Here is a 115,343-nt window from a genome sequence, read left to right as displayed (position 1 = left end):
AAAATCGAGGTTGCAGAACGCACAGACCGCTACGACACTCTGGGCTACGACCTGATTGCCATGGTGGCCGACGACTTAGTAGTGGCGGGCTTCATCCCTACCAATCTGTCGAACATCATCGATGTGAACACGCTCAACTATGAGGTGGTTGATGAGCTGATGCGCGGCCTGCACGACGCAGCGCAGTTCAGCCAGATTGCCGTGACGGGCGGCGAAATTGCCGAGCTAGGCAACCGCATCGGCGGCTACCCCGGCGCCAAAATGAACTTCAACTGGTGCTCTACGGCCGTGGGTGTGCTGCACCCCAGCCTGGAGCGCCCTCTGAGCGGCGCCAACGTACGGGCCGGGCAGGCTGTGGTGGCGCTTCGTTCGCCTTCCTTCCGCTCCAACGGGTATTCTCTGGCCCGTCGTGCCCTCACCAAAGCGTTCGGCGAGGCCTGGCACACGGCCCCCTACACCGGCTCCGATGCCGCCGAAATGGGCCAGACCTGGGGTGACGTAATGCTAGCGCCTTCGCTCATCTTCTCGCCCGGTGTGGCAGCGGTGCTGGATGCGGGCCTACCGTTGCACGCGGCCGCGCACATCACTGGCGGCGGCATTGCCGACAACTTCAAGCGCGTCCTCAAAAACGGGGTAGGCGCTGAGCTGACCAACCTCTTCGAGCCGCTGCCCGCCATGCAGCAATTGGCCGAACTGGCCGGCATCACGCCGACGGAGGCTTATCTATACTGGAACATGGGCAACGGCATGCTTCTCGTAACGGATGAAGCGCAAGCCGAAGCCGTAGCCGAAACCCTGCGCAACCACGGCTACCAGGCCCAGGTAGCTGGCCGCATTACCCAGGAGCCCGGTGTGATGTTGCGCGTAGGTGCTGGTGAACTGGCCTACGAAGGCTAGGCCTATTGCTGAGAGCAAAAAAGCCCGTCATGCTGAGCTTGCCGAAGCATCTCTACCACGCCATATCGTTCGGTAGAGATGCTTCGGCAAGCTCAGCATGACGGGCTTTTTTAAGTTTAAGCAGTTCTCTGCTCCTTACGCGGCCACCGGCTCAATATCAAATCCGGCTTGTGCCACGGATTTCATAATCAGTTCGGGAATGGGGTTCTCGCCTTCTACAGTGAGAATCTTCTCGGCGCTAGTGGTATCCACGTTCCACTTCTCCACGCTGGCTTCGGCATCGAGGAAGGGCGTAACGGCACGCACGCAGTTGGCGCAGTTGATGCTGGTTTTGAATTTTAGGGTTGACATGATCAGTAAGAGTTGGAGCCGCAGTGGCCTATAAAAGCGGTCTGCGGCGGTTGAGTAGCTAGTACAACGAACACAGGGCAAAAGTAACTACAGCTACAGGTATAGGAGGTATAGCCTTTGGCTGGCAGTGTGCAGAGTTATGCCGTATTTAGCCCCACACTAGCAGTACATTGAAAATGGATAAAAAAGAGTTCTGGCAGCTAATAGATTCCGCCAAAAAAGCTTCGAATGGCGACCAAGCTCTTCAAGAGAAGAAACTGATCAGCAGCCTACAAATATTTGGGCCGGAGGAGATTATCGATTTCGAGTGTATTCTATGTGAGTTGTTGATAGAAGCTGATGACTTCGGCATCATGGCTGCTCAAAAAATTATAGATGGCTACGTCTCCGACGACACGTATCTGTACTTCCGCTGCTGGCTGGTTGGGCAAGGGGATGAAGTATTCAGAGCTGCAATTGATAAGCCCGATACGCTTGCTGCTGTGCTAGAGGCTCCGTACCAAGACTTTGAAGAGTTATTGTACGTCGCCACATGTGCCTTCAAAAAGCAAACGGGCAAGAAAGAGGAAGACGATAGCTTTCCCAGAGAAGTGGCTGCTGCCCGTGGCCTAGATTACGATTCGGGCTCGGTCACGAAAGGCGAAGACTGGACTGAAAGTCAGTTGCCAAAGATGCTACCCAAGCTTTGGAAGAAGTTTGGGTAGCATCTTAATTCAAAGCAAAGGAGGACCTAACATTAGGTCCTCCTTTGCTTTCCTACGCCAGCCGTAGCGGCCTTTTCTCCAGAATCAGGTTGGTGCGGAAGGTGTTGAGTGTTTCCTCTAGGCCTACGGGATACGTGTGTGGGTTGAGGAAGCGGCGGATACTGGGGTCGAGGCTGAGGACTTCGCGGTGGGCGCGCTTGCGGCTTTCTTCTAGGGTAGGCAACGCATGCACGAGCTTTCCGCGGCGGAAGATGGGTTCTAGCAGCTCCCGGTACGCAGCATCAGGGCGCACGGGGCGGCGGCGGGTGGCATCCAGCGGATCTACTAGGATTAAATTTTCTGGAAGTGGCTCGGCGGTGTTGTAGAGCATATCGGCGCGGGGCTGGCCTTTATCGGTTTCGTAGCGGCGCACCTGCAGGATGCCGGGGATGCTGGTTTTGGCCAGCTGCTCCGAGAGCTTAATAGTGAAGTCCCAGCCGGAATCGTCGGGTTTGCGCAGGGCGGCCATTTTATACACTCCGCCTAAGGCCGGCTGGTCGTAGGCGGTTACGAGTTGCGTGCCGATGCCCCAGGTATCGATTTTGGCACCTTGCGACTTAAGGCTGGTGATGAGGTTTTCCTCGAGGTCGTTGCTGGCCACAATGCGGACGTTGGGGAAGCCGGCCTCATTGAGCAGGGCACGGGCCTCGCGGCTGAGGTAGGCCAGGTCGCCGGAATCGAGGCGGATGCCGCTCAGCTCGTGGCCGTTGGCGCGCATTTCGCGGGCTACTTTAATGGCGTGGCGCACCCCTTCCAGCGTGTCGTAGGTATCCACCAGAAATACGGAGTCATCGGGGAAGGCCTTGGCATAAGCGGCAAAGGCTTCGGGCTCATCGTCAAACGCCATGACCCAGCTGTGGGCGTGGGTGCCTTTCACCGGAATGTTAAAGCGCTGCCCCGCCAGCACGTTTGAAGTAGCATCAACCCCACCCAAATAGGCAGCACGACTAGCCGATAGGCCTCCATCAAAGCCCTGCGCGCGGCGCAAACCAAACTCCAGCACCGTGTCGGAGCCGGCGGCCTCCCGGATGCGGGCGGCTTTGGTGGCTACCAACGTCTGGAAGTTGACGAGCGTGAGCAAGGCCGTTTCCACGAGCTGCGCCTGTAGCAGCGGGCCTTGCACCCGAATCAGGGGCTCATTGGCAAAAACCACAGTGCCTTCGGCAATGGCATCCATGTCGCAAGTGAACTTCAGGTCGCGCAGGTAGTCGAGGAACTCCTGCGGGAACATGGCGGCGCCTTTCGTACTTTTTAGGCTACCGAGATACGTGAGGTCGTCTTCAGAAAAACGCAGATTTTCGAGCCAGTCGGCGGCGTAGGCCAGTCCGGCGCACACGGCGTAGCCGCCATCAAAGGGTGGGCGGCGGAAGTAGAGGTGAAACACGGCCTCGCGGTCCTGCATGCCCTGCTGCCAGTAGCCGTAGGCCATGGTAACCTGGTAAAGATCGGTGAGGAGGCTAAGCGAAGGAGCGTAGAGGCCGGAAAGCGGAGCAGAATTCATGTGCGCAACAGTTGAGACGCCGTAGCTTACGCAGAATATTTCATTCCGTCGATGCTATGGCCACTTCTGCTCCTGTCCCGCATGCTGCGGGGCTTCACCGCCTAGCCTTGTTATCAACCTGGAAGCGCCTGTCTATCGGGGTGTTGCCGGCGCTGGGCCTGTACCTCCTGACGCCCGATGCCTGGCCTACGCTCATGCGGTTGCTCACGGCCTGGGACGGGTTTGCCGTCAGCACGCTGCTCATCACCTGGGCCATTATCCTGACCGCTAACGTAGGCCACATCCGTCGCATTGCCACCCGCGAAGACCCCGGCCGCGTGCTTTCGTTTGGCTTCGTGCTGTTGCTTTCCGGCGTGAGTTTGGTAGCGGTGGTTCTGCTACTTTCTTCCATGCGAAAGGCCCACGATGCCCTGCTGTTGCCGCATGTAGTTACAGGCGTGTTGGGCGTGCTCACGGCCTGGCTGCTGGTGCACACGCTATTTACGCTACGCTACGCCCACTTATTCTATGATACCGATGCCAGCCGCCGGGAAGGTGGCCTAGAGTTTCCGGGCAACGACCCGGAGCCCGACTACCTCGACTTTGCCTACTTCTCCTTTACTATCGGCATGACCGCCCAGACGGCTGATGTGGGCGTATCGGACCGCCTTATCCGGCGGGTGGTGCTGGTGCACGGGCTACTGTCGTTTGGGTTCAATACGGCCGTGGTGGCTCTCACCATTAGCGGGTTGGCTGGGCTGCTGTAGCAGCCTACTGGCCTAGGCGGCCGTGCGGTGCAGAATCCGGTGTGGCGACTTGCAGTACTGCTCCGCATCCAGCAAAGAGGGCATTACTGGCGGACGGTCTGCGGTAGCCAGCTTGGCCATTTGCTGATGCGCGGCATCGCCTACGTGGCATAACACCAAGGATACATTGCGCGCCAGCAGACGGCGGTAGTAGCGGACCAGCACCCGCAGCACCGAGAAAGGCATCTTCGTTACGTGGCTGCAATCAATCCAGATGTTGGATTTGCCGCTACGGCTGGCCAGCCGCAGGGCGTAGGACAGGGGCGTCAGGTCTTTCGGCTCAGAGTCCGTTAAGATCAGCAGATAGCTTTGGGGCAGGATTTCACGATAGACTTCCATGGGTGGGGAGCTAAAAGGGCGGATTGTCAAAGCTGAAAAAAGTGCATCAGCCTGTAAGTCAGGGAGAATGCGCTTTTGTCTAGGCCTGTATACGGATTTTAGCTGCCAGGTTGTTATATGATTTAGGGTGGCCTAGAAGTCAGCAAACTCGCCAAACCCACTACCAAACCGGCCAGCCTGTTTCTTCGGCGCAACAGGCTGGCAATGTGCCCCGCCGCCGACAGGGAGCGGCCCGAAGCAGCCACCGGTTTACCTAACTGCCGGTAGTTTCGTAGTACCTATCTGAATGCCCTGCTATCTTGCTGGGCAACGACAGCAAAAACTGATTTTAGCATTTCTACTAATATGATTCGGGTACTGTTGGCCGATGACCACACCATCCTGCGCGACGGAATGCGCGCTTTGCTTTCGCAGGAAGCCGATATGGAAGTGGTGGGAGGCGCTAACAACGGACAAGAACTACTGGAGCTACTGGCTGCCACCCCTGCCGATGTGGTGCTGATGGACATCAATATGCCCATTCTGGACGGTTTTGCGGCCATGCCCCTGCTGCAGGAGCAGTTTCCGCAGGTGCGCGTGCTGGTGCTGTCTATGCTCGATAATGAACACTACGTGCACCGCATGCTACAGGCCGGGGCCGCCGGTTATGTGCTGAAAAACGCCGAAGGAATTGAAATCGTCTACGGAATCCGGGCGGTGGCAGCGGGCCAGAAGTTTCTGTGCACCGAGCTGAGCCTGATGATTATGCAACGGCTGGTAGCGCGCTCTGCTTGTACTCCCGTGGCCGAGCGGAAGCTGGGAGAACTTTCGGGCAGGGAAATGGAGATTCTGCAGCTGCTGGCCCAGGGCCTCACCAATGCCGAAATAGCCGATAAGCTCTTCACCAGCAAGCGCACCGTGGAAACGCACCGCCAGAATATCATTGAGAAAACCAAGGCCCGCAACACGGCGGCCCTCATCCGCTATGCCGTCAGCCAAGGGCTTATACAGTGAAAAGGTGAAGTGGTGAGTTTGCTGTTCGACTGGCCTAGACCACGCCATTTGCGCAATCGTCGCCTATAGAACAGCAAACTCACCACTTCACCTATTCACCTCAGTAGCCGCGACGGGAATCGAACCCATATCAAGCGTTTAGGAAACGCCTATTCTATCCGTTGAACTACGCAGCCAGGCCCGGAAGGCTAAACAAAGCTACGGCGAAAGGCCGGGTTGCCCAAACATGTAGGCCACCAGCCGTACCTTGCCTGCGGCTATATCTTCCTTTCCCTTAACCTCTCTCTTATATCTAGTGCATGGGCTTGTTGGATGATGTGCTCGCCGCGCGTCGGGCCATTGGTACCGGCCGCGTCCGGACCCCGGAGGCGGAAGCAGATGGCATGGTGCCCGCGCTCCTGTTCATTCCCGATATCAGCGGTTTCACGCAGTTTATTGAAGAATCGGGCAGCCCACAGGCTCCTTTTCTGGTGGCCGATTTGCTGGAAATCCTCATCGAAGCCAACATTCTGGGGCTGCAGGTAAACGAGATTCAGGGCGATGCGGTGCTGTTCTACCGGTTGGGGTCGCCGCCATCGGCCCAGGAGTTGGTGCAGCAGTGCCGCCGCATCTACCTCGATTTTCAGAACTACTTGCGCCTGGTGGAGCGCGATACCAGCTCGGAACTCAGCGCGGCGCTGGCCGAGTATGTGCTCACGCTCAAAATCATTGTGCATTACGGCCGGGTGAGCATAGTCCAGATCCGGGAGTACACCAAACTGATGGGGCGCGACGTGATTGTAGTGCACCGCTTGCTCAAAAACAACGTGACGGGCTCGGAGTACATCCTGCTCTCGGAGGGCTACTTGAGAACTCAGACGCCCGCCGATCTGGCCCGTAGCTTCTCCTGGACGCGCCTGCTCCATGGCTCCACGCACTACGAGTACCTGGGCGAAGTGGCTTACCGCTACGCCCATCTCTCGCCGTTGCGCTTGTTGCTTAACCAGCCCGAAACCGACGCTGTGCCGGGCCGGGGCCGGGTGCTGAAGGTGCGCCAGGCTATTCATCGGCCGGCTTCCTACGTGCTGCGCGTACTCAGCAACTTTCGGCTGCGCCCCCGCTGGATGGAAGGCGCCACGGCCGTGCAGTACGATGTCACGAAGGCCGGCCGCTTGGGTACCAGCTACAAGGTGGATGTGTTTCGGGGGCAGATTGACTTCCAGGCGGTGCAGCGGTTTCAGGATGCCGACGACCGGCTGGAGTATGTGGAGAAGATTTCGCACTTCCGCCTTTTCCCCAACGCCTTGCTGTTCTATTTCATTGATACCATAAACGACAGCACCTGCCTCCTGACCATAGAATTCCGCTATGGCCACATTGCCAGCCGCCACCGCCTCATCCGCTTCGGCCAGCTCAACCGCGTGCACCGCTTCCTAGGCCACTCCCTGCGCCGCCTGGCGGCTCTCTGCGAGAGAAGGTGAGGTGGTGAGTTATTGAAGTGCCCTAGGCTAGTTTTTCATTGCGAGGACGAAGGACGAAGCACCCGCAGGACAGCGCAGCTAATCCTTCCTACCAGTCGAACCAACTACTGGCCTACAGAAAAGCCCTTACTTCCACAGAGGAGTAAGGGCTTTTTAGTTTCATCAGACGTACTGCTTACGACAAGGAAAGAGTAGCTGCGCTGTCCTGCGGGTGCTTCGCTCCGCTCCCAATGATAGCGCCTCTAGGCCACTTCCCGAACGGCCTATTTCACCACTTAAGACTTGTACAGCAGAACAATGCCAAACGATAGCGCCGTGAGAATGAGGCCCACCATGAAGATGGTATAGCTCAGGCGCAGCAGCCGGTATTTGCGCGTAAGTACGTCGCCGAGGTAGTAGATATCCGTGACCATGTTGGTGTAGAGGGCATCTTTCTGGCGCATAATCTCAGTCATGCCGCTTTGGAAATCATCGAGGCTGAGCTTGCTGAAATTACCGAAGAACAGCAGGTTCACACGGCGGTTGGTAGCTATCTGGGGGCTACGCTTGAGCCACTTAAAGCTCGTGACATCGGGCTGAGCGCACAAAATGGCCGTCACTACCGAGCCAAGGGCCGTAATGAGCAGAATACTCATCGGGATAGTGATAACCGGGTTTCGTAACAGGCCTACGTTGCTCAGAGCCGCCGACTTACTGCCTAGCTTGGCGCCGAAATACGTGATGATCAGAGACATAAGCACCGCATTCAGGCTGATCATCATGTTGGCCTTTTTGTCGGCCATGTCCGAGAGCTTCATGTGGTTGCTGTACATCGTCCGGAACATCGTTTCGATGCCCCGCTTAGGCTCCGCGAAGGTAGCTTCGGCGTCTTCCAGCTTTTGCTTGCTCTTCTTGTCGGTTTTCTTCAGCTTTTTGCGCTGCTCCTTTATATTGGCCTTAAACTGCTCTTTGTAGCGCTCCTTGGCCTCATCCGTGTAGTATTTGGAGCCTAATAAGAAATTAAGCTGCGTTTCGGCCCACTCCGTGTTTGAGTAGGTTTTGCCCAGCGTCGTTTCCCATTCCGTGCGCAAGAGCTCGGCATTGGAGAAAAAGTCGTCACGACCCAGATTGCTCATGTCGGCGTCCACGAGGAGCTTCTGCAGTTCTGTTTCGCGCTGCTCGTCGCGGTGCGTAGACCGGATGATGTCTTTTATCACCGCAATGCGCTCCTGAGGATAGCCCTGCTCCGTGAGCCACTGCTCCGCCAGCTCCATACTGCGGTATTCGTGGCCGTCGTAAGTGCTGATGTAGCCTGCGTCATGAAACCAGGCTGCCAGCGTCAGAATTTCGAGGTCGGCTTCGTTCAGGCCGGCCGCTTCGCCTAGCGCCTTGGCTTCTTTCACAACTATGGCCGTGTGCTTGGGCGAGTGATAGACAAGGGTGGCGGGCAGCTGCTCAGCGAACAGTTGCGTAATGAATGCTTTAGCCTTTTTTACAATTTCGGCCTTAGCGGGTTTGAGCGTCGGAGTGGTTTCCATGTAGCGGAAAGTAAGAAAAAAGCGCCGGCCAGCAGACCCCGCCGGCTTAGAACGTAGCTGCGCGGTTCAGGTTTTGCCCCCCACAAGCTGAACCGAACCTAGTCAATTTGCGTAGGGCAGGCACCCCCTGTTCTGCATTTGCGCGCGGTAGAGAGGGCCGGTAAGTTTACCGTACTTGCGGCAACTCTGTTCTGTGCAGCTTGTTAATCATCTGGAATAACAGGACTTCGATCCTTTTTTGTTTACTCTCTCGCTTAGTATGAGAAGACTTTTTCTGTCCTGCAGCCTGCTTACGCTCCTGGCTGGTGGCCTTACCCTTCCTGTTGCAGTAGCCCAGAAGCCCGAACAGGCCCCACACCCTACCCGGCCTAACTACCGCAATGGAGGCGAAAACTGGGAGGCGAAAACGCCCCCGGATAGCACCAGCATTCGGTATTCTATTTTCCTGATCGGGGATGTGGGGAAGCCCATTGCCAGCGAGGAAGGCGGTGAACCATCTCTGAACTACCTGCGCAAGCAGATTCTGGCCGCCGGCATCAAGAGCACGACCATTTACCTCGGCGATAATATCTACGAGTATGGCATGCCCCAGGAAAATGCCTACGACCGCAAGGTTTCGGAGAAGCGCATCACCGATCAGCTGGATATTCTGCGCAACTACGCCGGCGAGAAATACATGATTCCCGGCAACCACGACTGGAAGCAGGGCCTGAATGGGAGCGTAGAGCAGGTAAACCGCGAGCAGCGCTTCGTGGAAAACTACATGACCAAGGACTCGGCGGCATTTGCCTACACCGGCGACTTTTTCATTCCGCGCGATGCCTGCCCCGGCCCGTTTGAGGTGCGCCTCCAGGATGATGTGGTGATGATTGCCGTGAACTCGCAGTGGTTTCTGCAGACTACCGGCGAGCGGCCCTATGGCTCCAACAGCGGCTGCGGCGTAGCCAACGAAACGGACTTCTTCACCCAGCTCGAAGACATTATTGCCCGCAACAAAGACAAGAACATCATGGTGGTGGCCCACCACCCGTTGTTCTCCGATGGCATTCATGGCGGCTACTTCACCCTGGGCGACCATTTCTTCCCGCTGTCCATCGTCTATAAGTATGCGTTTCTGCCGCTGCCCATCATCGGCAGTATTTACCCCTTTGCACGCAAGTACGGCGGGGTAAGCCAGGATATTGCGCACCCTATGTACCAGGCCTACAAGAAGGGTATGATGGAGATTTTCCAGAAATACCCCAACGTAGTGTATGCCGCCGGCCACGAGCACAACCTGCAGTTTTTCAAGGAAGGCAACCTCAACCACATCGTGAGCGGCTCGGGCTGCAAAACCCAGCACGTGAAGCCCGGCGACGGTGGCGACGCGCTGTTCTCCGATAAGGAGAAGGGCTTTGCCCGCGTGAACTACTACCAGGATGGCCAGGTGTGGGTGGAGTACTTTATTCCGGAAGGCAAGGGCGAAACCGGCCGCCGCGTGTTCCGCACCCCCATGTATGCCCTGCAAACGGCGCAGGTAGCCGCGGCCACGGAAACGCAGAATATAAAGCGTCCTGATTTCCGCGACAGTACCATTACCACGGCCATTCATCCGGAGTACGCCGAAACTGGCAAATTCCACCGCTTCCTGTTCGGCGACCATTACCGCAAGGAGTGGGCTACCCCAATTACATTTCCGGTGCTGGATATGGCCACCGAGAAAGGTGGCCTAACGCCCTACAAAATTGGGGGCGGCAAACAGACAGCCTCCCTAAAAGTGCGCAACGAGGAAGGCCGCAACTTCACCATCCGCAGCCTCAACAAAGATCCTTCGGCAGTACTGCCCGAGGCCCTGCGCGAAGGTGCCGCCGCTGATATTCTGCAGGATCAGATTTCGGCTCAGCACCCCTTGGGCTCGTTGGTGATACCACCCCTGGCCGAAGCTGCCGAGATTCTGCACACCAACCCCGAGCTGCGCTACATTCCGCAGGACCCCCTGCTAGGCCAGTACCTGCCGCGCTTTGCCAACACGCCGGGCGCTATTGAGGAAGATGCTAAAGATGACCAGAGCGACGTGGCCTCCCTGGGCAACGCCAAAAACCTGGTGGGCACCGACAAAGTGTTTGAGCGCATTACGGACGACAACGATAACCGCGTCAATGAAAAAGCTTTTGCCCGCTCCCGCCTCTTCGATATGTGGATTGGCGACTGGGACCGGCACGAGGACCAGTGGCGCTGGGCCGAGAAAAAGGACAAGGATGGCGACCGGAAATTCACGGCTGTACCCGAAGACCGCGACATTGCCTTCTTCAAGGGTGATGGGGTGCTGCCCTACATTGCCTCGCGCAAGTGGGCCATCCGGAACTTTCAGAACTTCGGGAAGGATTACGCCGACTGGAAAGGCCTGAACCTGACGGCTCTCAGCAACGACCGGGTGTACCTGGCCTCCGTGACCAAGGAGCAGTGGGTGAAAGAAGCAGAGGAGCTGAAAGCCGCTCTCACCGACGAAGTAATTGAGAAATCTTTCCGGGAAAGGTGGCCTAAGCAGATCTATGACCTGCATGGCCCCGAGATTATTGCCAAGCTGAAAAGCCGCCGCGACCTGCTGCCCGAAGTAGCCGCCGACTACTATACCATGGTGAGCAGCGTGACGGAGGTGAAAGGCTCCAAGAAGCGCGAGAAGTTTGTAGTAGAGCGCCTGCCCGACGATAAGACGCACGTAACCGTGCAGAAAATCAATAAGGAAGGTGAGCTGACCAAGATTCTCTTCGACCGCACCTTTGACAATAAGGTCACGAAGGAAATCCGCCTCTACGGCTTTGCCGGTGAGGATGTGTACGACGTGAAAGGCGACGTGAAGAAAGGTGCCAAGATCCGCATCATCGGTGGTACGGATAAGGACAGCATCACGGACCGCTCCAACGTGTCGGGCATCAGCCACAAGCTCCAGATTTACGATGCGGATACCAGCAACGTCATCTCGGCGGGCAAAGACGCACGCCTGCGCTTGGAGCCCGGCATTGATGTGAGCCGCTACGACGTGCATACCCGCACCGACCGCAAAGACTACACGCTCAACTATTTCGGCCCCACGGCTTATTTCGGCTACAACATTGATGACCGCCTGTTTGTGGGCGGCGGCGCTGTGTACCGCACCTACGGCTTCCGCAAAGACCCCTACGCCACCGAGCAAAGCCTAGCCGCCAACTACTCGCCTTCGCAGAGTGCCTACAATGTGCGCTATCTAGGCCACTTCGTGGATGTGCTAGGCAACCTGGACCTGCGAGTAACGGCCCAGCTCTATGGCCCGCAGCTGCTCTACAACTACTTCGGCATCGGTAACGATACCCGCAACGTGCTGGCCAATGATGAGGGCGCCCGTGCCCGCGACATAAACGACACGTACCGCATCCGGTTCTCGCGCCTATATGTGGCGCCTATGCTGGAGAAGAGCCTGTTCAGCTTCCTTAAGTTTGGCTTTGGCCCTCAGTACGACCAGTTCCGGATTGAGCGTGACCAGATTGGTAGCGAAATTGGGGCCGGCCTCGATGCCAGTGGCAACGGCCGCGAGGGCACTTCTGCCGTGGGCATTCGGGCTTCCGATTTTGGCCTGAACCGCTACCTCGGTGGTAAAGCCTACCTGAGCCTCGATGCCAGTTCCTCGCCAAAGAACCCACGCATAGGCCTACGCTTCTACAACTCGGCGGAGTATAACTACCAGCTCAACGGCGAAAAGCTGCAGTATGGCCGCCTGGCTACGGAGGCCCGTTTCTACCTCTCGCCCAATTTCCCGTTCCAGCTCACCTGGGCCGGCCGCATTGGAGCTGCCCGCAACCTCGGCGACTACCGCTTTTACCAGGCCAACACGCTGGGCGGCACCACCAACCTGCGCGGCTACCGCCGCACGCGCTACGCCGGCCGCAGCTCCGTGTATGCCAACGCCGAGGTACGCATCCAGCTCTTCAGCTTCAATGCGTACCTGGTGCCCGGCAAGTTTGGTATTCTGGGCCTGGCCGATGCCGCCCGGGTGTACTCGCAATACGATACCCAAACCGGCATCAAGTCCCTGCACACGGCAGTGGGTGGCGGTGTGTGGATAGATGTATTGAAGCAGGCCGTCATCAACGCCACGTACTCAGTAGGCGAGGAGAAGCTCGTGTTTGTTGGGTTTGACTTCCTGTTCTAGGTGATATGGTGAGTTTGACGTTCGACTGGCCTAGAACTGGCCTGCCACGCCTCTAGGCCAGTCGAACGTCAAACTCACCATCTCCCTACTTCACCACTTCCTTCCTCATCCTTTTTTTCAAAAAGACGTTAAGGCTAGCCTGACGTCTTTTTGCTTTTATCCCCCTTCCCTCATGACTCTATTCTCGACGCTGATTGGACGCCTGACCCGGCCGCTGGCTACCGCCGGACTGCTGGTAGGTACGCTGGCGGCACAGGCCCAGGTGACACCCACCACGCCGCCCGTATATCCGCCGGCTGCTCCCTTACCCGGGGATACCGCCTCCGCAAACCGGGTAGGCCGCGACAAGGAGTTTGCCGTGCCCAGCGTGCTGGGTATGGGGCCTAGCAAAGGCCTGGTAGCGCACCTGGAGAGCTTGTCTGATTTCAAGGTCAACTCCGATATCAATGACCGGGAGCCAGGCACGAAAGCCAGCACTACCGTCACCAAAAACCGCCGGGCATTTATCAAAGGCTACATTCCGGTCTGGAATCATCCGCACCTGAAAGTAGTGCTGGGCATCAACTACGACCGGGAGGAGTTCCAGTTCAAGAACCCCGAAAACTCCGTTTTCTACCGCAACCTTGAGGATAAAGGCCTGAAGACCATCGGCACGCAGGTGGCCGTAATTCGGCCTGTTGATGAGGTGCACTGGTACATTGCCCGCATCAAGGGCGAGCTGAACGGCGACTACACTTCCTCGGAGCTGACCATTCCGGACTACCTGAAGATGTCGGGCGAGTTTATTTATGGCTGGAAGCGTACTCCCAATTTTGCCTGGGGTGTGGGGGCACAGCTGGGCTACACGTTCGGGCGGCAGAGCCTGTACCCGGTTATCCTGTACAACCGCACGTTTAACCCGCGCTGGGGCGTAGAGGCGCTGTTCCCGGCCCGCGTAACGGCCCGCTACAATGTCTCGCCCAAAACGCTGCTCTTTGGGGGCTACACCGTCGATGGCCTCAACTACAACATCAAGCTGCGCGAAAAGCTAGCTAATGGCCTACAGACGCTGATTGTGCGCGAAACGGAAGTGAAGTTTAGGCTGCGCATGGAACGCGAGATTTACGATTTCCTCTGGTTCGGGGTGGAAGGTGGCTACCGCTACAACTACTCCTTCAATGCCTTCGATGAAGAAGGAAACAAGCGGGGGTTGTTTGCCTTTGGCAGCGGCACCCGGCCCAAAATCATCCAGAACACGCTGGGCGGCGCGCCCTACGCCAGCATCGAGCTATTTCTGGTGCCTCCCCGCAAGTTCCTGAATAAAACTACCGGCGGCCGCTAAACTGGCACCCCAATAGTGGCCTAGGCCACTGAAAAAGTAAAAGCCCCTTCTGCCTGACACAGGAAGAAGGGGCTTTTCTGATGATGGGACACAACAAAGTGGCCTAGGCTATAGAAACGCAACGGCTCCAGCTTGCCAACAGAACGTCATGTCTCGATTGCACCAGATACATGACGTTCTCTTATGGTACTCCCTGTTGAACTTCTCTAGGCCACTAGCTACTTATACCTTAGGCTGCTTGGCGGCGGTAAGGGCGGCTTTGCGGCGCTTGGTGCTGAGCTTTTTCAGATACTGATAGGTTTCTACCTGGGCCTGAATCTTGCCGGCTTCCACGTCGTCGCGGCCGATGAAGTTGTTGTGGCAGTCGCGCGATTTTACGTTGTCCTGGCGCTGCAGGTCCAGTAGGTGGCGCACTTCGGCGCGCAGGTCGTCCTGCAGAATCGGGAAGGCTACCTCTACGCGCCGGTCGAGGTTGCGGGCCATCCAGTCAGAAGAAGCTACGTACACCTTTTCCTCACCGCCGTTGCCGAATACATACACGCGGGCGTGCTCCAGGTAGCGGTCTACCATGCCGCGCTGGCTGATGTTCTCGCTCTGGCCTTCCAGCTCCGGTATCAGGCAAGATATGCCCCGAATAAGCAGCTCCACCCGCACGCCGGCCTGGCTAGCCTCGTAGAGCTTCAGGATCATGCGCTCATCCTGCAAGGCATTAAGTTTGAGAATGATGTAGGCCTCTTTGCCCTTCTTCGCCAGCTTAATTTCGTGGTCGATGAGGGCATTGAGTCGCTCGCGCAGCTCGAAGGGCGCTACCAGCAGATGATGGAATTGGCCGGTTTTGTCCTGGCGGTCGTGGAAGTAGCGGAACACCTCGGCCATCTCGCGGGTCAGCTCGGGGTGGGCCGTGAATACGCCGTGGTCGGCGTAAATATTGCTGGTAACCTCGTTGAAGTTGCCGGTGCTCAGGTAAGCATACAGCTTGTTCTGATCTTCCTCGGCGCGCGTGATGAGCAGCAGCTTGCTGTGCACTTTCAGATCAGGAATGCCAAAAATGACGTTGGCACCCGCTTTTTGCAGCTTCTCGGCCCAGAACATGTTGCTTTCCTCATCGAAGCGGGCCTTCAGCTCTACTACTACCGTTACTTGCTTGCCGTTTTTGGCGGCTTTCAGCAGGGCCTTGGCCACCTCGCTCTTGCCCGAAACCCGGTAGAGCGTGATACTGATGCCGCTCACCAAGGGGTCCTGGGCGGCCTCCAGAATCAGGCGTGTTACATAGTCGAAGGATTGGTAGGGCAGGTGCAGCAGATGGTCGCGCTCAGCAATGGCGGGCAGCATTTTGCCGGTGCGCGGCAGCGTGGGGTGGGGCAGCGGCGGCTGCTCCGCATACTGCAAATGCGGGAGGCCTAGGTCCGGGAAACCGAAGAAGTCGCGGAAGTTGTGGTAGCGGCTGCCTTCCACCAGCTCCTCTTTCCCGATGCCGGTCTTCTGCATAATGGCCTTCAGGACTTCCTTGGGCATGGCAGGGTCGTAGAGCAGGCGGGCAGGATAGCCGGTTTCGCGCTTCTGTAAGCTGCTCTTGATCTTGGCCAGCATGTTGCCGGAGACCTCTTCCTGAATGTCCAATTCGGCATCGCGGGAGAGCTTGATAGCGTGCACCTGCACCTGCTTATACTTCGGGAACAGCTCCGAGGCGCCGCAGCGAATCACGTCATCTAGGAACATCACGTATTTTTCTTCACCTTGGGTAGGCAGCTGCACAAAGCGGCCACCGTGGCGCTTGGTGGGTAGCTCCATTACCAGCACGCGCTCCTCATCGTGCTTCTTTTTTTTCTCGGTAGGCTGCGAGAGGAAGAAGGTGAGATACACGCTCTGGTCGCGCAGGAACAGGTGGTGCAGGTTCTCGTCCAGAATCACGGGCGAAAGCAGGTCCTGCACCTTCTCGCGGAAGTAGGCCACTGCCCAAGCGTGCTGCTCCTCCGTCAGGTCGTGCTCCGACACCAGATGGATGTGCTGGCGGCGCAGCTCCGGCAGAATGCCGTTGCGAAACGTATCACCGAACTCCTGCTGCTGCCGGCCTACTTCGGCCAGCAAATCGTGGAGCTGCGCTACGGGGTCTTCGCCGAGTTTGGCGCGGGTTTTCTTTTTGAGTTTTACCAAGCGGCGCAGCGTGGCCACGCGCACCTTGAAGTATTCGTCGAGGTTGCTGGAGAAGATGGCCAGAAACTTCAGGCGTTCCAGCAGCGGTACTTCCGGGGTCTGGGCTTCCTGCAATACCCGGCGGTTGAAGGCCAGCCAGCTTAATTCGCGGTTTAAGAGCTGCGGGCGGACCTGTTTTGTTTCTTCCATGAGCAAAGGGGTGGTGATACAGCGGAGGTGGCCTACAAATTGCGCTCCTAGTTTACGCGCCGGGCATTACGGCTGCATTAATTTTCGTGGCGCGGATGGTCGTAGAAGTACAGCTCGGCGTTGTTCTGGTTGATGGCCGCCCACTGGTCGCAGCTGAATTTCAAGCACACAATGGCGGCGGTAGGCAGCTCCGGCAAGGAGCTCGGCGAGAGAAGGTTGGCGAATTCCGTGAGCGTATTGTTGTGGCCTACCAGCAGCACCGAGTCGGCCTCGTCCGGAAACTGGCGCACCACGTCCAGCAGGTCCATCACCTCGGCCCCGTAGATGCGGTCTATCACCTGGATTTTATCGTGCGGGTAGTCTATCTCTTTGGCTACCAGCGCAGCCGTGCTCAGGGCCCGCACAGCGGGGGAGGACACCAGCAGGTTTAGCTGAATGTTGCGGTTGGCAAGAGCCTGACCCATGGTGGGCGCATCGTCGCGGCCCCGGCCATTGAGGGGCCGTTCCTGGTCGGTCAGATCATCAAAGCTCCAGCTCGATTTGGCATGACGCATCAGGTACAAAGTCTTCATCGGGAGAGAGTGAAAAGGGTGGGCAGGCCTCTTTACTGTGGCCTACGGAAAAGGTTTACGGAATCGGGGAAGTAAGGTAAGCTCAACGGTGCCGCTTTGGGGCAGCAGCCTGAACCGAATGCCTGATGCCAGCCATTACCTGGGTCATGGTAAAGTAACAGAAAAGCCCGCCGGCTCCTCTTAATTGGAGAGCCGGCGGGCCTTCAGGCAAGTGACCAGTTTAGATAAACAGGCCTAGAAACTTTTCATGCGCTAAAACTCCCTTTTCGCGTTTCCTGGTAGAGATGCACAAAAGAGTAGATGCGGCGGAAGAAAAGCTTCTACATGCGGTTAGGTGTAGGTGTGCTGGTTATGGCAAGGGAACGAATTGACTAAATTATTGAAAATACATCAATATATAGGCTTATTATCGATATAAATGGTGATAAAAACAGGATTTAGTTAGCGCAAAGGCAATTTGAGCACATGCCGTGAACAAAAAACCCGCCCAATATTGAATTGGGCGGGTTTCAGTCAGCAACTACGTGCTAGTGCTTATTCAGTTTCATCCTCGCTGATGGGCCGAACTGAAGGGTAGCGCTGCTCATACAGCCGGGAAACGTGCCGTACCAACAGGGCCCGCAACTCCTCAATGTTCTCGCGCTCCTGCGCCGAGATGAAGATAACCGGATCGTGCATTTTGGCCATGTACGTGGCTTTGAGTTGCTCCAGCGTCGGGCGGGCGGCGGGTGCATCGTCGTCCTCGTTCATCCCCTCAAAATTAGGATGGTCGCTGGGCGCCTGCTCGGGGTTATAAAGGTCGATCTTGTTGAACACCAGTAGCATGGGCTTGTCGGCGGCCTCAATATCCTTGAGGGTTTCGTTGACTACCGCAATCTGCTCTTCAAACGTGGGGTGCGAAATGTCCACCACGTGCACCAGCAAATCGGCTTCCCGAATCTCATCGAGGGTGCTTTTGAAGCTCTCGATCAGGCGGGTGGGCAGCTTACGGATAAACCCAACGGTATCAGACAGCAAAAATGGCGTGGTTTCCAACACCACCTTACGCACCGTGGAGTCGACGGTGGCGAAGAGCTTGTTTTCGGCAAACACCTCGGAGCGGCTCAGCAGGTTCATGATGGTGCTCTTGCCCACGTTGGTGTAGCCCACCAGCGCCACCCGAATAATGCCCGTGCGGGCCTTGCGTTGCGTAGAGCTCTGCTTGTCGAAATCCTTGAGCTTCTCCTTGAGCAAGGCTATCCGGTCGCGCACTACGCGTCGGTCAGTCTCAATCTCGGTTTCACCCGGTCCGCGCTGGCTTACGCCACCACCCCGCTGCTTGTCCAAGTGGCTCCAGAGGCCCGTGAGGCGGGGCAGCAGGTACTGGTATTGCGCCAGCTCTACCTGGGCCCGCGCCGTGGCTGATTTAGCCCGGCTGGCGAAAATATCGATGATCAGCAGGGAGCGGTCCACGATTTTTACCTTCAACTCGGCCTCCAGGTTGCGGAGCTGCGAAGGCGAAAGGTCGTCGTCGAAAATCACCATGCTGGCCTGCGTGTGCTCTACGTAGGCCCTGATTTCCTCCAGCTTGCCTTCGCCCACAAACGTGCGGATATCGGGCTTATCGAGGCGCTGCACGAAGCGCTTGGTGACGGTGGCGCCGGCAGTTTCGGCCAGAAACTCCAGCTCATCGAGGTATTCCTGGGTGCGGGCGTCAGCCTGGCGTTTGTCGGGCACGGCCACTAGCACGGCGGTTTCGGCCTCGGTGGCGGTTTCGTAGGTGCCATTCTTTTCTGATTTGGCCAGCATGCGGCCTACGCGGCCTTTGACGTTGTCGGTGGCGCCGGGGTGGCGGGTACTTTTGCCGGGCTGGCGGCCTTTGGAGGAAGGTTTATTGGCCATGTGTGAGGTCTTGGTGGGAGGTGAGAGAGGCGCTAGGCCACTTGGTAGCTACTACGAGCCGCCCGAAGTGGCCTACAACGGCTGTCTTACCTTAGAGTAAGAGAATACGCAACAACCTGCTGAATCTGGGCTTCGGTGAGCTGTTGCTGGAAGCTCGGCATTTTCTTGCTTAAGCTGCCGTTGGTAACCATGTACACGCGACCGGCGGCATTCAGGTTGCTTTTCGTCAGGTCGCGGGCGCCATTCAGGCCTAGGCGGCCATCAGCACCGTGGCAGGGAGTGCAACGCTGCGTGAAAATAGCCTTACCTGCCGTAAGCGCAGCGTCGGGGGCATCGGCGTTTTCGGCAGCATCTGCCGCCGCTGCAACGGCGGCAATAGTGTTGGCTGAGGTGCTATCATCGACTAAACGAGCCGGAGCCTCCGGGTCAGGCGTTGCGGTGGATTCTGCTAGGCCAGGCGTAACGGCATAAGAGGCTGGCGCGGCCGGGCGCTGCAAGGAGAGGCTGCCGGTTTCGGCCAGGCCATACACGTAGAAAAACCCCAGCAGCGTCAGGACCACGCCGGGCTTGTTTTGCCGGCGCATGGCCGCAATAGCCAGTGGCAGTAGCACCAGCACCAGCCCGAGTTTCAGCCAGAGCCAGCCTGGCGTAGTGCCTGGGTAGTAGGCCAGTAGCAGGCCGCCGGAAAATAAAATCAAGAGGCCTAGTACGGAGTCGGCGACGCGGGAGCGGGCCCGCACGGTGCGTAACTGCTCGTGGCGGTTGAGCAGCAATAAGGCCGCCTTGAAGGCGAAAAACGCAAGAAATGCCAGCACCACCAGTAGGTGCAGGCGCAGCAAAATCAGAGAAGCAGACATAGGCTGCAAAGGTAAGGCCGGTGGTGTTAGCAAGCAGATGCGTGGTAAAAACCAGGGAAACTACTGAACTCCAGATTTCGCCGTGCGTAGGAACGCTACCTTTGTGGAGGCGTTGGTCTGCCCATTGCCTGTTTCACTTCATCATTGCCCGAATGCGCGTTGCCATCGTTATTAACACAAGTTGGAATATCTGGAATTTCAGACGCAGCCTAGTAAAGGCGTTGCAGGATGCGGGCCACGAGGTGCTGGCCATTGCGCCGCCCGACGACTACTCTGCACGGTTGGAAACGGAACTTGGCTGCCGCTTTGTACCCATTCTGATGGAAAACAAAGGCACCAACCCCGTAAAAGATGCCCAGTTAACCGGCCGTTTCTACCGCATTTATAAGCGCGAGCAGCCCGATGTGGTGCTGCACTACACCATCAAGCCGAACATCTACGGCAGCATCGCGGCTAAGCTGGCGGGCATCCCGAGCGTGAATAACGTATCGGGCCTGGGTACGGTGTTCATTGTGAAGAACTTCGTGAGCAAGGTGGCGCTAGGCCTGTATCGGTTCGCGTTCCGCTTCCCCAAGCGCATCTTTTTTCAGAACGACGACGACCGGCAGCTGTTCCTGCAGCACGGCCTGGTAGCACCGGGCATTACGGATCTGCTGCCCGGCTCCGGCATCGACACCAACAAGTTTCGGCCCGCTACGGAGTTCGTGCGCAACACGCCTTTCACTTTCCTGATGATTGCGCGCGTGCTGTACGAGAAAGGAGTGGAAGAATATTTTGAGGCGGCCCGCTTAGTGCGCGAGGCCGTGCCCGGCACGCGCATTCAGCTGCTCGGCGGCATTGATGAGTCGGGTGGAGTTGGTGTGAAGCGGGCCGTGTTTGAGCAGTGGATGCAGGCCGGCAACATAGAGTACCTGGGCACCTCCGACAACGTAGCCGAGCACATTGCCCAGGCCGATTGCGTAGTGCTGCCCTCGTATCGCGAAGGCACGCCCAAAACTCTGCTCGAAGCTGCCGCCATGGGCAAACCCATCGTGACGACAGACGTGCCCGGCTGCCGCGAAACTGTGGTAGATGGACAGAATGGCCTGCTCTGTGAAGTCCGCAATGCCCAGGACTTGGCCGCCAAAATGCAGCAGGTGCTAGGCCTCTCGGACGCCGCCTTGGCAAAGATGGGCCGCGCCGGCCGCGAGCTGGCCGAGCAAAAATTTGATGAGCGCATTGTATTGGATAAGTACCTTCGTGTAGTGGCCAGCGTGCAGCCTACACCCGCTCTAGCCCTGAAAACTGCTTAATAACCTCCCGGATTAGCCATTAGTACCTCTTTATGGAGATAAAGCATCATGCCCTCGCCGGCGTTGTAGAATTTACGCCCCGGGTTTTCGGGGATGCCCGTGGGGCCTTTTTTGAGTCATTCAGCGCGAAAACCATGCGTGACGCGGGCGTAGATGTGGAGTGGGTGCAGGACAACCAATCGCGTTCCATGCGTGGGGTGCTGCGCGGCCTGCATTTTCAGAAGCCCCCCTATGCGCAAGCCAAGCTGGTACGCGTGGCCCAGGGCCGGGCCCTGGATGTGGTGGTAGACATTCGGCGCGAGTCGCCTACCTATGGGCAGCATGTGTGCGTAGAGCTGGATGCAACCCGCTTCAATATGCTCTATATCCCCGAGGGCTTTGCCCACGGTTTTGCCGCGCTGGAAGACGACACTCTGTTTCTATATAAGTGCAGTAACTATTACCAGCCTAGCTCAGAAGGTGGCATCCTCTGGAACGATCCGGCTTTGGCTATAAACTGGCAGCTCACCGACCCCGTCATTTCGCCGAAAGATGCCGTGCAGCCGTTGCTGCAGGATATGCAAAGCCCGTTCTAGACCTATACCGAAAACAGGAAAGGAGCCTTCGGAAACAACCTGTGTTTGTTTCCGAAGGCTCCTTTCCTGTTTTTAATGTGTTATTATACTAGTTCCAGCAAGCTCTCCAGGCCCATGCCGCGGGAGCCCTTAATGAGCACCTGCTGGTCTCGTAGCGGATGAGTCTGGAGCCAGGTCGCGGCTTCGGGCTTGGTGGCAAAATGCAGGAAATCGGCCTGAGTGGTGGCGTGCTGCATGTGCGTGCCAATGAGTAGCACTTTTCCAAAGCGCAAGCTTTGCAACAGGTGGCCTAGCTCGCGGTGTTCGGCCTCACTGGCCTCGCCTAGTTCAAACATATCCCCCAGCACTACCACCTTATCAGCCGCATTGCCGGGGCGCGTAGCGAAGCTGCGCAGGGCCGCGCTCATGCTGCTGGGGTTGGCGTTATAGGCATCCAGCACCACATCGTTGTGAGCCGTGCGCACCAACTGGGAGCGGTTGTTGGTGGGAGAGTAGCGGGCCAGGGCGGCTTCTATGTCGGTGTTGGCTACTTCGAAATAGGCACCAACAGCGGCGGCAGCGGCTAGGTTGGGGAAGTTATAGCCGCCGGTAATCTGGGCTTCCACCGTCTCGCCATTAAACAAACGGAAAACTACCTGCGGAGCTGCGCTCAGCAACGTGGCCGGATACGTATCGGTAGCATTTGGGTAGGTGATGGAATGCGGCACGGCCGCCGCTAGGCCAGGCAGGCGAGGGTCCAGCGTGTTCACGAAGGCTGTACCGCCCGAACCAGCCAGGAACCGGAACAGCTCACTCTTGCCCAGGGCAATGCCTTCCTCGCCTCCAAAGCCCTCCAGATGGGCCTTGCCAATGTTGGTGATGAGGCCGTGCGTGGGACACGCTAGGCCACATAGCATCGCAATTTCCCCCTGGTGGTTGGCGCCCATTTCCACAATAGCAAGGTCGTGCTCACCGGCCCGGATGCTGAGCAGCGTGAGGGGCACGCCAATATGGTTGTTGAGGTTGCCACGGGTATACTGCACGCGGTAGCGCTTACTCAGAACCGCATTAACCAGTTCTTTTGTGGTGGTTTTGCCGTTGGAGCCGGTAATGGCCAGCACCGGGATAATGAGCTGGCTGCGATGATAACGGGCCAGGTCCTGCAGCGCCACCAGCGGATCGGGGGCGTACGTGTAATGCTCGGGGTCCTGGGCGGCCAGGGTTTCGTCGTCTACTACCGCATGGCGGGCACCCGCGGCCAGGGCCTGAGGCGCAAAATCGCGGCCCCGGAAGCTGGGGCCGTTCAGGGCAAAAAAGAGGGTGCCGTCCTGAGGCTGGCGCGAGTCGGTGCTGACGGCCGTTGAAGCCTTAAACCGCGCGTAGAGCGCCGCTAGATCTGCCATCTGATTATGCGTATCTTGAGGTTCTAAGTGAGATATTGCCGAAAATACTTATCCCTGATGCGACAACCGTTTCTTCTAGTTATCACCACCTTGCTGCTGGCCGGAATCAACCTGACAGGCAAGGCACAAGGCATTCAGCCGTTTGGGTTCGAGTTTCGGGCAATTGCAAAAGTAGTGCACGGCACCGATACCCTGCGCAATGCCTGGGCTGGTGGCCTCAACTCGCCCCAATTTTCTAACATCGACCTCAACAACGACCAGCAGCCGGACCTCTACGTGTTCGACAGGGCCACCACGCGCTCCATGACATTTCTGAACGTGGCCAGCGGTACGGGCCGCGCTTGGCAGTATGCGCCGGAGTATGAAAGCCTGTTTCCGACTGGCCTACAAGGTTGGGCGCTGCTACGCGACTACGACTGCGACAGTCGGCCCGACTTGTTCACATATGCCAACGGTGGGGATATCCGCATTTACCGCAACGTGGCCGATGCCAGCGGCCGGCCGTCGTTCCAGCTCGTCACCAACCAGCTGACCTACTTCGACCCCGCGCCCCTCACGGGAGGGAATACCAATATCACGGCTGGGGGCTACAATTTGCCGGCCATTCAGGATGTAAATGGCGATGGACGGCTCGATATCCTAACCTACGATTTTGCCTCCACTTCGCCCAGCATCAACTACTACCGCAACGTGACCACAACGGGCTGTGGGGGTCTGCAGTTTGTGCTGGACACCCAGAATTGGGGTGGGGTAGCTATCTGTCATTCTGGCTGTAGTACATTCTCTTTTGCCACTACCCAGTGCCGCCCGGAGCTGCGCCCCACCCACACCGGCGGCTACAACCTGACGGTATTTGACCTGGATGGCGACGGCGACCTGGATATCCTGACGGGGCGCGACAACTGCGCCGAGCTGGTGAGCCTGCGCAACGATGGCACCCCGCAGCTGGCCCTGATGACGGCCGCCGGCCTGAACACGAGCTTCCCTGTGGGAACTACGGCGGCCCGGGTGCCTAACTTCCCGGCTGCTTACCTCGCCGATGTCACCTTCGATGGCCGCCCCGATGTGCTGGTAGCGCCCAACCTCTACAACAATATCGATACCGTGGACCTGCGCCGCACCGTGCGCCTCTACCGCGATGGCAACAGCACGGGTGCTCCGGCCCTGAGCCTGCAGACGGATGCGTTTCTGCAGGAGGGCATGCTGGATGTAGGCGAGGCTGCGGCTCCGGCTTTCGGCGACCTGAACGGCGACGGCCTCGTGGATATGCTGGTGGGTGGCGTGAGCCGCAATACGCCCAACAACACCTACCGCGCTACGCTCAGCTACTACCGCAATGTAGGCAAAGCCAGCAAGCCGGTATTTCAGCTGGTCAGCAGTGACTACCTAGGCCTATCCGGACGGCATCTGGCGGGCATCAAGCCAATGCTGGTAGACCTGAACAAGGATGGCGCGCTGGATCTGGTGTACGCTGGTTTTCAGCGCCTGATTACCAGCGTCGGTACCACCTCCGATGTGGCGTTGCCCATTACATATATGCTGAATACGGCCCCGGCGGGGCAAGCGGTGGCTTTCAACGCTACCGCAGCTGCCATGCTGGCCAACCTGCCAGCTGCCCTGAATGACGCCCCCTACTTTACGGATGTAGACGGCGACGGGCAGGTAGATTTACTGCTCGGTACCAACACGGCAGTTTCTGAATACCCGGGTTTTTCTTTGCGCTACTACCGCAACACGGGCAATCTGTCCTTCACCCTGGTTAATAACGACTACGGCCGAATCCGGACCAGCACTGGCCTACGGCCGGGCAACCTGCACCCTGTAGTAGCCGATTTTGATGGCGATACTTACCCCGATCTGTTGACGGCCGATGGCTCCGGCGAAGTGCAGCTATTTTCCAACTTCCGGGCCCAGACAGGTGCCTTCCTGGCTCGCACCGATTTGTTTTTTGATCCGCTGTCAGGCCAGTTTCAGGCGGCGCGCTTCGGCACGCTGGTGCCAAAAGTCCGGTTTGCGCCCGCCGTGGCCGATGTAAACCAGGATGGCAGCCCGGAGCTGTACCTGGGGCTGGAAGCAGGTGGCCTGCTGTCGTTCGGAATTCGGAGCCGCGTGCTGAGCAACCAGAATGCCGCTACTACGCTGCCCTTGCAGCTATTTCCGAACCCCGCCACTACTACAGTTTCTATTGAAGCCCCGCGTCCCGTGCGCCTGACACTGCTCGATATTATGGGCCGCACCCTACGGCAGCCTACTACCATAGCACGCACGCACGCACTCTCCCTTACTGGCCTAGCGCCCGGTATCTACCTGGTTCGCTGCGAAACTGCGGAGGGAGAGCAGGCCGTGAAGAGGCTGGTTGTGAAATAAGCGGCACTATATGGCATTAGTGCACCCCTAGGCCAGTTACCAGGCCCAGTGCTTCAAAAAAGCCCCTGCTTCTAGCCAGAAGCAGGGGCTTTTTTGAAGCACTGAGTTTCCAGGAATACCAGAATAAATGACAGCCTAGCTAGTTTATCAGGGTAAACAGGTCGCCGTCATGCAGTGCCGGGAACCGGTCGCGGAATCCGTCTAGGTCAGCGCGGCGCAGGGTGCGGGTGATGCTGGTTTCCTGGTTGCCTACTTCCACCAGATACTCGCCGCGCATATCCAGCAGGGCCGAGTCGCCGGCGTACACTAGGCTGTTGCCATCAATACCCACGCAGTTCACGCCCATGGTGTAGGCCAGGTTCTCGATGGCCCGCGCCCGCAGGAGCGTAATCCAGGCGGTGCGGCGGGTAGAGGGCCAGTTGGCAACGTACAGAAGCAGGTCGTAGGGCTGGTCGAGCGGGTTGCGGCTCCACACCGGGAAGCGCAAATCGTAGCACACCAAGGGGCAAATGCGCCAGCCCCGCCACTCCTCAATCAGGCGCTCAGTGCCCGGCGTGAACACCTTATGCTCCCCGGCCATCGTGAAGAGGTGGCGCTTGTTGTAGTGGCTGAAGGTGCCATCGGGGCGCACCCAGTATAGCCGGTTGAAATACTGCCCGTTTTCCTCCACAATCAGGCTGCCCGTCACTACGGCGTCGCGTTGGGCGGCTAACTGGCGCATCCACTGCAACGTAGGCCCTTGGGCTGGCTCTGCAAGGGCCGCAGCCTCCATGCTGAAGCCCGTCGTGAACATTTCCGGTAGCACAATCAGGTCAGTGCTGATGGAAATTCCCTCAATATGCCGGCCTAGCTCCTGGCGGTTGGTTTGCGGGTCGTGCCATTGTAACGAGGCCTGCACAAAGGATACGGTGAGGTCAGACAAAACGATAAGAGTTGCAGGTGATAAGGATAAAGGAAAGTAAACAAGGATTGCCGTAATCCGAAAAGTTTCCGGCAGTTAGGTAAGCCGCAGTGGCCTAGGCTACTACCAAACTGGGCCGGTTTTGTTGCGGTGCCGGGTAGCTTGCCTGGGTGGTATAAACACCTCAGGAAGCCAGGAGGCGCGCCGCGGCCGCCCGCAGTGTGGCTTCTTGTTTGGCAAAGCAGAAGCGCACCAGGCCGTGGTCTTGCCCGTTGTGGTAGAAGGCCGAGATGGGCACTACGGCCACGCCCGTTTCCTGAGTAAGGCGGCGGGCAAACGTCACGTCATCGGTATCGGGGGCCAGCTCCCGGAAATCGGCTACCTGAAAATACGCCCCCTGCACCGGCAGCAAACGGAAGCGCGTGAGGGCCAGCAAGTCCCGAAACAGGTCGCGTTTCTGCTGATAAAAAGCCGGCAGCGTTTCATAGAGGCTCGTATCGGGCAGCACATCGGCTAGGGCGTGCTGGGCGGGCGTACTCACGCTGAACGTCACGAACTGATGTACGCGACGCAGCTCCGTAGTAAGGGCCGCCGGAGCTACGCAGTAGCCCACCTTCCAGCCGGTAGCGTGGTAGGTTTTGCCAAACGAGGAAAGCACAAACGCCCGCTCACGTAGCTCCGCGTGCTGCAACACGCTGTGGTGCGGTTGCCCATCAAATACCATGTGCTCATACACCTCATCACTGAGCACCAGCGTGTCGGTGTCGCGGAGGAGCCCGGCCAGCGTATCCAGATCCTCGGGCGTGAGGGTGGCGCCGGTGGGGTTGTTGGGCGTGTTGAGCATGAGCAGGCGCGTGCGCGGCGACAGCGCTTCGGCTACCCGGTTCCAGTCGGGGCGGAAATCGGGCAGCGTGAGGGGCACGTACACGGGTACGCCGCCCTGCAGCCGAATGGCCGGGCCGTATAAGTCGTAGGCCGGTTCCAGCACCAGCACTTCGTCGCCGGGGTGCACTACCGCCGCCAGCACCGCATACAAGGCCTCGGTGGCTCCGCTGGTTACCGTGATTTCGGTGGCCGGATCGGGGGCAGGTACGTCGTATACATGGGCCGTTTTCTGGCTGATGGCCTCGCGCAGGCGCGGCAGCCCCGGCATGGGGGCGTATTGCTGGTGGCCCGGTGTACTTACGTGGCGGGCAAAAGCATCCAGCAAGGACTGCGGCGGATCATAATCGGGGAAGCCCTGGGCCAGGTTAATGGCGCCGTGCTCCTGGGCCAGCTGGGTCATCACCGAAAAGATGCTGGTGCCCACATCGGGCAGTTTGGAGCGAAGCGGAAGCAGGGCCATGCGAGAAGGGTAGCAGCGGTATAGGCTCCCAAAGTACGCACCGGCCGCCAAACCAGTGGCCTAGCAGAAAGGCTTTTATTCAAATCGAAAAAGCCCGTTACCTTTCTCTGCTGAGAAGGGCAACGGGCTTCTTACTGCAACGCTATTTACTCAGCGCTACACCTCGTCGGTTACATCGCGCATGGCGCCTACCATCCGAACCGGTAGGCCAGTGGCGTCGTGAATGACGCAGGCGCGGTCCTGAATGATGAGGTACACCCCATCGGCGCGGCGCAGGCGGTAAGTAGATTCCAGCAGCTTGGCCGTGGTGGTAAGGTCCGACTGCACGCCGCTCGTGACGCGCTCCAGGTCGTCGGGGTGGATGAGGCTGAGCCAGAAGGCCACGGTTTCGGTGTTGGGGCGCGGAGGATGGCCTACCAGCTGCCAGAACTCCTCACTGTACCACATGCGGCCCGAGTTGATGTCCCAGTCCCAGATCAGGTCGTTGGTGGCGCGGGCCATCAGCTCAAATAGCTCCCGGCCGCGGCGCTCCTGCATCTCGGTGCGCTTCTGCTCATCGATATCGGTAGAGGTGCCCAGCCAGCCCAGCAGCTCATTGGAGTGGGAGTAGAGCGGCACCACGCGGTCGAGGTACCAGCGGTAGCGGCCATCCTGGCCTAGCCACCGCAGCTGCAGCTCCAGGGCCTTGCCGTTGTGCAAATGGCGCAGGTGGGCGTCGGCGGCATCGGCCCGGTCGTCGGGGTGCAGGTATTCAATAAAGCCTCCGTCAGTCAGAACATCCTCTGGCGCGCCCGTGTAGCTGTACCACCTTGTATTGCAGTGTACTACGGTGCCATCGGGGGTAGAAAGCCACGCCAGGTGCGGCAGCGCATCAAGCATGGGCACCGGGTGCAGCTCGCGCATAAGCAGGCGAACCGCGTCAGTTTCAATCGTATCAGACCAGAGCATACAAGGAAGAAGGCAATAAGGGTCAGTAAGATACGCGCTAATACTGAGGAAACTAGTGGGGTGCTATGGCTTCCTCGAGGGGCGGTAAATACACCCGGAACGTAGTGCCCTGGCCTACATGGCTTTCTACCGATATATGACCACCGTGGCTCTGTACAATTCGGTTGACGAGGTAGAGACCCATGCCGGAGCCTGGTACATGGTCGTGGAAGCGGCGAAACATCTGGAACATCTCGCTGCCGTAGCGGGCCAGGTCAATGCCCAGACCGTTATCCTGCACCAAGAGCACCGGGCGGCCGTTTTCCAGCGCTGTGCTCACCGCAACCTGGGGGCGCCGATGCGGCGCAGCGTACTTTAAGGCGTTGCTGATAAGGTTGTAGAGCACGCTCTGCAGATTGGGCCGCACGAAGGGCACAACCGGCACCGCCGCGAAGTCGAGCGTGACGATTGCCCGGGTAGAGTCGAGGGTGTCGCCGATGCTGGTAAGCACCTCTTGCGCGAGGGTCTGCAGCTCTACGGGCTCCAGGGGCAGCTCGTGGCGCTGCTTCTGCACCTGCACCAGCTGGGCCAAGTCGTGGATGGTGCCATAAATCTGATGCAGGGCCTTCTCAAACATAGCAATGAGCTTCACCGCATCGGGGTCGCGGAAGAAGGCCGTGCGCGTGAGCTCCTGGAAGATGCCCTCCATATTGTTGATGGGCTGCATCAGGTCGTGGGAGGCCGTGTACACGAAGTTGTCGAGGTCCTGGTTGGTGCGCGTCAGTTCGGCGTTGCGTTCCTCCAGGTGCTGCTGCACACGCTTGTAGTCGTCGATATCGGTAGTGGTGCCAAACCAGCGCGTGATGCTGCCAGAATCTTCCCGCAGCGGATAGGCCCGGTGCAGATGCCAGCGGTAGCGGCCGGTGCGCACATCCAGGAGGCGGGTCTCCATTTCCAGGTTTTCGCCCGTTGCCATACAGTGCTGATAGCGGGTCATGGTTGCTTCCTGCTCATCCTGATGCAGCAAGGGACCCCAGCCTTCCCGGAGCGTCTGCTCCACCGATACCCCGGTGCTGTCAGACCAGCGCGTGTTTATGTAGTCGATTTGCCCATTGGGCTGGGCCGTCCAGGCAATGGCCGGAATGGTTTCGGCCAGAAAGCGGAACTGTTCTTCGCTGCGGCGTAGCTCTTCGGCCAGCATCTGCTGCTCATGAATATCGGTGCTGGACGCATACCAGCGGTGGAGCTTGCCCTGGTTATTGACGGACGGCACCAGCCGGTTCAGGTGCCAGCGGTACTGCCCGTCGTGGCGGCGCAACCGGACTTGCTCGGCATAGCCTTGCTGAGAAATCTGGGCGTGCGCAAACAGGGCCATGCTCGGGGCTACCTCATCGGGGTGGAGGCAGTGTATCCAGCCATCTGAGAGGCCATCCACATCTTGGCCAGAATACTCAAACCACTGCGGACTGGCATAGTCGATGCCGCCATCGGGCCGGATAATGCTGGTCATTTGGGGCAACGATTCCAGCATCTGACGCAATAGCTCATCCTGCTGGTGCAGCTCCTGGTCGAGGGCCTCTACGCGGCGGCGGGCCAGCACCCGCTCGGTGACATCCACGGCAAACACCAGAATGCCCCGCATGCCGCCAAACTCGTTGTGCAGTGGCCTACACACAAAATCGAAGTAAAACTCCTGCTGGGAGAGGCCTAGGTGAGCGGGCACCTGCACGCGCTGCTCCTGCACGCTGGCCGGCTCGCCGGAGGTGTACACGTCATCCAGAATCTGCAGCAGGCCTTGCTCATCCAGCCAGGGCGCCGCGGTTTTGGCCGTCTGGCCCTGCTTCACTCCGCCGCCCAGGAACTCATTGAAGTGGTGGTTGATAAAGCCGACCACATGGTGCGGGCCGAGCAGAGTTGCCAGCAGGGCCGGCACTTCGCCCACTATGTATTGCAGCTGCTGATCTTTATCGGCCAGCACCAGCTGGGTGCGCTTCTGCTCATCGACATTAGTGCAGGTGCCAAACCACTGTTCTGTTTCGCCGGCCGCGTTTCGTACGGGCAGAGCCTGGGCCAGAAACCAGCGGTACTGCCCCGTTTGGCTGCGCAGGCGGTACTCGCACTCGTAGGCCTCTCCCGTCAGCCACGAATGCCGCCAACGCTGCTGGGCCCGCGCGCGGTCGTCGGGGTGCATCTGTTGAACCCAGAGTTCATCGGGGTGGAGGGCAGAGGGCGTGTTTTCGTCGGTGTACTCCTGCCACCGTTGGTTCATGTAGGTTATCTCGCCCTGCGCATTTGTGGTCCAGATGAGCTGGGGTACAAAATCGGCGAGCAGCTGAAACTGCTCCAGGCTTTGGTGGAGGGCGCGCTCGGTGTGGCGGGCCTGGGTTACGTCCTGCATGGCGCCCAGCATCCGAATGGGCTCGCCTTTCTCATTACGTACAATGTAGAAGCGGTCGGCTACTTCGGCCCAGGAGCCATCGGCCCGACGCAGGCGGTATTCGGCGTTGCCGACATTGGTAGTGCCCGCCAACAACTCGGCCACCTGGTGCTCCATAATCGGCAGGTCGTCGGGGTGCAGGCAGGAGCGCCAGAATTCTACCGTACTGTTCTCGGGCGCAATGTGGTAGCCAAAGAGGGTACTGAACAGCTCATTGCGCCACAGGTAATTGGTACGCAGGTCGTGGTCCCAGATGATATCGTGGGTGGCGCGGGCCAGCAGCGTGAAGCTTTCGTAGTTGAATTTCCCCTGCTGCTGCAGCCGGATCTGGTCCGTGACATCGAAGCAGCGGCACAGAATGTAGCGTAGGCCGCCCTCGGCGGAAAGCACCGGGCGCAGCGTCATCTGCCAGTAGCGCGGAAACGCCCTGCCCTCCGGCACGGTGTGCGTAAACTGCTGGGCCTCCAGCACCTGCAGCGTCTTGGTTTCCAGCACCCGTTGCAGCGCATCCAGGAGGGCAGCCTGGTCTGTAGGGCCCGTAACGGGGCCGGCGGTCAGGACCTTAAAAACGGAGTAGCCCAAGACCTGAGCCCGCTCACAGCTCAGGAGCCGGCACATAGCCTCATTGAGGGCCAGCAGCGTAAGATCGGGCCGCAGCACTAAGTGAGGGGTGGGCAGCACATCGAACAGGAGTTCGAAGTCAACCGAATCGGCGGCCATAAGCAATGGGTTGGAGAGGGGCGACTGAAACTATCTGTTGTGGTTCAGCTCGCTCTCAAAGATACGTGGTCTGCTGCGTACCTCTTGACGCGTAAGCGGGTTTATTCGGAGGCTCCCTCAGCCTCTACTGGCCTAGGCCAGCTGTGCCGCTCGGGGAGAAGCTCTGTGCTGATAAAAGCTCGCAAAAAAGCCCTTCCTCAACAAGAGAAAGGGCTTTTAGCTACAGCAGAGTGGCCTAGGCCAGTAGCTTACAGCGGGTTTTTGAGCAGCTCTGGAAACTTGTGGCGGAACTTCTCGACTTTAGGCGTCGAGACACTGCGCACGTAGCCTTCGTTGGGGTGGAGGCGGTAGTAGCCCTGGTGGTAGCCCTCGGCGGGCCAGAACTGCGTGTAGGTCACTACCTGCGTCACGATGGGGTCAGCGTATTGCTTGGAGGCGTTTACGCGCTTAATAGCGGCTTCAATCTGCTGCTTTTCCTGGGGCGTGCGGTAGAAGGCCACGGAGCGGTATTGGGTACCGGCATCGGGACCCTGGCGGTTGAGCGTAGTCGGGTCGTGGCCGGCCCGAAAAAACACGTCTAGCAGCGTAGCGTAGCTGATTTGCTTGGGGTCGTAATAGATCTGGATAGACTCGGCGTGGCTGGTCTGGCCGCTGCCAACCTGCTCGTAGGTAGGCTGGGCTTCCTTGCCGCCGCTGTAGCCCGATACCACTTCTTTTACGCCTTTCAGCTCTTCAAAAATTTCCTCGGTGCACCAAAAGCAGCCGCCCGCGAAGGTGGCCACGGCCAGACCTTTCAGGTCGGTGGGGGCTTTGCCGGCCGTGGAGCGCATGGTTTGGGCGTCGGCGGGGCGGTCTTGGGTGCAGGCCACCAGCGTAAGCAGCAGGCCTAGCAGGTAGGTTCTCAGGTGTTGCATGAGGTAGAAAATATCGTGTGGGAGATATACGGTGTGCCGGGCCCAACTGGACGTACCCGGCGCCGGTGCATGTGCTAAGAACTGTTGAGCCGGAATAATTCCGCTTGACAGCAGATATAACCTTTTCTAAACTCGGCCGTATGTCGCTCGGGCGAAATTCTGCCCACTTTTTTTATGGCATTACGCGTCCTCCACCAAGAGCCTTACATCACCATCTCCTACGATTACGTGAATGAATGGCTGTACGCCGAATGGATTGGCGACCAAAACTTGGAGTCGGTGCAGACAGGCTGCCTGATGATGCTGCAGTACCTGAAGTCGGAGCGCTGTCATAAAGTATTGAACGATAACCGGCTGGTAACCAGTATGTGGGCTGATGCCGCGGAGTGGGGCGGGTACTTCTGGTTTCCGGCCATGGCCGAGGGTGGCCTAGAGTATTTTGCGTGGGTGTACTCGCCCAATATCTACAGCCGCCTCTCCACCGACCTCACCCTGCAGCACACCACCCGGCCGGTTATTCTCACCTTCGATAATATCGAAACCGCGTCATCGTGGCTGAAGCAGGTGTAGACCACAGGGGCTTTTGAGTGAGGAGCAATGTTGACTTAACACCCGTTTGGTGCGGCCTTGGTGGGCACTATATTTACCAACTCACCGGTGTAATCTGCTCTCTGTGCCCCATCCTCTGCGTTGTTATCTGCTGACTGCCGTGCTCGGCCTGGGCCTGGCGCCCGTGCTGCCAGCTGCCGCCCAAACTATCCTGCCGGTTTCGAGCCAGACGCCCGCTTCGCTGAAGTGGTACGAGGTGCGCACGCCGCATTTTCGGGTGCTCTACCCCACGGGTTTTGAGGCCACGGCCCAGCGCACCGCCAACCGGCTGGAGCAAGTATATCAGCCGGTCAGTGCGTCGTTGCAGCGGCAGCCTAGGCCTATTTCCATTGTGCTGCAAAGCCAGAACACCATCGGTAACGGCTTCGTAACGATTCTGCCCCGCCACTCCGAGTTCTACGGCAGCTTCCCCCAGGATCCATTCCTGACGGGCACCCTCGACTGGCTGGATGAGCTGAGCCTGCACGAGTACCGCCACGTGGTGCAGTACGAAAAAGCCCGCCAAAGCCTGGGCCAACTGGCCTACGGAGTGGCCGGCTACGGCGGCGTAGGCCTGCTCACGCTGGGCCTGCCCGATTGGTTTTTTGAAGGCGACGCCGTGGGCACCGAAACCGCGCTCAGTCGCAGCGGTAGAGGCCGCATTCCGTACTTCGATATCGGCTTGCGGGCCAACCTGCTGGCCGGGCGCAAGTTCTCCTACAGCAAAGCCGTGGCCGGCTCCTACCGCGACAACGTGCCCAACCACTACGTGCTGGGCTACTTCCTGACCACCCGCCTCAAGCGCACCGCCGGCCCCACCGTCTGGAGCGACGTACTCAACCGCTACTTCCGCTTCCCGGTCTATCCGTTTTCCTTCTCCGATAAAGTCCGCCGCCAGACCGGCCTACGGGTAGATGACCTCTACCAGCGCACCATGCAGGAGCTGGACAGCACGTGGCGGCAGGAGCAGGCCCGCCTGGAGCTCACGCTCGGCACCGATTTGCGCCAGGAGGCCACGGAGCGCGTTTTTACCGAATACCAGTACCCGCAGTACCTCACCGATAGCACCGTGCTGGCCGTGAAGAGTGGCCTAGGCCACATTCCGCAGCTCGTGCAGCTGAGCCGAGGCGGCCAGGAGCGGCAGATCCAGCAGCTAGGCCTCTGGAACAACCCCGAAATGCTTTCGGTGGGGGGCGGCAAAGTGGCCTGGGTGGAGTACCGCTACGACCCGCGCTGGCAGCAACGCGTGTACTCCGAGCTGCGGATTCTGGACGTGGCCACGGGCACCCTCACGCGCCCCGGCCGCCGCACCCGCTACGCCGCCGCCGTGCTCTCGCCCGATGGCCAGCAGCTCCTGACCGTCAGCACCGATTCGGCCTATCAGCAGCGCGTGCACGTAGTAAATGCGCAAACGGGCGCTGTACTGCGTACCTTCCCCAACCCCGAAAACTACCACTACCTCCAGCCCCGCTGGACCGCCGATGGCCGCAGCATTGCGGCCGTGCGCCTGGAACGGGCCGGCAAAGCCATTGTGCTGCTCGATGCCGAAACCGGCCAGGCCCGCACCGTGCTGCCCGCCTCCAACGACAACCTCTCGCACCCGCAGCCCTTCGGCGAGTACGTGCTGTTCAACTCACCGCGCTCCGGCATTGATAACGTGTACGCCGTGCACACCCGCACCGGTGAGGTGCGCCAGGTTACGTCCAGGCCTATTGGGGCGTACCACGCGGCCGTGTCGCCGGATGGCCAGCGGCTGGCTTTTCACGAGTTCCGGGCCCAGGGCAGCCGCGTAGTTGAGATGCCGCTGGAGCCCGCCCAGTGGCGCCCCGTACCGGCCCTGGCCGGCTCCCCCAACCGCTACGCCGCTGCTCTGGCTGCGCAAGACCCCGGCGCGGCTCTCGTAGGCCAGGTCCTGCCCGGCCCCGATTCGGTGGCTACTGCGGCGCTGCCCGTTTCGCGTTACAGGCGCCTGCCGCATGCTCTCAATGGCTACAGCTGGGGCTTGGTACAAAGCGCCTCGGGCAGCGGCCTGGTGCTGGGCGTGCGCTCCGAAGACGTGCTCAGCACCACCCAGGCAATAGCAGGCGTCAGCTACGATGGTGTGGAGCGCACGGGCAGCGTTTCGGCGGATGTCAGCTACCAGGGTCTGTGGCCGGTGCTCGATGCGGGAGTGGCCTACGGGCAACGTCGCACAACGGCCCTCACGCGGGAAGGCCAGCTAGTGGAAGATACCTGGCAATACACCCGCCTGACTGCGGGTGCCCGGCTGCCGCTCCTGCTCACGCACTCCCGCATGCAACAGGCCCTCACGGTGAGCGGCTACTACCAGATGGAGCAGGTACGCGGCTACGATTTGCTGAGGCGCCCCTTCACGGAAGTAGGATTCGGGCGCAGCCTGCACGCACTGACGGGCAGCATGGCCTACAGCCGTACCCTACGCCAAAGCAAGCGCGATGTAGGGCCACGCTGGGGACAAACGGCCAGCGTAGTATGGCGCGGTACGCCTTTCGGGAGTGGCCTAGAGGCCGAGCAGCGGGCCGCCCAGGCCAGCGTGTATCTGCCGGGCATTGGGCAGCACCACAGCATCCGGCTGCGCGGCGGCTACCAGTGGCAACCGCAGGGCCAGCCGCAGACCAAGTATATGTTTGGCGGCTTGTTCTACCCGCGCGGCCTCAACTACGTGAGCCTCGATAAGCTCAGCCTGCTCAGTGCCGAGTACCGCCTGCCCCTGGCCGATGTGCATTGGGAACTGGGCCGCTGGCTGTATGTGCAGCGCCTCAAAGGCGTGGCGTTCTACGACCGCGCCCACGGTAGCAGCGAGGTTGCAGATCCAGCGGTACCCAGCGGCACCCGCCGCATCAGCCAGAACGACTACTCCACCGGCTTCGACCTGTCGTTCGTGTTCAACCCTTTGCGCCTGCGCACCCCGCTAGAAGCCGGCGTCCGGACGTTTTACAACTCCCAGACGAAGCAATGGGAACTGCAGGGGCTGGTATTGAATGTAGGCTTCTAGGCCAGTATATCAACTGTGTTGGCTCAGGCAAAGCGCACATCAAAGCGCCCTTTCAAAGCTTTATAAGCATCCTCTACTCCGCTACTTTAAACACCAGCAGCGGCACGGCATCCTGGGCACCGTAGAGGCGCAGGGTGTGGTTGCTGATGACGTAGCGAGTAGTCTGGCGCAGCAGCTCCAGATATTGCAGTTCCTCCTCCTGCAGATTGCAGGTAGCATAGGTGCTGCCTTGAGAAGTGAAGCGCAACATCGGCGAGCCGGCAATCAACTCATACTGACCAAAATACTGGTTGCAGTAGGCGCGCCCTTCGTAGTTGCTGCTGGAAGAAGGCAGCTTGAGGTTGGTAATAGCCGAAGCAGGGGCCAGGCGGCCGTTCATCTCCGTCAGTAGCCAGCGCTGATCCAGCAGGTACACCGGCGCCGGTACGGGCGCATCGTCTTTGGTGCAGCTACTGAAGCTGAGTGAGAGCACAAGGGCCAAAAACGGGAGTACAGAACGGAGCATACACGAAAGATAGGAAGGAGGAGGAAGAGCGCAATAGCGGCCCGAATGCCGTACAGGATAGAGGGGCTACCCAGCCAAATGGTTGCATGCCCCAGCGGCGGATTTTCTAGTGGCCTAGGCCACCTGTAATGCCCAGTTTAATTCTCATCTTTAGCCTGACTATTCAGTATTAATTTATTCCAAATGAAGCTATTTTTCACCCGTCGCGGGGGCTGGCCGGTTGTGGCCGCACTGGCGTTGGTTGGGGCGGGTAGTGCCGCTTTCCAGGCCGCTGATAGTGTGCCGCTAGGCCAGATCCTTACCCGGCTGCAAACCTTTTATACCACAGCTCAGCCCGAAATCAGCTACCTGCATACCAACCAGGCGGCCTATGCCTCCGGCGAAACGCTCTGGTTCAAGGCCTATGTAGTGCACGACCAAACCCATCAGCTCGACTCGCTGAGCCGGGTGCTGTACGTGGATATGGTGACGCCCACCCGCCAGGTAGTTTTCCGGCGGACGCTGGCGTTGCGCGGCGGCCTCGCCGAAGGCGACATTGTGCTGCCCGATACGCTTACGCAGGGCGTGTACACGCTGCGGGCCTACACCAGCTGGATGCGCAACGCCGGCGAAGAAACCTTCTTTACGCGCCGGGTACCCGTGTGGCAGGCCTCTTCGCTTACCAGCGAAATGGCGCCGCTGCCGGCCCGGGCTGCCACGCTGGCTGCGGCAGCTCGCAAAAACGCCAAGCTGCTGGAAGCCGCCAGTAAGCCCGAAGTGAAGTTCTTCCCCGAAGGCGGCGAGTACGTGGCCGGCCTGCAAACCGTAGTGGGCGTGAAAGCCGTAACGGCTGCCGGCCAAGGCCTGGCTCTGAATGGCCTTATTCTGGATGATAAAGACCAGGAAATAGCCGTGTTCACGACGCCCGCGCTGGGTATGAACTCCTTTGGGTTTACGCCCGCCGCCGGGCGCCGCTACCAGGCCCGCATCAAGCTGCCCGATGGTACCACCCAGACGTACCCGCTGCCCGCTGTGCAGGCCTCGGGCTGGCTCCTGAACGTGCGCGAAATCGGCCCGAACTACCAGGTGTATATTCGGCACCAGGGCATGGCCGGTGCGGCTGCTGCCCCCGAAGCGCTGCGGCTGGTGGCCCACGTGCGCGGCACGCCAGTGTATGCCGGCGAAGGCCAGATAACAGGTGCTGAAACCTACGCAGCCTCTATCCCGAAGGCCAAACTGCCAGCGGGAATCATGCATATCACGCTCTTTGATGGGCAGCAGGTAGCGCGGGCCGAGCGACTGGTATTTGTACCCGATCCGGAGGGCCTACGCGTTACGCTTACGCCTGATAAAGCCCGCTACCAGCCCCGGGAGGCCATTACGCTGGATGTAGACGTGCGCTCCGCAGCTGGCGAGCCAGCCCCCGCGGAGCTATCCTTGGCCATTGCCAACCTGGCGGGCCTGCCCACCGTCGGCACTACCGATGCCACCGTGCAGTCGCACTTGCTCCTGACCTCGGAGCTGCGCGGCTACGTGGATAACCCGGGCTACTACTTCCGCAACCCCACACCGGCCACCCGCAAGGCGCTGGATGATTTGCTGCTGACCCAGGGCTGGAGCCGCTTCGTGTGGAAGGAGCTGCTGACGGAAACTTCGCCTACGGCAGCCTATGCATTCCCGGCCGAGCAGTCTATTACGCTGGGCGGCCAGCTCCTGCGGCCTAACCTGAAACCCGTACCCAACGGTACGCTCACGCTGCTCCAGAAGAAGAGCAACACCATAAACGTGGGCACTGCTAACCCCGAAGGCTACTTCCTATTCGTTGGGTTTCCGGGCCAGGATTCTATTAAAGTGCTGCTGCAGGCCCGTACTGAAAAGGGAAAAGCCAATGTTTTGCTCAAACTCAATGAGCTGTGGCCCGCCCCCGTGAAGCTGCTGCCGGCGCCCTTCCTGCCCGCCGCCACCAACCCTGCGCCCGAGGTAGTGGCCTACGGGCAGCGCAGCCGGCGCCAGCAGGTGCTGGAGCGCCAATTCCGCCCCGATACAACCAGCGGCATCGTGTTGCGCAACGTCACGATTAAGGGCCAGCGGCAGGCGCCCCCTTCAGGTCCGCGCTCCATTCATGGGCGGGCGAATACGGTACTGGAAACCAGCAAGATTCCGAATGCCGACTCCTACAGCAATATTTTTCAGCTTATGCAGGGCCGTGTGGCGGGCGTGCAGGTGACGCCCAGCGGCTATTCCTATCAAGTCCTGATTCGAGGAGTATCGTCGCTCACGGGCTCCTCAACCCCTTTGTTTCTGCTGGATGGCATGCCACTGGCTGACGCCGATGGGCTGCTTGGAATCCTGCCGAACACAGTAGAACGCATTGAAGTGCTCAAAGGCGCGGAAGGGGCCATTTATGGTAGCCGGGGCGCCAACGGCGTCATTGCGGTGTTCACCAAGCGCGGCAATCCCAACTACGACTCCTCCAAGGAGCCCTCCGTAGGCATTGCCGTCCGCAACTTGCCCACTTACTACCGGGCCCGGGAGTTCTACGCCCCGCGCTACGAGCCGACTCAGCCCAACAACCCGAAGCCTGACCCGCGTGCAACTACCCTGTATTGGCTGCCGCGCCTCTCGGTGCCCGCCTCCGGGCAGGCCCGCGTGATATTCTACGCCAGTGACCAGGGCGGTTCTTTCCGGGCAGTAGTGGAAGGCATATCGAAAACGGGGCAGCCCGCCCTGGGCGAAACCAGCATGACTGTGGCCGACGTGCGATAGGAGCGTCTGTTTTTCTGGAACTTCGCGGCCCCGGCTTTCCTGCCGGGGCCGTTTTGTTGTTGCCTATGTCTGTTGTGCCCTTGCTAATTGAATCCGACGAAGACCTGCCCTTTCAGGACCACTTCCTGCGGATACGCCGCCTGCGCCACCCTGCGCCAGCCGCTGACGATAGGCCTACGCTCGTGTTCCTGCACGATTCTCTGGGCAGCATCCGGCTCTGGCGCAATTTCCCGGCCCGGCTGGCGGAGGCCCTGGGGTGTCATGCCCTAGTGTACGACCGGCGTGGCTACGGCGAATCGGCCGCGTTTGGCCCCGCGCCCCGCACCGTGCGCTACCTCGAGGAAGAAGCCCTGACCGTTCCGGCGGTGCTGCGCGCCGCGGGCGTAGGCCACTGCGTACTGTTTGGGCATTCTGATGGCGGCACCCTGGCCTTGCTTACGGCCGCCAACGAGCCCGCGCTGGTAGCTGCTGTGGTAACGGTAGGCGCGCACGTGTTTGTAGAAGACGTGACGCTGGCGGGCATCCGGGAAGCGCAACACCAGTTTGCTACCACCGACTTGCCCCAGCGCCTGGCCCGCTACCACGGCCCGCGCACGGAGCCCCTGTTCCGCGCCTGGACCGACACCTGGCTGCACCCCACTTTCCGGACCTGGAACGTAGAGCACTACTTGCCACGCGTGCAGTGCCCCGTGCTAGCGGTGCAGGGCGAAGCCGACGAGTACGGTACCGCGGCGCAGGTACAGGCCATTGTGGAGCAGGTGTCCGGCCCGGCCCAGGTGGCGTTGTTACTTGGCCTAGGGCACACCCCGCACCGGCAAAACCCCGAGGAAGTGCTGCGGCTCGCCACCAATTTTCTGCGTGAAATGTTGTAGGCCAGGTAGCAGGGCTTCGTGCAGAGCACTGGCGTACCACTGGGTTTTCCTACCTTGATGCAGTAGAACGAAGGCGCTGCCTAGCACCCGCCAAGCGTTCTAGTAGGTTTCAGGAACAAGAACCAACTCCTGGCAAGGCTGCGCCTGATGTTTTCTTTCTTCCGTAAAAAGCGCCCCACACCGTTAGTCTTCTCTTCGGGCTTGCTGCAGGTAATCAGCACGAGCCGCATAGAAGCCCTGCGGCTTGATAACGACTTTGTGGCCGTGCCGCACGTGGTGCTGGCCATGCTGCGCGAAGAGGATACGACCGTAGTGCCCGCCCTGGAGCAGTTGCTGGTGAGCCCACTGCTGTTTGAGTACCGGCTGGCTTCTGAAGTAGCAGGGATTCGGCTCACCAACAAGCGCCCGTCGCCTACTGCCCGCCTGCCCCTTACTATTGAGCTGGAAGACATGATTCGGCAGTCGTATGAGGTGGCGGCGTTGCTGGAGGCGCCTGAGGTAGAGGCCCTGCACGTGTTGCTGCCCATGCTGCGCCAAACCGATAGCACGGCCGCCCTGGCCGCCAGCGAGTTTGGCCTGACCCACAATGTGTTGGTGGAGTGGCTGCGGCGGGAAGGAGCCTAGCCTCTTGGTTGCCGAGAGTATAAGCAGCAAAAGCCCGTCAGGCTTGGCTACGCCGACTTGCGGTCCGTTGTGCTCTACAGGGCGGGCTAAATTGCCTGATCGGGCTTTCGGCCTTTCGGCCAGGTGAGGGCAGTTTCTTTGTGCCAAAAACTTATGAAACCAGCTTGGTGAGCAAGCGGTAAAAGGAGAAAGGCGCCTCGGCTCGTAATTATTTTTCCGCACGGGCTGTTGGCTTCGGTATACCATTACCTATCTTCTGCCATGCAAGCACTTAAGCAGACACTTCTTACGGCCACCTGCGCTTGTGCAGGCCTGGTTTCCTCGACGCCCGCCCTGGCCTCCGGTGATCCGGCCGCCACTTCGTCCGTCACGGTCGTGGTGTCGGCGCTGGCTTCTACCTCTTCCACGGTGAAGCTGTACTTCTACAATGTGCGGGAGAAGTTCCTGACCCACGGCGGCTACGCGTTCATGCGCGTCATCAAGCCCGGCGGCCAGAAGCAGATTTCCTTGCCCGTTGATCTGCCAAATGGCGAATGGGCCGTGGCCATCACCCAGGATACCAACAACAACGACAAGCTGGATAAGAACTTCATGGGCATCCCGACGGAGCCGTTTGCCTTCTCCAACAATGTGCGCCCCCGCCTGGCCCCGCCCGGTTTTGATGACTGCAAGTTCATAGTCAGCAGCCCTGGTAAAGTCGTCAATATCAGCCTCACGAAATAGCCGCTAGGCCACTTACTCCTTCCGAAACGGATGCGCGCCGCGCGCTAGTTTCTCGGTTATTTCCACGGCCCGGCGGGCGCGGGTTTCCGCCTGCCGGGCCGTGCTGATGTGCTGGGCCACCGCCCGCCGCATACTACCCGAAAGGCTCTCGAACTGCGCCTCGGCTTCGGGCCAGGCCTCCAGGGCTTCCGCTAGTTCCGGGGGCAGGTCTACGCGGTCGGGCTCCGGGTCGGGAGCCAAGGTAAGTGCCACCGACTGGCCTACGCGCACCCCGGCCGCCTGACACAAGTCTTTGTTAATCATCAGGTAGCGGCCGCCGGTTTGCGGCAGCAGGCCCAACCGGATGGGGTGGCCGTTGAGGGTGCCGATGATGCGTTTCGTGCCTTTGCCGCCCAGGGCTTCCAGCACCAGCGGCGGTACCACCACAATTTGCGTAGGCATAAAGCTGGGGCCGCCGGCCTCCAGGTGCGCTTCAAAAGAAATAGAACCGGGCATAAGAAACGGTAGGAAACACAGGCCTAGGCCACTTGCCGGAAGATAGTGCGGCGCCCCAAAACATTTACCCATTTAGGTGGGTTATACCCGCCTGAAATCGAAAACATTCTGAGCATGAAAATAGAAATCTGGTCCGATATCGTGTGCCCGTTCTGCTACATCGGTAAGCGGCGCCTGGAAAATGCCCTGGCACAGTTCCCCCAGGCCGAAAACGTGGAAATTCATTGGCGCAGCTTCGAGCTGGATGCTGATGCCCGGCCCGAGCCCGGCGTGAGCCTCTACAAGCGCCTGGCCGCCAAATACGGCAACACCGAGGACTGGGCCCGCCAGATGAGCGCCAACATGACCCAATCGGCCGCCGAGCTGGGGCTGGCGTTTGACTTCGACCGGGCTGTGGCAGCCAATACGCTGCACGCCCACCGACTCGTGCACCTGGCCGAGCGCCACGGCAAGCAGGATGCCGCTAAGGAGCGCTTCTTCAAGGCGTACCTCGAAGAAGGCGAAGACCTCAACGACTTCGCTACACTTACCCGGTTGGCCACAGGCCTAGGCCTGCCCGCGACAGAGGTAGAGCAGGTGCTGAACTCCGATGAGTTTGAGCAGCAGGTGCGCCGCGACGAGTACGAAGCCCGCCAGATTGGCGTGCGCGGCGTGCCCTACTTCGTGTTCGATGATAAGTACGCCGTATCGGGTGCCCAACCCTCGGAGCTGTTCCAGGAAGTGCTGGAGAAAGTGTGGGAAGAGTCGCGCCCCCAGCCCGTGCAGCTGGCCGGCACCGACGGTGCTTCCTGCGACATCGACGGCAACTGTTAGGCCACTTTTAAGCCGATAAACCGAACGCGGCCACCTCTACAGAGGTGGCCGCGTTCGGTTTTTGGAAGATCTAAAACTACTCAGTAAGAGTATGATCCTCGAAAATGAGCATGGGCTTCGTGGTGTTAGAAGCATCAAAGAGGCGCAGCTCTTTGCCCACAATCTGGTAGCTAGTGGTGCGGGGCAATGCTTCCAGATATTGGGTTTCAATGTTTAAGGCCGGGCAGGAAATTTTGGTAGCCCCCTGCGGGCTGATGGTGAGCAGGCCGGGTTCAGCGCCTAAGGCGAAGGAGCCGCTAAACGAGTTGCACGGGCCTAGGCCAGTGGTGCGATTTATACCGCCAGTGAATTCTATATAGGAGCGGTAAGTATCGGAATAGCTGGAAGTGGAAATGGACGAGCCTTCAATCTCCACTAGCTTCCAGTGGGTATTCAGCAACTGAGAATCAGCTGTTTTGTCTTTGCAGCTGGAAACAAATGTCAGGAGGGCGATGCAATAAGCTAGAGTAAATAAGTAGCGCATACGTCGTTAAGTAGAAGGTGGGGCATATGGATAGGGAGTCCATCCGCTCCTGTACGGTTGCATCACCCATAGGAATTCCAATCCGACTGGCCTAGCGGCTGGCTAGGCCACTCTCGTAGCCGCTCTGGACCAGGAAGGTGTTGGGGTCGCGCATAGATAGGATGTCGGCCAGGGCCTGCTTTTTATCGGAAGCCTGGTTGTAGAAGGCCTGCACAATGCGGTAGCCCACATAGTAGCCCAGGTCGCAGGGCTTTTCGGGGGTTTCCTGGCGGCCGTTGGCAATCCAGTTATCGGAGTTGGTGCCTAGCATTTCCTGCTTGAAGGCCTCCCACAACTCTTTCTCGTGGGCGTTGCCGTAGGCCAGTAAGCGGCTGTTAGCGCCACCCGCTTTGCCCGTTACTAGCTCGGCTACGAAATCGGCCATCCCTTCATTAAGGGCATAGCTGAGCAAGGTGCCATTCTGCGGGCCCTGGTTGCGGTGCACCAGCTCGTGTACCATGAGAGTGGGCATTTCTGATACGGGTGCGCAGCGGTTGCGCTGCAGCAAGCTCAGCTCGGAGGTATTTACGCCAGGCCCGCCGGCCGTCTGATCGGCCCCAATGAGCAGGCCCGCATCCGACACAGTACCACCCGATACCCAGCCCCCCACCACGAAGTAGATGTTCTGAAACTGCACCGCCGGATACAGCTCCTGGAAGCGGCGAAACGCGGCCACAATCTTCGGCTTTTCGGTGGCAATAGCGCGCGTGGTAGGCTCAATGGAGCGGTAGTACTGGGGACGCCGCAGAATCTCCTTCGTGAAGCTGTTATCGTTTCTGATTTTCAGGCTATAATAATCCTGCAGGCCTACGGAGGCCTTGTCGAAATACTCGCGCCGGAAAATGGCGCTGGCGTGGGCCGTATCGCGCTGGGCCAGGGCATAGGCCTTCCAGAAATGGTCAATATCCGTCGTGACGAGCTTCGCATCCTCGGGCCGCCGGATGAGGGTTTTTTCTTCCAGCTCCCGGGCGCGGGCCAGCAGCTTCGGCCATTGCTTGTGGGTGTGCAGCAGCTCCAGGTCGGAGTCCTCGGCTATATGCTTGGCATTAACATAGCCGTTGTCAAGGGCTTTCTGAAGGTTGGCTAGCGCATTGGGCGCATCCTGCTGCAAGCCGTAGTAGCAGGCTATATTATAGTAGCTGTATGCCTTGTACTTGGGTTTGGCTGTAGGCTCCTTCACCACCTGCTGATAGGCCTTGATAGCTTCCGGATAGTTTTTCTGCTTGCTGATTTGCTGCGCCCGCGTAATAAGCGAGTCGGCGCGGGAAGGCGCCTGGGCGAAGGCGGCCGTGCTGGCGGCCAGCAGGCACAAGGAAAGTAGATAGCGTTTCATAAGGGCAAGACAGATAGAAGCTGTAATGAGTAGTGATAGGCAGATGGGCCAACCAGCCGAGGCGTTGCCTGCGTGGTGCAAACTGCACAAAAAAAGCGCTGCCCACCAGGCAGCGCTTTTTCTTAAGCTAAACAGGTACTCTTAGGCCACTAGGCCGGTTGCTGCTGCAACTGATCCAGCTGCTGCGAGATGAAATCCACCTCTTGGGGCGAAAGCTGCACATCAATGGCATGCGCGTTCTGTACGGCCTGCTCTGCGTTGCGGGCCCCCACCAGCGCCACCGAAATGCCGGGCTGCGCCAGCGTCCAGCGCAGCACCAGCTGGCCTAGCGTGGTGTTTTTGGTTTCCGCCATTGGCCGGATCTTGTCCAGGAAGGCATTCACGCGGGTCACGCTTTCGGGCTTGAACAACGGGTGGCCAGAGCGCAGGTCGCTTTCATCAAAATGCTGGCCGGGCTTGATTTTGCCCGTGAGCAAGCCGAGCTGCATGGGGCTGTAGGCCAGAATGGCTTTGTGGTGCTCCAGGCAATACGGCACCACATCCTTTTCAATATCGCGGCGCACCATGCTGTAGGGGACCTGGTTGGAGGCCAGGTTTACCACCTTCTCAGCCGTCTGCATTTGCTCTACGGAATAGTTGCTGACGCCAATGGCGCGCACTTTGCCTTGCTCCACCAGCCGTTGCACGGCTTCCATCGTTTCCTCAATGGGCGTGGTTTTATCAGGCCAATGAATCTGGTAAAGGTCGATGTAGTCGGTGCCGAGGCGGCGCAGGCTGTCTTCGCACTCTTGCATGATGCTGGCCGGCGCCGCGTACTTATACACGTCAATATCCTGGCCCTGGTTGTTCTTGCTTTTGAAGCCGAAGTCGCCTTTGGTATCGTCCCAGCGCATGCCAAACTTGGTCAGGATCTGCACCTTGTCGCGGGGTAGGCTCTTGATGGCTTCGCCCACAATTTCTTCGCTCAGGCCCTGCCCGTAAATCGGTGCCGTATCAATGCTGGTGACGCCCAGCTCGTAGGAAGCGTGGATGGCGCCCACGGCATCGTTCTGCTCGGTGCCGCCCCACATCCAGCCGCCGGCTGCCCAGCTGCCAAACGTAATGCGCGAAACGTGCAGGCCTGAGTTGCCTAATTCAATGTACTCCATCGGTATATCAAGGTATAAAACTGGCCTAGGCCAGCCATGAAAGAAAGGAAATAACCCGCCAGCCGGGCCACATGTTCTGCTCCGCCTGCTAGGCCACTCAGCACAGCAAAACGGCCGCCTCGTTGAGAGACGGCCGTTTTATCAGGAAAAAGATCCGAGAATCTGTCAATTACATCGAGCCGCTGGTGGTCGAGGTAGTGCGGGTTTTGGTTTTTTTGCCGCTAGCCTTTTTGGTGGCTTTCGACTTGCTGCCGCTCATGGAACCCGAAGTGGTGCCATACGTAGAGCCGCTGGTAGTGCCCGAGGTAGTCGTACCCGAGGTCATGGAGCCGGTAGTGCCCGAAGTAGTGCCGTAAGTGCTAGAGCCACTGGTAGTGCCGGAAGTCATGGTGCCCGACGTTGTACCGGAAGTCGTACCCGAGGTCATGGTACCCGAGGTAGTGCCCGACGTGGTCATGGTGCCGGAAGTGGTGCCCGAGGTCATCGTACCGGTGGTGGTCGAGCCGGTGGTGGTCGAGCCGGCAGTCATGGAGCCGGTAGTGCCTGTAGTACCCGTAGTACCGGTCGTGGTTTGAGCGAAGGCAGAAGTTACACCAAGAGCAAGAGCAGCAGCGAAAGCGAATGCAGTTTTCATAAGTAAGGATTTCGGTTGGAGTAGAAAAGAGTAGGCTTCGGAGAACCCGAAGTGATGGCAATACGGTACAGGCGGAAGGCATGTTCTACTGGAGTAGGTAGTAGCCTGATATATATAACTAATTGTATATCAATAAGCTGGAGTATTGTAAGCGTCCGGTACAGCCTGAAACAGGGCTTCAGGATTCCCTGCGGCGAATTACAGCACTTCAGCAACGGCCTCAGAAACAGCTGAAAAGCTGCACGTGCAAAATTGTGTGGTTAGGCCAGGATAGCCGTTTTCGTCACCCGAAACAGGCGGTGGCTGCGGCTGCCCCCGCTGACCTGGCCTGGGGCTACGCTTCAGCTTAGGCCACCGGAAACCCAGGAAAACCAGGGCGAAACACCGGAACGGTTTTCAGAGTAAACCCACAGGAGAGTGGCGCTCCACCAACTCCTTCGGCTGCCGAAGGGCAGTTGTGCGTCGCGCTTTCCTTACGCCTTGTCTTACCCTGCCATGACCCCTCACTTCCTGTTCGCTACCGGCATCGAAAACAGCAACCCTACCATCCATAACGGCAAAACTCGGGTAGATGAGATGGAGAAGTGCGGGCACTACCGGTATTGGCAAAAGGATTTTGATTTGGTGGAAGAACTGGGTATCAGCTTCTTGCGCTACGGGCCACCCATTCATACTACCTGGCTGGGACCGGGCCGCTACGACTGGTCGTTTGCCGATGATACGTTTCGCGACTTGTACCGGCGCAATATTGCGCCTATCGTGGACCTGTGCCACTTTGGGGTGCCCGACTGGATGGGGAACTTCCAGAACCCCGAGTTTCCGGAGCTATTTGCCGATTACGCCAAGGCGTTTGCCACCCGTTTTCCGTGGGTGCAGCTCTATACACCCGTAAACGAGATGTTTATCTGCGCCGAATTTTCGGCGCTTTTTGGGTGGTGGAACGAGCAGCTGAAATCAGACAAAGCGTTCATAACGGCACTTAAGCACATCGTGAAAGCCAATGTGCTGGCCATGAAATCTATTGCCGAGGTGCGGCCCGATGCGCTGTTTATCCAGAGCGAGTCGTCGGAGTATTTTCATGCGGAGAACCCCGCGGCCATCCGCCCCGCCGAGCTGCTGAACGCCAAGCGCTTTCTCTCGCTGGACCTGAACTATGGGCGCCGGGTAGATTCGGAAATGTATGAGTACCTGATGGATAACGGCATGACGCGAGAGGAGTACCATTTCTTCCTGCACAACCGCCTGAAGCATCAGTGCATCATGGGCAACGACTACTACCGCACCAACGAGCACCGCGTGCACGCCGACGGTACCACCCGCGCCTCGGGCGAAATCTTCGGCTACCACGTTATCACACGCCAGTATCACGACCGCTACCGCCTGCCCGTGATGCACACCGAAACCAATCTGTGGCAGGGCCCCTGCGGCGACGAAGCCGTGAACTGGCTCTGGAAGGAGTGGGCCAATGTGCTGCGCGTGCGGAACGATGGCGTGCCGATTGTGGGCTTCACGTGGTATTCGCTCACCGATCAGGTAGACTGGGACACGGCCCTGCGTGAGAACAACGGCATCGTAAATCCGCTGGGCCTCTACGACCTCGACCGCAATATCCGGCCCGTAGGCCAGGCCTACAAGCAGCTCATCAGTGACTGGCGCCAGGTGCTGCCCGCCCAAAGTGTGTGCCTGCAGGTACCCATTGTGATGCCCAAAGACACCAACGAAAACTTCGCGCAGGAAAAGCAAGCCGATGCCCAGCAAGCCAGCCAGGATAGCTCTACGATGGCGGCCAACACTACCTCCGCCAATTCACTCTAATACCTCACTACCTCACGTATTTCCCCTTTTCATGCGTTTTAACGATAAAGTAGTCCTCGTAACGGGCGGCGCCAGCGGTATTGGGCTGGCTATTTGCAAACGCATGGCCAGCGAAGGCGCCCGCCTAGTGCTGGTAGATTACAGCCAGGAAAAGCTCGACAAAGCCGTGCCTCTACTCACGGCCGCCGGAGCCCCCGAAGTGTGGCCTAGCCTCTGTGATGTAGGCGTCGAAGCCCAGGTAGAGGCCACAGTGCAAGGCGCCCTGCAGAAGTTTGGCCGACTGGATGTGGTGGTGAACAACGCGGGCCTGATGCAGTTCAAGCCCCTCGAAGAGCTGACCGGCGAGGACTGGATGCGTATTCTGAATGTTGACCTGCTAGGCGCTTTCTATTTCACCAAGCAGGCATTTCTGCACATGAAGCCAGGCGGCACCATCGTAAACGTGTCCAGCATTCATGCCATCGAAACCAGCCCGCTGGTAGCACCTTACGCCGCCGCGAAGGCTGCCGTAAATTCCCTCACGCGCTCAGCGGCGCTGGAAGGCAAGGCCAAAGGGCTGCGCGTGAACTCGGTGCTGCCCGGTGCCATCGATACGCCCATGCTTTGGGAAAACCCCAACGTGAAATCGGGCGCCGAAAAGATTGACCCCGCCGACGTAGGCCGCCCCGAAGACGTAGCCGCCCTGGTGGCCTACCTGGCCTCCGCTGATGCCGAATTTGTGCAAGGCGCCGAAGTGCGCGTAGATGGCGGCCGCCTGGGCCACCTCTAGGCCACTACCTGCAGGGCCTCCAGCTCCGCGCGCAGCTGCTCCGGCGACTGGAAGTGCACGGTCTGGAAACCGATGGCTTTTGCCGCTAAAATGTTGCGCTCATTGTCATCAATGAACACGGCCTGGCCGGGCTCTAGCTGGTAGCGGGTGAGGAGGGTGTGGTAAAAACCGGGGAAAGGCTTGCGCGACTTCTCGGTGCCCGAAACCACAATGGCCTCAAACCAGTGCAGAAACTCAAACTGCTCCAGCGCCACCGGAAACGTCTCTTCCGACCAGTTGGTGAGGGCATAGAGGCGGTAGCGGCCACTGTTGCGGAGCTCCGTCAGGATATCCACGGTGCCTTGTATGGCACCGCCCAGCATCTCGGGCCAGCGGCCGTAGAAGTGCTCAATCAGCTCGCGGTGCTCCGGATACTGGCCTACGAGCTGGGCCGTAGCCTCGGCCAGCGTGCGGCCGGCGTCCTGCTCCTCATTCCAGTCTGGCGTAGTGATGGTGCTCAGAAACGTCTCCATCTGCTGCTCATCGGCCATGAGCTTTCTATACAGATAGCGCGGATTCCAGTCGATGAGCACGCCGCCCAAATCGAAGACGATGGTAGTAATAGCAGAGGAGGCCATAAGGAAAGCAGGAGGTGGAAGGCAGTTGCGCACACCCGGTAAGGCCAGGTGAGTCCTGCAAAAGAAGCAAAACCTGCCTAATCACTGCTTGGTAGTGCTAGTGCCTAATTGCAGGTGTATTGCTTGAGGGCGTATGCTCGGCATTTATAGCCCACCCTTGGCGCGCGGTTCACACTCCTAGGCCAGTGCAGCTACCACCAACCAAAAAGCCAGCCCCCGCAAGAGGGCTGGCTTTTTTTGTTCAGACGCGGCCTACGTAGGCCACTCTTTGGGCGCTATTTCGTGAGTGTATACTGGCCGGTGCCGGAGTCGTAGGTGCCGCTGGCATAGGTAGAGCGGCCATATTCATCGATGATATCTACGCTGAACATATACACGCCTCCGCAGCCCAGACCATAAGTAATGCCATCGGGCGGCGTGATGGTGGTAACACGTGTCCAGTGCATCAGTGGAACATTCTTCACTACATAGGCCCTGATTCTGTCCTTAATAGTTTGGGTAGGTGCCACGCACTCACCACCATTACCATCGCTCGGTGGGTCTACGGGTGGGCAGGTTTCGCAAGGAACGTTGTTGGCAGTTTGCACCACGCTTTTAGGAGAAGCGGGTTCCTGTGTAATGGAGCAGCTGCTCAGCAGAGCAGTAGCCAGTGCCAGCACCGCAGGGGCGCGAAATAATTTTTTCATAATGGGTAAGGATAGATGGTGGATGGATACCCAAATCAGCCGTTATTCCATCTATTGGACAAGGACAATTGTCTCGGAATTGTGACAAAAGTCGTTTATCATTTCGCCTAAAGGCTTTATCCCAATAAATACTCACTCTGAATGAGTTGCTGCTGATTTTCGGGGGTGCATACGGCATAGCTGAAGCCTTTTTGGAGCGAGTAGGCCCCGTGCTGGCCCTGGTTGCTGACGGCAATAAAGCACACCTGAATGTCATGGGCCTTGGCGCCTTTAATCTTGGCAATACGCTCTACAGCGGCTTTGCAGGCGGCTTTCGGCGAGAGACCCTGCCGCATCAGCTCTACTACCGTATGGGCTCCGGCCATCCTAATTACGTCTTCGCCCTGGCCGGTAGCGGCGGCGGCCCATACCGCGTTGTCTACGAACAGCCCCGACCCAATAAGTGACGAGTCGCCGAGGCGGCCGCGCATCTTGAAGCCCATGCCGCTGGTAGTGCAGCTGCCACTTAGGTTGCCGTGGGCATCCTGGGCTAGCATAGCAATGGTATCGTGGTTGTTGGCGCCACCTACCGGACCCGTTGGCTTTTGGTTGCCCGAGTTCTCTATGTTGATAACCGGGCGGTACTGGCTGGTTTTCAGCCATTCGCGGTATGCCTTATCCGCATCGGGGCTGAGTTTCTGCGGCTCCAGCGGGAAGCCTTGGGCTACGGCAAACTGCTGGGCTCCTTCGCCCACCAGCATAACATGGGGCGTGTGCTCCATTACGCGCCGTGCCACCGCTATGGGGTGCTTAATGCGCTCCAGGGCCGCCACGCTGCCGCAATTAAACTGCTCGTCCATGATGCAGGCGTCCAGGGTCACGATGCCTTCCCGGTCGGGGTTGCCACCCAGCCCGACGCAGCAGTTCTGCGAAGCTTCCGTCACCATCACACCAGCTTCCACCGCATCCAGGGCCCGCCCGCCCTTGCTGAGCACTTTCCAGGCCCCCAGGTTGGCGGCCAGGCCATCATTCCAGGTAGAAATAACCAGGGGTTTGTCGGTAGCCGCTGGTGCAGGCAGAGCATCGGCTAAGGGGCTGGCCGCCAGCACGGTCAGGCCGGCAGCTGAGCAAGTGATAAACTGGCGACGAGTAGGTATAACGGCGGGCAGACAGAAGTGTAGGCGCCAAAGAAAGCAAGTTTCAGCGGGGTTTCGTCGCTTCTTGTATCGCGCGTATCCTTTGGGTAGACCTGTGCCTTTCGAACTGCTTGGTTCCCCACACCCGTGAGCCTAGCCCACTAGGTCAGTAGGCCTCTGCAAGAGAATGTCAATAAAATCTTGTGCTTCGGTGCATGTATGAGCTATTGAGTTTTAGTTGAATAGTTATAGTAGCCAAGAGCATCAACTGCTCAGTTTCAATGCCCTTTATCCGTGAAGTAAGCTCGTAAATGGCTTGAGGATAAAGGTTTGGCTAGCGCAAATAATTTATAAAAGCTAAGCTAGGAAGAAAGAAAAAGTTCAGCTTGCTGCTAACAACGTGGCCTAAGATTCGGCGTAGAATCAACCCCATGAGCACTACACCAACTTCTCCTATTGGGTCTGACGACCGACTGTCTGCTCACGCCGCCGAGACGGTGATCTTGCCTGTCATTGAAGAGCAGGCAATCATCCGGCGTGAGGTAGTAGAAACCGGCCGAGTACACCTGACCAAAAAGGTAGAGGAGCACGAAGAAACGCTGAACTTCACTCTGCTTCATGATGAAGTGAAAGTAGAACGCGTGCCCATCAATGCCTTTGTAGCCGATGGTGCCACGCTACCAGGTGTGCGCTATGAAGGCGATACCATGATCATACCTGTGGTGCGCGAAGTGGTGGTAAAACGCATGCTAGTAGTGGAAGAGTTGCATGTTACTAAGCACGAGGTGCCCACCCAGGAAAGCCACACCGTGGTACTGCGCCAAGAGTCGGTGCAAGTACAGCGCGAATCACTTATTACCCCCAGCGGAATCTCTCCTGCAGAGAATACGGCTAATTAATGACATCCCATTCACCCCAACCCATCCATCAAGCTATGAACCAGACAGTAGTAGGTATCTTCGAAACCGCTGCCCAAGCGCAGCAAGCCGCTCAACGCCTTGCCGCCGCCGGCTTTAGCACCGAGCATGTAGACGTTTCTTCCAACACCTCGGGTAGCACCAGCGGCTCGCAGGGTTCCGATAGCAATTACCGCAACAGCAGTGGTACCGCCGTAGAAGGCGCTGCCGACGCAGCCGGCCGTACGGCTGAGCAGGCTGGTGACGGTATCAGCAACTTCTTTAGCAACCTGTTTGGTGGCGACGACTCTGATGACGCCCGTCGCTATTCTCATGTGGCCCGCAACAGTGGTTCTGTAGTAACGGTGCATGCGCACTCGGCCGAAAACGCGCACCAAGCAGCCCAGATTCTGGACGAAGCCGGTGCAGTAGATGTAAATGAGCGTGCTAGCCAGACCGGCTACCAGACGGGCAACAACTATAGCGCTGGTAGCACTGCTAGCAATGTGCAAGGTGGCGCTACTGCTCAGGTAATCGAGGAAAACCTGCAGGTAGGCAAGCGAGTAGAGCAGACAGGCGGTGCTCGGTTGCGGAGCCGCATTGTGGAGCGCCCCGTGGAGGCTAGTGTACGCCTCCGCGAAGAGCACGTGAATGTAGAGCGCCGCCCCGTAGACCGACCCGCTACCGAAGCCGATTTTGCCGCTTTCAAGGAAGGCAATATTGAGATTACAGAAAGCGCAGAGCGTGCTGTAGTAGGCAAAGAGGCCCGAGTAGTAGAGGAAGTATCGTTAGGCAAGGAAGTAACCGAGCGCGAAGAAGTAGTGCGCGACACAGTGCGCAAAACCGAAGTAGACGTAGAGCGCTTGGATGGCCGTACGGGCGTTGATACCCGCACTAACACGGATTCTGATTCCGATTACAACCAGCGCAACAGATAGGTAGCGCAGTTGAGGAGCAACATATGTAAGGCCCTTCGGAAATTCCGGGGGGCCTTCTTGCTTTGGTAGCAGGGGGCAGGCCTGTGTATTATTTGTATATTCAGCAATCTATATGGTTATAAACACGTCCACGTCAGCTTACTATGAAAAAGCTCCTGGTGCTCGTCTTCCTGACTGTACGGCTGATAGCAGTGGCCTACGGGCAGCAGCCTCCCGCCGATCTGGTTCTCCTGAACGGGAACATCTTCACGGCCGATGTTGGCAGGCCTAGCGCCCAGGCCCTAGCTATCCGGGGCGAGCGAATTGTGGCCGTCGGTACGGATGCGGAAGTTAGCCGGTGGGTGGGCCCAAACACCCGCCGCCTCGACCTGCAGGGCCGGCTCGTAACGCCGGGCTTCAATGACGCGCACATGCATTTTGACCCTCTGCCTGCGGGCATACGGCTGGCCTTCTCAAGTATGGAGCCCACCTGGGCCGAAACTGCCCAGGCCATCAAAGCCGCAGCGCAACAGGCCCCCGCTGGCACCTGGATTTTTGGCTCGGTAGGGGCCAAGGTGGTGCTGGATACCCTCGTGAACCGGGCGGCGCTGGATGCCTTGGCTCCCAACCACCCAGTGCTGCTGCAAGCCCACTACGGGCACACGCACATTCTGAATACGCAGGCAATGCCCCGCCTGCAGCTGGCGGCTGAGCAGCCTAACCCTATGGGCGGTATATTTGAGCGTGTGGCCGGCTTCCGCCAGATCAATGGGCGGCTACAGGAGTATGCGCAGTGGCATCCTCAGCGCCTGCTCAGTGAGCAGGTGCCCGATACGGCCGTGCTACGGGAGCTTAGGGCCTTGGCCAATCAGGCAATGGGCTTCGGAGTTACTTCCATACAGGTGTTTTCTACGATACCCGTGGCCCGCTTTGCCCGGCTTCTGGTGCAAGCCAACCTGCCGATTCGGGTGCACGCGCGCCCTTTTCCGGCTACCTCTCCTCAGGGCCGCGAAACCGCCGAGCTACGCCAACTGTCAACGTTACGCCAGCCTGCACCCCGCGTACGGATAAGTGGCCTGAAATGGGTGCTAGACGGTACGCCCTATGAGCGCGGCGCGGCCTTGCGCTCCGACTACCTGGACCGTCCGGGCTGGAAAGGACGGCTAAATTTCAGCGAGGCCGAAGTGGCCAAGATGGTGCGGGAAGGCTTGGAGTGGAAACAGCCCATGCTCTTCCACTGTGCCGGCGACCGTTCGGCCGAAGCAGTACTGAAGGCATTGGAAAGCTATGGCACCAAGGTAAACTGGCCGGCGCAGCGGGTACGCATTGAGCACGGCGACGGAGTGCTGCGCGATCTGCAGCCCCGCGCCAAACAACTAGGTGTGGTGGTCGTCCAAAACCCCATCCATTTCCTGCAGCCCGAGTTGTTCAGGCAGCGCTGGGGCTCGCAGAGGCAGCCGCTGCGCTCCTTGCTGGCAGCAGGCATCCCGGTAGCCATTGGCTCCGATGGCCCCCTGAATCCGTTTCTAAATATTATGGCCGCCATCATCGACCCCGCCAACCCTGCCGAAGCCATTACAGGGCAGCAGGCGGTGCAGGCCTACACGGCAGGCTCGGCCTACGCCGAATTTGCGGAGCAGGATAAAGGTGCCCTGGCCGTAGGCAAGCTTGCCGACTTGGCGGTTTTGTCGCAGGATATCTTTAAGCTGCCGCCACCTGAGCTGCCCAAAACCACCAGTTTGCTCACGCTGGTAGGCGGCCAGATTGTGTATGATGCCCAGGTACTGAAGTAACCTCTGGGCCGTGTTACGCCACGGTATCCTTTTGCAAACCACTCATCTCAGAAAGCAGCGCCTAGGCCACATAAACAGGCCTCGGCCTGTGTGCTATGGGCGGCCAGCAAGAAATAACCTGCCTGGTTTGCGAGGCGTATGGCTTTGATTTTTTATATTTAGCCAAATCCGTTGGTAGGTCTGCCTTCAACTCCGGCGGAAGCGTGTTTCGTTTGTTTTGTGTGCTTGAGGGCCGTTGGGGTGCTTGTTTATGGTAAAATTCTATCAATTTTTTGTTTGGTTCTTCCTGAGTTTCCTTCTACTGAGTGCGCCACAGGCTAGTTTTGGGCAAGCGCTGAAAAAGGTAGTAGTGGTAAGCCAGAACCCCGTTTTCAAGGAGGCCTACTCGGTGCTTTCTGCTGACAAAACCAAGAAACAGGGACCCTACCAGAAGTACATAGGCAAGAAGAACCAGCTTCTCACCAGCGGCCATTACACCAACGGCCAGAAGGACAGCACCTGGACGGAGTATTACGCCGACGGTGAAACCATCCGGGAGCGAGGCACCTACTATCAGGATCAGAAAGTGGGCATGTGGGAGTTCTACACGCCCGAGGGCACGCTGGAGCAGAACTACGACTATACCTATCAGCAGGTACTGTTCAGCCGCCCGCCCGCCCACGACCGGCGCGTGTTTAAGCTCTGGAGTGAAGAAGATGACTGCCGCGATACGCTGCAGCTAGAGAAGAAACCCATGTACATAGGTGGCCTAGAGGCCATGCAGCGCGTGGTTCGGCAGAACCTGCACTATCCGCCGCAGGCCCAGAAAAGTCGAATCGGCGGCACGGCCTGGATTGCATTTCTGATTGACAGCGAAGGCAAAACCTCCAACTACAAGATAGTCAAGAAGCTCGGGGGCGGCTGCGATGCGGAGGCCTTGCGCGTTGTAAAGCTGATACCCTCTACCTGGGTGCCGGGGCGGCTGGAAGGCCGGGCCGTAACGGTGGTCTGTGAGATGCCCGTGGTCTTTACCGCACCTGCTGCTCCGGCCGCGCCCCAGCGTGCACCTCAGAAAGGCAGCAAACGCAGGTACTCCTCCCGGCTGAGCGCCCGCTAGCGGCTCCTTACTCGAACCAGTGGATGATGAAGGTGGTACCCTGGCCTACGGTGCTCTTCACTTCCAGATGCCCCCCGCGGGTATCAATAATGCGCTGCACCAGATAGAGTCCTACGCCGGCCCCGGCAATGTGCGGGTGCTGCCGCTCGAAGGGGTGGAACGTGGGAGCTGTTTCATGGCCTACAGCCATGCCTAGGCCATTGTCCTGCACCCACAACTGCGGCTGCCCGCTCTCCGAAAGCGTGCTGGTGATGTGCACCTCAAGCAGCCGCTCGGGGTGGGCAAACTTCAGGGCATTCGTGAGCAGATTGTGCAGCACGCTGCGCAGATTGGCGCGGCCATACACCAGCGTGGGGGCCTGCGTTACGTTCAGCTGGAAGGTAGCACCCGCTTCCTGCACCTGCAGGCGCATTCCCAATAGTACCTCCTCGGCCACACTGCGCAGGTCCAGCTCCTCCGTAGGGGCGGCCAGTTCGCGCTGATCTTGCACGGTAGCGGCCAGCTCCTGCAACGTGCCGTCCAGTTGGCGCAAGGCTTCGTCTACCATCTCCAGCAGCACCTCCCGCTCGGGGTCGTGGAAGGTGGCGGCGCGGCGCAATTCCTCAAACAGCCCGCGCAGATTAAACAGCGGCTGCTTCAGATCGTGGGAGGCGGTGTACACAAAGGTGTCCAGGTCGCGGTTGGTGCGGGCCAGCTCGTCGTACTGGGTCTGGAGTACCTCACGCAGGCGGTGCTGGTCGTCAACATCGGTGCAGGCCCCAAACCAGCGCAGCCCCCTGGAGTCGGCCAGGCGCCGCGCCCGAATGATGTGCCAGCGGTACTGCCCATCGTGGCGGCGCATGCGGTACAGGCCCTCGTAGTCTTCGCCGGAGGCCACGCACTGCACCCAACGCCGGGCGGCGGCGGCCTGCTCCGTGGAGTCAAGCAGAGCAATCCAGCCTGTAGGGCCCAGCTCATCGGAAGTAAGGCCCGTGTACTCGGCCGTGTGCTGGTTGTAATAATCGATAAACCCTTCGGCCGTGGCCGTCCAGATCAGCTGCAGAATGCTGTCGGCCAGAAAGCGAAGCTCGGCTTCGCCGCGGCGCAGAACTTCGGCCAGCTCGCGCTGGTCATGCACCTCCGTAACGGCTCCGTGCCAGAACACGGGTTTATCGGGGGCGTGCAGCTCCGGCAGCGCGCGGCTCAGCACCCAGCGGTATTGTCCATCGTGGCGGCGCATACGGTATTCGAAGCTCCAGCCCACGCCGGCGGCCCGGGCAGAGTCGGCCTGGTAGAGCACCCGCAGTCGGTCTTCGGGGTGGATGAGCAGCGGCCAGATGGCGTTGAGGTCGGCGGTAGGGGGCTGCCCCGTAAAGTAGTACCACTGGGGGCTTACGTACTCGTAGGCGCCGGCCGCATCAACGGTAAAAATAATCTGCGGAGCCGTTTCCGTGAGTACCCGTAAGCGGGCATCGAGGCGGCGGGTTTCCAGGGCCAGCTCGTGGGCGCGTTGGCGGGCCTCTTCCTGCGCCGTAACATCCACGGCAAACAACAGCAAGCCCTGCGGCTGATCCTGCTCGTCGGTGAGGGGCTCCAGGGCCAAGTCGTAGTAACGGGACAGGACGCTGCCATCGGGCTCAGGATAAGCCAATGGGTAGGCTTTAGCTACATAGGGCCTGCCCGAGCGGTACACCTGCTGCATCACCTCCAGCAAATCGGCGGCCAGCACTCCTGGGTGCTCAGCCAATGATTGGCCCTCGGGCGTATCGCCGCCCAACAGGGCTTGCATGGCCTCATTCACGAACCCATAGCGCAGTTCCGGCCCCAAGAGGGTAACAATGCCAGCAGGCATATGCCGGAGAATACTCTGAAGCTGATGTTCGTGCATGAGGTAAGAAAGGATGGAGAGGTGCCGCAAAAGTAGGCACTGGCGCAAAAAAGTGGCCTAGGCGGGCACGGCCGCCGGTGCCACATCTGCCCCGAATACGGCCTGACGTACCAGGTCTACCAGCATGGCATCGGCAATGGTGAGCGTTTCGGGAGTGGGCGGCACCTGGTTGGGCAGAAAAAATCCTTCCAGCGACGAGAATCCCTCGGTTTCGAGCGGATGAAACGCCATTGACCAGTGGGGAAAGCTGCGGCGGGTAATGGGCCGGTTGATGAGCTGCCGGACGTTGGAGTGGCGTCCATCCTGGGCAATTTTTTCATACAGCGGCCCCAGAATAGCCGGGTCGCCCTCAATCAGCTGCGCGATATTACCGTGGCTATAAAACAGCACGCCCGTTACGTGGTGCAGGGCATTGTCGTGACGGCACTGGGCCAGCAGTTGTTGCAAGTCCTGGTCGGACAACGGGCGCACGGCCCGGCTCATGTACACGATATGATGCATGAAATGGAATTGCGTGGCTCACCCTCCAGGCACTAGCATAAGCCTAACATGCCGACGGGGTGAGAAACGGGCGCCGAGCGAGAGTGCAAGATACGTGTGCAAGGGCAGTGGCGGATGAGTATAGTTGAGCTTTTTCTGGAGCATTTGGCAGAGGCAAACAAAGGAAGGCAGTGCCTGCAACGCCTACGGGCGGCTTTATAAAAACCAAGTCTGGGTGAGGTGGCCTAGAGAGCTACCCGGGCGGCTGGTGCAGGTATGGTCTGCTGCCGGGCCGGGCTAGGCCACTCCTAAGCCACTCCTGGGGCGGCCAAGGGCGGCTCAGAAGCCAGCAATATTCCGCAAAAGGCATGTCACAAATTGGGCTAAATATTCCTGGCAATAGACAATAAAATCTTGTAAACTTACAGATGTTCATTGCCTGGCTTCATAGCCCAGTTGGAAAATGGCTTGCTCTGTAGCAACTGTTCAGCAGCTAGTTAGCTGGAAATTCATCTCTCTTCCTTCCACAACCTTTCTACAAACTCATGAAATTACTCCACCCATCCATCACGCGCACTTCCTGGTTGGCCGCTGGGCTTGTTTCAGCATTTGCCTTAGGCAGCTGCGAAAGCAACTTTGATTCTTCCGCGTCGGATAGCCTCGCGCAAACTCAGTCGGCTAATGCTGCTGGCGAGCCGGGCAAGGACTATGTGGCCAACGAGCTTCTGGTGAAGTTCAAGGCCGGCGCATCGGAAACGGCTAAAAGCAACGCGCTGGCTCATATCAGCGGCAAAGTATCGGAGAAAATCCTGACCAAAGCCATGCAGCGGGCCGGCGAGAAGGAAGGCCTTTTGGTGGTGCGCACACCCTTAACCGCTTTGGAGGCCATTGGCAAAATGCGCGGTGGCCTAGAGGTAGAATACGCCGAGCCTAACTACCTCTACACGCACAGCGTCGTTTCCGCTGACCCCTATTTCACAAATGGCTCGCTGTGGGGGCTCGATGCCAAGAATGCGTATGGCAGCCAAGCCTCTACGGCCTGGGCCGCTAATCATACGGGCTCAGCCGGTGTGTTCGTAGGCATTATCGACGAAGGCATTCAGTTCGAACATCCTGACCTAGCTGGCCAGATCTGGACCAATCCTTATGATAAGGCCGATGGTATAGACAACGACGGCAACGGCTACATCGACGACATCCATGGTTGGGACTTCGATGGCAACGACAACACCATCTACGACGGTGGCAGCCGCGGCAGCCTCGACGACCACGGCACGCACGTATCGGGCACGATTGGCGCCAAAGCCAATAACGGCCAGGGCGTAGCCGGTATGAACTGGAGCGTCACCATCATTTCCACGAAGTTCCTGGGCCGCCGCGGTGGCACCACCGCTAACGCCGTGAAAGCCGTAGATTATCTCAACGACCTGAAAACGCGTCACAGTCTGAACATTGTAGCCAGCAACAACTCTTGGGGTGGCGGGGGCTTTTCGCAGGCGCTGTCTGATGCCGTAACGCGGGCTAACATCGCCGACATCCTGTTCATAGCCGCGGCCGGCAACGGTGGCAGCGACGGCGTAGGGGATAACAACGATGCTACGGCCAGCTACCCCTCCAATCTGCCGCAAGCCAACGTAATTGCCGTAGCGGCCATTACCTCCACAGGCGCTAGGTCCAGCTTCTCCAACTACGGCGCTACTACCGTCGATATCGGGGCTCCCGGCTCCGGCATTTGGTCGAGCACGGCTTTCAGCATCTATGAGTCGTACAGCGGTACTTCCATGGCTACGCCCCACGTTACGGGCGCTGCAGCGCTATACGCGGCCAGTCATCCGGGCTCCTCAGCTGCCACCATCAAAGCCGCTATCCTCAATAGTGCCACCCCTACGTCTTCGCTATCAGGTAAATGCGTAACCGGTGGCCGTCTGAACGTGAGCGGCTTCTAACGCCGCCAGCACAGGTGGCCTAGGCCACTCCTGCACCAAAAAGCCCTGCCAGATGTGGTGGGGTTTTTTGTTGTAGACCAGTGAGCTACCACCAGCGGCTTGGGGTAATGACGAGCTGGGTGACGGAAGGATTTCGAGTTGTCCTCGCTAAAGGCATAAGATTTATTAGTAAATTACCATATGCAATTTGGTCTGGTTGCGCATGCGCCAGTGCCCCCCGATGCCTGCCCTGCGGTAGGCCTGCTCGCTGGCCGTTTCGGCCCCTTTATCATTTTTTCCGATTTGGTATGTTAGCGGAAGAAATCAGTACACAGCTGCCCCTAAGTTTGCGCGGGCAGCTGATTATGCCCGGCGATGTGGCCTACGAAGAAGCCCGCCATGTGTACAACGGCATGATTGATAAGCACCCCGCCTTTATCGTGCGTTGCGCCGATGTGGCCGACGTAATAGCGGCCGTCAAATTTGCCCGGAAAGAGCAGCTGCTGGTGGCCATCCGGGGTGGGGGGCACAGCGGGGCCGGCATGGGCATGTGCGACAACGGCATGGTCATCGACTTGAGTTTGATGCGCGGCATTCATGTAGACCCCGAGGCGCGCACTGTGCTGGTGGAAGGCGGCTGTACCCTAGGCGATGTAGACCACGCCACGCACGCCTTCGGGCTGGCTTTGCCCGGCGGCATTATCTCCACTACCGGCGTGGCCGGCCTTACGCTGGGCGGTGGCCTGGGCTACCTCACCCGCCAATATGGCCTCACCATTGATAGCCTGCTGGAAGCCGATGTGGTGCTGGCCGATGGCCGCTTCGTGAAGGCCTCGGCTACCCAAAACCCCGATTTGTTCTGGGCGCTGCGGGGTGGCGGCGGAAATTTTGGGGTGGTTACTTCCTTCCTGTTTCGGGTGCATGCCGCCAACATGGTGCAGGGCGGCCCCATGCTCTGGCCCCTGGAAGAAGCCGGCAACCTGCTGCGCTGGTTCGAGAACTTCATGCGTACTGCCCCCGAAAACATCAGCGGCTTCTTTGCTTTCCTGACGGTGCCGCCCGGTCCGCCGTTCCCGGAGCACCTGCACCTGCGCAAAATGTGCGGCATTGTGTGGTGCTACAATGGCCCGGAGGCCGAAACGGAAGCGGCTTTCCGCGGCATACGCGCCTTCAAAACCCCCGCGCTGGATTTGGTAGGCCCCTTGCCCATCCCCGCCATGCAAAGCATGTTCGATGGGCTATATCCGCCGGGTTTGCAGTGGTACTGGAAGGCCGATTTCGTGAATGAGCTTTCCGATGAGGCCATTACCCAGCACGAGCGGTTTGCGGCCCTGCTGCCCACCATGCATTCCAGCATGCACCTGTACCCCATCAATGGGGCTGCCTCCCGCATCGGCCGCAAAGAAACCGCCTGGAACTACCGCGACGCCCAGTTTGCCATGGTAATTGTAGGCGTAGACCCCGATGCGGCCAATGAAGAGAAAATCACGGCCTGGGCCAAAACCTACTGGGAAGCCCTGCACCCCTACTCGGCCGGGGGCGCCTATGTAAACTTCATGATGGACGAAGGCAACGAGCGGGTACGCGCCACCTACGGCCTCAACTACAGCCGCCTGGCCCACATCAAAGCCCAATACGACCCCAACAACCTGTTTCGGGTAAACCAGAACATCATGCCCGTGGAGCAGGAGCATGTTATTACCTAAAATACCGCTGGCTTACGTAGTGGCCTACTGCGCTCCTACCAGTAAAAAGAGTGGCCTAGGCCACTCTTTTTGCGGTTTATGAGAAAATAGCTACAGCCCATATCACCATGCCGCAGCGCAGCCTGTTTCAGCGAGGCACCGCATTGCGGATGTAACTTAGTTTCAGAAATACAGTTGAGTTTAGATATCTATCACTCCATACATCTGCGTGCTTATGATTCGTTTGAGCCTTTTAGTTGCCCTGAGCCTGGGCGTGGCCCTGAGTAGCTGCAGCCAGAAAACCACCGAAGCCGCTGCCACTACGGCCCCCGATACCAGTGCCAGCGCTCCTGCCACCACCTCCGACCCGGCCCAGCTCAACGGCACCTGGACGTTCACGGCGCTCAACGGTACGGCCGTGCCCACCTCCGATGCCAGTCGCCCCGCCCAGCTGATTTTCGAGACAGCTACTGGCCGGATTTCGGGCTTTACCAGCTGCAACCGCCTCATGGGTAGCTACACGGCCACCGGCAACGCGCTCAGCTTCGGGCAGGTGGCCTCCACCCGCATGGCCTGCGTGGGTCCCAACGTAGAGCAACAGGTCCTGACGGTGCTCAACACGCCCGGCCTCACCTTCCAACTCAGCGCCGATAACCAGCTAACTCTGCTCTCGGGCAGCGTGCCGGTGGCTGTGCTCTCGCGCGCTGCTCAGTAGGGGTACGCTCTAGGCCACTATAAGCAGCGAGTAGCAGGCAGTGGGACCTGATAAAACCACCTTAAAGTCAGACGCGGGGGCTGGTTCTGCTACCTGCAACTCTGCGCAACTAATCAGCCCACCGGAATGGGTACGCGGCTTTTTTGCACCTTCCCGCTGCCTATGAAACCTCACTACCCTATCCTCGACGGCCTGCGGGGCGTGGCCGCAGTTCTTGTGGTCATTTTTCACGTGCTGGAGGTACATTTTCCTAACTATGCCCAGCACCCCATCCACCACGGCTACCTGGCCGTAGATTTTTTCTTTCTGCTATCAGGGTTTGTGGTGGGCTATGCCTACGACGACCGATGGGGGCGCATGACGCCGTGGGAGTTTCTCAAAATCAGGGTGGTGCGGCTGCATCCGCTTATTCTGCTGAGTGTGCTGCTCGGAGGGTTGTGCTTCTGGCTTGACCCCTACGCTCCGGCGGGTGCACAAGGCATAAGCGCCCTGAAGCTGTTGGGCGTAATGCTCATCACGTTCACGCTGCTGCCCGCCCCCGATGTGCGCGGTTGGGACGAAACCCACGCCCTGAATGGGCCGCTGTGGTCGTTGCTGCAGGAGTACGTAGCCAACATCCTTTACGCCGTGGTGGGCCGCCGGCTGCCCCAGCGCGGGCTCTGGTTGCTGGTTGTTCTGAGTGGCGTAGCCCTGGCCTGGGTAGCTATAGACCAGGGCAATATTGCTACGGGCTGGGCCCACAAAACCCTCTGGATTGCACCCATCCGGATGCTGTATCCGTTTTTTGCGGGGCTCTTGCTGTTTCGGGCGGGCCGGCTGGTGCGGCTGCCTTATGCGTTTCCGTTGTGTTCTTTGGCCTTGGCGGTGCTGTTTTGTCTGCCCTACTTTCCCCTCAATGGCCTCTATGAGGCGGCCTGCATTGTGCTGGCATTTCCGCTGATAGTAGCCGCCGGTGCTGGCGGGCAGGTAAGCGGCACCTGGGCGCGGGGCTGCAAGTTTCTTGGGGCCATATCGTACCCCATCTACGTCACGCACTATCCGTTCATCAACCTCTACACCGATTGGGTTATCCAGAAGAAGCCCACACCGGGGCAAGCGCTGCCTGTAGCGCTAGGCCTCTTTGGGTTTATCCTGCTACTGGCCTACGCCTCCCTCAAACTCTACGATGAGCCTGTGCGCGCTTGGCTTAAACGCAAAGTGCTCGGCAAAGCCCCGCAACCCGTCCTAAGTAGCAAATAAGCTTTGCTGCGGGAGCATCCTAGCGGGCACTACAGCAGCAGAAACGAGAGTTCCGTACGGGGCCATGAAGCAGGTGCACACGTCTATCCGAGCTGGTTGCCCATACACGCAATGCCCGCATACCCATAAAAAAGGCCCCGCCACACATAGTGGCGGGGCCTTTTTGGATCCAAAGCATGTTGGTGTTAGAAGCGCAATAAAGCACGAACGGCTACATTCCTAGAACCCTAGGCCAATGGTGAACCCGGAAACGGGCCCGGAGAAGTCGCCCACACGCTCGGCCCGCCCCGTGGTAGTATTGATGCGGTAGAGCCCAGTCTGGCCGGCTACGTTCAGCAGAGCATATGCTTGGTTGCTGGTGCCCCCAATATCGAAGCCGGTCGAGGCTTCCGCATTCACGCCCAGCGCGCCTACTTCTAACAAGGTGCCGTCGTTGGGCGGCATCTGCCGAAACAGCTTGTCGCTGGCTACATCAATATCATAAAGCGTAGTGGTGGCGGTGCCGGCTACATTGTTGGCGTAGGCCGCTCCCGTAACCGCGGGCATGCCGGGGTTGAGGTTGCCGTCTTTGATGGCTACCCCATCGGCGGGGTTGATGCGCAGGTTCTGGCCCGTGTTGCTCACCACCCGAATGCGGTCAACCACCGGGTTAAAATCGACCCCGAAGGAAGTGCCCGCCAGTGGCATGCTAAGCGTAGCCACCAGCGCAGCCGCGCCCGAAGAAGCGTTCAGCGTAAACAAACGGCTGTTGCTGCTCACGGCATACAGCTGCCCGTTCACGGGCCGGAAATCAAGCCCCACTACAGTTTCGCCGCTCCCTAGGCCCGTTATGGGTTTGGCAACAGATGTGCCGGGAGCGGTAGGGTTAAAAATCAGGAGCTGATTGGCGGCATTCACGGCGTAGGCCACTGGCTGGGTCTGAATGGCGAGGCCCGTATACTGCTCGTCCTTGTCGTATTTGGCCAGGATGCGGGCCGCACCCGTGGTCAGGTCTACTTGGAAGAGGGTAGGCTTCTTGTTGACTTCAAACAGGCCTAGGGCCAAGTCGGAGCCGGGTACTATATCGAAGCCGCCGTTGCCGATTACCTTGATCTTCAGGTCGCCTACTTCTACCAGAGTGCCATCGTTGGGCGGCAGCTGCTTGTAGAGCTTTTGGGTGGCAATATCAATGTCGTAGAGGGTGGTAGTGGTGGCGCCGGCTACGTTGTTGGTGTAGGCAGCTCCAGCCAGCATTGCTCCGCTCACCCCGTTAATAGTGCCATCAATGGCGGCCACGGTACCAGTTTCGGGGTTCAGACGCAGGTTCTGCCCGGCCTCGGTCACTACCCGAATACGGTCGACGGTGGGGTTAAAATCGAAGCCGGCCACCGAGCCGGAAAGCGCCGGCGTAAAGGCCTGGGTGCCAATGGCGCGGGCGGCACCGGTTTGCGGATTTATCACATAAAGCCGGCTGCTACTGCCTAACCCGTATAGCTGCCCGGTGGCGGGGCGGAAGTCGATGGCCAAGATGGCCTCGCCGTTCTGTAGGCCCGAGATAACCACCGAGTTTATCGGCCGTTCGGGCGCCGAACCTTCGAACGCGTCTAGCTGGTGGCCGCCCGCCAGAGCGTAAAAGCGAAAAGGCAGCTCTGCCCGTCTAACGTCGCTGGTGCTACTGTTTGCAGGAGCCATGGTGGCATCATCGGTTGCCTTTTCGCAGCCAACCAGCGCACAGAAAAGTCCGGCAGTAGCGAGGAGCTGGCCGAAGTAGAGCTTGTTTTTCATTTTTAGGAGTTTAGGTGAGATAAATCCGTGATGAAAAAAGCTACGAAGTGGATTTGCGTGCGGATTGGGTCTAGTAGAAAAAGCTGAAATTAAACTAGTTATCAGGTGCAAGCAGAAGCGTAGAGGTGCCCAATTCCCTAAGCCAGTAGAAGCACCCTACCTTCGCTCAAAACCGCTCCGCATGATTACGCTAGCCCCGCTGCGACCCGAACACGTAGGCCACTTCTACCGCTGGATCCGGGACCCGGAAGTAATCGAGTATTCCCTCTCGGCGTTCCAGACCATGACCACGGAGGCCCAGATTGACGACTGGTTTGCCCGCACCCTCCGCGACGACAGCAGCCTCAACCTCGGCGTCTTCCGGCAGGGCACCAACGAGCTACTCGGCTACGCGGGCATCTCCGGCATTTCCCGGCTCAACCAATCAGGCGAGTACTTTATCTTCTTGGGCGAGAGAGCCTGCTGGGGCCAGGGCGTGGGCACCGAGGTAACGAAGCAAGTGCTGGTCTTGGGCTTCACCCAGCTCCACCTCAACCGCATCATGCTCACGGTATCGGAACCGAATGTGGGCGGGGTGCGGGCCTACGAGAAGGCCGGTTTCAGAGTGGAAGGCCGCCTGCGGGAAGCCTGCTTGCGCAACGGCCAGTTCCACGATAAGCTCATCATGTCGGTACTGAAAGCCGAGTGGTAGCCGCCCGCCGCTAGGCCAGTGTTTTATATACATTCTGGCAAACCCACGTACTTTGTAGCAAATACATTACTGCTCCATGTCTGACGCTGCTGCGGCTTCCGGTTTTCCCCGCCTCACTTACTTACGCATCAAAAACTACCGCGCCCTGCGTGACGTGGAGCTGCGCGACCTAACGCCCCTGACGGTGTTCATCGGCCCTAACGGCAGTGGAAAATCCACAGTCCTTGACGCGCTGGCATTTCTGGCCGAAGCGGTAAGTGGTAACCTGCAACAGGCCTGGCAGGATAGAAATCGGTTTGCAGGGATGCGTACGCGCGCAAGTGAAGGACCAATTGAGTTTGAAGTGGGGTTAAATAGCGAACTAGGGAATATTAGATATTATCTACACATAGACGGTGACGATAATAAGCTCACTGTTCCGGAAGAGGGGTTTTACTTGCCTGATGGGAGAATATTTGGCGAGGGAAAATTGTTTAAAACCTTTACTTCTGATAAGGAAGGTTTTACAGGGCTAACATCAGATATAGTCTTTTCAGATCATGATGAGGAGGGACGGGAGAAACCCTCTTTTAACAAGAGGATGTATTTGGGAGCAAGGGATATATCAGTATTAGGGTATGCATTTGCATACAACCTTAAAATTAGTCCTTATGCACATGCTATCAAGAATCTTATAGAAACCTACCGTTACATCCACCTCACCGACGATCATCTGAAAGGCTATTCCGATGCAGGGCCGCGGGAGAAGTTATCGGCCAATGGCGACAACCTACCCAACGTGCTGTATTACCTGCACACCAAGCACCCTGAGGCGCTGGCTCGTATCACCGCGCAGTTGCGGCGCTGGGTACCTGGCCTAGCAGATATCGTGACGGAAATTACTTCCGATGAGAGACTGTTACTGCGCTTCAAGGATGCCTCATTTGAGAAGCCTCTGCCGGCCCAGTATATGTCGGAAGGCACGATGCGGCTAGCAGCCCTGCTCACGCTGCTATATGAGCCGAATGCTACTGGCCTACTAGGCCTTGAAGAGCCTGAAAACGAGCTGCACCCGCGCCTGCTGCCTCGTTTGGCCGAGGAGCTGATCAAGGTCACTGAAACGAGGCAGCTGCTGGTAGCTACTCATTCGCCTTTTCTGCTGGATGCACTGGAGCCGGAGCAGGTCTGGATTCTGGACCGCGGCGCTGATGGCTACACCCAGGCCACGCGCACGGCCGACATTCCGCAGGTGAAGGAGCTGGTGGAAGATGGTTCGCCACTGGGCTACCTCTGGACCAGCAACTTCTTCCGCCTCGGCGACCCATTAGCACCACGCACTTCAGCCGCGCAGTAGCATGCACATCGAGTTCCTGCTGGAAGAACCCTCGGCGGAGGCTGCGCTGAATATTCTGCTTCCCAAGCTGCTGCCACCCGATGCTACGTGGAGCTGTTACCCCCACCGCGGCAAAACCGACCTGTTTCAGCGGTTGCCCGGCCGCCTGAAGACTTACGCTCGCCAGTTTCCGCACCAGCCCGATTTGCGGGTCGTAATCCTGATGGATGCCGACACAGACTGCCGACGCCGGAAAGCAGAACTGGAAAAGGTAGTGGCCGATGTAGGCCTGCTGACCAAAACCACGGCTGTCGGGCAACCCTTCCGCATCATCACGCGCCTGGCTGTGCAGGAGTTGGAAGCGTGGTTTCTCGGCGACCGGGAAGCTATTCAAACAGCTTATCCACGAGTCCGTCCGCAACATTTTAGTGGCCTACCACACGACCCCGATGCTATTTCGGATACTTGGGAAACTCTGTGGCGCGTGTTGCAGGAAGGCAAGTATTATCTGGCGGGAAAAGCCAAAGTGGAGTGGGCAGAAACCATCAGTCCACATCTGGACCCAGAAAGAAATCAGTCGGCCAGTTTTCAGTATTTTCGACAAGGCCTAGGCCACTTGTAAATAGAAAAAGCAGCGCTTTCTTACTGAACGCGCTGCTTTTTTATGTGTTCTATACTCTACTTACACCCCCACCTTCTCCTCACTCCCCAACTCATTCAGAATTCGTTGGGCAGCTTGCACATTTTTCACGTCCTCGATGCTGATGATGAGCTGCTCCTTGCGCTCCTTCATGGAGGCCGAGCGGGGGTGGGTTTGCACGTAACTAAGGATGTTGCCGAAGGTGTTGCTCTGGAAGTACCGCTCGTTGTTGGTGGCCGGAATGAAGCCTTTCAGCAGGTTCTTCTTCAGCGTCAGCTTCTCGAAGCCGGCGTGGCAGGCCTGCCAGCGCAGGCGCACAATGTCGGCTAGCTGCTCCACCTCGGCGGGCAGCGGCCCGAAGCGGTCCGTCATGCCGTTGAGCACCTTGCGCAGCTCCTCGGCGTTCTTGGCCCTATCCAGCTTGCTATACAGCTGCAACCGCTCCGATACGCTGGCCACGTAGCGGTCGGGTATTAGCACCTGCAAGTCCGTCTCAATGTTGCACTCCTTGGGCCCTGCGGCACCGGCCACTTCCTGCAGGCGCTGGGTGGTGTCGCCTAGGAACAGGTCGCGGAACTCGGTTTCCTTCAGCTCCGTCACGGCCTCGTCCAGAATCTGGTGATAGGTCTCGAAGCCCAGGTCGTTGATAAAGCCCGACTGCTCGCCGCCCAGCAGGTTGCCGGCCCCCCTAATATCGAGGTCGCGCATGGCCACGTTGAAGCCCGCGCCCAGGTCCGAGAATTCCTCCAGGGTGCTCAGGCGCTTGCGGGCGTCGGAGGGCAGGCCCGCCACCGGGGGCGTGAGGAGGTAGCAGTAAGCCTTCTTGTTGGAGCGGCCTACGCGCCCGCGCATCTGGTGCAGGTCACTGAGGCCGTGCATGTGGGCCCGGTTGATGAGGATGGTGTTGGCGTTGGCAATGTCTAGGCCACTCTCAATGAGGGTGGTGGCCACCAGCACGTCGTAGTCGCCATCCACAAACTTCATCATGCGCTTTTCAAGCAGGTCGCCGTCCATCTGGCCGTGCACGTAGGTTACGCGGGCATCGGGCACCAGGCGCAGAATCATGTTGGCCTGCTCCTCAATGTCCTTCACGCGGTTGTGCACAAAGAACACCTGCCCGCCGCGCTTCAGCTCGCGCGATATGGCGTCGCGCACCAGCAGCTCATCAAACACGTGCAGCTCGGTTTGCACCGGCTGGCGGTTGGGTGGGGGCGTGGCAATTACGCTCAGGTCGCGGGCACCCATCAGCGAGAAGTGCAGGGTGCGCGGAATGGGCGTAGCTGAGAGGGTGAGCGTATCTACGTTCACCTTGATTTCCTTGAGCTTGTCCTTGGTTTTCACCCCGAACTTCTGCTCCTCGTCAATCACCAATAGGCCTAGGTCCTTGAACTTGACGTCCTTATTAGTGAGGCGGTGTGTGCCAATGAGGATGTCGGTTTTGCCCTCCGCCACGCGGCCCAGGGTTTCCTTGATTTGCTTGGTGCTCTTGAAGCGGTTCACGTACTCCACCGTCACGGGCAGGTTGCTCAGCCGCTCCCGGAATGTTTTGTAGTGTTGCATGGCCAGAATGGTGGTAGGCACCAGAATGGCTACCTGCTTGCCATCGGCCACGGCCTTAAACGCCGCCCGAATGGCTACTTCCGTCTTGCCGAAGCCCACGTCGCCGCACACGAGGCGGTCCATGGGGTGGGGCACCTCCATGTCGCGCTTCACGTCCTCGGTGGCCTTGGCCTGGTCGGGCGTATCCTCATAAATGAACGAGGATTCCAGCTCGGCCTGCATAAACGAGTCGTGGGCGAAGGCGTGGCCGGGCGCGGTTTTGCGCTTGGCGTACAGCCGAATCAGCTCGGCCGCAATGTCCTTCACCTTCTTCTTAACCGACTTCTTCTTGTTCTCCCACTCCGGCGAGCCCAGCTTGCTCATGGTGGGCGGGTTGCCCTCGGCCCCCGAGTATTTGGCAATCTTGTGCAGGGCGTGAATGCTCACCGTTAGCACATCGTCGTCGCGGTACACCAGCCGGATGGCCTCCTGCAGCCTATCGTTGATTTCTACCTGCGTGAGGCCCGCAAACCGCGCAATGCCGTAGTCCTGGTGCACCACGTAGTCGCCGGGCACTAGGGTGCGCAGCTCCTTCAGGGTCAGGGCCTTTTTCTTGGAGAACTTGCGCGTTTCCTGGGCCCGATAGAAGCGCTCGAACAGCTGGTGGTCGGTGTACACCAGCAGCTTCAGGGTCTCATCAATGAAGCCTTCGCGTAGGCCTATCAGCATGTGCTGAAACTGCACGTTGTTGTCCAGCTCATCGAAAATGGTGCGGAGGCGGTCGGCCTGGCGCACCTGTTCGGCGGCAATGATATTGGTATAGCCCTTCTGCTGGTTGTCGTGCAGATTCTTCACCAAGCGGTTGAAGTCCTTGTTGAAGCTAGGCTGGGGCTTGCTGTTAAACTGGAAATCTTCGCCAGTCTTGTAGTAGAAACGCTTGCCAAACTCCACCACCGCAAAGCCTTCCAGCAGCTTCTTAAAGCTCTTGTTGGTCTCAAATAAATCTTCGGGCTTGCTGACCACCTGCGTGCCGCCAGCCACTTCCAGCATCTCCTTGAAGCCCGCCTCGGCCCGGTCGAACGATTCCTCCACCACATCCAGCGCTTGGCGCAGGTCCTTGGCCCAAATGGCCGTGTTCTTTGGGATGAAGTCCAGGAACGCCTCACGGGTTTCCTGCAGCAGCTTGGTTTGCACGTTCGGGATAATGCTCACCTGCTGGCGCTTCTCCACCGACAACTGGCTCTCGGGGTCAAACGTCCGGATGGTTTCCACCTCATCCCCGAACAGCTCGATGCGGTAGGGCAGCTCGTTGGCGTAGCTGAAGATGTCCACAATACCGCCGCGCACCGCAAACTGCCCCGCCTCATACACGAAGTCAGTCCGCTCGAAGTCGTACTCCGCCAGCATATCACTAACGAAGTTCACATCCAGCTTGTCGCCCACCTTCACCAGGAAGGTGTTGGCCACTAGGCTTTTCTTGTTGATTACCTTCTCAAACAGCGCCTCGGGGTAGGTCACGATGAGGGCGCCGGCAGTTTCCTTAGCCGTAGCCTTCACGCGCTTCTTGCCTTTAGGCTGGCCTTCTGCTTCCGGCGTAGCGTCCTCGGCATCGTCGGCGGCTTGCTCGGCGGTGGTTTTGGGGCCTCGGTGTGAGTTGAGTTTGTTCAGCACCTCCGCCCGCATCAGTACGTTGGCGTTTTCCGTCTCGTCGAAGGAGTAGGGGCGCTTGTAGGAACTCGGGAAGAGCAGCGGCTCCTCATCCGGCACCAGGTGCTGCAAGTCGGCCAGGAAGTAGGCGGCCTCGTCGCGGTCGTGCAAAATAAACAAGTGGTGCTGATCTGGAAACTCCTGGTGCATGGCTGCGGCCAGCACGGCATCCTGCGAGCCCACGAGGCCCTTGAGGTGCAGACGCACGGGCGGCTCGGCTTTGTCGGCGGGCTTCAGCGAGTGACGGGTAGCGGGATTCAGACGGGCGCCCACGGTCATGCCCGTGGGGTCCAGCGTGTAGAGCTTCAGTAAATCGGTGACCTTCAAAACGAGTAGCGGCTAGGGGAGGAGCAAAGGTAGAAGCCCGGCCGAATGGAAATCCGGTCGGGCAAAGCAAGCTTACTGAGCGCCGGCAAGGCGCGCTAGTCAATACCCGCGCCAGGCCACTAAAGTTTCCGACACTTTTCGGAGTGCCTGCCGTATCTTCCGAGTTCACGCAGTACAAGTAGCCCGTGGGTGGGTAGTAGGCTATGATGGACAACGAGAAGCAGAACGGTACGGAGGAGTGGGACAACCTCCTAAACCACCTGCGCCAAGTCAGCGAACAGGTGCGGGAAAATGGCCCGTTGCCAGAAGAGGAGAAGGCCGAAATTATGGGCGTGTTCCACCGTGGCCTCGCCATGCTGGAAAACCAGATGAAGGACATGCAAGGTGGCCTGAAAGGCAGCTCCGGCCATTGGTAGGCCACTGCCAAGGCCAGAAAGAGGGTTTCCTATCCCGTCGAGAAGTAGCAATGAGCGGTTGAGTAGCCGCCACCTACTCCCGCACGTCATCCTGAGCTTGCGAAGGATATTATCACGTGTGAAAGACTGGCCTAGGCCTCTGCCACAATGCGGTAGTGATGCTTCGACTGCGCACCGCACGACGGTCTTCTTCGACGTTTGACCTTTTTCAAGTAATCCCTTCAGTGAAAAACAGGAAAACATGTCTTCTTGTATATTCATAAAACAAACTATTTGTAATGCTGCTAAGAGTGGCCTAGAGAAGTGGTTGGCTGGAGAAAAGAGTAGGCAAGTCGCAGAATAGTGAAATTATGTAAGCAGGTACAGCGCTTGGGGCGGTACCTTTGCGGCTTCGTTTAGTTAGCTCATCGTTATTCGTGCGTGGTTCTTCTCATTTGGCCATTGGCCTGATTACCGGCGTGGCAATTGCCTGCCTCGTGCCCGGAGTACCGGTTTCACCGGCTGGCGTTGCGCTGGCCGGCTTTTCTTCTCTCGCCCCCGACCTCGACCACCCCGGCTCCCGCCTCAGCAAGCGCCTGGGTTTCACGCAGCAGTATGTGCGCTGGGCCTTTGTGCTGGTAGCGGCAGGCCTAGCCCTCTATACCCACTTCCAGGTGCCGCCCGGCCCCGACCGCCGCATGGGTTTCACGGCGGCGCTGGCCTTTGGGCTGCTCGGGGCCGCGATGCAGGGCGACTCTACCCGCAAGCTTGCGCTGTTGTTCACGGGCCTATGCACCGTGGTAGCGGGGCTGTACACGGAGTATGTGTGGCTGAGCATGCTAGGCCTGTTTGTGTCGGTGGCGCCGTTTACCTCGCATCGCTCCTGGACGCACACAATCTGGGCTACCGGCCTCTGGACCTATATCGGCTACCTTGCCGATCAAAGCCTCGGCTGGCACGGCGTGGCGCTGTTTGCCGGCGGTGGTTACGTTTCGCATCTGCTGGCCGATACTCTTACCAAAGCCGGCGTGAAGTGGCTCATGCCCCTCACCGATTTTACGGTGAAGCTTCCCCTGATCCGGACGGGCTCTACCAGCGGGAACATGCTGGAAGTGGCTATTTGCTGCGGCTACGGGCTGCTGGTGCTGGGGCTGGTGGTAGGAGCCATGCATGGGTAGGCGGCCGAAGAACATCCCAAGGCAGCAAAATTGCCTGCCAGACCTTTAACCGAGGTGCTTTAGTTGATAGAATATGTTTTTTTGATGAAGACGTATTGACAAAATAATAATGCGGTTTGCCGTTGTGAATGCGTTCAGAAAGAACCACTTTTAACCTTGGTAATGGCATAGGCGTTGAAAACAGGAGTTGGATTTAAGCCAGAAGCTCGACAGTAAATTTTTTTTGCTGATTATGTGATTAAAACACCTCCTTTGTTCTGGATTAAACGTAGGGAGTTTGTACTTCTCGAATAACGACAAGAATATATCTTGCTTAATATTGTATCTTGCTTATCAATAGACAAAAGGCCTATTTATTATCTAACTATCTCATTATAAAGTGATGATTCAAATCATTTACAGGATGCTTATAGGTTGTTATATTGAAGGGCTTGCTACTTTATGCAAGGGTAGATTTGCTCTCCGTTGCTGCCCTGCCATGTTCCGGCCGATGCTGCTATGATAAACAAGTTAAACTCATGCATTATTGGAAAACACTAAGTACCTCTAGTTGTATCTTTGACCGGGACCCTGCCCGGAGCAGGTCCTGCCGAACCGCTTACCCTGCCCTTACTTACTCACACCTTTTTGCGCACAAACCGTTTCTTGTATGAACCAGATGAATAGCCCCCTGATTAGGATCGGCGTCTTCTACGACGGCAATTATTTCCTTAAGATCAGCGATTACTACTACTTCCAGCACGACCGCAAGGCCCGCATTAGCATGGAAGGCCTGCACGAGTTTATCCGGCACCAAGTAGCGGAAGAAGAAGATGTTGATGTGCGCCTGTCGCAAATCACTGATTCGCATTTCTTCCGTGGCCGCCTATCTGCTACCGAAGCCCGTGACAAAGACCGCCTGTTCCACGACCGGCTGCTCGACGATATTTTGATGAACCTAGGCGTAAGCACCCACTACATGCCCCTGAAGACGCGCGATGGCCGTCTGCAGGAAAAAGGCATTGATGTGTGGCTGGCGCTCGAGGCCCTGGAACTGGCCATGCACAAGAGCTTCGATGTAATCGTGCTCATCGCCGGCGACTCCGACTATGTGCCCCTCATCAAGAAGCTCAATACCATTGGCACGCGCGTTATGCTGCTGAACTGGGACTTCAAGTACGTAGACTTCAAAGGCGAGAACCGCGTCACCCGCGCTTCGCAGATGCTGCTGGAGCACGTAACGTACCCCATCCAGATGCACGAGCTGATCGACCAGGGCCTGAGCACCGAGGACGAGCTGATCGAGAACATGTTCGTGAACACGCCCGAGCCGGTGGCTTTCCCCACCGTGAAGCCTGTGCGCCCCACCGGCCCTACGGCGGCGGGCCCTGTAGGTACGGTAGGCATCAGCACCATCAAAAACCTGAAAAATGGCTTTGGTTTCGTGGTAATGCCTCCCAACAACCTGTTCTTCAGCTACGCTGATATGGCCGAAGGCGACTTCAACGATCTGCACGAAGGCGACTGGGTGGAGTTCACCGTAGGCCGCAACCACCGCGACGAGGATTGTGCCCGCCAAGTGCGCAAAGTAGAAGCCCCCGAAATGGAAGAAGGTGATGAGTACGGCGACGAAGCCGAGCATCAGTCCGTTAACTCTCCCGAACGGTTATAATATCTTAGTAATACGCTCCTAGTACCCAGGTTCGGCAACCTGAAAAACCGCCGGGCTCCCGCTTGCAACACGGGTGGCCCGGCGTTTTTTGTTGTGTGAGGTGAGGTTGAGGGATGGAGTGGCCTAGGCCTGTCATTGCAAGGAGGCACGACGAAGCAATCCTTCCTTCCAGTCGAGCAAACTGCTGGCCTACCGAAAAGTCATTTCCTCTTGGCTGGAAGTAAGGGCTTTCAACTTCGTCAGATACTCTACTTGCGACAAGGAAAGATTGCTTCGCTCTGCTCGCAATGACACGGGCTAGGCCACTCGAACGTCAACTTCACTAAATCACCCTTCCTCGCTCGGAAACAGGAGGTCGTGGAAGTCGCGCTTGGTGGCGGGGTAGCGGTTGAAAGTGCCCAGGCCGCGGGCTACTACCAGATTGTCGCGGGTGGGGCAGGTGATGGTGGCACTGCTAACCACCAGGGTTTTGCCGCTGTGCTCCACTAGGCCATGCGCCACCAGGTGGTCGTGCAGATGCACGGGGTGCAGGTAGTTGATCTTGAACTCGACGGTCGAGACCAGCTCGCCCACCGTGAAGGCCAGGGAAAGCGCCGCCGCGCCCAGCGCCGAATCCATGAGGCCGGCCAGCACGCCGCCGTGGCAGGTGCCAGGGGAGGAAAGGTGCTCGGGGCCCACCGTCATGGTGTACTGCACTTCGCCGGGGTGCTTCAGCAGCAGTTCCATGCCATTGGTGCGGCCGTAGGCGTTTATCTGGTTATAAATGGCCACGAGGGCAGCCACATCGGGGAGTTGCTCCATGCTGAGAAAAGGAGAAGGAGGGGAGAATGATTGGGCAAAAGTTAGGTTACTTTAGAGAAACCTCCTGCCCATGCCTGCTCCTCCCAACTCCTCGGCCAGTTCACCTACGTTCGCAGCGTTTTATCCGCGCTACCTGCGCGAGCACAGCAAGCGCGGTACGCGCGTGCTGCACTTCATCGGGACTACCTTATTTCTGGTCTGTGTAGGCCTGTCCATTGGCAGGGGGCAGCCGTGGTGGCTGTTGGCCGGGGTGGTGGCCGCCTATGGGTTTGCTTGGGTAGGCCACTTTTTTGTGGAGCACAACCGCCCGGCTACGTTCCAGCACCCGTGGCTTTCCCTGCTCGGCGACTTTCGCCTGTACTTCGACCTGTGGCGCGGCCGCGAAAAGTTCTAGGCCAGGCTACCTGGCCTACAGTGCCTTCGACATGAGAAAGTGCGGCACCGACCCAAACAGCGTGTGCGAGGGCGCCACTACCGCGTAGCCGAGGCGCTCATAAAAGGGCACCGCCTGCTCGCGGGCGTGCAGCACTATTTCCGAGAGCTGTTGCTGGCGGGCAGCGGCTTCCAGATACTCCAGCACCTGCCGGCCAATGCCCTGGCCCTGCGCGTTGGGGCTCACGGCCATGAAGCGCACCTGCCCCTGGCCTGGGCCACTTGGGTGGAGCCGGCCTACGCCCAGGGCCTGCCCATCGGGGTCGAGTAGGAAGGCGTGCGTGGTGGTAGGGGCCTCATCATCATCGGCGCGCTCCGTGCCTTCGGGCTGGCCCCAGGGTTGGCGGAGCACGGTGTAGCGCAGGTGGTAGTAGGCAGCCCACTCGGGGGGCGTGCTAGGAGCGGCAACGGGCATAGCGCTGGCAGAAAAAGTACACGGGCAATATAGAAGGCTTCGGCCGGAATCAGCTGGTGCCGCTTCTCTAGGCCACTACACGGCCCTTTTGGCTTGTGGTATTGGCTCGGCCAATCAATCCTAACTTTCTACCTTTGGCTTTCTGCCCAAACTGGCCTAGCCGTTTGGCGTACAGTCTCCCGAACCCTTCCTCACTTTTTCGTTATGGCTTCCTTCGATATTGTCAGCAAAGTTGATCCGCAAACCCTGGAAAACGCGGTAAACACGGCTAAAAAAGAACTGCAGACCCGTTACGACCTGCGCGACACCAAGGGCGGCATCGAGCTGAACAAAAAAGACAATACCATTCTGCTCAGCTCCGAAAACTCCATGCGCGTGAAGGCCCTGGAGGATATACTGCTGACGCGGATAGTAAAGCAGGGAATTGATGGTACGGCCCTCGATTTTACGGCCGAGGAGCAGCCCAGCGGCAACCTGGTCAAGAAAACCATTAAGGTGCGCGCCGGCGTGGATAAGGACGCCGGCCGCAAAATCGTGAAAGCCATCAAAGACGCCAAGCTGAAGGTGGAAGCCCAGATGCAGGACGACCAGGTGCGCGTGACGGCCAAGAAAATCGACGACCTGCAGGCCGTTATTGCCCTGCTTCGCCAGCGTTCCGCCGATATCGGCCAGCCCCTGCAATTCGTGAATATGAAGTCGTAGCAGGTGATGAAGTAACCAGGTGATGAGGTGAAATGAGGCAAACTTGCGGCTTCAGCTCTCTCCCTCATCACCTCTAGTACCTGCTCACCCCGTCACCCTATCACTTCGTCACTTCATTACCTCTTTCATGAACTTCGATTTTTCGGTTTTTTCCAATCCCCAGACCTGGGTCAGCCTCCTGACGCTGACGTTCATGGAAATTGTGTTGGGCATTGATAACATCATCTTTATCTCCATTGTGGTGAACCGGCTGCCGCGCGAGCAGCAGAAGCGTGGCCGCAGCATCGGGCTGCTGCTGGCGCTACTGTGCCGCATTGGGCTGCTGATGAGTATTTCCTGGATTATTGGTCTCAAAGCTTCTCTGTTTGATGTGAATCTGCCCTGGATGGACGCGCCGTTCGGTGTGACTGGCCGCGACCTCATTCTGCTGGCGGGTGGCCTGTTCCTGATTGGAAAGAGCACCACCGAGATTCATACCAAGCTGCAGGGCGAGGAAGATGAAAGCAACGCCGAAGGCGGCAAGGCTACCTTCGGCAGCATTATCCTCCAGATCATCGTCATTGATATTGTGTTCAGCTTCGACTCTATTCTGACGGCCGTAGGCCTGGTGGATAACGTGCTGATCATGATCCTGGCCGTGATTCTCTCCATGGCCGTGATGATGGCTTTCTCGGGCGTCGTAGCCGATTTCGTGAACCGCAACCCCACCATCAAAATGCTGGCCTTGTCGTTCCTGATTATGATTGGGGTGATGCTCGTGATGGAAGCCTTCCACAAGGAAATCGAGAAAGGCTACATCTACTTCGCCATGTTCTTCTCCCTGATAGTGGAAGTCCTGAACATGCGCCTGCGTAAGAAAGCCACGCCCGTACACCTCCACGAATCGAAGTACGACTAAGCGCCAGACTGGCCTAGCGCACAAAAAAAAGAGCCCGTTACACACGTAGCGGGCTCTTTTTTGTGCTTGATGTTTCGGGAAAGTGTCCTAGGCCTAGGTAGAAAACACGGCCAGCAGCGCCACAATTACCCCAAGCACAGTGGCTACGATGGCCAGGTTTACGCGCATGGCTGGACCAACTCCGCGCACCTGTGCGGCTCCGGTCAGCAGCAATAAGAGCCCCGCGAAGCTCATGATGGTGCCGTACTCAAACCCAATAGGCACACGGGAGCCATCGGGTACGCGCACTTCCCGCACAAAATGGAAAAGCCGCGAGGTCTGGAGTTGCAAGGGCGGAAAGGAGTCCGGAAAATCCTGAGAAGTGGAGAACGAGCCGTGGCGGGTAACCACATAATTCACTGCCTCACCGCTTCGCGTGCGTTGTAGGTCAAGCTTTACCAGCTGCGTTTGCACGGTGTGCTGCAGCACGAAGAAATCCAGCAGCAACAGCAAGGGCAGGCCTAGTAGTACCCGGCACCAGAGCATGGCTGGGCGGTTGTAGGGGCGCAAGTCTACTTCCGTGGATGGCCGCGACCTGCGTTGCTGTACTACCACGGGTGGCCTACGGCGCGCATAAGGGGGCACCGACGGAGCAGTGGGCCGGGACACGGGCGGGGGCTGCCGTTGCCGCGCAAGCAGCGCGTCGTAGGCCTGTCGGCGGGCCGGCTGGCTCAGGATTTCGTAGGCCTCATTTACGAGCAGGTACCGCTGGTGAGCAGCCGGATCGGGCGTGCGGTCGGGGTGAGTGAGCAGCATAATCTGGCGGTAAGCCCGCCGCAGCTCATTGGGCGTGGCCTGCTCCGGAACCCCCAGCAGCTCATACAAGGTGGGCATTACACAGGCAGTAAGGCCGCAACTAGGGCTGTTTGGTCTTGAGCCCGGCGTACGGCCAGCTCCAGCAGGCGGCGGTTGAGCTCCGAGCGGTGCAAGCGATAGAAAGCCATTTCTTCTGAAGTAAACATGGCCGATACCAGGCCTACCAGCGTGTAGCGGAGCTTGGTATTACGGCCAAGCAGCTCGGCCAGCAGGTGTTGCTGCTCCGTTTCGGAAGCCGCCCGGAAGGGCACGTGGTGGTCGTGCAAAAAATCGGCCACCGTGGCCAGGAGCCGCTGGTTCTGTAGCTTGAGCACGGGGCGCAGCGTCCGGTGCAGGAAATCGGCCACGCTCTCGGTGGGGCCGGCCGGCAGCGTGGCGGCAATAGTGGGGCGCAGGGCCAGGAGCGCCGCATCGGTAGCTCCGGAATCAGGGAAAAGCTCAGACATCAGCCCGAAGATAAGACCCGCGCCCCTGGACTGTTCTTGCCTGGCGCAAACACTCCAGAAAATGCTGTGGTAGCTACGGCCAAACTAAGCCGGATAGCACGAGCCGGCGTGAAGTGGCCTACTGGGTATTTGCTCGAAATAGGCCGGTTGTGTTGCTAATCCTGCAAGATTATAACGGTTGAGCTAGAAAATTGTCAAACTTGATTTGACCAGGATAATGGGACTACGGAAAGATAAATGTGCTTGGTCTGAATTATATACGTGCGTGGTCTGGCGCGTTTGGCGAAGTGCAGAATAGAATGATTCTCTACAGCAGATAATTGCCTAAAAAAGCGCTAGGCCACTTGCTGATGCAGCAGGGGCCTGTGAGCGGGCATAGCCCGATGGCTTATGCGAAGAGAAATGGACCGAAAACCGGGCTGAATTATGTTGCTGAAAATTGAATTATGGAGCAAAAAATACTGTCAGGCTACAGACGAGCACCGAACGGAAGCCGGTGCCACTACCTTAAACGAGGGAGAATATTAGGGCTGAAAGACTTAGCTTTATAAGCACAACTACCTTCACCTTCCATCTATCGATGAAAAAACTACTATCTCTGGTCTTGTTAGCTTGGGGGGGCGCACTGCCTTTGCAAGCGCAGACGTTTGTATTAGACCCCCGGCCGGTTCCGGAAACCATTTGCCCCGCTCGCCCAGAAAACATGTTTACGCAGAAGGGCCCACCTGCTGTATTCAAGGCAACTATGGCAGGGGAGCGTCGGTTGGCGCTGGGCTCGAAGATTGAGGTGGAATACTCGGGCTTCACGCCGGAGGCGCAGGCTGCTTTCCAGCATGCGGTGGATATCTGGCAGTCGTTGCTGCACTCGCCGGTAACTATTCATGTAAAAGCCAACTGGACGCCGCTCGCTGCGGGGGTGCTGGGTTCGGCCGGAGCTTCGGCCTATTACAGCCGCATAGATGGCGCTACCAAAAGCGACGTGAGCTACCCCGTAGCTCTGGCCGAGAAAATAGCTGGCCGCGACCTGAACAGCGCTGCTTCCGCCGATATCAACGCCAACTTCAGCAGCACCTTCAACTGGTACTACGGCCTCGATGGCAATACGCCCGCCGGTAAGTATGACCTGGTAACGGTAGTGTTGCACGAGCTAGGCCACGGCCTGGGCTTCATTGCGGGCACCAACTACTCTGCTACCACCAAAGAGGGTGCTTACGGCACTACGCCCATCAACTTTACCACCTACATCGAGAACGCGGCCGGCCAGAAAATTTCGGATGTGCGCCTGTTCACGAACCCCTCTACTGGCCTAGGAGCGCAACTCGTTAGCAATGCGCTGTACTTCAACAGCCCGCTGGCGCAGGCAGCCAACACCACGGCTACTGTTGAGAAACGCCCTCGCCTTTATGCCCCCGCTACCTACTCTAGCGGCTCCAGCATCTCGCACCTCGATGAGGCTACTTACCCCGCCGGCAACCCCAACTCACTCATGTCGCCGCAGGTAGGCGCTGCCGAAGCTATCCATGATCCAGGACCGCTGACGCTGGCTATCTTCAACGAAATGGGCTGGTTTAATACCGCCATTCGGCACACTCCCTTCAAGGACACGGAAACCGCTCAGGATTTTGTGGTAAATGCCACCGTACAGAGCGACGGCACCATCACACCGGGTTCCGTGAAACTGGTGTACTCTATTGATGGCGGCACGGAAGTGACATTGGCAATGGCTAGCGTTGGGGCGGGCCAGTACCGAGCCACTATTCCGAACCCCGGCCTGGGCAAAACCGTCCGCTACTACCTCACCGCTTCCGATGTAGAAACAGGCCGCGCCTACGCTGCGCCTGCCGTAACGCGCCGCGGCGTAATTAACCGTTACGAGTTCTTCGTAGGCCCCGATGTGAAGGCGCCGTTGGTGCAGCTTACGTCTCCGTCTTTCGTGTTCGTAGAAAAGCTGCCTTATACCCTGGTCGTGAAGGCTAAAGACAACCTGGGCATCAGCAGCGTGGTGCTGGAGTACAACGTGAACGGTACTGCCCGTCCGAGCCTGCCCCTGTCCAAGTTCAACGACTCTATCTACGTAGCTACATTGAGCACAGCGGGTGGCCCACTCGTGTCCGGCGATATCATCAACTACCGCATCGTCGCCACCGATATAGCTTCCACTACCCCGAACCGGACCGTAAACCCGGTTTCCGGGTTCTACGCCGTGCGGGTGGTGGCCTTCAAAGCACCTCAGGCTTCGTTTGCTAGCCCCCTGAACAGCGAAGCGCCACTTGATTTCGTGGGCGACGGATTCTCTATTCGGCAGGAGCCGGGCTTCACCAGCCCCGCCATCAACTCCGACCACCCGTACCGGGATGGCACGGGTTCCAACTTCCAGAGCAATATCATTTATCAGCTGTTGGTGCCCATCATTGTAAATGCCGATGCGGCCAAAGCCCAAGTGAAGTTTGATGAAATTGTGCTAACCGAGCCCAACGACGCCGGCAGCTTATTCGGTGAAGATGGCTTCTACGACTACGTAGTGGTGGAAGGCAGCAAGGATGGCGAAAATTGGGTGGCTCTGACTCCCGGCTACAGCAGCCGCGAAAATGCCGCCTGGCTGGCCCGCTGGAACAGCGCCGTGGATGGCGGCGGCAACTCTACGGCCGTGGGCACTCCCGACCTGTATGCTCCCCGCACCCTCAACCTGCAGCCCACCTTCGCGGCTGGCGACGTGGTGCGCCTGCGCTTCCGTCTGTTCTCCGATCAGCTCTCGCACGGCTGGGGCTGGGCCATTGATAATCTGGCCATCCAGAGCGTGGTGACGGGTGTAGCCGAAGACCTGAAAGCCTCGGGCCTGAGCGTATATCCGAACCCCAGCACAGGGCAGTTCACGGTGGCGGCCAGCTTCCTGAAGCCCGTGAAGGACATGCAGGTAGTGGTGCGCAACATGCTAGGCCAGGAAGTACTGCGCAAGACAGTGCGAGACGGCCAGCGCGAAGTAGCGGTGCCCCTGAACATGAGCAGCTTCTCGGCTGGTCTATACCAGGTAAGCCTGACTTCCGGCTCTGAGTCGGTGACGCGCAAAGTGTTGCTGCAGAAGTAAACCAGCTCACTGATCATAAAAAAGGCGACTCCCCAAGGAGTCGCCTTTTTTGTTTTCTACTGGCCTAGTGGGCCTGCGTTATTTTGCTGATGAAGTCCCAGAGCACCACGCCGGCTGCCACGCTCACGTTCAAGGAATGCTTGGTGCCGAACTGCGGAATCTCCACGGCCGCGTCGCAAAGGGCCAGCACGTCATCGTCCACGCCAAACACTTCATTGCCCATTACCAGCGCGTAGGCCACTCCAGGCGCGGGCTGGAAGGCGGGCAGCGGCACACTGCCGGTAGTCTGTTCCACGGCCACCACCGTGTAGCCGGCGGCCTTCAGCTGCTGCACGGCCTCCAGAGTGGTAGGCACATATTCCCAGGCCACCGACTCCGTGGAGCCCAAGGCTGTCTTCGTGATTTCGCGCTGGGGCGGCCTACCCGTGATACCGCAGAGCCAGATTTTTTCTACCGCAAACGCATCGGCGGTGCGGAAGGCCGCGCCCACATTATGCAGGCTCCGCACGTTGTCGAGCACCAGGGAGAGGGGGAATTTTTGCGTATTTTTGAAGTCTGCCACCGTCAGCCGGTTCAGCTCTTCCATGGAGAGTTTGCGCATGCTACAAAAGTAGGAACGTCTGGCCGAGCGGCTGATGTTGGCAATAACAGAAATAAAGAACGGCAGATTGGCTCTCGCCATTTTACCGTCATGCTGAGCTTGTTGAAGCATCTCTTCCGCTGGCTACTGGCCTAGGTCACTGCAACGAAGCAGTAGAGATGCTTCGACAAGCTCAGCATGACATGAGCAAATGCTTTAGTCTGTCCAGTTCTAAACGTACCCTCCGTTCCCGTTCGCCAGCCCTGTGCTGGCGCTACCCTCTTGCTAGTGAAGACCAAAGTCGCCGATCCGAATAAAAAGCCTATCCGCACGCACGGCACCCTCGGGCCGGCTCCCGTGATTGATACGCCCCTGATGAAGCAGTATTACCAGCTGAAGCAGGAGCATCCCGGCGCCGTGCTCCTGTTCCGGGTCGGCGACTTCTACGAAACCTTCGGCGAAGATGCCATCACGGCTTCCCGCATTCTGGATATCACGCTTACCAAGCGCGGCGCGGGCACTTCCTCCGAAACGCCGCTGGCTGGCTTCCCCCATCACGCTCTCGATAACTACCTACCAAAGCTGGTGCGGGCGGGCCAGCGCGTGGCCATCTGCGACCAGCTCGAAGATCCGAAAATGGCCAAGGGCCTCGTCAAACGGGGTATCACGGAGCTGGTAACGCCCGGCGTAAGCCTGCACGACAACGTGCTGGAGCGCAAGAGCAATAACTACCTCTGCGCCGTGCATTTCGGTAAGCAGGAGGCTGGCATTAGCTTCCTCGATATCAGCACCGGCGAGTTTCTGGTGGCCCAAGGCACGATGGATTACCTGGGCAAGCTGCTCCAGAACTTTGCGCCGGCCGAGGTGCTGTTCTGCAAGCGCAGCCGCCGCGAGTTTGAGGAAAACTTCGGCCCCGATTTCTGCCACTTTGCCCTCGATGAGTGGGTGTTCGGCTACGACTATTGCCACGACACGCTCACGCGCCACTTCAACACTACCTCGCTCAAGGGCTTTGGCATTGATGGCCTACGTGAAGGCATTACGGCCGCCGGCTGCATCCTGCACTACCTCGCCGAAACAAAGCACACCGACGTAGGCCACATCGGCAGCATAGGGCGCCTGGAAGAGGATAAGTACGTGTGGCTCGACCGGTTCACGGTTCGCAACCTGGAGCTGGTGCTGCCCCAGCACCCCGGCGGCGTACCCCTCATCGACATCCTCGACCAAACCGTGACGCCGATGGGCGCGCGCCTGCTGCGCAAGTGGGTGGTGCTGCCCCTCAAGGAGCCCGCGCAAATTCAGCGCCGCCTGGATACCGTGGAGGCTCTGCTTCAGAACCCCGAGCTGCTGGAGAACCTGCTGCAGCACCTGCGCCAGATCAACGACCTGGAGCGCCTGATTTCCAAAGTAGCGGTGCGTCGCATCAATCCGCGCGAGCTGCTGCAGCTTTCCCGCGCCCTGGAAGCCATTGCGCCCATGCGCGAACAGCTGGCCGCCTCCGGCATTCGGGCCCTGCAAAAGCTGGCCGACCAGCTCAACCCCTGCACTGGCCTACGTGAGGAAATCCAGACCAAGATTAAGGTGGATGCGCCTATTCTGACCAACCAGGGCGGTGTGCTGAACGATGGCGTAGATGCCGAGCTGGATGAGCTGCGCGCAATGGCTTTCTCGGGCAAGGATTACCTGTTCCAGATGCAGCAGCGCGCCATTCAGGAAACCGGCATCGGCTCCCTGAAAGTGGCCTACAACAAGGTGTTCGGCTATTATCTCGAAGTCACTAACTCCCACAAGGACAAAGTGCCCACCACCTGGATTCGGAAGCAGACCCTGGTAAATGCCGAGCGCTACATCACGGAGGAGCTGAAAACCTACGAGGAGAAGATTCTGCATGCCGAAGACCAGTTGTTCGTCATTGAGCAGCGCATCTATAATGAGCTGGTGCTGACGGCCGCCGAGTACGTGGCCCAGATCCAGCAGAACGCCCGCGCCATTGGAGTCACCGATTGCTTGGCCAGCTTTGCCTCCACGGCCCGCCAGCATCGCTACGTGAAGCCGCAGGTAGATGACAGCACCGTGCTCGACATTAAGGCCGGCCGCCACCCCGTGATTGAGCGCCAGCTGCCCCCCGGCGAGGCCTACATCCCCAACGACATTCGCCTGGACCAGGAAGACCAGCAGATTGTGGTGATTACGGGCCCGAACATGGCTGGCAAATCGGCCCTGCTACGCCAAACGGCCCTGATTGTACTGCTGGCCCAAATCGGCTCTTTCGTGCCCGCCGACGCGGCCACCATCGGCGTCATCGACAAAATCTTCACCCGTGTAGGTGCCTCCGACAACCTGAGCAAGGGCGAAAGCACCTTCATGGTGGAGATGACCGAAACGGCCAGTATCCTCAACAACCTCTCCGACCGCAGCCTTGTGCTGATGGACGAAATCGGGCGAGGCACCAGCACCTACGACGGCATCAGTATTGCCTGGGCCATTGTAGAGCACCTGCACAACAGCCCCAAGGCGCGCGCCAAAACGCTTTTCGCTACCCACTACCACGAGCTCAACCAGCTCGCCGACGACTGCTCCCGGGTGCGCAACTACAACGTAGCCGTTAAGGAGGCCGATGGCCGCATCCTGTTCTTGCGCAAGCTACAGGAAGGTGGCTCGGAGCACAGTTTCGGTATCCATGTGGCCCGCATGGCCGGTATGCCTACGGCCGTGGTGCTGCGCGCCAACGAAATCATGCACCACCTGGAGCAGGAGCGCGCTAGCACTGGCCTAGAGGAAGGCCCCACCGAATTCGATGATGTATTAGCGGGTCTGGATGAAAAGCCGAGTGCAGGGAAAGTGGTGCCACTGAACGGAATAGCCAGCCAGGAAGCTGTAGAAACACGGCGTGGACCTAAGGCGCAGCCCACGGCTGCCGTGCACAATGCCCCGCGCCCTAGCCTGCAGCTCAGCATGTTTGAGCCCGCCGACCCAGCCTTGGAGCGCCTGCGAGAACTACTGGAGAAGCTGGATGTAAACACCCTAACACCTATTGAGGCCCTGCTGAAACTAAACGAGCTGAAGCTGGCGCTAGGAGGGAAGTAGCTGGAGTGGCCTAGCGCCGAAAAAGTACTGAGTCAGGCGCTAGGCCACCCAAATCTGCTGCTAGGATGTGAGTACTGCATAGTACTACTGAAAATTTTCTCCCTGAAAATCAGTTGAAAACAGGTTTTTCAGGAGTTGAATAGAGGTTTTTTTATCCCTTGTACTTGACAACACGGATTCCTGTAGTACCTTTGTCACATCAAAACGCCACTACGGCGCCAAGATCAAAAGCGAGAGTAGCTCAGTTGGTAGAGCGCGACCTTGCCAAGGTCGAGGTCGCGAGTTCGAACCTCGTCTCCCGCTCCAAGAGGATGTTGCTTCTGCAACATCCTCTTTTTGTTTTTGGCTAGTGAGCTTCGGACTTCTACCTTTGTCCGGACGCTAGTAGCCAAATGCCAGAGTGGTGTAATGGTAGCCACGAGGGACTTAAAATCCCTTGTCTTCACGGACGTACGGGTTCGAGTCCCGTCTCTGGTACTAAAAAGGCCTCTTCACCTGCGTGGAGAGGCCTTTTTTTGTGGCATTGCAAGTAAGATGGCAGTAAAGAGCCCATTGCACGGGACTTCTACTGAGAAAAATATTCGAGCCCAGACCTGCGCGACCAGCTGGCGGCACGGTGGCGGCGGGCGGGGCGGGGCTGGCGGCGGGGCAAGGTCGCTGGGAGCGGAGCTAGCCTGATTCGGTTAGGTAGTGCCCGGGCCTTGTTGTGCAAGCTTGGTCGTTCAGGACCTCCAATGGCATTCTCGGCGAATAAAGCAGGGTGCCCATCCCGGTCGTAGATCCAACCCTGATGCGCCCAGCCCAGGTAGCGGCCATTCAAGGAATAAAGGTGTTCTTGGGCAAACCAGGCGACGATATTGCCCTGCACGTCGTATAGTGCGCGGCAATCTTCATCGGCATACACAACCGGTACTCCGGTCATATTGTATAGAGTAATCATTGCGGCAGAGATATATATCGTAATTCCCTCCATACGATATGAGCCCCGCCCCCGGATTTTCTGCCGGGTTGCTTTTTCCGTGAGCTAAGCAGTAGGCCACTCTATAAGCCAGAAGACCACCCAAAGTAGATTTGGATGGTCTTCTCAGTTCTTGGCGGACCTAAGGTGGCCTAGGGACCTACTTCACCTGAATTTGCTGGGTAACGACTCCGTCAGGGAGTTGCACCCGGAGCGTGTAGAGGCCGGGCTTAACGCTGCGCATATTCAGCTCCGTCTCATTGGCTTTCAGCGCTTGCGAAAATACTTCCCGGCCCGACATGTGGAACAGGGCGGCGCGGGCGGGCAGATATTGCGCGGGTAGCTTCAGCTTGAGGTACGTAGTGGTCGGGTTAGGGTAGCAGCTAATCAGGTCGGCAAAGTGGGGCGAGTTGCCGCGGGGTCCCCGATCAATGCGGGTAAGGAAGTAAGCGCCCGTGGGGCTGGTGAGGGTAGTGCGGCCCAGTTCGAGCACGCCTGAGAAGCTACCAGCTACATATACCTGCTCCAAGGGGCTGATGGCCAAGTTGCTGCCGCTGGTAGATCCAGGGCCCAGTTCCTGCCGCCACGTCACGGCCCCCGAGTGCGTGTTCAACTCCAGTAGTTTGGCGTGCGTAGGACTGGCTGAGGTATTGACCAACGCTACGACGCTGCTGCCCGCCCAGTTTGTAGCAATGCGCTCAGTGCCAGAGTTTAGTGCTTCTAGTGAACGGACCCAATCCAAACTGGCGTCGGGATTATAACGGGCTACATAAACTTCCAGAGAACTACTCGTAAGGGTGCGGCTGCTAAATTGTGCAGCTCCCGAAAAAGGTCCAATCAGGGTGGCATGGCCGGCCAGGTCAACAGCCAGATCCGTGTTGTCCGCATTTGTAATAGGCGCTGCCCAGAGTAGGGCGCCGGAACTCCCACTGAATTTGGCCAAAATTACACTGGTAAGCACAGGGCCGGGTATCGATTGGCCATCCATAAACGGATTGCCTGTAACCCGCACTGTGAGATACGTATTCCCTGAGCCATCAGCCCCTATCCCCCGTGTAAGTGTGGTAACAGAACTGCTGAATGTATGGCCCCACGTAGCTGTACCAGCCGCATCGAAGTGTACCATAATGCCCGTCCGATTTCCTCCTACTGTAATACTTCCGAACGTAAGGGTGCTGGTGCCATAGCCGATAATGGTTGCGTTGCCGAGTGGATCAACGGCAACCCGCACTGCGGAGGTAGACTGAATGTCTCCACTACGGTCTTTGCCTTGTCGGGCCCATACGGTCTGGCCGGTAGGGGAGACTTTAACCAGGAAAGGCAGGGAATAACTACTGGCGTAAATAATATCCGACATCGTAAGAGGAGTGCCGGCTACGTTTTGGTTGACGGTTCCATTAAATACGCCCGCCACGTACGCGTTGCCGGCTGCATCTACCGCTACATCTTGCCCCGTGGCTTTAGCCCCCGTACCTCCAATGTGCGTAAACCAGAGCAATTGGCCCGAAGCAGAGTACCTCCCCACAAACACGTCTTCCAGGCCATATGGGGCTACGGTTTTTCCATTGATCGTAATCGGCTGGGTAAAGCTGCCGGTAACTACCGTATTGCCACCCAAATCGGTGGCGAGACTGGGATAATTGAGGGGGACTTGGTTAGCCCATCGGAAGGCATTCTGGGGTTGGGCCGATAGGCCTAGGCTGATAAACAGTAATACTAGAATGAGTAAGGATTTCATCGATAGAAAAAGGAAAACGAATACACCACACCACGAGCCATTTCTCCCCGCAGTCAGCAGCGCTGCGTCCCCTCCCGCCTCTGGTTATGATACCAGGAATACTTAATAATGTATAATATGAAATATAAATTATTCAAAACAAAGTTCAGCATATTCCCTTTTTGGGCAGGTCTGTAAAATTCATTCTGGTCGAGTGGCTAAACCGGCCGGACGCCAATCGATTTGTTACCTTTAGGCTCTTGCCTATTCCGCATTTCGTATGTCGCTTCCTTCTGTTCCTGACGCCCAGCCGTCGGGTGTGCCAGATTATCAACTCAAGATCAAGCAGGTATTTGCCGAAGTCGGCAAAGTGGTGGTAGGCCAGCAGTATATGGTCGGGCGCCTGCTGATTGGGCTATTCACCGGTGGTCACATCTTATTGGAGGGCGTGCCTGGCCTAGCCAAAACTCTCACCATCAGTACCTTGTCAAAGGTGCTGCATCTGCACTTTCAGCGCGTGCAATTCACACCCGATTTGTTGCCTTCCGACCTTGTCGGAACCATGATCTACAACCAGACGCAGTCGGAATTTGAGGTGAAGAAAGGCCCCATCTTCGCCAACCTGGTGCTGGCTGATGAGGTGAACCGCTCGCCGGCCAAGGTGCAAAGTGCCCTGCTGGAAGCCATGCAGGAAAAGCAGGTGACCATTGGCGAAACCACCTATCCGCTGGACCTGCCGTTCCTGGTGCTGGCCACTCAGAACCCGGTAGAGCAGGAAGGGACGTACCCGTTGCCGGAAGCGCAGGTTGACCGCTTCATGATGAAGGTGTTTGTGGATTACCTCAAGAAAACCGACGAGCTGGAGGTAATGCGGCGCATGGCCAATATGAGCTTCGAAGGCGAGGTAAACCCCATTCTGACGAAAGAGGACATCTTCGGCATCCGACAGCAGATCAATCAGGTGCAGATTTCTGAAACGCTGGAGAAGTACATTATCGAGCTGGTTTTTGCCACCCGCAAGCCCGCCGAGTACGATCTGGCGGAGTTCCAGCAGTACGTGCAGTTTGGCGTGAGCCCCAGAGCCAGCATTGCGCTGCACCGGGCCGCCAAAGCAGTGGCCTACTTAGATGAGCGGGATTATGTGTTGCCCGAAGACATCAAGGAAGTGGCTTCCGATGTGCTCAACCACCGCATTCTGCTCACCTATGAAGCCGAAGCGGATGGCATCCGCACCCAGGATCTGATTGAGGCCATTCTGCGCAAAGTCCCCATTAGCTAGGCCTGTCTGCTGCCGTATGCTGCGCAAGAACTCTGAGCTATGAGAAAAGGGCTGAAGCACGTGGTGGCTCGTGCACTGGGGCTCCGGAAGGAAATGCCCCTGAGCTTTTATGCGCTGGATGTGCTGTTCCGGCGGATACTGCGGCAAAATGCGGAAGTGAAGTGGGCCGTGCACCACACCAGCACCATCCGGAACCCACGGCAGCTGGTGGTAGGCCAGGGCACCTTTCCCGGCGACTCGCCCGGTGTGTACATCAATGCCGATAACGGTATCACCATCGGCGACTTTACCAACGTGGGTCCGCAGGTAGGCCTGATATCAGCCAACCATGATTTGGTTGTGAATACCAAAGGCGAGGCGGCCCCGCCGCTACGCATCGGGAGTTTCTGCTGGCTGGGGATGGGCGCCGTCGTTCTGCCCGGCGTCGAGCTCGGCGACTTTACCGTGGTAGGGGCGGGGGCCGTCGTAACGCGAAGCTTCCCGGCTGGCTACTGCGTGGTAGCCGGTAATCCAGCACGCCTTCTAAAGCAGCTTAATCAGGATGAATGTGATGCCCAAGCCCGGCGGGAGTACGAGCGGCACGCTGCTGGGAAATAGCGCGTACATCTTCCTGATCCGGTTTTTTCCTGCCCTGGCCAGCGTAGCGGCCCTGGTGTGGCTGTCGCGATACATGGAGCCGGCCTATTACGGGCGTTACCAAAGTTTCTGGGTACAATGGCAGGTGCTACAAGTAGTGGCTTGTCTGGGGTTGCCAACGCTGGTGCTCAGCTACCCTGCCGCCAGGGTAAGTGGCCTAGCCAAAGGCATAACCAGAAAGCAGGCAGCGTTGCTCGGCAGTTGGATGCTATTGGTAGCCATAGGGTTTGCGTTGCTTCAGCAGTACGTGGGCTCCCCCTTTGGGCCATGGCAAGCCGGAACCTTCCTGTTGCTAAGTACCCCGGTGGCGGTGTTGGAAGCCTTTGCTCTGCTGGGGCGCCAGCTGCGGTCAGTAGCGTTGCTGAATGTGGCCTACGCCGGCGTGTTTGGCCTGAGCCATGCCTTTCTGGTTGGCCGGCTTCTGAATAGTGAGCAACTGCTCGGGTGGCTGCTGGTGGCCAACCTGCTGCGCCTGGTAGCCTTAGGCCAGTTGGCCCGGCGGCACTACCGCTCCCAGGAGTCGGCAGTGCCCATACAGCTGCACACTGTGCAAAGCCTTTGGATGCACACGGCTCTGAATGAAGTAGTTCAGATGCTGTTTCGGTGGGTGGATAAGTTTGCGCTGAACTTCGTGCTGCCGGCCGCCTTGTTCGCTCTGTATTTCAATGGTACACTCGATGTACCCTTTCTGCCTCTGCTGCTGGGAGCCACGGGCAGCGCGCTACTGCTCCATTTCAACCAGCCTGGCCTACCCGATGCGGAGCGGCTGGCCACCCTGAAATCGGCCGCAACGGTGCTGAGTGCTATTGTGTTTCCGCTGTTCTTCTTTCTGCTGTTCTTCCGCTACGAGCTGTTTGGGGTGGTATTTGCGCACCGCTACGATGGCGCTGTTCCGCTGTTTCTCGTGTCGAGCCTGGTGCTGCCTTTGCGGGCCTACAACTTTACGGCGTTACTCCAGCACAAAGGCTGTGGCCGTGTTATTACTACCGGCGCCCTGCTGGATTTGCTGCTTGCCTTTGCGCTCATGTATCCGTTGTATCGGCTGCTAGGCCTGTCTGGGGTGGCGCTGGCTTTCGTAATAAGCACTTACTGTCAGGCCGGATATTATCTGGCACAAACGGCCCAGCTGCTAGGCCAGTCCTGGGTTGACTTATTGCCTTGTCGCCCCTGGCTTTTCCAGTTTGTAGGGTTTGGTATTGGGCTTTTTCTTCTGCACAGTCTGCTGGCCGCCGTTTTTTCGGAACAGTTGATGGTTGTGGTAGGTGGGAGCGGTGTAGGCCTAGTAGTGCTGCTAGTGGTCTGGAGAGCGAAAACAGGCAAAGCCGGCTTGCTGCATACACCCACTTCGGAAAAGGTAACGCCCGAAAGAATAGGCCATTAAATCAGCTGCCTGCCTAAACAGAGATTCCTGAAACTCGCTAGGCCACTTCAAGGGTTCAGGAACAGCAAGTTGCGCGTGCTACTGGCACACCGCATGTATTGTGCTAATATTGTCAAAGCAAAATGCAGGTGTTGCGCTTCTGTCTAGCACCTCCTGTTTTGCTTTACACCGCTGTTAGTAAGCTCAAATCATCCCTCAGACCATGCTTCAGTCTATGACCGGCTACGGTATCGCTCATCGCGAAACCGACCGCTATGCCGCTACCATTGAGATAAAGTCGCTTAATTCCAAAAGTTTAGACCTGAGCTTGCGGCTGCCGCGCTTTCTGCAGGATCGGGAATTGGAAATCCGCAACCTAGTCACCAAGAGCCTTATCCGGGGCAAAGTAAACCTGAACCTGGACTTTGTGCGTCCGCGCGCGACGGGTGCTCAAGGATCAATCCTGAACAAGGATGCATTGGCACTGGCCTACCGTGAGCTTCAGGAACTGACTGTGGTAACGGGGGCTTCTTTGGAGCAACTCACGGCTCTGGCTCATGCGCTGCCCGGCTCCCTGCGTATTCCAACTGATGCCACCGCCGCTACGGAGGAGGAAGAGAATGTGCCGTGGGAAGAACTGCTGCCTCTCCTGCACGAGGCCTTGGACCGCGTAAACCAATTCCGGCGCGACGAAGGCCAGGCGCTGACTACCGAAATTCTGGGCTACCTGGACCGCATCCGGATTCAGCTGGAGGATGTGGAGCGGCATGATCCTACCCGCATTGAGCAGGTTCGGCTGCGGTTGCAAAACCACTTGGCCGAGATAACGGGAAGCGAGCATTTCAACGCTACTCGTTTCGAACAGGAGGTTCTGTACTATATCGAGAAGCTTGACATCGCCGAGGAAAAGGTGCGGTTGATCAACCATTTGCATTACTTCACCGAAACGGTCTACTTGCCAGAGCCCACGGGAAAGAAACTTGCGTTTATTTCGCAAGAAATTGGTCGAGAGATCAATACCATCGGTTCCAAAGCCAACGACTCCGTCATTCAGCACTTGGTTGTTGGGATGAAGGAGGAATTGGAGAAAATAAAGGAGCAGATCAACAACATTCTGTAAATCCGAAACACATTTCGGAGGCGTTGAAACTCTATTCAATTGAACTTTACAGGCATTATTAGGCATATGATATTTCCAATATGGCATAGGTGTTTTTCGGGATTATTCAATAAACGAGAAATATTGTTTTGGTATATAAATCCGCTTGATTACGTTTATCGTAAGATTTTCAGCAAGTGCCCATGGGCTCAGGACTGCTAAAAAGATTATTTCTTTGGTTACAGCTTGCAGCTTTAAGTTTTGTCCGTAAATTGTGTTATCCAAACAGAGTGCCTTCGTGGTGTTCTAATGGCCATCTCCTTTTGATTTTCACCTTTTTTCAGCCTACAACTATGAAAAAAGTATTACTCGCAGCCCCTGTTTTTTGCCTGATGCTTCTGCTGATGGCAGCCCGCCCCTTTGCTGAGGTGGAATTAATTAAGAAGCGCGTTCTGAGTGAGCGGGTGGAAATCCTTATCCCCAAAGGTTTTGAGGTGATGAGCGAGCAGCAGATGGACTTTAACTATGCCAAGGCACAGAGCCGTCCTAGCGTTATCTACACCAACAGCAAGGAAGCCAGCATCGCCTTCTCCTACACCGACAATACCGCCGATCAGGACATGATCGACATGTATGCCGATAACTTCTACAAGATGTACTCCAAGCAGTACAAAGAAGCTAAGTGGTTCAACCACGGTGTAAAGGAAGTAAACGGTCGTAAAGTGGGCTACATGGAGCTGATGAAGCCCGAGCTAGGCCACGAAGTATATAACCTGGTTTTCTTCACCGACGTGGAAGGCAAGCTGCTGATGTGCAACTTCACCTGCGCTGACCGTCAGAAGCCTGAGTGGGAGAACGTTGCCAAGCAGATCATGACTTCGTTCAAGACGAACGGCTAGTCTACTTCGACCCTTAAACACTCTCTTTATTATCCCGAAACTTCCTGGCTGCCAAGCCGGAGGTTTCGGGATAACTGCTTTATGCCTACACGCAATTACCCAGGAGGTAAGAAGTTAGCGTGGGTTGATCCATAGCATTCTGTAAGTAGCAGCAGTAGGGCAAAAAGGACCAAAGAGAGGTACTGCTGGCACAAAAGAGGCACATAAGCCATAGGGAAGCAAAGCCGCTTAAATGCTGCCATCAATACAGGCTTAGAGAAATGCCTGACGACTACATCATACGCATAGCATGCCAGAAGAAAAGCACGCAGGCTGCATTTTTCAACTAGATGCAGAGTTGCTAAGGCCAGTAAATGTGGAGGAACCGAGCAAGTAAATGGCTATTTGCCGGGAGTGTCCAGTGTTCGAAGAAAATCGCGCAGCAGGCCAAATGCTCCTGCAAAGCCGGTGAGAGGCAGGGTTGCTGCTCGGTCTTGCACGTCATGGTAGAAAGTGGGCGTGCCTCGGGTGTATAGGAAAAACGCGGGCACACCTCGTTCCGAAAAGTGGTAATGGTCGGAATTGGCGGCCCGGCCTCTAGCAGCCAGGGAAGGAAGATAATGGCCTGCAGCGTTCAGCTGAGTAAGCAGTTGGTACTGCGCCTCAAATACCCGCCCGTTTACTACTGTTGCGCCCTCCTGACCAGTGCCCAAGAGGTCGAGGTTCAGCAGAAACCGAATACTTGGCAGAGGAACTAGAGGGTGCTCGACAAAATACTGTGAGCCTAGTAAACCGGCTTCTTCCGCCCCAAAAGCAATGAATACCAGCGAACAAGCCGGCCGGTTTGCCGGCTGCGCGAAGTGTGCCGCCAGTTCCAGCAGCATAGCTGTTCCACTAGCGTTGTCGTTGGCCCCAGGAAAATAGGCGCGGTGGCCTAGCATTCCCAGGTGGTCGTAATGAGCCGTCACGACCAAAAAAGAATCGGGGTGCACGCGGCCGGGCAGGTACCCGACGAGGTTCTGGGTTTGGTAGGCTGGTTGAAAAACGGCGTCGAGGCGCAACCGAATGGTTTTCGCAGCGCTAGGCCACTTGCTTGCCAATACCTGCACCTGCGGCTGCGCTAGTTGCTGGTTCGCGAGGGAGGCAGTAAGCTTACCCTGCACCAGCGTAATGCGGCTGGCAGCGGAAGCTAGATGCTCCTGAACTGCGGCCGGTAGCTTGCTAAGCCGGGCTACATCTGGCTGGCGTAGCACGAGGCTATGGGCGCGTAAATTGGTGGCAAGCAACTGCTGCTGGGCAGCTTCCTGTGTGAAAATCAGCGTGTCGAGTGTGAAAACTGCTCCTTCTAGCTTCGCGGGGCCTGAACCTGGTTCAGCAATAAAATCTTCGCCTGCCCGCAGGCTGAGCTCATCTACACGCAAGGCGGCGTGTCCCGGAAATGTATTGATGGGCAATGAGAAGGACTGCGTGTAGTCTGGCGCCAGTTGCTGTAGGCCTAGATCAGCGAAGCGCTTCCGAAGGTAAGCAGCGGCTTTGTGCTCGCCTTGTTTTACATAGCCACGGCCATGGAACGCCGATGAAGCTAGGGTTGCAATAGTCCGCCGAGCGCGGTTCATGTCCTGAGCCGGCGCCGGGACATTGGCCCACAACGTAAACAGCGCGGCCAGCACAACGAAGTGGCCTAGGCATCTCATTGCCAGAACCGGCGCGTGGAAGCCATGAGCCCTAAACCGATAACAACGCCAATAGTATCGCTTAGCACGTCGGACCACTCGCCGTGGCGGCCAAGGTCCATCGCCATCTGAACGATTTCAATGGCTGCTCCAAATGCCACGCAGGCTACCAGCAGCCACCAAAACGTATACTGGTGTAGCGTAGGCCAGGCGGTTTGGCGCGCACCTGAGAAATAGGACAGAACGGCCAGCACAAAGAATACGGCGGCATGTGCCGCGGTATCAAAGGCCAGCAGATTCCAGGTAGGCGTTTCCGGCATTTCATCTGCCGGCGTAAGCGTCATCAACAACACAAACGCCGCCCATGCCAGCGGCAGAGCAATAAAGGCTCGGCGACGGGGCAGGGGCGGCGCAGTGGTAGGCATAGCGAAGCTGGTGGTAAGAAGGCTTAGGCGCCTACTAGCTCGCCGTAAGTTTCAGAAGATAAGAGTGCATCCAGCTCCGCCGTGTTGGCAATGGACATCTTGATCATCCAGCCGTCGCCGTAAGGGTCGGAGTTCACCAGCTCGGGGCTACCATCCAGCTTATCGTTGATTTCGAGTACAGTGCCGGAGATGGGGCTGAACAGGTCCGATACCGTTTTTACGGCTTCAACCGTGCCAAACACTTCGCCTTCGGCCACTTCTTTATCGAGGGTATCAATATCCACGTACACAATGTCGCCAAGCTCTTTCTGAGCGTGGTCGGTGATGCCGATGAAGGCGACATCTCCTTCCACACGGATCCATTCGTGTTCTTTCGTGTACTTCAGGGTGGCGGGCAAATTCATGTGATGCGGGTTTGGAGAATTTGGGAAGAATGCGCCAATGCGCGGTGCTTCAAAAGTAAAGGTTAAATGATGGAAAGCCGAAATTGTTCGCAGGAGAATTCGCTAGGCCACGAGTTCCAGTAGGCGCCCCGCCACAGGTATAAAGCCAAACAGCCCGACTGGCCTAGGTCAGTCGGGCTGTTGCCGAGTAAAAGGCGCCCCTTACTGCGAGAGGCTGTAGCGTAGCTGAATGCCGCCTTCGGTGGCCGTATTCTTGAAGGCATTTGCCACGCGGGGTGTGGTAATATTCTGGGTGAAGAAGAACTGCAGGTTCAGGCGCTGGTTTAGAATATAGTCGATGGTGGGGCGGAGCTGAACCTGGCGGGCACCGTTCGTGGTCTGGCTGGACGCGCGGCCCAGGCTGGTATCTGTCACGTCCAGAATGGCGCGCTGAATGGTGTAATTGTCGCGGATGCTCATGTCGAGGCGCACGTTCAGTTCATTGCGCAGAATCTTCTGCTCACCGCCGATGCGGAACGGAATCTTCAGGCGGTTAGTCACGTAGCCTAGGCCTATCACCACTTCCTGCGAGCGAATTTCCGTTACCTGCGCGTTGGTTGTGTTTAGGCCCAAGGTGCGGTCAACGCGGTATTCCAGGCGGCCGGTGGTTTTGCCGGTGGTCTGGAAGTTCAGGCCAATAAGCGGAGCCAGGCGCTCGGCAATGGTTACATTTCCAATTACATAGTACGGAATGTACTGGCTGCTGCTGTTGGTGAGATACGGAAAGTCGAAGCCGTTCTTCCCATCCGGGGTTCTGTCGTAGCCGGTGGCCGTAGTGTAGCCGTTGATGTTGTAGCTCGACGTGTACACGTGGTTCAGCGTGATGGAACGGAAGTACTGCTGCATGAACGGCAGCTCGGCTAGGCCATTGTACTCAATGCTCCAGTTCGGGATAGGCAGCATCGCAAACGGGTCGAAATTTTTGGCCTTATACCCACCCGACGACTTGCCGCGGTAGGCATCCAGGAAAGCCGGCAGCAGCACATCCTGCGAGTTGTAGCCGTAGCTGCCGGGGTTGGTGTTGGCCGCTTCCAACTGGTCGCGCACCGGCGCCCGGTTTTGCACAAACCGCTCAAAAGCTTTCGAGGTTTCGCCATTGGCGTTCAGGTCACCGAACAGGGTGCGTACCGTGATAACTGAGGTGCTGAATGTACCCGAACCCAGCGGGTTGCTGGCAGTCGGGCTGATCTGATCAGGAAGAGGCTCCAGAGTGTCTTCATTAATCAGCAGTCGATAAAAAACTTCACGGTTACGTACCAGCTGACGACGAGCATCTAGCCGAATAAAGAAGTTGCGAACCGGCTCCAACGAGGTGCGCAAGGCCAGGTTCTCAGTAAGTAGCGAACTGAGCGGGGTGTTTAGGTACTGGCTGCTTGGGGTGTACCAGCCCTCATCAAAAGCCCGATCAAACAATGCATCCAGATCATACTGGCGGCCTAGCAGGAACGGTACACCGGGGGCATTGAAGTCGCTGTTCATCCCGAAGAAGCGGGTGCCAGGAAGGTAGCCGGGCAGCAAGGTGCCGTTGCTACGCGCGTACGTGAAGTCGAGGGAGCGCGCCGTCATCAGGGAGCGAAGAATGCCCTTGAGAACCCGTAGCTCCGGCCCATTCGTAGAGTCCTGCGGAACCGTTTCCTGCCCCTGGCCCGCTAGGCCAGGTACCGCCCGTTGCACTTTGCCTTTCACGCCGGGCTCGGTGCTGCGGGGCGCGGGTGGGGGAGCGTTGTTGATGATATTGAGGAAGCGCACCTTGTTGTAGAGCTTCACCAAATCAATCTTGCCATTGGCACTCAGCTCGCCGTTGTTCTGGATGGTATTGCCCAGGTTTAGCGGAGCCGTGGGCCCGTTAGGTTCAAGTGGGTTGATGGGAGCTGTGAGGGCCGTGGAAGCAGCCTGCCAGGTGTAGTTGGCGGCGTATCGCGCATCGGCTGAGAGCCAATCGGTGAGCGGGAACTTGTCGAGAGGCAGGCGATAAGTAGCGGCTATGGTCTGGTTGAAGTTGGTGGTACGGCCGCCGCGCTTGAAGAGGTTGTCGCGGATCAGCTGACGGTTGCGCTTGGCAATATCGCTGTCGCCGATGGTGGTGCCGGGCTCTTCATCTATCACGGAGCGGTTGGTGGCCGTGTAGTCTAGGGCCAGGGCCTTGGTCAGGTCCCAGCGCATATCATAGATGCGGTTGAAGAAGAACGATTTCTGGAACACGCCCGGAATACCATCCGTAACGGGAACCTGGCCGGGCTCCAGCGTGCGTTGCAGGAACCGCTCGTTGTAGCGACGGTCAAGGTCGGCCCGGAAGGAGAAGCGCGAGGGCAGTGGCGTAAAGTTCACTTCCTGCAGCATCTTCAGGTACGGCGAGTCGAAGGCCTTTACTTTGGCCAGCGGCGTGTAGCTCTTGGGCACCGTCTGGTAGACGTAGGCCAGTGCCCCGGTGTAGGTGCGGGTGTAGTCGCGGTCGGTCCGGATATCGGTGTGCAGGCGCTCGGTGTAGGAGTAGCTCACCGCGAAGTTCTCGATGTCGTAGGGCATCACCTTCTTCTCCGGGTTCGTCCGCTCCTTGCGCACGTTCAGCACACTGATGCTGCGCTGGCTGGTCTGGTCGATAACTTCCTTCTTGTAATCAGCCTTTTCCTGCGCCGTCTCGAACTTCTCCAACGACTGCGTGAGCTTGGTGTCGGGGTCGAGCGGGTCGTACTTGGGCGCACGACTTTCAATGCCAGCCTGCACCAGCACCGGCACCCGGAGGCCTAGCTTCTCGGGGAAGAACTTATCGGCGGCAATAGTCGCATTCAGGTCGCCGCGCGTGATGTTATCGATGGAGCGCTGCTGCGCTCGGTCCTGTAGGCCACCAAAGCCCGTGGTGATGTAGCTGCCCGTGGCCGTCACGTTGGCCAGATCGGCTAGCTTGGCGTTGAAGCGGGCCGTAGCGGCCCAGCCACTTTCGGTATCGAAGTCGAACACCCGCAACTCATCGGCCCACAGCGTAATGGACTTAGGCGCGTTGTCGTCTCGGGGGTTCAGTAGGCCTATCATCACGCCCTGCACCGCCGAGAAATCGGGGTTGCCGACTACCGTAATCTGCCCGCCCTTGTCATCGGTGATGGTAAACGGAATGGCGTAATCTATGGCACCGTTGGCAGCCTTGTTGCGGGCGGCTTTGGCATCGATAAACTGCTGGAAGGCTACATCAATGCGGTTTTCTATAGGCCACACGGCATTAGCCAGTTCCTCCGGATTGCTTGGCAACTGACCGGGCTGCGTCAGCTGCAGCGGAATAGAGTACTCGTAGTAGTTCTGGGAGTAATCGGTGCCGATGCGCAAGAAAGCGCGCACCTGGCCGTCGCGCACACTGCGGTCCTGGCTTTCGGCGTGCAGGAACATGCGCAGGCGCTTGTAGCGCAGCATGTTGGTGCTCACGTTCTTGTAGCTGGCCTTGGCAAATCCGTCGCGTAGGCCATCCACCGTCAGGCGCAGGCTCGACTCGTTCTGCAGGCGGTTTACGGTGCTGGAGCCATACTCCTTGTCGCGGCGAATGTTGGGGGGCAGCACGTACGGAATAGCATCGGTAGTGCCAGCAGGAACATTGGACAAGCCGTTTTCTTCCAGGCTCACCGTCGAGATGTCGAAAGCATCCGCGTCGGTATCGGGGTTGAGCACGGGGCCGGTCTGCTGAATCCGGTTGAGGTAGCGGCGCCACTGGTTAGCCACAAACTGGGGCTGCACCATGCGCAGTACTACCGGCTGCTCCCACTGCGTGAGATACATCCGCAGGAACCGAATGGACTTGAAGCCGAAGTCCTGACCGGCTGGCACGCCTACCACGCCCGTGGGCTGGCGCACCGGAATCCGGAACTGGTACCACGTCACCTCGTCGCCGCCGGTATCGGTGTTCTTGTTCGTGACTTTATCCACGATGTAGTTCTGGCCTACTGCCAGCTGGCCAGGGCGCAGCGCAAGTTTATACTCGTAGTAGCGCTCCGTATCGGAAATAACGTTGTCGCGGTTGAGGTCTTCTTTGTCGGGATAGGCAGTATTGCTGAGCTGGCTGCCCTCAGGCGAGTTGTTCTCCAGGCCATTGAAGTCCTTGTAGCGCGCCAGAATCTTGGCATCCTGCTGATCGAAGCTGGGGTCGAGGTGATGGCGGAAGTTATCGGCGGCCGGGTCAGCGAAACCGGTGTACGGAGCCGGAATGCCGGGCAGCGCCCGTTCAGCGTCGCTGTTTACGCCGTCTAGGCCTATGTCCTGGCGGGCGCGGGCACCATTGGCGGCATTGAAGGCATCGGTCAGGAAGGGCTGACGCGTGACGCGGCCGAAATCAGTGGGTTTCACGTCGGCTAGGTCGTCGTCAACCGGTAGGCCGTTCTCAAACTCGTGCTGGTTGCCGTCCTTCAGCACATCTTCCGAGACGGAGCCCAGGTTGATGTACAACTCGCCGCCCGTTGTGTTGGGCGCGTTGTGCCCGTCGGAGTCCGTTACGTTGGCTAGGCCAGTAGCGCTGTTGATGAACGGGTCCATCATCCAGAACTCCAGATACTCCACGTTGGCGTTGTCGAAGTCCGTGTCAAACGTGATTTCGCGGGAAATGCCCGCGTAGCGCGTCGCGTTGGCAGCGCCGGAGGTAGCAGCAAACGTGCGGCCGTTGGCGCCTACGTTGGGCGTGTAGTTGTACTGGCCGCGCTCATCGGGGAAGTAGGCCATGTCCAGGGTATACTCAAAAGCGTTGCCCGTGGTGCCTACGTCACGGTTGGGGAATATCTCCGTCCGCTTGATGCCCCGCACATAATGGTTTTTTAGGTCGTTGGTGCCGATGTTCTGAGGCTTGGCCGAGCCGCCGGTGTAGTAGCTCTGGTCTACGGTGTACCAGGCCAGCTTGGCGCGGCGGTAAGCCGACTCCAGGCCAGTAGTAGTGGCGCCCAATAAGGGTGCCGGCGTAGAGGCCAGCCGCCAGGTAGTAGCGGAATTGGTGCCGCCCAGCGTATAGGGAGTGCGGGAATTTTCGAAGTCATCGATATACGAAACGCCATTTTCGCCGCCCGTACCGCCGTTCCCCAGCTTCGACTGGCCGGGCAGCAGCTGCGCAAACTCGCCGCTAAACGCTACCGACGATACCTCCTTGGTGGAGATAAACGGCAGCATATCCAGGTACTTGGTAATGGCCCTCGACTCGCGGCGGGCATTTACATCGAAGCCGTAAATGGTGTTATTGCCGGGCTCGTCGCCGATGTTCACGCGGTTGATACCGGGGGCCTGGTTTTCGAGCAGGTGTAGCACCGTGGCCCCGAAGTTCACGTCGTTGTTCAGGCGGTAGTCAAACCGGGCGCCCACCAGCTTGCGCGGTTGCACCTGCACCAGCGCATTTTTCTCAAACTGCACCCGCAGCTCATTGGCCGAGTTCAGGTAGCTGGGGTTGAGAATCTTCACGATGGCCTGATCGTAGAAAACCTGGTAGTCGACGCCTTCCTGCAGAAGCGTGCTACCGGCATATACCCGCACCGAGCCCTGCGCCACACCAATGCCGGGCAGGCTAATTTCGTTGGTAGACGTGGCCTGGAACCGGCCGCGCAAGAAGAACTTATCCTTTTCCTGGCGCTGCTGCGCGTCGCTCTGTACTTGGTTGTACAGCTCCCGGTACACGTATTTGCGCGCCAGCTCCCGCTCCGCCGCGCCATTGGCGCCCGTAGTATCAAACTGGGCGGCCAGGTAGCTGCCGAAGGGCTGCACCTCCGGGAAGATGATCTTGCCCAGCTCCGTATCAATGGTGATGCCGGGGAAGAAGTCGAAGTTGCCGTCGGGGTTGCGGTCGTTGTTGGGGTTTACGTTGTCGAGGTTCAGCACCTCAATCAGCGGACGGTTCTGGATGTTCTGGCCCTCCTTGAGCGAAATCAGATCGACGCCCGTCACGTCGTCTTTGTACACCAACTGCAGCTGGAAATTGTCGCGGTTGAGCTGCGAAGCGTTCAGCGGGTAGATGTTTTTCATCATCAGGTCCCACGTCGGCAGGTTGCGCGTCTGCAGATTGGTGTTGGCGGGGTTCTCCGTCGGGTTGGCCAGGCCTATAGCGGGGTTGGTGGCCTTCAGCATCTTCAGGAAGATGACCTGGTCCTGGCCTACGTTGGAGTAATCGTCCACGGTTTCCCCCACTTTGTAGGTCTTACCGTTGTAGAGGTACTCAAACGAAACACCCAGTACCTGCTCAGGCAACAGCTGGGTATTCAGCGAGATATAGCCGAGCTGAGCATTGAACGTGTATTCGCGCGGGTCCAGCTTCCGGGCCCGAATGTGCTCGTAATCGATGTTCTTTTCCAGGCGTAGGCCACCCAGGTAGTTTTCTACACTCAAGTCGCCGCGGGCATCCGCATTTGGGGTGCCGGGCCTAATAATGCTGCCGAACAGCGTGTTAGCGGCGTTGTCGGCGGGAGCAGTGGGGCGGGAGCCTTGCGTAAAGCTGCTGCGGTACACCCGCAACGGCTCGCCCACGTCCATCAGCGTTACCACGTTGCGCAGGTTGTCGCTCTGGCGGTTATCGTTGGTCACGTACACTTCCAGGCGCCGGATTTCAATGCCGCTCTGCACCGTGGGCAGGTTGCGTAGGGCCCCGTCATACCGGTCGCGGAAGAACTGCGACAGGAAGTAGTGCCGGTCGCGCTCATACTGGCTGGCTTTCAACTCAAACGGCCGGCTCTGGCCACCATTTTGAATGCGCACTTCATCTGACTGGCCGCGCAAAGTGCTGGCTACTGCCGTTACGCCCAAGCGCCCAAACTGTAGTTGCGTCTTCAGGCCAAACAGATTCTGGCCCCCCGTAATAAGCGAGTTGTTCAGGGGCAAACTCACATTACCCAGCTCCACCTTCCGGATGATATCCGTGTCGTAGCCGGTGTAATCGAGCTTCATGTTATTCTCGAAGTCGAAGGCCGCGCGGGTGTCGTAATTAAACGTCAGTTTCAGCTTCTCCCCAATCTGACCGGTCAGGTTGAGGTTGAGGTTCTGATCAAACTGAAAGTCGCCGACGCGCTGCTGCCGCAGCGTGAGGGTGGGGTTCTCGTTGCGGTTAAAACGAGCACCCATGCGCAGCGTCACGGAACCCTGCGGGCGAATATCTACGTAGCTGCCCCCAAAAATACGGTCGGCCATGGGGCCGAGGTAGATTTTGGGAATCAGGCGCTGTGGGCCAGGGGTATTAGCATCGCCGGCCACCCCACCGTTGGAGCGCTGCCGGAAGTAGTTGCGCACCGCCTGCTGCTGCTGCCAGCGCGAGTACTCCTCAAATGTCATTCGGCTGGGGTCACGGAAATCCAGCTCCGTGCCTATCCGTTCCCGAATATCAAAGTTCTGGAGGCTATCATCCGGCTGAACGTCGAGGTTCACGTTGCCGGGCAGCGGCAGCACCAGCGGAGAACGGCGGCGCTGCGGCGAGAAGGGCGTCCCGATGCGGTCCTGCGGGCTGACCTTGGGCCGGCGGCTAGGCCTGTAGCGCGTGGTATCGGTGGTAGGCGTATCCGGGGCAAAGGCATGCAAGCGCCGCGTACCGTCTGGCAGCCACGACCATAGTTTCTGCATCGCAAACGGCTCAGCCGAGTGGCTGTTCGGTTTGGCTTGCGACCACCAGGCCACCAACGACACAACGGCTACCAGTGAGGCAGCAAGGGACTTCTTACCGGTATTCAATTGTCAATAATCCGTCGGAAAGGGGGAGAGAGGAATTGAAATAAGCTGTAGGACAGTTATAATAGGCCTAGGCCAGTGGCCTGGGTCACGCTAAAAACCGTGCACAGTGGCTTTCAACCACTACTAGTCTAGTGAGACTTAAGAGCGAATTTAATTAATTCCTCTACGCTCAGGTCGTTGCCGTGCTTGTGCTGGATCTGGTCGAGATTCTTCTCGGCCGCGGCCCGCGCAAAGCCTAGCGTTACTAAAGCGGCTAACGCTTCCGAGCGGTTGGTATTGTGTGCTTTGGCCAGCGGCACGGTATCAATGCCGGCTTTGGCCAGCAACTCATCTTTGCGCAGCTTGTCTTTGAGCTCCAGCACCACGCGCTGGGCCGTTTTGGGACCTACCCCCTTGATGCTCTGAATGGCGCGCACGTCTTCCTGCACAATGGCCTGCCGAATCTCGCCCACCGACATCGACGATACCATCACGATGCCCGTGCCTGGCCCAATGCCCGATACCGAAATCAGCTGCATAAACAGCGCCTTCTCGTTGGGGTCCAGGAAGCCGTACAGCGTCTGGCCATCTTCCTTAATGTGCTGATAGGTAAACATCTTGGCCTTCTCGCCTTCGGCTGGGAGCTTGGAGTAGGTAGCCAGGGAAATCCGGATTTCATAGCCAATGCCCTGCACATCAAGAATGGCCAGAGCGTGATCTTTATAAGCGAGTTTACCGTCGATGTAAGCAATCATAAGCGGAATGGAGGGGGCGGTTAGTTGGGCAGACAGAACACCAGCTGACGGTCATTTGTCCCGAGAAAAATGGCTTTTTCTCAGCATTAGCCAACAAATTGCGCGCAATTCTGTGTATTGGCAAGTTGGCGCTAATTCAGCCGGAATCAAAGCTGAAGCCTTGGGGGCTGCTATGCCACTTAGCCTGGCCGCAATGCCCCAGCAGCACGATATGCAGTTGTGAAAGAGTGGGTGAAGATTAGCAGAACACCACCTGGTGGCCTAGCAATAAAAGCCCAGTCAAAAACCAGGCCCCCTTGCCCATCCTGGCTGGCAGGAACTGGCGAGGGGGCCTGATACGAAGATGTGCTACTGGCCTAGAGGCGGTTGTGCAAAGTTTGCGCGTCGACAACAGCAATGGAGGCAATGTTCACGATTTCGCGGACGGAAGCGCCCAGCTGCAGGATGTGCACCGGCTTGCGCATACCCATCAGAATCGGCCCGATTACCTCAGCACCTCCAATTTCCTGAATCACTTTGTAGGCAATGTTGCCGCTGATTACATTCGGGAAAATCAGGGTGTTGGCGCCACCTTTCGCGGCCAGCTCCGAGAAGGGGTACTGCTCCTGCAGCAGCTCGGGGTTCAGGGCGGTGTTGGCCTGCATCTCACCGTCCAGAATCAGCTCGGGGTAGCGCTTTTTGGCCAGTTCGGTAGCTTTACGGGCCTTGTCGGGCAGGTCGCCGGGGTTGGAGCCGAAGTTGGAGTAGCTGATAACGGCCATGCGTGGCTCCGTATCAAAGAACTTCACGGCGCGGGCCGTCAGCCCGATGATATCCACCATTTCCTCGGCCGTAGGGTCGATGTTCACGGTTGTATCGGCGAAGAAGAAGGGGCCTTTCTTGTGCTGGATGATATACATACCAGCCACGCGCTTCACGCCGTCTTCCACGCCAATTACCTGTAAGGAAGGCAAAATCGATTTGCCGTAGTCCTTGCTCAGGCCCGTGATGAAGGCATCGGCCTCGCCGGTTTCCAGCATCATGGAGCCAAAGTAGTTCCGCTCGCGGAGCAGGCGGCGGCCTTCGTAGAGCGTGATGCCCCGGCGCTGCCGCTTCTGGTACAGCAGGTTAGCGTACTCCTCGCGCTTGGCGTCGTTCTCCAGGATATCGATGACCTTACAGCCTTCCAGATCGAGGTTGTTGGCCCTAGCAATCTGCTCAATTTTCTGGCGGTTGCCCAGTAGAATAGGTTGGGCAATGCCCTCGTCGTGCAGAATCTGCGCGGCCTTGAGAATCTTGTAGTTGTCGCCTTCCGCAAATACCACCCGCTTCGGCCCCGATTTCGCGGCCGACGTGATGCGGTTCATCAGCTTCTGGTTCACGCCCAGGCGGCTGCGCAGTTGGTCCTCGTAGGCCATCCAATCCTCAATCTGGATGCGGGCCACGCCGCTTTCCATAGCGGCCTTAGCTACTGCCGGACTTACCACCGTGATGAGGCGCGGATCAAGAGGCTTCGGGATGAGGTAGGTGCGGCCGAACGTGAGGGTATTGTCGCCGTAGGCCTTATTTACCATGTCGGGCACGGCATCCTTGGCTAGCTCCGAGAGGGCGTGCACGGCCGCCAGCTTCATGGCCTCGTTGATTTCCGTGGCCCGCACGTCCAGAGCTCCCCGGAAAATGTAGGGAAAGCCGAGCACGTTGTTCACCTGATTGGGGTGGTCGGAGCGGCCCGTAGCCATAATGATATCTGGACGAGTAGCCATGGCTACTTCGTAGGCAATTTCGGGGTCTGGGTTGGCTAGCGCAAACACGATGGGATTATCGGCCATCTTCAGCAGCAGCTCGGCCGGCAGCACATTCGCCGCCGATAGACCCAGGAACACATCGGCGCCATCCATGGCCTGGGCCAGTGTGGTGATAGGCCTATGCGTAGCAAAGCGCAGCTGCATGTCAGCCAGGTCAGTGCGGTCGGGCGTAATGATGCCGTCCTTGTCGAACACCACCACATTTTCAACCAGCACGCCCAGCTCCAGGTACAGGCGCAGGCAGCTGATGGCCGCCGCGCCGGCACCGCTCACGACCAGCTTGATTTCGTCAACTTTCTTGTTTACCAGCTCCAACGCGTTCAGCAGGGCAGCCGAGGTAATAATGGCCGTGCCGTGCTGATCATCGTGCATGAGCGGAATATTCATCTGCTCGCGCAGAGCCGTCTCGATGCGGAAGCACTCGGGGGCTTTGATATCCTCCAGGTTGATGCCGCCAAACGTAGGCTCCAGGGATTTTACAATCCGGATGAACTCGTCGGGGTCGGTGGCATCAATCTCGATATCGAAGCAGTCGATGCCCGCGAACTTCTTGAACAGTACGCCTTTGCCTTCCATCACGGGCTTGGAAGCTTCGGGGCCGATGTTGCCCAGGCCTAGCACAGCGGTTCCGTTGCTGATAACGCCTACCAGGTTACCCTTGGCAGTATACTTATATACGTTGTCTTTGTCGGCGGCAATTTCTTTGCAGGGCTCCGCAACGCCGGGAGAGTAGGCCAGGGCGAGGTCGAGCTGGGTGCTGACGGGCTTGGTGGGCACTACTTCAATTTTGCCGGCGGGTTCCTGAGAGTGATAATTCAGGGCGTCCTGTCTGTTTATTTTAAGCATACGCGGGTGGCAACGGGTGGCACTCTTGAGGAGTTTAATCAGCAAGTTGGGGCGAAATCAGCCGGAATCAAAGTTTAGGCGGCATGCCTACCAAATACCGGGGCCCGACACAAGGCAGTGTTGGATATCAGGATTTGGGCAATAATGTCTACAATAATTTAGGAGTGGCCTAGAGTCAGCCGACTACATCTTCTTGCTGCTTCGTAAAGCAAAAACGGGCGCCGACAAAGCACCCGTTCAGAACAAATAGTCTGTATTTCAGCAGCTGGTAGTGGCCTAGCCAGCCACAATTAGCTTTTGCCCTGGTTTCACTTCGTCAGATTTGAGATGGTTCAGTTGGCGCAGCTGCTCCACCGTAACGCCCTGATAGCGGCGTGATATATTATACAGCGTATCGCCGGGCTGTACCAAATGCACTTTAGGCAAACCGGGTGCTTTCGTGGCTGGCTCGGGGCGTGCGGAAGCCGTACGAACAGGCTTTGCTGTAATTATCTCCGTCGCAACTGGCCTAGCGTCTTCCTCTTGGTCGTCGGTGGGGTGCAGGACCAGCTTCTGGCCCGGCTGCACTACTTCCGATGTAAGATGGTTCCAGGTCATTACCTGGGCCACCGTCAGATTCCGTTCGCGGGCAATCTTCTCAATGAAGTCGCCTCGGCGAACGGTGTAGTCGGCCGGTACGGAGTCATCGGCCTCAATTGCCCGGACTGAAGCTACCACCGCTTCTGCCCGGACTGGCCTGGCAGTTTTTACGCTACGGGAAATTTCTGCTTTTACGATCGAGCTCGGGGTTGCGGGCTCCGTTTCAGGACTAGCAGCAGCAATCTGCCCCACTTCCGGTACGCGCGAAAGCACGGACTGTGGCTTGCGCGCTATCGCAACAACAGTTTGAGCAGCCGAAGCGGATGGCGCAATCGGTAGGAACACCACCAATTGGCGGCGCGACGAAAGGGACTGGCCTTTGCGCAATTCATTCCAGCGCCGAACCTGCGTCTGGCTTACATCATAGCGTTCGGCTACAGAAGCAATTGTCTCGCCACGGCGCACCGTATGACGGACGCGGCGGAACCGCGGCTCTGTCGTCGGCTCGGTTTCGCGCGGGGCTCCATCGGCCAGCAAGCCCCTGGTAACCACGGGCGTTACCCCCATCAGAGGGGTAATGCGAGGCGAAAGAGGTGTAGGAAGCTCTGCCAGGGGCTGGCAGTAATCAAACAGTGTTGCTCTATCAACCATGGCCAGCATTGGGCGGGCAGTGGCCGGCAGCTGAACTGTATATGGCCGGTATCCGGCTGGCAACCAGGTCTTGCGGAGCTCTGGGTTTTGCCGCACAAGCGCCATCGAGTCGGTGAAGCCACAGGCCCTGGCCAGGCGGGTCAGGTCAAAGGCCCGGCCGCCCAGCTGCAGGGTGTCCATGGGCTCGGCGTACTGGTAGCGCAGGGTAGGAGAGTGCAACTGGTGCTCCTGCGCATGCTTCATGGTGTACATGATGGCCGTGAAGGTGGGCACGTAGTTGCGTGTTTCGGCCGGCAGGTTTGGGTAGACTTCCCAGAACGTTTTCTTGCCCGTCCGCCTGATTACGCGCTGCATATTGCCGGCACCCCAGTTGTAGGCCGCTAATACCAATTCCCAATCGTGAAAAACGCCGTAGAGGTAGCGTAAGTGCTTGCAGGCTGCCTCGGTGGCTTTCTCGGGGTCCATACGTTCATCCACCCACTCATCGCGCTTCAGGCGCAAATCATTGGCCGTAGGGCCCATAAACTGCCACAGGCCCGTAGCACCTACCCGCGATTTGGCCGTGGGTATCAGCGCTGATTCTACTACCGCTAGATACTTCAGGTCTGTAGGCAGGTTGTACTTAGCCAGATACTTCTCGAAAAGCGGGAAGTACAGGTTTTCGCGCTCCAATACGCGCTGAGTATACGTGCGCTGCCGTTCCGTAAACAGGCGTACAAACGCCAAAACCGATGGGTTGAACGCGTGCGGAACATCGGTTTCGAAGCACTGAATTCGGTCGCCTACTAAGTCCCGCAGCTCGGGTGGAGTCTGCAGCCATACAAGGCGGGCGGAATCTACTGGAACAGGAACTGCCACCAGGGAATCTGGCGGCAGCTCCATTATCGTTTGTAAGGAGTCGTTGGGCTGTGCGCTTGGGGCCGGGGGTACTTGGGGCCTGATCTGGGCCATGCTTAAGTGGCCTAGCGTTGTCCCAATTAATACAGGAGCAACTGCGCGCAGCAACAACTTCTTCATCTTACATCAAGCTAAGACAGTACAGGCGTAAGTGTTTCCGTCACGGATTTGGCAAAAGCCAACAGGTGTTCCTCACGGAACGCCCCACTAAGGATCTGTAAACCAATGGGTAGGCCCTGCGCATCGTGGCCTGCTGGCACCGAGATAGCAGGAACACCCGCCAATGAGGCCTGAACGGTAAAGATATCCGCCAAGTACATGGCTAAGGTATCTTTTTTGTTTTCCCCGATTCGGAAGGCCGTGGTTGGAGTAGTAGGAAGGACCAGGAAATCGTACTCACGCAGCAGCTCGTCGGTCTTTTCCTTAATCAGGCGGCGGACTTGCTGGGCTTTCGTGTAATACGCATCGTAATAGTCGGCGCTGAGCACGAACGTACCGAGCAGGATGCGGCGCTGCACCTCCGGCCCGAAACCTTGCGCCCGGGTCTTCTTGTACAACGATTCCAGATCCGTCGCATCGGCTGCCCGATAGCCAAATTTTACTCCGTCGTAGCGGCTCAGGTTGGAGCTGGCTTCGGCAGTAGTCAGGATATAGTAGCTCGGTACAATGAAATCCAGGTAGGGAAAGTCAACAGCTTCTACCACGTGGCCCTGTCCCCGGAAAGCGTCCAACGCTTGCTCCGTGGCGGCTTTGATTTCCGGGTTTAATCCTGGCCGATCCAGGCAGTCGCGGATATAGCCGATGCGGTAGTGTGGGGCCGGTTCCAGCAGCTCGCTGTAGGCTGGTACAGCACGCTGGCTTACGGTGCTGTCGAAGTTATCGGCCCCAGCCATTACCTCTAGCAGCAGAGCTGCATCTTCCACAGAGTGCGTGAGGGTACCAATCTGGTCGAACGACGAAGCGTAGGCAATCAGGCCATAGCGCGAAATGCGGGAATACGTAGGCTTGAAGCCCACAATGCCGCAAAACGCAGCCGGCTGGCGCACCGAGCCGCCCGTGTCGGAGCCAATAGAGGCCAAGCACATATCGGCCTGCACTGCTACCGCCGAGCCGCCCGAGGAGCCACCGGGCACGCGGTCTGGGTCAATGGCGTTGCGCGCCGGCCCAAAGTACGACGTTTCGTTGGAGGCGCCCATCGCAAACTCGTCGCAGTTCTGGCGGCCAATCAGGATAGCGTCTTCATCGAGCAGGCGCTGCACAGCGGTGCCGGTAAACAACGATTTGAAGCCGTCGAGAATATGGCTGCTGCTTTGGAGCGCGTGGTCTTTGTAGGCCAGTACATCCTTTAGGCCAATCACCATACCTGCCAGCTTACCGGCAGTACCGGCCGCTAGTTTGGCATCTACAGCCTCAGCCTGGGCGCGGGCCTCTTCGGGCCACACTTCCAGAAAGGCGTTCAGGTGATTCTGGCGCTCGATGTTATCCAGATAATACTCCACGAGCTGACGGCAGGTAGTAGTGCCTGCCGTCAGCTCGTTACGAACTTCCGTGAGAGAGGTAAAGCGTCTCAAATCGAAGAAAGAAATTAGGTCAGTTGGTCAGGGCGAGGGCGCTCCGGCGCGGGTGTAACTGGGGGCGTAATGCCACCATCCATGGGCGGAGCAATAGGGGCAGCAGCTGGTGTAATATCAGCAACCGGCGTTACTTCCGGGTTAGGAGCCTGGTAGGCCACTGGCTGAGTGAACTGCTGCTGATAGGGCTGTTGCTGGGGAAGGCCAGTGCCTTCAATTTCGCTACGGATTTCGCGCGAGGCATCTTTAAATTCACGGATGCCTTTGCCCAAGCCCCGAGCAAGCTCCGGAATCTTGTTAGCACCAAAGAAAATCAGAATGACCACCATGATGAGCATAATCTCACCACCACCTAGGTCACCTAAAAAAAGGAAAAAAGGAGTGCTCATGGCCAATAAAATTAATTGCGGGGAGCCGTAGGGTCGTTCGGGTTAATGGGACGGTCGCGGAACTCCGGCTTATCTTCCTTGGAAGCGTCTTTGAACTCCCGGATGCCTTGGCCCATTCCGCGGAAAAGCTCCGGAATGCGCTTAGCGCCGAAAAGCAAAATGATGGCTAGGCCAATAAGCAGCAGTTCGGTGCCTCCGAAGTTACCGATTCCAAGCAGAAGGGTGGCAAAATACATAGTTGAGTTAGCCGGGTGGCCAGTTTGGGGTGTCAAAGCTTAGTGTACGCAGCTTTGTACGGTTCGGGATTGTAAAGGTACCTCATAATTTCAAAATCAGTTCCGCTACGTCCGATTCTTCCTTCGCAGGAATAGCTCCGGCACGGGAGCTTCCAACCAGTAATTATAGAGGTTGACCGATGATTACTCTCTGTTCGGCGGTTGAATTATGGAAACTGCCGGTAAGCTCCTCTATTTTGATACTCTAAGAAGTGAAGATCTGTCGTAGAATCATCGGCTGTTAAATATTTCTAACCTCCTTTTATTCTGGAATGCATACCAAACCACGGGCTACATCACGCAAAGCAGCGTTGCTCTCCCATCCGCTGGCGGAGCAGGAGCGCATGGAAGCTCTGAGGGCCTATCAAATTCTGGATACGCCGGCCGAAGAGGCTTTCGATGACTTAGTGAAGCTGGCCTCCTACATCTGCGGAACTCCCACATCACTGGTTACGCTGGTTGATTCGGAGCGGCAGTGGTTTAAAGCGCGCATTGGAATGGAGGTGGAAAGTACTCCGCGCGAGCAAGCCTTTTGCCAACATGCCATGTTTGCCGAGGATGTATATGAGGTGGAAGACGCTTCCCTCGACCCGCTGTTTCAGCGAAACCCTTTGGTTACGTCTTCCCCCAACATCCGCTTCTATGCCGGGGCTCCGCTCGTTACGCCCCACGGCCAACCCATCGGTACTATCTGTGCTATCGACACCGTTCCGCGGCGGCTGGATGAACAGCAGCGGGACGCCCTGCGCATCCTGGCTCGCGAGGTAGTAGCGCACCTGGAGTTGCGCCGGGCCCGCTTACAAATTGAATACGAACAACAGAAGCTGGAGGAATTACTGCGTATGAGCAACGATGCGGCCGGATCCATTCATATGGCAGGCGGGCAAAATGAAATATTCGTCAAACAGGAGCACAAACTGGTGCGCCTGAAAACAGCTGATATCCGGTACATCGAGGCCCTCGGCGACTACGTGAACATCTACGTAGGCCAGGAGCGGTTTACCGTCTATAGCACGATGAAGGAACTGGAAGCCAAGCTGCCCACGCGCGATTTCGCCCGTATTCATCGCAAGTATATTGTTCGGCTTGATCGGATAGTGGCGATTGAGTCGGATGCGGTGATTGTGGAAGCAAGCCGTAGCGCCGACCGGCCAAGTACTGTGATGCCGGTGCCCATCGGGAGTTCCTACAAGGCTACCTTATTGAGCCGGCTCAACCTGATTTAAGGTCAACCACCAGCTTTTATCCTCTGCGAAGCAGGTAAACAAGATCTTCACCGAGATAAACCGTTGTTTCGGCGAAATCAGGTGCAAATCATATGTAAAGACACTTATCTTTCGTCATGTTATCGGGGATTGTCCCGTGGCAGACTGCAGCTTGCTGCGTTTGTTTCGGGAGAGGGATTACTGATAGCTAAGTTTGTTTTCATAGCTCAGAAAGACACCGTATGCTGTACGGTGTTTTTTTTCGCCCTTTCCGTTGGGTGCTGTAGGCCACTAGACTCACCGCAAAGAGGCTGCCGGCTTCTCTGTTAGGATGAAATGAGCGCCCTAGGCCAGTTCGGCTACTTGCGCCCTAGCCAGTTTTCGGGGTTCAGGTTGGAGCTGTTGTGCCACACCTGAAACTGCACCTCGGAGGTGCCTTCCGCATCAGTATACACGGTGCCGATGGTCTGGCGCGCCTTGATCTGCTGGCCTTCCGTCACGCTTACGCTCCGCAGCTTGGCATATACCGTGAAGTAGTCGCCATGCTGTACCATCACAATCGTGTTCATGCCGGGCACACTGGCAATAGTGAGCACTTTGCCATCAAAGACGGAGCGTACCGGTTCGCCGGCGCTGGTTTGAATATCTACTCCCCGGTTTTCTACCACCACGTTCTTCAGTACCGGGTGGTTGTGGCGGCCGAAGCGTTGGGAAATAAAGCCCCGGCCTACCGGCCACGGTAGCTGGCCACGGTTATCATTGAAGGAAGAGGCCAGGATAGCGGTTTCTGGCGTCAGGGTCACGCGGTCCACCCGCTCGGCGGCGGCTACTTCGGCAGCTTCGGCGGCTGCGGTGCTGGCGCGCGAGGGGGCATCGCCGGGGCGGGGTGCAGCGGTGGGGTTACTGGCACGGGCAGCAGCAGCTTTAGCGGCGGCAGCGCGGCGCGCGGCGAGGCGGGCCGCCCGGGCAATTTCCTCTTTTACTTTCAGGGCAATCAGGTTATCCAACCGACTGATGGCTTGCTGACGCGCCACCAATTCTTGCCGTAGGCTTTCTTCCTGCTGGCTGAGCTTGGTAACTACCTGGTCTTGCTGGGTTTTAAGCGTTAGCAGGTTCTTCTTCTCGGAGAGCTGGCTATGCAGCAGTGTGCCCTTTTCTTCTTTTTTCTCTTTAAGGCCGGTAAGCTGCTGGCTGAGCCGCTGCTGCGTATTAGTGATTTGGGCGGCTTGCGCTTTCCGTACCTCGGCGTACTGCCGAATGTAGCGCAGGCGCAGCATGAACTGGTTGAACGATTCCGAAGCAAACAGGAACATCACCCGGTTGTAGCTATTCGCCGTCTTGGAGCCGATGTAAATCAGACGTGCGTATTCAGCCTTCAGCTGCTCCAAGCTTTGGCGCGTGCGCTGTACCTGCGTTTCAGTCTGAACTACGTCGTTTTCGATGTAGTTCAGCTCATTGCTGATGTTGCGGATAACGCCCTGCTGGACGGTAAGCTTTTCTTTCAGCGCATTTAACTGGC

The 115,343-nt window shown here is 58.1% G+C and carries 89 protein-coding genes and 3 tRNA genes (2 of these 92 only partly in view); 46 read left to right on the top strand and 46 right to left on the bottom strand.

Features of this window, described 5'->3' with window-relative positions; all coding sequences use genetic code 11:
• Positions 1–897, top strand: partial view of an AIR synthase-related protein gene (locus CFT68_RS15715; protein ID WP_170934823.1) — the 3' portion only. Its footprint begins 207 nt before the window's first position; only the last 897 of its 1,104 coding nucleotides appear in the window; its start codon lies beyond the left edge, outside the window; the stop codon is at positions 895–897.
• Positions 898–1,032: 135 nt separating this feature from the next.
• Here CFT68_RS15715 and CFT68_RS15710 read toward each other — a convergent pair whose 3' ends face one another.
• Positions 1,033–1,248 carry a heavy-metal-associated domain-containing protein gene (locus CFT68_RS15710; protein WP_088844480.1) on the bottom strand — a complete coding sequence of 72 codons (216 nt, stop codon included), beginning with the start codon at positions 1,246–1,248 and terminating at the stop codon, positions 1,033–1,035.
• Positions 1,249–1,424: 176 nt separating this feature from the next.
• Here CFT68_RS15710 and CFT68_RS15705 point away from each other — a divergent pair, with 176 nt between their 5' ends.
• Positions 1,425–1,952 carry a DUF4240 domain-containing protein gene (locus tag CFT68_RS15705; protein WP_088844479.1) on the top strand — a complete coding sequence of 176 codons (528 nt, stop codon included), beginning with the start codon at positions 1,425–1,427 and terminating at the stop codon, positions 1,950–1,952.
• 52 nt (positions 1,953–2,004) lie between these two features.
• On the opposite strand, the gene CFT68_RS15700 is transcribed toward CFT68_RS15705, so the two are convergent.
• Entirely contained in the window at positions 2,005–3,492 is a 1,488-nt protein-coding gene (locus CFT68_RS15700) for a nicotinate phosphoribosyltransferase (RefSeq protein ID WP_088844478.1), read from the bottom strand.
• A 56-nt stretch (positions 3,493–3,548) separates the two neighbouring features.
• Between CFT68_RS15700 and CFT68_RS15695 the strand changes: the two genes are divergently transcribed.
• On the top strand, positions 3,549–4,238 hold the full coding sequence (locus tag CFT68_RS15695; RefSeq protein ID WP_088844477.1) for a DUF1345 domain-containing protein: 690 nt from the start codon (positions 3,549–3,551) through the stop codon (positions 4,236–4,238).
• A gap of 12 nt (positions 4,239–4,250) precedes the next feature.
• On the opposite strand, the gene CFT68_RS15690 is transcribed toward CFT68_RS15695, so the two are convergent.
• Positions 4,251–4,616: an STAS domain-containing protein gene (locus tag CFT68_RS15690; protein ID WP_088844476.1), complete on the bottom strand. Its 366-nt coding sequence runs from the start codon at positions 4,614–4,616 to the stop codon at positions 4,251–4,253.
• Between the two features lie 345 nt (positions 4,617–4,961).
• Here CFT68_RS15690 and CFT68_RS15685 point away from each other — a divergent pair, with 345 nt between their 5' ends.
• A complete protein-coding gene (locus CFT68_RS15685) occupies positions 4,962–5,609 on the top strand; it encodes a response regulator transcription factor (RefSeq protein ID WP_088844475.1) in 648 nt (215 codons plus the stop codon).
• Between the two features lie 104 nt (positions 5,610–5,713).
• Here the strand turns inward: CFT68_RS15685 and CFT68_RS15680 are convergent.
• A tRNA-Arg gene (locus tag CFT68_RS15680) sits at positions 5,714–5,785 on the bottom strand.
• 123 nt (positions 5,786–5,908) lie between these two features.
• Here CFT68_RS15680 and CFT68_RS15675 point away from each other — a divergent pair.
• Positions 5,909–7,069 (top strand): DUF2652 domain-containing protein, encoded by a 1,161-nt coding sequence (locus tag CFT68_RS15675; protein WP_088844474.1) that lies wholly within the window; start codon positions 5,909–5,911, stop codon positions 7,067–7,069.
• Positions 7,070–7,344: 275 nt separating this feature from the next.
• Here CFT68_RS15675 and CFT68_RS15670 read toward each other — a convergent pair whose 3' ends face one another.
• The gene (locus CFT68_RS15670; RefSeq protein WP_088844473.1) at positions 7,345–8,586 is read right to left on the bottom strand and encodes a Pycsar system effector family protein; all 1,242 of its coding nucleotides are present in this window, start codon (positions 8,584–8,586) and stop codon (positions 7,345–7,347) included.
• A 259-nt stretch (positions 8,587–8,845) separates the two neighbouring features.
• On the opposite strand from CFT68_RS15670, the gene CFT68_RS15665 reads away from it, so the two are divergent.
• Together CFT68_RS15665 and CFT68_RS15660 are read left to right on the top strand one after the other, a co-directional pair.
• On the top strand, positions 8,846–12,751 hold the full coding sequence (locus CFT68_RS15665) for a BamA/TamA family outer membrane protein (protein ID WP_088844472.1): 3,906 nt from the start codon (positions 8,846–8,848) through the stop codon (positions 12,749–12,751).
• Between the two features lie 172 nt (positions 12,752–12,923).
• Positions 12,924–14,072 carry a DUF6268 family outer membrane beta-barrel protein gene (locus CFT68_RS15660; protein WP_088844471.1) on the top strand — a complete coding sequence of 383 codons (1,149 nt, stop codon included), beginning with the start codon at positions 12,924–12,926 and terminating at the stop codon, positions 14,070–14,072.
• 222 nt (positions 14,073–14,294) lie between these two features.
• Here the strand turns inward: CFT68_RS15660 and ppk1 are convergent, their stop codons facing one another.
• From ppk1 to CFT68_RS15640, 4 genes are all read right to left on the bottom strand, one after another.
• Positions 14,295–16,415, bottom strand: a complete 2,121-nt coding sequence (gene ppk1, locus CFT68_RS15655; RefSeq protein WP_088844470.1) for a polyphosphate kinase 1 — start codon at positions 16,413–16,415, stop codon at positions 14,295–14,297.
• Positions 16,416–16,492: 77 nt separating this feature from the next.
• Positions 16,493–16,987 carry a SixA phosphatase family protein gene (locus CFT68_RS15650; RefSeq protein WP_088844469.1) on the bottom strand — a complete coding sequence of 165 codons (495 nt, stop codon included), beginning with the start codon at positions 16,985–16,987 and terminating at the stop codon, positions 16,493–16,495.
• Between the two features lie 534 nt (positions 16,988–17,521).
• The gene (hflX, locus tag CFT68_RS15645) at positions 17,522–18,775 is read right to left on the bottom strand and encodes a GTPase HflX (protein ID WP_245815443.1); all 1,254 of its coding nucleotides are present in this window, start codon (positions 18,773–18,775) and stop codon (positions 17,522–17,524) included.
• 179 nt (positions 18,776–18,954) lie between these two features.
• On the bottom strand, positions 18,955–19,725 hold the full coding sequence (locus CFT68_RS15640; RefSeq protein ID WP_088844467.1) for a c-type cytochrome: 771 nt from the start codon (positions 19,723–19,725) through the stop codon (positions 18,955–18,957).
• Between the two features lie 152 nt (positions 19,726–19,877).
• Here CFT68_RS15640 and CFT68_RS15635 point away from each other — a divergent pair, with 152 nt between their 5' ends.
• A complete protein-coding gene (locus tag CFT68_RS15635; protein ID WP_088844466.1) occupies positions 19,878–21,017 on the top strand; it encodes a glycosyltransferase family 4 protein in 1,140 nt (379 codons plus the stop codon).
• A 32-nt stretch (positions 21,018–21,049) separates the two neighbouring features.
• Entirely contained in the window at positions 21,050–21,592 is a 543-nt protein-coding gene (gene rfbC / locus CFT68_RS15630; protein WP_088844465.1) for a dTDP-4-dehydrorhamnose 3,5-epimerase, read from the top strand.
• Between the two features lie 83 nt (positions 21,593–21,675).
• On the opposite strand, the gene CFT68_RS15625 is transcribed toward rfbC, so the two are convergent.
• Positions 21,676–22,974, bottom strand: a complete 1,299-nt coding sequence (locus CFT68_RS15625) for a UDP-N-acetylmuramoyl-tripeptide--D-alanyl-D-alanine ligase (RefSeq protein WP_088844464.1) — start codon at positions 22,972–22,974, stop codon at positions 21,676–21,678.
• Between the two features lie 57 nt (positions 22,975–23,031).
• On the opposite strand from CFT68_RS15625, the gene CFT68_RS15620 reads away from it, so the two are divergent.
• Positions 23,032–25,341 carry a T9SS type A sorting domain-containing protein gene (locus CFT68_RS15620; RefSeq protein ID WP_088844463.1) on the top strand — a complete coding sequence of 770 codons (2,310 nt, stop codon included), beginning with the start codon at positions 23,032–23,034 and terminating at the stop codon, positions 25,339–25,341.
• 139 nt (positions 25,342–25,480) lie between these two features.
• Here the strand turns inward: CFT68_RS15620 and CFT68_RS15615 are convergent, their stop codons facing one another.
• From CFT68_RS15615 to msrA, 5 genes are all read right to left on the bottom strand, one after another.
• A complete protein-coding gene (locus tag CFT68_RS15615) occupies positions 25,481–26,263 on the bottom strand; it encodes an amidohydrolase (protein WP_088844462.1) in 783 nt (260 codons plus the stop codon).
• Positions 26,264–26,426: 163 nt separating this feature from the next.
• On the bottom strand, positions 26,427–27,587 hold the full coding sequence (locus tag CFT68_RS15610) for a methionine aminotransferase (protein ID WP_088844461.1): 1,161 nt from the start codon (positions 27,585–27,587) through the stop codon (positions 26,427–26,429).
• A gap of 156 nt (positions 27,588–27,743) precedes the next feature.
• A complete protein-coding gene (locus CFT68_RS15605) occupies positions 27,744–28,535 on the bottom strand; it encodes a PAS domain-containing protein (RefSeq protein WP_088844460.1) in 792 nt (263 codons plus the stop codon).
• A 52-nt stretch (positions 28,536–28,587) separates the two neighbouring features.
• Positions 28,588–31,671 (bottom strand): PAS domain-containing protein, encoded by a 3,084-nt coding sequence (locus tag CFT68_RS15600; RefSeq protein WP_088844459.1) that lies wholly within the window; start codon positions 31,669–31,671, stop codon positions 28,588–28,590.
• Between the two features lie 248 nt (positions 31,672–31,919).
• The gene (msrA, locus tag CFT68_RS15595; RefSeq protein ID WP_088844458.1) at positions 31,920–32,585 is read right to left on the bottom strand and encodes a peptide-methionine (S)-S-oxide reductase MsrA; all 666 of its coding nucleotides are present in this window, start codon (positions 32,583–32,585) and stop codon (positions 31,920–31,922) included.
• A 174-nt stretch (positions 32,586–32,759) separates the two neighbouring features.
• On the opposite strand from msrA, the gene CFT68_RS15590 reads away from it, so the two are divergent.
• Positions 32,760–33,155, top strand: coding sequence for a hypothetical protein (locus CFT68_RS15590; protein WP_088844457.1), 396 nt, complete (start codon positions 32,760–32,762; stop codon positions 33,153–33,155).
• Positions 33,156–33,258: 103 nt separating this feature from the next.
• Positions 33,259–36,186, top strand: a complete 2,928-nt coding sequence (locus CFT68_RS15585) for a TolB family protein (RefSeq protein WP_245815410.1) — start codon at positions 33,259–33,261, stop codon at positions 36,184–36,186.
• A 73-nt stretch (positions 36,187–36,259) separates the two neighbouring features.
• Here the strand turns inward: CFT68_RS15585 and CFT68_RS15580 are convergent, their stop codons facing one another.
• Positions 36,260–36,691 carry an META domain-containing protein gene (locus tag CFT68_RS15580; protein ID WP_088844456.1) on the bottom strand — a complete coding sequence of 144 codons (432 nt, stop codon included), beginning with the start codon at positions 36,689–36,691 and terminating at the stop codon, positions 36,260–36,262.
• Positions 36,692–36,874: 183 nt separating this feature from the next.
• Here CFT68_RS15580 and CFT68_RS15575 point away from each other — a divergent pair, with 183 nt between their 5' ends.
• The 4 genes from CFT68_RS15575 to CFT68_RS15560 all read left to right on the top strand — a co-directional run bounded on the left by CFT68_RS15575 (position 36,875) and on the right by CFT68_RS15560 (position 41,655).
• Positions 36,875–39,436 (top strand): TonB-dependent receptor plug domain-containing protein, encoded by a 2,562-nt coding sequence (locus tag CFT68_RS15575; protein WP_088844455.1) that lies wholly within the window; start codon positions 36,875–36,877, stop codon positions 39,434–39,436.
• 65 nt (positions 39,437–39,501) lie between these two features.
• Positions 39,502–40,308, top strand: a complete 807-nt coding sequence (locus CFT68_RS15570; protein WP_088844454.1) for an alpha/beta fold hydrolase — start codon at positions 39,502–39,504, stop codon at positions 40,306–40,308.
• A 147-nt stretch (positions 40,309–40,455) separates the two neighbouring features.
• A complete protein-coding gene (locus tag CFT68_RS15565; protein WP_088844453.1) occupies positions 40,456–40,932 on the top strand; it encodes a Clp protease N-terminal domain-containing protein in 477 nt (158 codons plus the stop codon).
• A gap of 261 nt (positions 40,933–41,193) precedes the next feature.
• Positions 41,194–41,655, top strand: a complete 462-nt coding sequence (locus tag CFT68_RS15560; protein WP_088844452.1) for a DUF2141 domain-containing protein — start codon at positions 41,194–41,196, stop codon at positions 41,653–41,655.
• 12 nt (positions 41,656–41,667) lie between these two features.
• Here CFT68_RS15560 and CFT68_RS15555 read toward each other — a convergent pair whose 3' ends face one another.
• Positions 41,668–42,150 carry a YdeI/OmpD-associated family protein gene (locus tag CFT68_RS15555; protein WP_170934822.1) on the bottom strand — a complete coding sequence of 161 codons (483 nt, stop codon included), beginning with the start codon at positions 42,148–42,150 and terminating at the stop codon, positions 41,668–41,670.
• Positions 42,151–42,264: 114 nt separating this feature from the next.
• Between CFT68_RS15555 and CFT68_RS15550 the strand changes: the two genes are divergently transcribed.
• Entirely contained in the window at positions 42,265–42,963 is a 699-nt protein-coding gene (locus tag CFT68_RS15550) for a DsbA family oxidoreductase (protein WP_088844450.1), read from the top strand.
• 76 nt (positions 42,964–43,039) lie between these two features.
• Here the strand turns inward: CFT68_RS15550 and CFT68_RS15545 are convergent, their stop codons facing one another.
• The 4 genes from CFT68_RS15545 to CFT68_RS15530 all read right to left on the bottom strand — a co-directional run bounded on the left by CFT68_RS15545 (position 43,040) and on the right by CFT68_RS15530 (position 46,640).
• Positions 43,040–43,486 carry an META domain-containing protein gene (locus tag CFT68_RS15545; protein ID WP_088844449.1) on the bottom strand — a complete coding sequence of 149 codons (447 nt, stop codon included), beginning with the start codon at positions 43,484–43,486 and terminating at the stop codon, positions 43,040–43,042.
• 91 nt (positions 43,487–43,577) lie between these two features.
• Positions 43,578–44,858 (bottom strand): gliding motility protein GldB-related protein, encoded by a 1,281-nt coding sequence (locus tag CFT68_RS15540; RefSeq protein WP_088844448.1) that lies wholly within the window; start codon positions 44,856–44,858, stop codon positions 43,578–43,580.
• A gap of 149 nt (positions 44,859–45,007) precedes the next feature.
• Positions 45,008–46,006: an aldo/keto reductase gene (locus tag CFT68_RS15535; RefSeq protein WP_088844447.1), complete on the bottom strand. Its 999-nt coding sequence runs from the start codon at positions 46,004–46,006 to the stop codon at positions 45,008–45,010.
• A gap of 169 nt (positions 46,007–46,175) precedes the next feature.
• Entirely contained in the window at positions 46,176–46,640 is a 465-nt protein-coding gene (locus CFT68_RS15530) for a hypothetical protein (RefSeq protein ID WP_212590420.1), read from the bottom strand.
• A 480-nt stretch (positions 46,641–47,120) separates the two neighbouring features.
• On the opposite strand from CFT68_RS15530, the gene CFT68_RS15520 reads away from it, so the two are divergent.
• Entirely contained in the window at positions 47,121–48,455 is a 1,335-nt protein-coding gene (locus CFT68_RS15520) for a family 1 glycosylhydrolase (RefSeq protein WP_245815409.1), read from the top strand.
• 31 nt (positions 48,456–48,486) lie between these two features.
• Entirely contained in the window at positions 48,487–49,224 is a 738-nt protein-coding gene (locus CFT68_RS15515) for an SDR family NAD(P)-dependent oxidoreductase (protein ID WP_088844444.1), read from the top strand.
• Here the strand turns inward: CFT68_RS15515 and CFT68_RS15510 are convergent.
• The 3 genes from CFT68_RS15510 to CFT68_RS15500 all read right to left on the bottom strand — a co-directional run bounded on the left by CFT68_RS15510 (position 49,221) and on the right by CFT68_RS15500 (position 51,615).
• The gene (locus CFT68_RS15510; protein WP_088844443.1) at positions 49,221–49,841 is read right to left on the bottom strand and encodes an HAD family hydrolase; all 621 of its coding nucleotides are present in this window, start codon (positions 49,839–49,841) and stop codon (positions 49,221–49,223) included. The two genes, CFT68_RS15515 and CFT68_RS15510, sit on opposite strands and share 4 nt — an antisense overlap.
• A gap of 275 nt (positions 49,842–50,116) precedes the next feature.
• On the bottom strand, positions 50,117–50,527 hold the full coding sequence (locus tag CFT68_RS15505; protein ID WP_088844442.1) for a hypothetical protein: 411 nt from the start codon (positions 50,525–50,527) through the stop codon (positions 50,117–50,119).
• 116 nt (positions 50,528–50,643) lie between these two features.
• Complete coding sequence (locus CFT68_RS15500) at positions 50,644–51,615, bottom strand: N(4)-(beta-N-acetylglucosaminyl)-L-asparaginase (RefSeq protein ID WP_245815408.1); 972 nt, start codon at positions 51,613–51,615, stop codon at positions 50,644–50,646.
• Positions 51,616–52,073: 458 nt separating this feature from the next.
• Here CFT68_RS15500 and CFT68_RS15495 point away from each other — a divergent pair, with 458 nt between their 5' ends.
• From CFT68_RS15495 to CFT68_RS15480, 4 genes are all read left to right on the top strand, one after another.
• Positions 52,074–52,541 carry a YsnF/AvaK domain-containing protein gene (locus CFT68_RS15495; protein ID WP_088844440.1) on the top strand — a complete coding sequence of 156 codons (468 nt, stop codon included), beginning with the start codon at positions 52,074–52,076 and terminating at the stop codon, positions 52,539–52,541.
• A 35-nt stretch (positions 52,542–52,576) separates the two neighbouring features.
• A complete protein-coding gene (locus CFT68_RS15490; protein ID WP_088844439.1) occupies positions 52,577–53,476 on the top strand; it encodes a YsnF/AvaK domain-containing protein in 900 nt (299 codons plus the stop codon).
• Between the two features lie 143 nt (positions 53,477–53,619).
• Positions 53,620–55,248 carry an amidohydrolase gene (locus CFT68_RS15485; protein ID WP_088844438.1) on the top strand — a complete coding sequence of 543 codons (1,629 nt, stop codon included), beginning with the start codon at positions 53,620–53,622 and terminating at the stop codon, positions 55,246–55,248.
• A 250-nt stretch (positions 55,249–55,498) separates the two neighbouring features.
• Entirely contained in the window at positions 55,499–56,344 is an 846-nt protein-coding gene (locus tag CFT68_RS15480) for an energy transducer TonB (protein ID WP_088844437.1), read from the top strand.
• Between the two features lie 7 nt (positions 56,345–56,351).
• Here the strand turns inward: CFT68_RS15480 and CFT68_RS15475 are convergent, their stop codons facing one another.
• Together CFT68_RS15475 and CFT68_RS15470 are read right to left on the bottom strand one after the other, a co-directional pair.
• Positions 56,352–58,175: a PAS domain-containing sensor histidine kinase gene (locus tag CFT68_RS15475; RefSeq protein ID WP_170934821.1), complete on the bottom strand. Its 1,824-nt coding sequence runs from the start codon at positions 58,173–58,175 to the stop codon at positions 56,352–56,354.
• A 93-nt stretch (positions 58,176–58,268) separates the two neighbouring features.
• Positions 58,269–58,712 carry a BLUF domain-containing protein gene (locus tag CFT68_RS15470; RefSeq protein ID WP_088844435.1) on the bottom strand — a complete coding sequence of 148 codons (444 nt, stop codon included), beginning with the start codon at positions 58,710–58,712 and terminating at the stop codon, positions 58,269–58,271.
• Between the two features lie 524 nt (positions 58,713–59,236).
• Between CFT68_RS15470 and CFT68_RS15465 the strand changes: the two genes are divergently transcribed.
• The 4 genes from CFT68_RS15465 (at position 59,237) to CFT68_RS15450 (ending at position 64,255) form a co-directional block, all read left to right on the top strand.
• The gene (locus tag CFT68_RS15465) at positions 59,237–60,637 is read left to right on the top strand and encodes a S8 family peptidase (RefSeq protein ID WP_088844434.1); all 1,401 of its coding nucleotides are present in this window, start codon (positions 59,237–59,239) and stop codon (positions 60,635–60,637) included.
• A 287-nt stretch (positions 60,638–60,924) separates the two neighbouring features.
• Positions 60,925–62,322, top strand: a complete 1,398-nt coding sequence (locus CFT68_RS15460) for an FAD-binding oxidoreductase (protein ID WP_088844433.1) — start codon at positions 60,925–60,927, stop codon at positions 62,320–62,322.
• A gap of 214 nt (positions 62,323–62,536) precedes the next feature.
• Complete coding sequence (locus CFT68_RS15455; RefSeq protein WP_088844432.1) at positions 62,537–63,016, top strand: META domain-containing protein; 480 nt, start codon at positions 62,537–62,539, stop codon at positions 63,014–63,016.
• Positions 63,017–63,178: 162 nt separating this feature from the next.
• Positions 63,179–64,255, top strand: coding sequence for an acyltransferase family protein (locus tag CFT68_RS15450; RefSeq protein WP_088845100.1), 1,077 nt, complete (start codon positions 63,179–63,181; stop codon positions 64,253–64,255).
• 219 nt (positions 64,256–64,474) lie between these two features.
• On the opposite strand, the gene CFT68_RS15445 is transcribed toward CFT68_RS15450, so the two are convergent.
• Complete coding sequence (locus CFT68_RS15445) at positions 64,475–66,019, bottom strand: DUF4394 domain-containing protein (RefSeq protein WP_245815407.1); 1,545 nt, start codon at positions 66,017–66,019, stop codon at positions 64,475–64,477.
• A 181-nt stretch (positions 66,020–66,200) separates the two neighbouring features.
• On the opposite strand from CFT68_RS15445, the gene CFT68_RS15440 reads away from it, so the two are divergent.
• The 3 genes from CFT68_RS15440 to CFT68_RS15430 all read left to right on the top strand — a co-directional run bounded on the left by CFT68_RS15440 (position 66,201) and on the right by CFT68_RS15430 (position 68,644).
• Positions 66,201–66,710 (top strand): GNAT family N-acetyltransferase, encoded by a 510-nt coding sequence (locus tag CFT68_RS15440; RefSeq protein ID WP_088844431.1) that lies wholly within the window; start codon positions 66,201–66,203, stop codon positions 66,708–66,710.
• A gap of 76 nt (positions 66,711–66,786) precedes the next feature.
• On the top strand, positions 66,787–68,043 hold the full coding sequence (locus tag CFT68_RS15435) for an AAA family ATPase (RefSeq protein WP_088844430.1): 1,257 nt from the start codon (positions 66,787–66,789) through the stop codon (positions 68,041–68,043).
• Position 68,044: 1 nt separating this feature from the next.
• Entirely contained in the window at positions 68,045–68,644 is a 600-nt protein-coding gene (locus tag CFT68_RS15430; RefSeq protein WP_088844429.1) for a DUF4276 family protein, read from the top strand.
• Positions 68,645–68,704: 60 nt separating this feature from the next.
• Here CFT68_RS15430 and mfd read toward each other — a convergent pair whose 3' ends face one another.
• Positions 68,705–72,235 (bottom strand): transcription-repair coupling factor, encoded by a 3,531-nt coding sequence (mfd, locus tag CFT68_RS15425; protein ID WP_088844428.1) that lies wholly within the window; start codon positions 72,233–72,235, stop codon positions 68,705–68,707.
• A 203-nt stretch (positions 72,236–72,438) separates the two neighbouring features.
• Here mfd and CFT68_RS15420 point away from each other — a divergent pair, with 203 nt between their 5' ends.
• The 3 genes from CFT68_RS15420 to CFT68_RS15410 all read left to right on the top strand — a co-directional run bounded on the left by CFT68_RS15420 (position 72,439) and on the right by CFT68_RS15410 (position 75,459).
• Positions 72,439–72,651 (top strand): hypothetical protein, encoded by a 213-nt coding sequence (locus tag CFT68_RS15420; protein WP_088844427.1) that lies wholly within the window; start codon positions 72,439–72,441, stop codon positions 72,649–72,651.
• Positions 72,652–73,067: 416 nt separating this feature from the next.
• Positions 73,068–73,808, top strand: coding sequence for a metal-dependent hydrolase (locus CFT68_RS15415; RefSeq protein ID WP_170934820.1), 741 nt, complete (start codon positions 73,068–73,070; stop codon positions 73,806–73,808).
• 649 nt (positions 73,809–74,457) lie between these two features.
• On the top strand, positions 74,458–75,459 hold the full coding sequence (locus CFT68_RS15410; RefSeq protein WP_088844425.1) for an NYN domain-containing protein: 1,002 nt from the start codon (positions 74,458–74,460) through the stop codon (positions 75,457–75,459).
• A gap of 327 nt (positions 75,460–75,786) precedes the next feature.
• On the opposite strand, the gene CFT68_RS15405 is transcribed toward CFT68_RS15410, so the two are convergent.
• Positions 75,787–76,260, bottom strand: a complete 474-nt coding sequence (locus tag CFT68_RS15405) for a PaaI family thioesterase (RefSeq protein WP_088844424.1) — start codon at positions 76,258–76,260, stop codon at positions 75,787–75,789.
• 70 nt (positions 76,261–76,330) lie between these two features.
• Between CFT68_RS15405 and CFT68_RS15400 the strand changes: the two genes are divergently transcribed.
• A complete protein-coding gene (locus CFT68_RS15400) occupies positions 76,331–76,654 on the top strand; it encodes a DUF962 domain-containing protein (protein ID WP_088844423.1) in 324 nt (107 codons plus the stop codon).
• A 15-nt stretch (positions 76,655–76,669) separates the two neighbouring features.
• On the opposite strand, the gene CFT68_RS15395 is transcribed toward CFT68_RS15400, so the two are convergent.
• Positions 76,670–77,107: a GNAT family N-acetyltransferase gene (locus CFT68_RS15395; RefSeq protein WP_088844422.1), complete on the bottom strand. Its 438-nt coding sequence runs from the start codon at positions 77,105–77,107 to the stop codon at positions 76,670–76,672.
• 204 nt (positions 77,108–77,311) lie between these two features.
• On the opposite strand from CFT68_RS15395, the gene CFT68_RS15390 reads away from it, so the two are divergent.
• Together CFT68_RS15390 and CFT68_RS15385 are read left to right on the top strand one after the other, a co-directional pair.
• Entirely contained in the window at positions 77,312–77,809 is a 498-nt protein-coding gene (locus tag CFT68_RS15390; RefSeq protein ID WP_088844421.1) for a YajQ family cyclic di-GMP-binding protein, read from the top strand.
• Positions 77,810–77,936: 127 nt separating this feature from the next.
• Positions 77,937–78,707 carry a TerC family protein gene (locus tag CFT68_RS15385; protein WP_088844420.1) on the top strand — a complete coding sequence of 257 codons (771 nt, stop codon included), beginning with the start codon at positions 77,937–77,939 and terminating at the stop codon, positions 78,705–78,707.
• 93 nt (positions 78,708–78,800) lie between these two features.
• Here the strand turns inward: CFT68_RS15385 and CFT68_RS15380 are convergent, their stop codons facing one another.
• Positions 78,801–79,580, bottom strand: a complete 780-nt coding sequence (locus tag CFT68_RS15380; protein ID WP_088844419.1) for a J domain-containing protein — start codon at positions 79,578–79,580, stop codon at positions 78,801–78,803.
• Complete coding sequence (locus CFT68_RS15375) at positions 79,580–80,008, bottom strand: hypothetical protein (RefSeq protein ID WP_088844418.1); 429 nt, start codon at positions 80,006–80,008, stop codon at positions 79,580–79,582. The genes CFT68_RS15380 and CFT68_RS15375 overlap by 1 nt, the downstream gene beginning before the upstream one ends.
• Before the next feature lie 580 nt (positions 80,009–80,588).
• On the opposite strand from CFT68_RS15375, the gene CFT68_RS15370 reads away from it, so the two are divergent.
• Positions 80,589–83,093: a T9SS type A sorting domain-containing protein gene (locus CFT68_RS15370; protein WP_088844417.1), complete on the top strand. Its 2,505-nt coding sequence runs from the start codon at positions 80,589–80,591 to the stop codon at positions 83,091–83,093.
• Between the two features lie 64 nt (positions 83,094–83,157).
• Here the strand turns inward: CFT68_RS15370 and CFT68_RS15365 are convergent, their stop codons facing one another.
• Positions 83,158–83,694: an RNA methyltransferase gene (locus CFT68_RS15365; protein ID WP_088844416.1), complete on the bottom strand. Its 537-nt coding sequence runs from the start codon at positions 83,692–83,694 to the stop codon at positions 83,158–83,160.
• Positions 83,695–84,048: 354 nt separating this feature from the next.
• Between CFT68_RS15365 and mutS the strand changes: the two genes are divergently transcribed.
• The 3 genes from mutS to CFT68_RS15350 all read left to right on the top strand — a co-directional run bounded on the left by mutS (position 84,049) and on the right by CFT68_RS15350 (position 87,237).
• Positions 84,049–86,760: a DNA mismatch repair protein MutS gene (gene mutS, locus CFT68_RS15360; protein ID WP_088845098.1), complete on the top strand. Its 2,712-nt coding sequence runs from the start codon at positions 84,049–84,051 to the stop codon at positions 86,758–86,760.
• Between the two features lie 230 nt (positions 86,761–86,990).
• Positions 86,991–87,066, top strand: a tRNA-Gly gene (locus CFT68_RS15355).
• A gap of 88 nt (positions 87,067–87,154) precedes the next feature.
• Positions 87,155–87,237: transfer RNA gene (locus tag CFT68_RS15350), tRNA-Leu, on the top strand.
• An 88-nt stretch (positions 87,238–87,325) separates the two neighbouring features.
• On the opposite strand, the gene CFT68_RS22430 is transcribed toward CFT68_RS15350, so the two are convergent.
• Together CFT68_RS22430 and CFT68_RS15340 are read right to left on the bottom strand one after the other, a co-directional pair.
• The gene (locus CFT68_RS22430) at positions 87,326–87,682 is read right to left on the bottom strand and encodes a 4-fold beta flower protein (protein ID WP_394340117.1); all 357 of its coding nucleotides are present in this window, start codon (positions 87,680–87,682) and stop codon (positions 87,326–87,328) included.
• Positions 87,683–87,878: 196 nt separating this feature from the next.
• Positions 87,879–89,456, bottom strand: coding sequence for an SBBP repeat-containing protein (locus tag CFT68_RS15340; protein ID WP_088844414.1), 1,578 nt, complete (start codon positions 89,454–89,456; stop codon positions 87,879–87,881).
• 259 nt (positions 89,457–89,715) lie between these two features.
• On the opposite strand from CFT68_RS15340, the gene CFT68_RS15335 reads away from it, so the two are divergent.
• From CFT68_RS15335 to CFT68_RS15315, 5 genes are all read left to right on the top strand, one after another.
• A complete protein-coding gene (locus CFT68_RS15335) occupies positions 89,716–90,714 on the top strand; it encodes an AAA family ATPase (RefSeq protein ID WP_088844413.1) in 999 nt (332 codons plus the stop codon).
• A gap of 39 nt (positions 90,715–90,753) precedes the next feature.
• On the top strand, positions 90,754–91,311 hold the full coding sequence (locus CFT68_RS15330; protein ID WP_088844412.1) for an acyltransferase: 558 nt from the start codon (positions 90,754–90,756) through the stop codon (positions 91,309–91,311).
• Complete coding sequence (locus CFT68_RS15325) at positions 91,262–92,731, top strand: lipopolysaccharide biosynthesis protein (RefSeq protein WP_212590419.1); 1,470 nt, start codon at positions 91,262–91,264, stop codon at positions 92,729–92,731. The genes CFT68_RS15330 and CFT68_RS15325 overlap by 50 nt, the downstream gene beginning before the upstream one ends.
• Positions 92,732–92,933: 202 nt before the next feature.
• Positions 92,934–93,830 carry a YicC/YloC family endoribonuclease gene (locus tag CFT68_RS15320; RefSeq protein ID WP_088844410.1) on the top strand — a complete coding sequence of 299 codons (897 nt, stop codon included), beginning with the start codon at positions 92,934–92,936 and terminating at the stop codon, positions 93,828–93,830.
• Positions 93,831–94,162: 332 nt separating this feature from the next.
• Entirely contained in the window at positions 94,163–94,708 is a 546-nt protein-coding gene (locus tag CFT68_RS15315; protein WP_141106586.1) for a hypothetical protein, read from the top strand.
• Between the two features lie 380 nt (positions 94,709–95,088).
• On the opposite strand, the gene CFT68_RS15310 is transcribed toward CFT68_RS15315, so the two are convergent.
• The 10 genes from CFT68_RS15310 to CFT68_RS15260 form a co-directional block, all read right to left on the bottom strand.
• A complete protein-coding gene (locus CFT68_RS15310) occupies positions 95,089–96,357 on the bottom strand; it encodes a M28 family metallopeptidase (protein ID WP_170934819.1) in 1,269 nt (422 codons plus the stop codon).
• 20 nt (positions 96,358–96,377) lie between these two features.
• Complete coding sequence (locus CFT68_RS15305) at positions 96,378–96,785, bottom strand: VanZ family protein (protein WP_088844407.1); 408 nt, start codon at positions 96,783–96,785, stop codon at positions 96,378–96,380.
• A gap of 23 nt (positions 96,786–96,808) precedes the next feature.
• On the bottom strand, positions 96,809–97,189 hold the full coding sequence (gene gcvH, locus CFT68_RS15300) for a glycine cleavage system protein GcvH (protein ID WP_088844406.1): 381 nt from the start codon (positions 97,187–97,189) through the stop codon (positions 96,809–96,811).
• 201 nt (positions 97,190–97,390) lie between these two features.
• On the bottom strand, positions 97,391–104,893 hold the full coding sequence (sov, locus tag CFT68_RS15295; RefSeq protein ID WP_245815406.1) for a T9SS outer membrane translocon Sov/SprA: 7,503 nt from the start codon (positions 104,891–104,893) through the stop codon (positions 97,391–97,393).
• 128 nt (positions 104,894–105,021) lie between these two features.
• Entirely contained in the window at positions 105,022–105,627 is a 606-nt protein-coding gene (gene ruvA, locus CFT68_RS15290; protein ID WP_088844405.1) for a Holliday junction branch migration protein RuvA, read from the bottom strand.
• Positions 105,628–105,983: 356 nt separating this feature from the next.
• A complete protein-coding gene (locus CFT68_RS15280) occupies positions 105,984–108,257 on the bottom strand; it encodes an NADP-dependent malic enzyme (RefSeq protein WP_088844403.1) in 2,274 nt (757 codons plus the stop codon).
• A gap of 276 nt (positions 108,258–108,533) precedes the next feature.
• A complete protein-coding gene (locus CFT68_RS15275) occupies positions 108,534–110,504 on the bottom strand; it encodes a LysM peptidoglycan-binding domain-containing protein (RefSeq protein WP_088844402.1) in 1,971 nt (656 codons plus the stop codon).
• A gap of 11 nt (positions 110,505–110,515) precedes the next feature.
• Positions 110,516–111,955 carry an Asp-tRNA(Asn)/Glu-tRNA(Gln) amidotransferase subunit GatA gene (gene gatA, locus CFT68_RS15270; protein ID WP_088844401.1) on the bottom strand — a complete coding sequence of 480 codons (1,440 nt, stop codon included), beginning with the start codon at positions 111,953–111,955 and terminating at the stop codon, positions 110,516–110,518.
• 14 nt (positions 111,956–111,969) lie between these two features.
• The gene (gene tatA, locus CFT68_RS22340) at positions 111,970–112,344 is read right to left on the bottom strand and encodes a twin-arginine translocase TatA/TatE family subunit (protein WP_088844400.1); all 375 of its coding nucleotides are present in this window, start codon (positions 112,342–112,344) and stop codon (positions 111,970–111,972) included.
• 11 nt (positions 112,345–112,355) lie between these two features.
• Positions 112,356–112,580 carry a Sec-independent protein translocase subunit TatA/TatB gene (locus CFT68_RS15260; RefSeq protein WP_088844399.1) on the bottom strand — a complete coding sequence of 75 codons (225 nt, stop codon included), beginning with the start codon at positions 112,578–112,580 and terminating at the stop codon, positions 112,356–112,358.
• Positions 112,581–112,891: 311 nt separating this feature from the next.
• On the opposite strand from CFT68_RS15260, the gene CFT68_RS15255 reads away from it, so the two are divergent.
• Positions 112,892–113,845, top strand: a complete 954-nt coding sequence (locus CFT68_RS15255; RefSeq protein ID WP_088844398.1) for a GAF domain-containing DNA-binding protein — start codon at positions 112,892–112,894, stop codon at positions 113,843–113,845.
• A gap of 338 nt (positions 113,846–114,183) precedes the next feature.
• Here CFT68_RS15255 and CFT68_RS15250 read toward each other — a convergent pair whose 3' ends face one another.
• Positions 114,184–115,343 carry the 3' portion of a murein hydrolase activator EnvC family protein gene (locus CFT68_RS15250; protein WP_245815405.1) on the bottom strand. The gene runs 208 nt beyond the window's last position, so 1,160 of the gene's 1,368 nt are visible here — the last part of the coding sequence; its start codon lies beyond the right edge, outside the window; the stop codon is at positions 114,184–114,186.

Source organism: Hymenobacter gelipurpurascens (assembly GCF_900187375.1).
GTDB classification, from domain to species: Bacteria; Bacteroidota; Bacteroidia; order Cytophagales; family Hymenobacteraceae; genus Hymenobacter; species Hymenobacter gelipurpurascens.
The sequence above is the reverse complement of the archived record's forward strand: the minus strand, read 5'-3'. Positions and strand labels throughout refer to the sequence as shown.

Coding starts and splice junctions, on each gene's coding strand:
- CFT68_RS15505 (WP_088844442.1), bottom strand. CDS start 50,527: ATGAAAAAATTATTTCGCGCCCCTGCGGTGCTGGCACTGGCTACTGCT.
- CFT68_RS15485 (WP_088844438.1), top strand. CDS start 53,620: ATGAAAAAGCTCCTGGTGCTCGTCTTCCTGACTGTACGGCTGATAGCA.
- CFT68_RS15320 (WP_088844410.1), top strand. CDS start 92,934: ATGCTTCAGTCTATGACCGGCTACGGTATCGCTCATCGCGAAACCGAC.
- CFT68_RS15710 (WP_088844480.1), bottom strand. CDS start 1,248: ATGTCAACCCTAAAATTCAAAACCAGCATCAACTGCGCCAACTGCGTG.
- CFT68_RS15665 (WP_088844472.1), top strand. CDS start 8,846: ATGAGAAGACTTTTTCTGTCCTGCAGCCTGCTTACGCTCCTGGCTGGT.
- CFT68_RS15395 (WP_088844422.1), bottom strand. CDS start 77,107: ATGCCCGTTGCCGCTCCTAGCACGCCCCCCGAGTGGGCTGCCTACTAC.
- CFT68_RS15695 (WP_088844477.1), top strand. CDS start 3,549: ATGGCCACTTCTGCTCCTGTCCCGCATGCTGCGGGGCTTCACCGCCTA.
- CFT68_RS15475 (WP_170934821.1), bottom strand. CDS start 58,175: ATGCCTGCTGGCATTGTTACCCTCTTGGGGCCGGAACTGCGCTATGGG.
- CFT68_RS15575 (WP_088844455.1), top strand. CDS start 36,875: ATGAAGCTATTTTTCACCCGTCGCGGGGGCTGGCCGGTTGTGGCCGCA.
- CFT68_RS15565 (WP_088844453.1), top strand. CDS start 40,456: ATGTTTTCTTTCTTCCGTAAAAAGCGCCCCACACCGTTAGTCTTCTCT.
- CFT68_RS15490 (WP_088844439.1), top strand. CDS start 52,577: ATGAACCAGACAGTAGTAGGTATCTTCGAAACCGCTGCCCAAGCGCAG.
- tatA (WP_088844400.1), bottom strand. CDS start 112,344: ATGAGCACTCCTTTTTTCCTTTTTTTAGGTGACCTAGGTGGTGGTGAG.
- mutS (WP_088845098.1), top strand. CDS start 84,049: ATGAAGCAGTATTACCAGCTGAAGCAGGAGCATCCCGGCGCCGTGCTC.
- CFT68_RS15560 (WP_088844452.1), top strand. CDS start 41,194: ATGCAAGCACTTAAGCAGACACTTCTTACGGCCACCTGCGCTTGTGCA.
- CFT68_RS15375 (WP_088844418.1), bottom strand. CDS start 80,008: ATGTCTGAGCTTTTCCCTGATTCCGGAGCTACCGATGCGGCGCTCCTG.
- CFT68_RS15365 (WP_088844416.1), bottom strand. CDS start 83,694: ATGCGCAAACTCTCCATGGAAGAGCTGAACCGGCTGACGGTGGCAGAC.
- CFT68_RS15535 (WP_088844447.1), bottom strand. CDS start 46,006: ATGGAGTACATTGAATTAGGCAACTCAGGCCTGCACGTTTCGCGCATT.
- CFT68_RS15420 (WP_088844427.1), top strand. CDS start 72,439: ATGATGGACAACGAGAAGCAGAACGGTACGGAGGAGTGGGACAACCTC.
- CFT68_RS15555 (WP_170934822.1), bottom strand. CDS start 42,150: ATGCCCGGTTCTATTTCTTTTGAAGCGCACCTGGAGGCCGGCGGCCCC.
- CFT68_RS15625 (WP_088844464.1), bottom strand. CDS start 22,974: ATGGCAGATCTAGCGGCGCTCTACGCGCGGTTTAAGGCTTCAACGGCC.
- CFT68_RS15410 (WP_088844425.1), top strand. CDS start 74,458: ATGAACCAGATGAATAGCCCCCTGATTAGGATCGGCGTCTTCTACGAC.
- CFT68_RS15335 (WP_088844413.1), top strand. CDS start 89,716: ATGTCGCTTCCTTCTGTTCCTGACGCCCAGCCGTCGGGTGTGCCAGAT.
- CFT68_RS15405 (WP_088844424.1), bottom strand. CDS start 76,260: ATGGAGCAACTCCCCGATGTGGCTGCCCTCGTGGCCATTTATAACCAG.
- CFT68_RS15675 (WP_088844474.1), top strand. CDS start 5,909: ATGGGCTTGTTGGATGATGTGCTCGCCGCGCGTCGGGCCATTGGTACC.
- CFT68_RS15515 (WP_088844444.1), top strand. CDS start 48,487: ATGCGTTTTAACGATAAAGTAGTCCTCGTAACGGGCGGCGCCAGCGGT.
- CFT68_RS15435 (WP_088844430.1), top strand. CDS start 66,787: ATGTCTGACGCTGCTGCGGCTTCCGGTTTTCCCCGCCTCACTTACTTA.
- CFT68_RS15340 (WP_088844414.1), bottom strand. CDS start 89,456: ATGAAATCCTTACTCATTCTAGTATTACTGTTTATCAGCCTAGGCCTA.
- CFT68_RS15660 (WP_088844471.1), top strand. CDS start 12,924: ATGACTCTATTCTCGACGCTGATTGGACGCCTGACCCGGCCGCTGGCT.
- gcvH (WP_088844406.1), bottom strand. CDS start 97,189: ATGAATTTGCCCGCCACCCTGAAGTACACGAAAGAACACGAATGGATC.
- hflX (WP_245815443.1), bottom strand. CDS start 18,775: ATGCTGGCCAAATCAGAAAAGAATGGCACCTACGAAACCGCCACCGAG.
- CFT68_RS15605 (WP_088844460.1), bottom strand. CDS start 28,535: ATGCTCTGGTCTGATACGATTGAAACTGACGCGGTTCGCCTGCTTATG.
- ppk1 (WP_088844470.1), bottom strand. CDS start 16,415: ATGGAAGAAACAAAACAGGTCCGCCCGCAGCTCTTAAACCGCGAATTA.
- CFT68_RS15670 (WP_088844473.1), bottom strand. CDS start 8,586: ATGGAAACCACTCCGACGCTCAAACCCGCTAAGGCCGAAATTGTAAAA.
- CFT68_RS15315 (WP_141106586.1), top strand. CDS start 94,163: ATGAAAAAAGTATTACTCGCAGCCCCTGTTTTTTGCCTGATGCTTCTG.
- CFT68_RS15635 (WP_088844466.1), top strand. CDS start 19,878: ATGCGCGTTGCCATCGTTATTAACACAAGTTGGAATATCTGGAATTTC.
- CFT68_RS15600 (WP_088844459.1), bottom strand. CDS start 31,671: ATGGCCGCCGATTCGGTTGACTTCGAACTCCTGTTCGATGTGCTGCCC.
- CFT68_RS15480 (WP_088844437.1), top strand. CDS start 55,499: ATGGTAAAATTCTATCAATTTTTTGTTTGGTTCTTCCTGAGTTTCCTT.
- CFT68_RS15700 (WP_088844478.1), bottom strand. CDS start 3,492: ATGAATTCTGCTCCGCTTTCCGGCCTCTACGCTCCTTCGCTTAGCCTC.
- CFT68_RS15430 (WP_088844429.1), top strand. CDS start 68,045: ATGCACATCGAGTTCCTGCTGGAAGAACCCTCGGCGGAGGCTGCGCTG.
- CFT68_RS15580 (WP_088844456.1), bottom strand. CDS start 36,691: ATGCTCCGTTCTGTACTCCCGTTTTTGGCCCTTGTGCTCTCACTCAGC.
- CFT68_RS15390 (WP_088844421.1), top strand. CDS start 77,312: ATGGCTTCCTTCGATATTGTCAGCAAAGTTGATCCGCAAACCCTGGAA.
- CFT68_RS15275 (WP_088844402.1), bottom strand. CDS start 110,504: ATGAAGAAGTTGTTGCTGCGCGCAGTTGCTCCTGTATTAATTGGGACA.
- CFT68_RS15460 (WP_088844433.1), top strand. CDS start 60,925: ATGTTAGCGGAAGAAATCAGTACACAGCTGCCCCTAAGTTTGCGCGGG.
- CFT68_RS15610 (WP_088844461.1), bottom strand. CDS start 27,587: ATGGCCCTGCTTCCGCTTCGCTCCAAACTGCCCGATGTGGGCACCAGC.
- CFT68_RS15385 (WP_088844420.1), top strand. CDS start 77,937: ATGAACTTCGATTTTTCGGTTTTTTCCAATCCCCAGACCTGGGTCAGC.
- ruvA (WP_088844405.1), bottom strand. CDS start 105,627: ATGATTGCTTACATCGACGGTAAACTCGCTTATAAAGATCACGCTCTG.
- CFT68_RS15495 (WP_088844440.1), top strand. CDS start 52,074: ATGAGCACTACACCAACTTCTCCTATTGGGTCTGACGACCGACTGTCT.
- CFT68_RS15620 (WP_088844463.1), top strand. CDS start 23,032: ATGCGACAACCGTTTCTTCTAGTTATCACCACCTTGCTGCTGGCCGGA.
- rfbC (WP_088844465.1), top strand. CDS start 21,050: ATGGAGATAAAGCATCATGCCCTCGCCGGCGTTGTAGAATTTACGCCC.
- CFT68_RS15690 (WP_088844476.1), bottom strand. CDS start 4,616: ATGGAAGTCTATCGTGAAATCCTGCCCCAAAGCTATCTGCTGATCTTA.
- CFT68_RS15590 (WP_088844457.1), top strand. CDS start 32,760: ATGGCATTACGCGTCCTCCACCAAGAGCCTTACATCACCATCTCCTAC.
- CFT68_RS15545 (WP_088844449.1), bottom strand. CDS start 43,486: ATGCGCTACTTATTTACTCTAGCTTATTGCATCGCCCTCCTGACATTT.
- CFT68_RS15550 (WP_088844450.1), top strand. CDS start 42,265: ATGAAAATAGAAATCTGGTCCGATATCGTGTGCCCGTTCTGCTACATC.
- CFT68_RS15465 (WP_088844434.1), top strand. CDS start 59,237: ATGAAATTACTCCACCCATCCATCACGCGCACTTCCTGGTTGGCCGCT.
- CFT68_RS15380 (WP_088844419.1), bottom strand. CDS start 79,580: ATGCCCACCTTGTATGAGCTGCTGGGGGTTCCGGAGCAGGCCACGCCC.
- CFT68_RS15370 (WP_088844417.1), top strand. CDS start 80,589: ATGAAAAAACTACTATCTCTGGTCTTGTTAGCTTGGGGGGGCGCACTG.
- CFT68_RS15570 (WP_088844454.1), top strand. CDS start 39,502: ATGTCTGTTGTGCCCTTGCTAATTGAATCCGACGAAGACCTGCCCTTT.
- CFT68_RS15445 (WP_245815407.1), bottom strand. CDS start 66,019: ATGAAAAACAAGCTCTACTTCGGCCAGCTCCTCGCTACTGCCGGACTT.
- CFT68_RS15455 (WP_088844432.1), top strand. CDS start 62,537: ATGATTCGTTTGAGCCTTTTAGTTGCCCTGAGCCTGGGCGTGGCCCTG.
- CFT68_RS15260 (WP_088844399.1), bottom strand. CDS start 112,580: ATGTATTTTGCCACCCTTCTGCTTGGAATCGGTAACTTCGGAGGCACC.
- CFT68_RS15440 (WP_088844431.1), top strand. CDS start 66,201: ATGATTACGCTAGCCCCGCTGCGACCCGAACACGTAGGCCACTTCTAC.
- CFT68_RS15255 (WP_088844398.1), top strand. CDS start 112,892: ATGCATACCAAACCACGGGCTACATCACGCAAAGCAGCGTTGCTCTCC.
- msrA (WP_088844458.1), bottom strand. CDS start 32,585: ATGCAACACCTGAGAACCTACCTGCTAGGCCTGCTGCTTACGCTGGTG.
- CFT68_RS15330 (WP_088844412.1), top strand. CDS start 90,754: ATGAGAAAAGGGCTGAAGCACGTGGTGGCTCGTGCACTGGGGCTCCGG.
- CFT68_RS15305 (WP_088844407.1), bottom strand. CDS start 96,785: ATGCCTACCACTGCGCCGCCCCTGCCCCGTCGCCGAGCCTTTATTGCT.
- CFT68_RS15450 (WP_088845100.1), top strand. CDS start 63,179: ATGAAACCTCACTACCCTATCCTCGACGGCCTGCGGGGCGTGGCCGCA.
- CFT68_RS15685 (WP_088844475.1), top strand. CDS start 4,962: ATGATTCGGGTACTGTTGGCCGATGACCACACCATCCTGCGCGACGGA.
- CFT68_RS15530 (WP_212590420.1), bottom strand. CDS start 46,640: ATGAAAACTGCATTCGCTTTCGCTGCTGCTCTTGCTCTTGGTGTAACT.
- CFT68_RS15470 (WP_088844435.1), bottom strand. CDS start 58,712: ATGCATCATATCGTGTACATGAGCCGGGCCGTGCGCCCGTTGTCCGAC.
- CFT68_RS15640 (WP_088844467.1), bottom strand. CDS start 19,725: ATGTCTGCTTCTCTGATTTTGCTGCGCCTGCACCTACTGGTGGTGCTG.
- CFT68_RS15540 (WP_088844448.1), bottom strand. CDS start 44,858: ATGAAACGCTATCTACTTTCCTTGTGCCTGCTGGCCGCCAGCACGGCC.
- CFT68_RS15280 (WP_088844403.1), bottom strand. CDS start 108,257: ATGCTTAAAATAAACAGACAGGACGCCCTGAATTATCACTCTCAGGAA.
- CFT68_RS15705 (WP_088844479.1), top strand. CDS start 1,425: ATGGATAAAAAAGAGTTCTGGCAGCTAATAGATTCCGCCAAAAAAGCT.
- CFT68_RS15510 (WP_088844443.1), bottom strand. CDS start 49,841: ATGGCCTCCTCTGCTATTACTACCATCGTCTTCGATTTGGGCGGCGTG.
- CFT68_RS22430 (WP_394340117.1), bottom strand. CDS start 87,682: ATGACCGGAGTACCGGTTGTGTATGCCGATGAAGATTGCCGCGCACTA.
- CFT68_RS15650 (WP_088844469.1), bottom strand. CDS start 16,987: ATGAAGACTTTGTACCTGATGCGTCATGCCAAATCGAGCTGGAGCTTT.
- CFT68_RS15400 (WP_088844423.1), top strand. CDS start 76,331: ATGCCTGCTCCTCCCAACTCCTCGGCCAGTTCACCTACGTTCGCAGCG.